General features: G+C 33.5%; 81 protein-coding genes, 6 pseudogenes, 2 riboswitches and 1 other annotated feature (1 of these 90 running past the window's edge). Of the genes and pseudogenes, 63 read left to right on the top strand and 24 right to left on the bottom strand.

The window, feature by feature from the left end; translation table 11 throughout:
• The 4 genes from AB1279_RS15750 to AB1279_RS15735 form a co-directional block, all read left to right on the top strand.
• Positions 1-274: the 3' portion of an MFS transporter gene (locus tag AB1279_RS15750; RefSeq protein ID WP_429759796.1), read on the top strand. The gene continues 1,001 nt to the left of window position 1, outside the view; the window shows 274 of its 1,275 coding nt (coding positions 1,002-1,275); the start codon falls outside the window, past its left edge; its stop codon occupies positions 272-274.
• A gap of 98 nt (positions 275-372) precedes the next feature.
• Positions 373-534: a peptidase gene (locus AB1279_RS15745; RefSeq protein ID WP_429761440.1), complete on the top strand. Its 162-nt coding sequence runs from the start codon at positions 373-375 to the stop codon at positions 532-534.
• Between the two features lie 360 nt (positions 535-894).
• Positions 895-1,467, top strand: coding sequence for a histidine phosphatase family protein (locus AB1279_RS15740; RefSeq protein WP_429759795.1), 573 nt, complete (start codon positions 895-897; stop codon positions 1,465-1,467).
• 90 nt (positions 1,468-1,557) lie between these two features.
• Positions 1,558-1,947: a hypothetical protein gene (locus AB1279_RS15735; RefSeq protein ID WP_429759794.1), complete on the top strand. Its 390-nt coding sequence runs from the start codon at positions 1,558-1,560 to the stop codon at positions 1,945-1,947.
• Between the two features lie 182 nt (positions 1,948-2,129).
• Here AB1279_RS15735 and AB1279_RS15730 read toward each other — a convergent pair whose 3' ends face one another.
• Complete coding sequence (locus tag AB1279_RS15730) at positions 2,130-2,459, bottom strand: DUF3147 family protein (protein ID WP_429759793.1); 330 nt, start codon at positions 2,457-2,459, stop codon at positions 2,130-2,132.
• Positions 2,443-2,853 (bottom strand): MarR family winged helix-turn-helix transcriptional regulator, encoded by a 411-nt coding sequence (locus AB1279_RS15725; RefSeq protein ID WP_429759791.1) that lies wholly within the window; start codon positions 2,851-2,853, stop codon positions 2,443-2,445. The genes AB1279_RS15730 and AB1279_RS15725 overlap by 17 nt, the downstream gene beginning before the upstream one ends.
• Positions 2,854-3,006: 153 nt before the next feature.
• Here AB1279_RS15725 and AB1279_RS15720 point away from each other — a divergent pair, with 153 nt between their 5' ends.
• A complete protein-coding gene (locus AB1279_RS15720; RefSeq protein ID WP_429759789.1) occupies positions 3,007-3,810 on the top strand; it encodes a protein phosphatase 2C domain-containing protein in 804 nt (267 codons plus the stop codon).
• 178 nt (positions 3,811-3,988) lie between these two features.
• On the opposite strand, the gene AB1279_RS15715 is transcribed toward AB1279_RS15720, so the two are convergent.
• On the bottom strand, positions 3,989-4,747 hold the full coding sequence (locus AB1279_RS15715; RefSeq protein ID WP_429759788.1) for a GNAT family N-acetyltransferase: 759 nt from the start codon (positions 4,745-4,747) through the stop codon (positions 3,989-3,991).
• A gap of 389 nt (positions 4,748-5,136) precedes the next feature.
• On the opposite strand from AB1279_RS15715, the gene AB1279_RS15710 reads away from it, so the two are divergent.
• Positions 5,137-5,307 carry a Fur-regulated basic protein FbpA gene (locus AB1279_RS15710; protein ID WP_377881545.1) on the top strand — a complete coding sequence of 57 codons (171 nt, stop codon included), beginning with the start codon at positions 5,137-5,139 and terminating at the stop codon, positions 5,305-5,307.
• Positions 5,308-5,499: 192 nt separating this feature from the next.
• On the opposite strand, the gene AB1279_RS15705 is transcribed toward AB1279_RS15710, so the two are convergent.
• Positions 5,500-6,684 carry a GTP-binding protein gene (locus AB1279_RS15705; RefSeq protein WP_429759787.1) on the bottom strand — a complete coding sequence of 395 codons (1,185 nt, stop codon included), beginning with the start codon at positions 6,682-6,684 and terminating at the stop codon, positions 5,500-5,502.
• A 403-nt stretch (positions 6,685-7,087) separates the two neighbouring features.
• On the opposite strand from AB1279_RS15705, the gene AB1279_RS15700 reads away from it, so the two are divergent.
• Together AB1279_RS15700 and AB1279_RS15695 are read left to right on the top strand one after the other, a co-directional pair.
• Positions 7,088-8,068, top strand: a complete 981-nt coding sequence (locus AB1279_RS15700) for a permease (protein ID WP_429759786.1) — start codon at positions 7,088-7,090, stop codon at positions 8,066-8,068.
• Positions 8,069-8,080: 12 nt separating this feature from the next.
• A complete protein-coding gene (locus AB1279_RS15695) occupies positions 8,081-8,995 on the top strand; it encodes a TIGR03943 family putative permease subunit (protein WP_429759784.1) in 915 nt (304 codons plus the stop codon).
• Between the two features lie 235 nt (positions 8,996-9,230).
• Here the strand turns inward: AB1279_RS15695 and AB1279_RS15690 are convergent, their stop codons facing one another.
• Positions 9,231-11,210 carry an IucA/IucC family protein gene (locus AB1279_RS15690; protein ID WP_429759782.1) on the bottom strand — a complete coding sequence of 660 codons (1,980 nt, stop codon included), beginning with the start codon at positions 11,208-11,210 and terminating at the stop codon, positions 9,231-9,233.
• Between the two features lie 110 nt (positions 11,211-11,320).
• Between AB1279_RS15690 and AB1279_RS15685 the strand changes: the two genes are divergently transcribed.
• The 17 genes from AB1279_RS15685 (at position 11,321) to AB1279_RS15605 (ending at position 29,368) form a co-directional block, all read left to right on the top strand.
• The gene (locus tag AB1279_RS15685; protein WP_429759780.1) at positions 11,321-12,535 is read left to right on the top strand and encodes an MFS transporter; all 1,215 of its coding nucleotides are present in this window, start codon (positions 11,321-11,323) and stop codon (positions 12,533-12,535) included.
• Entirely contained in the window at positions 12,519-14,324 is a 1,806-nt protein-coding gene (locus AB1279_RS15680) for an IucA/IucC family protein (RefSeq protein WP_429759779.1), read from the top strand. Before AB1279_RS15685 ends, AB1279_RS15680 begins: the two co-directional genes overlap by 17 nt.
• 14 nt (positions 14,325-14,338) lie before the next feature.
• Positions 14,339-15,436: an alanine/ornithine racemase family PLP-dependent enzyme gene (locus AB1279_RS15675; RefSeq protein ID WP_429759777.1), complete on the top strand. Its 1,098-nt coding sequence runs from the start codon at positions 14,339-14,341 to the stop codon at positions 15,434-15,436.
• A 241-nt stretch (positions 15,437-15,677) separates the two neighbouring features.
• Positions 15,678-16,640: an ABC transporter substrate-binding protein gene (locus AB1279_RS15670; RefSeq protein WP_429759775.1), complete on the top strand. Its 963-nt coding sequence runs from the start codon at positions 15,678-15,680 to the stop codon at positions 16,638-16,640.
• Between the two features lie 13 nt (positions 16,641-16,653).
• The gene (locus AB1279_RS15665) at positions 16,654-17,685 is read left to right on the top strand and encodes a FecCD family ABC transporter permease (protein ID WP_429759774.1); all 1,032 of its coding nucleotides are present in this window, start codon (positions 16,654-16,656) and stop codon (positions 17,683-17,685) included.
• Positions 17,682-18,659, top strand: a complete 978-nt coding sequence (locus AB1279_RS15660; protein ID WP_429759773.1) for a FecCD family ABC transporter permease — start codon at positions 17,682-17,684, stop codon at positions 18,657-18,659. The genes AB1279_RS15665 and AB1279_RS15660 overlap by 4 nt, the downstream gene beginning before the upstream one ends.
• Positions 18,660-18,682: 23 nt before the next feature.
• Entirely contained in the window at positions 18,683-19,504 is an 822-nt protein-coding gene (locus tag AB1279_RS15655) for an ABC transporter ATP-binding protein (protein ID WP_429759772.1), read from the top strand.
• A 208-nt stretch (positions 19,505-19,712) separates the two neighbouring features.
• Positions 19,713-21,101, top strand: a complete 1,389-nt coding sequence (fumC, locus tag AB1279_RS15650; RefSeq protein ID WP_429759770.1) for a class II fumarate hydratase — start codon at positions 19,713-19,715, stop codon at positions 21,099-21,101.
• A 188-nt stretch (positions 21,102-21,289) separates the two neighbouring features.
• Positions 21,290-22,567, top strand: coding sequence for a right-handed parallel beta-helix repeat-containing protein (locus AB1279_RS15645; RefSeq protein ID WP_429759768.1), 1,278 nt, complete (start codon positions 21,290-21,292; stop codon positions 22,565-22,567).
• Positions 22,564-23,082, top strand: a complete 519-nt coding sequence (locus AB1279_RS15640; protein ID WP_429759767.1) for a nitrous oxide reductase accessory protein NosL — start codon at positions 22,564-22,566, stop codon at positions 23,080-23,082. The genes AB1279_RS15645 and AB1279_RS15640 overlap by 4 nt, the downstream gene beginning before the upstream one ends.
• A 50-nt stretch (positions 23,083-23,132) precedes the next feature.
• Positions 23,133-23,945 (top strand): ABC transporter permease, encoded by an 813-nt coding sequence (locus tag AB1279_RS15635; protein ID WP_429761439.1) that lies wholly within the window; start codon positions 23,133-23,135, stop codon positions 23,943-23,945.
• Positions 23,942-24,640 (top strand): ABC transporter ATP-binding protein, encoded by a 699-nt coding sequence (locus AB1279_RS15630; RefSeq protein WP_429759765.1) that lies wholly within the window; start codon positions 23,942-23,944, stop codon positions 24,638-24,640. Before AB1279_RS15635 ends, AB1279_RS15630 begins: the two co-directional genes overlap by 4 nt.
• Before the next feature lie 578 nt (positions 24,641-25,218).
• Positions 25,219-25,983: a DUF2087 domain-containing protein gene (locus AB1279_RS15625; protein ID WP_429759763.1), complete on the top strand. Its 765-nt coding sequence runs from the start codon at positions 25,219-25,221 to the stop codon at positions 25,981-25,983.
• A gap of 234 nt (positions 25,984-26,217) precedes the next feature.
• A complete protein-coding gene (locus AB1279_RS15620; RefSeq protein ID WP_429750642.1) occupies positions 26,218-26,574 on the top strand; it encodes a GIY-YIG nuclease family protein in 357 nt (118 codons plus the stop codon).
• 63 nt (positions 26,575-26,637) lie between these two features.
• On the top strand, positions 26,638-27,966 hold the full coding sequence (locus tag AB1279_RS15615; protein ID WP_429761437.1) for an MATE family efflux transporter: 1,329 nt from the start codon (positions 26,638-26,640) through the stop codon (positions 27,964-27,966).
• Positions 27,967-28,323: 357 nt separating this feature from the next.
• Positions 28,324-28,536 (top strand): small, acid-soluble spore protein, alpha/beta type, encoded by a 213-nt coding sequence (locus tag AB1279_RS15610; protein WP_429759762.1) that lies wholly within the window; start codon positions 28,324-28,326, stop codon positions 28,534-28,536.
• Between the two features lie 316 nt (positions 28,537-28,852).
• The gene (locus tag AB1279_RS15605; protein ID WP_429759760.1) at positions 28,853-29,368 is read left to right on the top strand and encodes a DUF3231 family protein; all 516 of its coding nucleotides are present in this window, start codon (positions 28,853-28,855) and stop codon (positions 29,366-29,368) included.
• 32 nt (positions 29,369-29,400) lie between these two features.
• Here AB1279_RS15605 and AB1279_RS15600 read toward each other — a convergent pair whose 3' ends face one another.
• The gene (locus tag AB1279_RS15600) at positions 29,401-29,892 is read right to left on the bottom strand and encodes a YndM family protein (RefSeq protein ID WP_429759758.1); all 492 of its coding nucleotides are present in this window, start codon (positions 29,890-29,892) and stop codon (positions 29,401-29,403) included.
• Between the two features lie 169 nt (positions 29,893-30,061).
• Entirely contained in the window at positions 30,062-30,919 is an 858-nt protein-coding gene (locus AB1279_RS15595) for an MBL fold metallo-hydrolase (RefSeq protein ID WP_429759757.1), read from the bottom strand.
• Positions 30,920-31,082: 163 nt separating this feature from the next.
• Between AB1279_RS15595 and AB1279_RS15590 the strand changes: the two genes are divergently transcribed.
• From AB1279_RS15590 to AB1279_RS15545, 10 genes are all read left to right on the top strand, one after another.
• Positions 31,083-32,312 (top strand): MFS transporter, encoded by a 1,230-nt coding sequence (locus AB1279_RS15590; RefSeq protein ID WP_429759756.1) that lies wholly within the window; start codon positions 31,083-31,085, stop codon positions 32,310-32,312.
• A gap of 306 nt (positions 32,313-32,618) precedes the next feature.
• On the top strand, positions 32,619-33,047 hold the full coding sequence (locus AB1279_RS15585; RefSeq protein WP_429759755.1) for a DUF3995 domain-containing protein: 429 nt from the start codon (positions 32,619-32,621) through the stop codon (positions 33,045-33,047).
• 138 nt (positions 33,048-33,185) lie between these two features.
• Positions 33,186-33,325, top strand: a riboswitch (cyclic di-AMP (ydaO/yuaA leader).
• A 126-nt stretch (positions 33,326-33,451) separates the two neighbouring features.
• Positions 33,452-35,119: a potassium-transporting ATPase subunit KdpA gene (kdpA, locus tag AB1279_RS15580; protein WP_429759754.1), complete on the top strand. Its 1,668-nt coding sequence runs from the start codon at positions 33,452-33,454 to the stop codon at positions 35,117-35,119.
• A gap of 197 nt (positions 35,120-35,316) precedes the next feature.
• Positions 35,317-36,564, top strand: coding sequence for a DUF445 domain-containing protein (locus tag AB1279_RS15575; protein WP_429759753.1), 1,248 nt, complete (start codon positions 35,317-35,319; stop codon positions 36,562-36,564).
• Positions 36,565-36,828: 264 nt separating this feature from the next.
• Positions 36,829-37,716 (top strand): virginiamycin B lyase family protein, encoded by an 888-nt coding sequence (locus tag AB1279_RS15570; protein WP_429759752.1) that lies wholly within the window; start codon positions 36,829-36,831, stop codon positions 37,714-37,716.
• Between the two features lie 338 nt (positions 37,717-38,054).
• Positions 38,055-38,693: a response regulator gene (locus AB1279_RS15565; RefSeq protein WP_429759751.1), complete on the top strand. Its 639-nt coding sequence runs from the start codon at positions 38,055-38,057 to the stop codon at positions 38,691-38,693.
• A 4-nt stretch (positions 38,694-38,697) separates the two neighbouring features.
• Positions 38,698-39,801 (top strand): sensor histidine kinase, encoded by a 1,104-nt coding sequence (locus AB1279_RS15560; RefSeq protein WP_429759749.1) that lies wholly within the window; start codon positions 38,698-38,700, stop codon positions 39,799-39,801.
• A 132-nt stretch (positions 39,802-39,933) separates the two neighbouring features.
• Entirely contained in the window at positions 39,934-40,872 is a 939-nt protein-coding gene (locus AB1279_RS15555) for an ATP-binding cassette domain-containing protein (protein WP_429761436.1), read from the top strand.
• Between the two features lie 32 nt (positions 40,873-40,904).
• The gene (locus AB1279_RS15550; protein ID WP_429759748.1) at positions 40,905-42,014 is read left to right on the top strand and encodes an ABC transporter permease; all 1,110 of its coding nucleotides are present in this window, start codon (positions 40,905-40,907) and stop codon (positions 42,012-42,014) included.
• A 1-nt stretch (position 42,015) separates the two neighbouring features.
• On the top strand, positions 42,016-43,161 hold the full coding sequence (locus AB1279_RS15545) for an ABC transporter permease (protein WP_429759746.1): 1,146 nt from the start codon (positions 42,016-42,018) through the stop codon (positions 43,159-43,161).
• Between the two features lie 56 nt (positions 43,162-43,217).
• Here the strand turns inward: AB1279_RS15545 and AB1279_RS15540 are convergent, their stop codons facing one another.
• Positions 43,218-44,162 carry an esterase/lipase family protein gene (locus AB1279_RS15540; RefSeq protein WP_429759745.1) on the bottom strand — a complete coding sequence of 315 codons (945 nt, stop codon included), beginning with the start codon at positions 44,160-44,162 and terminating at the stop codon, positions 43,218-43,220.
• Positions 44,163-44,285: 123 nt separating this feature from the next.
• Here AB1279_RS15540 and AB1279_RS15535 point away from each other — a divergent pair, with 123 nt between their 5' ends.
• Both AB1279_RS15535 and AB1279_RS15530 read left to right on the top strand, forming a co-directional pair.
• Positions 44,286-45,497, top strand: coding sequence for a phospholipase D-like domain-containing protein (locus AB1279_RS15535; protein ID WP_429759744.1), 1,212 nt, complete (start codon positions 44,286-44,288; stop codon positions 45,495-45,497).
• Between the two features lie 188 nt (positions 45,498-45,685).
• Positions 45,686-46,354, top strand: coding sequence for a hypothetical protein (locus tag AB1279_RS15530; RefSeq protein ID WP_429759743.1), 669 nt, complete (start codon positions 45,686-45,688; stop codon positions 46,352-46,354).
• A gap of 16 nt (positions 46,355-46,370) precedes the next feature.
• On the opposite strand, the pseudogene pyrH reads toward AB1279_RS15530, so the two are convergent.
• Positions 46,371-46,511, bottom strand: a pseudogene (gene pyrH, locus AB1279_RS15525) (UMP kinase); the annotation flags it as partial.
• Between the two features lie 374 nt (positions 46,512-46,885).
• On the opposite strand from pyrH, the gene AB1279_RS15520 reads away from it, so the two are divergent.
• The 5 genes from AB1279_RS15520 to AB1279_RS15500 all read left to right on the top strand — a co-directional run bounded on the left by AB1279_RS15520 (position 46,886) and on the right by AB1279_RS15500 (position 53,902).
• A complete protein-coding gene (locus AB1279_RS15520; protein ID WP_429759742.1) occupies positions 46,886-48,157 on the top strand; it encodes a cation:dicarboxylate symporter family transporter in 1,272 nt (423 codons plus the stop codon).
• 176 nt (positions 48,158-48,333) lie between these two features.
• Positions 48,334-49,773: an aspartate ammonia-lyase gene (gene aspA, locus AB1279_RS15515; protein ID WP_429759741.1), complete on the top strand. Its 1,440-nt coding sequence runs from the start codon at positions 48,334-48,336 to the stop codon at positions 49,771-49,773.
• Between the two features lie 52 nt (positions 49,774-49,825).
• Positions 49,826-51,559: an oxaloacetate-decarboxylating malate dehydrogenase gene (malS, locus tag AB1279_RS15510; protein ID WP_429754337.1), complete on the top strand. Its 1,734-nt coding sequence runs from the start codon at positions 49,826-49,828 to the stop codon at positions 51,557-51,559.
• A 95-nt stretch (positions 51,560-51,654) separates the two neighbouring features.
• A complete protein-coding gene (locus tag AB1279_RS15505; protein ID WP_429759739.1) occupies positions 51,655-52,965 on the top strand; it encodes an ATP-binding protein in 1,311 nt (436 codons plus the stop codon).
• Between the two features lie 4 nt (positions 52,966-52,969).
• The gene (locus tag AB1279_RS15500; RefSeq protein ID WP_429759738.1) at positions 52,970-53,902 is read left to right on the top strand and encodes a response regulator; all 933 of its coding nucleotides are present in this window, start codon (positions 52,970-52,972) and stop codon (positions 53,900-53,902) included.
• Between the two features lie 199 nt (positions 53,903-54,101).
• Here AB1279_RS15500 and AB1279_RS15495 read toward each other — a convergent pair whose 3' ends face one another.
• The 4 genes from AB1279_RS15495 to AB1279_RS15480 all read right to left on the bottom strand — a co-directional run bounded on the left by AB1279_RS15495 (position 54,102) and on the right by AB1279_RS15480 (position 58,558).
• A complete protein-coding gene (locus AB1279_RS15495; RefSeq protein WP_429759736.1) occupies positions 54,102-55,136 on the bottom strand; it encodes a beta-carotene 15,15'-monooxygenase in 1,035 nt (344 codons plus the stop codon).
• 3 nt (positions 55,137-55,139) lie between these two features.
• Complete coding sequence (locus tag AB1279_RS15490; RefSeq protein ID WP_429759734.1) at positions 55,140-55,565, bottom strand: MarR family winged helix-turn-helix transcriptional regulator; 426 nt, start codon at positions 55,563-55,565, stop codon at positions 55,140-55,142.
• A 711-nt stretch (positions 55,566-56,276) separates the two neighbouring features.
• Positions 56,277-57,917, bottom strand: a complete 1,641-nt coding sequence (locus AB1279_RS15485) for a peptide ABC transporter substrate-binding protein (RefSeq protein ID WP_429759733.1) — start codon at positions 57,915-57,917, stop codon at positions 56,277-56,279.
• A 464-nt stretch (positions 57,918-58,381) separates the two neighbouring features.
• Positions 58,382-58,558, bottom strand: coding sequence for a DUF3934 family protein (locus tag AB1279_RS15480; RefSeq protein WP_020060606.1), 177 nt, complete (start codon positions 58,556-58,558; stop codon positions 58,382-58,384).
• Between the two features lie 577 nt (positions 58,559-59,135).
• Positions 59,136-59,395, top strand: a binding site (T-box leader).
• Positions 59,396-59,467: 72 nt separating this feature from the next.
• Between AB1279_RS15480 and asnA the strand changes: the two genes are divergently transcribed.
• Positions 59,468-60,451: an aspartate--ammonia ligase gene (gene asnA / locus AB1279_RS15475; protein WP_429715125.1), complete on the top strand. Its 984-nt coding sequence runs from the start codon at positions 59,468-59,470 to the stop codon at positions 60,449-60,451.
• A gap of 38 nt (positions 60,452-60,489) precedes the next feature.
• Here the strand turns inward: asnA and AB1279_RS15470 are convergent, their stop codons facing one another.
• On the bottom strand, positions 60,490-61,719 hold the full coding sequence (locus tag AB1279_RS15470; protein ID WP_429761435.1) for an aspartate kinase: 1,230 nt from the start codon (positions 61,717-61,719) through the stop codon (positions 60,490-60,492).
• 232 nt (positions 61,720-61,951) lie between these two features.
• A riboswitch (Lysine riboswitch) is annotated at positions 61,952-62,139 on the bottom strand.
• A gap of 217 nt (positions 62,140-62,356) precedes the next feature.
• Between AB1279_RS15470 and AB1279_RS15465 the strand changes: the two are divergent.
• From AB1279_RS15465 to AB1279_RS15435, 7 genes and pseudogenes are all read left to right on the top strand, one after another.
• Positions 62,357-62,797 (top strand): annotated as a pseudogene (locus AB1279_RS15465) (hypothetical protein); the annotation flags it as partial.
• Between the two features lie 4 nt (positions 62,798-62,801).
• Positions 62,802-63,215, top strand: a pseudogene (locus tag AB1279_RS15460) (YndJ family protein); the annotation flags it as partial.
• Between the two features lie 387 nt (positions 63,216-63,602).
• Positions 63,603-64,865 (top strand): MFS transporter, encoded by a 1,263-nt coding sequence (locus tag AB1279_RS15455; RefSeq protein WP_429759732.1) that lies wholly within the window; start codon positions 63,603-63,605, stop codon positions 64,863-64,865.
• 199 nt (positions 64,866-65,064) lie between these two features.
• The gene (locus AB1279_RS15450) at positions 65,065-65,355 is read left to right on the top strand and encodes a GYD domain-containing protein (RefSeq protein ID WP_429759730.1); all 291 of its coding nucleotides are present in this window, start codon (positions 65,065-65,067) and stop codon (positions 65,353-65,355) included.
• A gap of 577 nt (positions 65,356-65,932) precedes the next feature.
• Positions 65,933-66,577 carry a hypothetical protein gene (locus tag AB1279_RS15445; RefSeq protein ID WP_429759728.1) on the top strand — a complete coding sequence of 215 codons (645 nt, stop codon included), beginning with the start codon at positions 65,933-65,935 and terminating at the stop codon, positions 66,575-66,577.
• A 17-nt stretch (positions 66,578-66,594) separates the two neighbouring features.
• A complete protein-coding gene (locus tag AB1279_RS15440) occupies positions 66,595-67,830 on the top strand; it encodes a glutathionylspermidine synthase family protein (protein ID WP_429759726.1) in 1,236 nt (411 codons plus the stop codon).
• 288 nt (positions 67,831-68,118) lie between these two features.
• Positions 68,119-68,808: a 4'-phosphopantetheinyl transferase family protein gene (locus AB1279_RS15435; RefSeq protein ID WP_429759724.1), complete on the top strand. Its 690-nt coding sequence runs from the start codon at positions 68,119-68,121 to the stop codon at positions 68,806-68,808.
• Between the two features lie 376 nt (positions 68,809-69,184).
• On the opposite strand, the gene AB1279_RS15430 is transcribed toward AB1279_RS15435, so the two are convergent.
• Genes AB1279_RS15430 through AB1279_RS15410 form a run of 5 tightly spaced genes read right to left on the bottom strand, consistent with a single transcriptional unit; the run spans position 69,185 to position 73,361 of the window.
• A complete protein-coding gene (locus AB1279_RS15430; RefSeq protein WP_429759722.1) occupies positions 69,185-69,910 on the bottom strand; it encodes a thioesterase II family protein in 726 nt (241 codons plus the stop codon).
• 53 nt (positions 69,911-69,963) lie between these two features.
• A complete protein-coding gene (locus AB1279_RS15425) occupies positions 69,964-71,685 on the bottom strand; it encodes an ABC transporter ATP-binding protein (protein WP_429759721.1) in 1,722 nt (573 codons plus the stop codon).
• A gap of 27 nt (positions 71,686-71,712) precedes the next feature.
• Positions 71,713-71,919 carry a hypothetical protein gene (locus AB1279_RS15420; protein ID WP_429750587.1) on the bottom strand — a complete coding sequence of 69 codons (207 nt, stop codon included), beginning with the start codon at positions 71,917-71,919 and terminating at the stop codon, positions 71,713-71,715.
• Between the two features lie 3 nt (positions 71,920-71,922).
• A complete protein-coding gene (locus tag AB1279_RS15415; RefSeq protein WP_429759719.1) occupies positions 71,923-72,627 on the bottom strand; it encodes an ABC transporter permease in 705 nt (234 codons plus the stop codon).
• A complete protein-coding gene (locus tag AB1279_RS15410) occupies positions 72,615-73,361 on the bottom strand; it encodes an ABC transporter ATP-binding protein (RefSeq protein WP_429759717.1) in 747 nt (248 codons plus the stop codon). The genes AB1279_RS15415 and AB1279_RS15410 overlap by 13 nt, the downstream gene beginning before the upstream one ends.
• A gap of 593 nt (positions 73,362-73,954) precedes the next feature.
• Here AB1279_RS15410 and AB1279_RS15405 point away from each other — a divergent pair.
• From AB1279_RS15405 to AB1279_RS15390, 4 genes and pseudogenes are all read left to right on the top strand, one after another.
• Positions 73,955-74,167: pseudogene (locus AB1279_RS15405) on the top strand (integrase core domain-containing protein); the annotation flags it as partial.
• 491 nt (positions 74,168-74,658) lie between these two features.
• The gene (locus AB1279_RS15400) at positions 74,659-77,799 is read left to right on the top strand and encodes a non-ribosomal peptide synthetase (protein ID WP_429759715.1); all 3,141 of its coding nucleotides are present in this window, start codon (positions 74,659-74,661) and stop codon (positions 77,797-77,799) included.
• A gap of 2 nt (positions 77,800-77,801) precedes the next feature.
• Positions 77,802-86,939: an amino acid adenylation domain-containing protein gene (locus AB1279_RS15395; RefSeq protein WP_429759713.1), complete on the top strand. Its 9,138-nt coding sequence runs from the start codon at positions 77,802-77,804 to the stop codon at positions 86,937-86,939.
• Positions 86,940-86,958: 19 nt separating this feature from the next.
• Positions 86,959-97,839, top strand: a complete 10,881-nt coding sequence (locus tag AB1279_RS15390; protein WP_429759712.1) for an amino acid adenylation domain-containing protein — start codon at positions 86,959-86,961, stop codon at positions 97,837-97,839.
• 299 nt (positions 97,840-98,138) lie between these two features.
• On the opposite strand, the gene AB1279_RS15385 is transcribed toward AB1279_RS15390, so the two are convergent.
• Both AB1279_RS15385 and AB1279_RS15380 read right to left on the bottom strand, forming a co-directional pair.
• A complete protein-coding gene (locus tag AB1279_RS15385; protein ID WP_429759711.1) occupies positions 98,139-99,455 on the bottom strand; it encodes a sensor histidine kinase in 1,317 nt (438 codons plus the stop codon).
• On the bottom strand, positions 99,452-100,165 hold the full coding sequence (locus AB1279_RS15380; RefSeq protein ID WP_429750575.1) for a LytR/AlgR family response regulator transcription factor: 714 nt from the start codon (positions 100,163-100,165) through the stop codon (positions 99,452-99,454). The genes AB1279_RS15385 and AB1279_RS15380 overlap by 4 nt, the downstream gene beginning before the upstream one ends.
• 75 nt (positions 100,166-100,240) lie before the next feature.
• On the opposite strand from AB1279_RS15380, the pseudogene AB1279_RS15375 reads away from it, so the two are divergent.
• The 3 genes and pseudogenes from AB1279_RS15375 to AB1279_RS15365 all read left to right on the top strand — a co-directional run.
• Positions 100,241-100,507, top strand: a pseudogene (locus AB1279_RS15375) (glutamate synthase); the annotation flags it as partial.
• A gap of 494 nt (positions 100,508-101,001) precedes the next feature.
• Positions 101,002-101,226, top strand: coding sequence for a hypothetical protein (locus AB1279_RS15370; protein WP_429750573.1), 225 nt, complete (start codon positions 101,002-101,004; stop codon positions 101,224-101,226).
• 94 nt (positions 101,227-101,320) lie between these two features.
• The gene (locus tag AB1279_RS15365; RefSeq protein WP_429759709.1) at positions 101,321-103,519 is read left to right on the top strand and encodes a transglycosylase domain-containing protein; all 2,199 of its coding nucleotides are present in this window, start codon (positions 101,321-101,323) and stop codon (positions 103,517-103,519) included.
• A gap of 251 nt (positions 103,520-103,770) precedes the next feature.
• On the opposite strand, the gene AB1279_RS15360 is transcribed toward AB1279_RS15365, so the two are convergent.
• Positions 103,771-104,355 (bottom strand): SCO family protein, encoded by a 585-nt coding sequence (locus AB1279_RS15360; protein WP_429759707.1) that lies wholly within the window; start codon positions 104,353-104,355, stop codon positions 103,771-103,773.
• Between the two features lie 617 nt (positions 104,356-104,972).
• Here AB1279_RS15360 and AB1279_RS15355 point away from each other — a divergent pair.
• Positions 104,973-105,962, top strand: a complete 990-nt coding sequence (locus AB1279_RS15355; RefSeq protein ID WP_429759706.1) for a ketoacyl-ACP synthase III — start codon at positions 104,973-104,975, stop codon at positions 105,960-105,962.
• A 126-nt stretch (positions 105,963-106,088) separates the two neighbouring features.
• Here AB1279_RS15355 and AB1279_RS15350 read toward each other — a convergent pair whose 3' ends face one another.
• Both AB1279_RS15350 and AB1279_RS15345 read right to left on the bottom strand, forming a co-directional pair.
• Entirely contained in the window at positions 106,089-107,294 is a 1,206-nt protein-coding gene (locus tag AB1279_RS15350; protein WP_429759704.1) for an MFS transporter, read from the bottom strand.
• A gap of 84 nt (positions 107,295-107,378) precedes the next feature.
• Positions 107,379-107,957, bottom strand: coding sequence for a metalloregulator ArsR/SmtB family transcription factor (locus AB1279_RS15345; RefSeq protein ID WP_429759703.1), 579 nt, complete (start codon positions 107,955-107,957; stop codon positions 107,379-107,381).
• A gap of 513 nt (positions 107,958-108,470) precedes the next feature.
• Here AB1279_RS15345 and AB1279_RS15340 point away from each other — a divergent pair.
• The 5 genes and pseudogenes from AB1279_RS15340 (at position 108,471) to AB1279_RS15320 (ending at position 115,231) form a co-directional block, all read left to right on the top strand.
• Positions 108,471-111,836, top strand: a complete 3,366-nt coding sequence (locus tag AB1279_RS15340) for a glycosyltransferase (protein ID WP_429761434.1) — start codon at positions 108,471-108,473, stop codon at positions 111,834-111,836.
• Positions 111,837-112,396: 560 nt separating this feature from the next.
• Positions 112,397-113,794, top strand: coding sequence for an amino acid permease (locus AB1279_RS15335; RefSeq protein WP_429759702.1), 1,398 nt, complete (start codon positions 112,397-112,399; stop codon positions 113,792-113,794).
• Between the two features lie 528 nt (positions 113,795-114,322).
• Positions 114,323-114,460 (top strand): annotated as a pseudogene (locus AB1279_RS15330) (hypothetical protein); the annotation flags it as partial.
• Positions 114,461-114,479: 19 nt separating this feature from the next.
• Complete coding sequence (locus AB1279_RS15325) at positions 114,480-114,866, top strand: YidH family protein (RefSeq protein ID WP_429759700.1); 387 nt, start codon at positions 114,480-114,482, stop codon at positions 114,864-114,866.
• Between the two features lie 176 nt (positions 114,867-115,042).
• Positions 115,043-115,231, top strand: coding sequence for a hypothetical protein (locus tag AB1279_RS15320; RefSeq protein WP_429750563.1), 189 nt, complete (start codon positions 115,043-115,045; stop codon positions 115,229-115,231).
• Positions 115,232-115,343: the final 112 nt, after the last annotated feature.

The following is a 115,343-nucleotide window of genomic DNA, read 5'->3' as shown; positions in this document are numbered from 1 at the left end:
TTTTGGGGTGAATATCATTACGATTAACGTTCCATTGCAAGTATTCGTTCAAAAAACGACAGCACCAGAATATTTAGGACGCGTATTTGGATTAATTGAAACAATTGCAACAGCAATTGTCCCTCTTGGAACGCTCTTATATGGTGTACTTTTAGACTATATACCAGCATCTACTGTTATGTTGATATCCGCGTTTGGACTGTTTATTGTTGTTTTCTTGGGAACGAAGCAATGGAAGAATGTGCAAAAACAAGAGGGGGTATCTATACCTTAAAGAATAAGCCCTCATTGTTACAAAAAGATGAACTTCCTACATTTGGAGAAGAAAAGGAGTATACTAATATTATAATTCAATCACAAGGAAGTGTCATGATGAGTACTGTTGGTGTTGTATATGGAGTTATTCTTTCTTCTATTTTTGTTTCTTTCACTATAGGGGTAGCGCGTTACATTCATAAGTGGAAAGAAGGGATTGCAAAGTTAAATCATATTGAAGAAGAAGCAAGTGATTTCATGTTACATCACGGGAAATAAAGTTCAATTAATTATCAGTAGGGGCCTTTTTCTACCGATGGAAAGCTCTCACCAATCGGGCTTTTACGGACAATTATCCTTTGCTTATCTTCTTAGCTGTATGGGTCTTACTGCCCGTTAATGCTGGATAAAATAGTATCTTTAATCTACTGATAATGGAATGTTTTTTAGAATAATTAAAAGTTTATAATTTTATTATGTAAACAAGAAGTGTGGTGTTAGAAATATGAACATCACACTTCTTGTTATATAATGTATTTTATTGATACATTACCAAAATTATACATTAGTATATAATTCCCTCCATCATAATTGAAGAAGTTATTATATACTAATGAAAAATGCAAAGGGGATAGGGGAATGACGAATATTTATTTTGTACGTCACGCACATTCTACATATACACCGGATGAGAGAGAAAGGCCGCTATCTGAAAAAGGTTGGCAAGCGGCAGAAAGAGTGACAAAGATATTACAAAATGAATCCATAGATGTTGTGATTGCTAGTCCATATAAGAGAGCCATTCAAACGGTAGAAGGAATTGCAAATCATTTTCGATTATCAATTGAGTTAGAGGAAGATTTAAGAGAGCGTTTATTAAGTTCACAGCCTGTCGAAAATTTTGAGCAATCCATTACGAAAGTATGGGAGGATCCTACTTTTCATTTTGAAGGTGGAGAGTCTAACATTACCGCTCAGCGGCGCGGCGTTGCCTGCATGATGAAAATCTTGCAGAAATATGAAGGAGAAAATATTGTAATAGGAACACATGGGAACATTATGGTCCTTATTATGAATTATTTTGATTCCCAATATGATTTTTCGTTTTGGAAGGAGCTTCATATGCCTGACATATATAAGCTGACATTTGTAGAAAATCAGTTTGTTCAAGCGAATCGATTTTGGAAAGAGGATATTGTAAAAAATGTGTGAAGATTGACGAAAAGAGCAGGAGATTATGTAATAGTTATAGAAATCAATGGCGGAAGTGAAAAAGTTTTTTAATAAAAGGAGGCTGTTCATATGTTCGAGAAAAACAATCGATTTTCATCCATGCCAGGAGAAGTTGTAGAAGTTCATAATGTATATGAGATTTTACCACCTGATGGAACAATTATTGGTATGGCGACACCAGAGGAAATGGAAATCGCTGCAGAACTAGAACTAAAGCATTACGCTTTTTCACGTTTAATGGAAGCTAATATTCAATTAGATGGTGCCTCCTACAAAGGGATGTTAGAAGAATTCGAAGATTACGAAAGAAGATCGATGGCTTTCTGGCGGGCATTGCATGAGCGTTTATCTGTGCCATGGGCATGGGTGTTACGTGTTGATGTTGCAAACGGCCCTATTCATGTAAGCAATGGAAACTTGTTTTATGATGTAGAAGAGTTAGAAGAAGACTTTGAATAAGAAGAAAAGGAAAGCAGTATAGACACTGCTTTCCTTTTTCTATAAGTGTTGTATACTATCCAATTGTAAAGGGAACAAAACATACCGGTTTGAATCACAACAGTTTGTGTGCCTTGTCCTGTTATCAGTACTTCAACTTTTTTCCCGAAAACATCTACATGTGTAATCAAAATAAAGCCCCCTTAAGTTTGAAAAAACCTTTGACATACCAATAATATCCCCCAAACTCCTACACCAAATAGAATAGAAGTGCTAAGTGAAAATGAGTTGTGAAGGCCCAAATATACAATGAATAATAGCAAGGCCGATGCAGGAAATCCATATAATACTCCTAGTGCAAAACTACTTAATTCTTCTCGAGATCCCCCTTCGACAGAAATCCAAAATAGACTGAGCAAACTGATTAATGGAAGGGCGGCAATGAAGCCACCAAGTGTACTATAGTGCTTAGCGATTTCTGTAACTCCTCCAATAATAAGTGCAGAAACAATCACTTTAATGAGAAAAGACATCGTGAGCCTCCTTCGCTAATAATTCAAATGCGGATTGAATTAGCTCTTTTTCTTCTTTAGATAACTTCTCTCCTATTTGTTTTAGTTTCGCCTCATCGAGCAGCGTATGTGCAGCTAATGCTTGTTGTCCTATTTTTGTTAGTTTTACAATTACAACTCGTTCATCTTGCTTACTGCGTTCTTTTACTACAAATTCTTTCTGAATTAACCGTTTAATATGTTCAGAAGCTGTGTTATGAGAGAGATGTAGTTTTGCGGCGATATTACTAATGGTTTGCGCTTCTTTTCGAGAAATCATTTGTAAAATACGAATGGCTTGATGAGATAAATTTTCTTCGTATTCATGACGGAGGTAAAAATATATCGTTTCCCAATGTTTATTTAATGTTAGCATGATAACAACTCCTTTTTTATATCGTACAATACGATATAATCGCTTGTGAAGATACAAATGGTTAAATTTATTCAATTTTTCTGTAAAAAAGTATCTTTTTTTTAGTAGATAATATAAGCTTATCTTAAAATCACAATGAAACGAGGGATGAGGATGGAAGCTGTACATACCTTTAAATGGACTGGTGATGAAAAAGCGTATTTAAATAAGATTCATTTAGAAAAGCTAGGTCCTCTTTCTATCGGATTATATGGTGGAAATACAGAAGCTGGTGCAAGCAAAAATGAAGATGCTGTGCTTGCTTGGTGTGATCCACATGGAACATGGGAATTCGTTATGATTTTTGATGCAAAATGTACGATCGAACGAGCAAAGTTTATTATAGATATAATTTGTAAAAGAAAAGAGAAGTTACTACAGCTTTTCACTTATCCATCTCATCTCGTTTTTCATCATACGCATATGTATTTATTATCGCTCTTTACAGATGAAAAAATTATTGAAGAAAGTGAACGAATACAAGAACAAACAGCATGCCTTATTTGTCTTCGGAAAGGGAAGTTTCTGTATTGGTTGTCAGTAGGGGAATGTTTTGTCTACTTATTTCATCCAAGACTATTCCAATGTGACCAGGGGCGCTTGAATAAACAGCGATGTTATGAACGGATTGGCAGAAAGAATATTTTTTCCGCAGCAACCCCTTGTTTTACTTCTGGGGTTCGTGAATTACAAGAGGGAACCAATCATATTGTGATGACAACAGATGGGATCATTGAATGTGGTGAACGGATATTTGAAGATGATTATGTATTATATCAATCGTTGTATTCAGATGATACCCTTCATGTTGGACATGTACTGGAAAAGATAGAGGTTTGGAAAGGAACAGATAGTGCTACAATTATAGGTTGGTCTGTTGATATAGGACATATGGATTGTATCTGTGAGCAGGATTAAAGCAGATATCATAAAAAATAGAAGTGACATGTAAAACATACAGTGCAGAAGGAAATAAATTCTTTTGTGCTGTATGTTTTATTTCATTACTTAAATAATATTGTTAATTTGAGCTATAAAACAAGGAAACACTTATTTATGGAGTTCCCTTATTCCATTAAAGCTCACTTTAGTTGAATTAAATTAGTTCTTTTAACCGTTTTATTGCAGAGTGAACTGTTAGTCTATGAAATGAAACTAAGTTATTCTTGTAGATGACTCCATAGATACCATAAGGAGTAGGTGAAAGTCTCAATAATTCTTCTCTGTTTTTTATGTCAATAATTTCTGCATTAATACCCAATTTGTTTGCTGCCTTAACAACATTATTGGTTGATACATCTACAAATGGACACTGCTGGGTACGGAGAATTGTTAAATCTTTAAAAAGTTTAAGTCGCTCATCCCAATCTTTTGGAAAATATGGGTCAGGTGAATGGCCAAATTTGTTAACAAGTAACTCAAAACCATAAGGTGCATGATCTAGTTCTCTAAAATTGTTCTTTATAAAAACGTCCTTACTGGGCGTCCAAGAAGTGTTTGGATTTGTAATCACAATAACTCCATCTTTATTTTGTTCCTTAGCATCTTGAATACTTTTATGAATCAATTTTGAGGCATACCCTTTTCCCGTAATGTTTACCCATAAGCAATGGATAACTAAGTAATTTTCGCCATATACAACTCTTGAAGAATATTCAATAGGTGTATATTCAATAAACCCTGCTAGTTTGTTATTCTCCATTATTTTTATATACTTTAACCCTTCATTGAACCTTCTCATAAGCCATTTGTTTTTATTTATGTAACCTGCTGAAGATGGCTTGCTACGAAGGCAATAACACCCCTCATCATCTATATTCTCTTCGTCTAACTCTACCAGCTCAATTTGTTCCAATATATTTCTCCCCCCACAATTTTTCAATATTCGTATTTACCTATTCTATTTTTTAAGGAAATGATAGATATTTACTATTTGGTAAATTGTTACAATTTGAGTTTATCATAGGTTGCTTCCGTTGAAAACAGAAAGCTTTCACAAAGTTAATGGAGGGCTTCATCTCTCACCTATCTTCTTCGCTTCTCTCTGAATCTTGAGGTGGAAGTCTTATTGCCCGCGAATAGCGAGATAAAAAAATCTTAAAAGTTGTCATGAGATCTTTTTTTGCGCATATATATGTATAATGTGGCCACAAAGCGGGAGTATACTCTCACTTCCTAAAAATCTATTTTAAAACATATAAAGGTTATTATAGGGAAATTGCCGAAAGGAGTTTTGAAAAAAGAATGAGTTATGGTCTCCGTTATGCTGTAGAAAAAAGGAAAAAACAATTGATTGAGAAGCTAATTGATGTAGGTGTATATAAAGTATTAAATAAACAGTTGTATGAATTATCACTAGATGAATTAGAAAAAGAATATAATGACATCTTAAAATATGAAAATGTGCGTGCGTAGGTTATTACCTTAAGATTCAGAGGAATTGAGGAATATGGTTAACCACTAGTGGGAGACGAAGAAAATTTCCGTTTATCCCCCACCGATTGGTTCAACTAACCATCGGTAGGGGATGGAGAAACCCTCCACTGATGGAAGTTTCACTTTATAAAAATCCCCTTTCACAGTACTTACTGAGAAAGGGGATTTTGTTTAAGATGCAGTCGTAAATGAAGGGATAGGGTCATGGAACATATCCCAGTCTTCATACATTTCTTTTTCAGTTAATAAACAGTGGTCTAAAGATTGTTCTATTTCTTCTTTATTCATATCAATACCGATAAAGACTAATTCGGTGATTCGGTCTCCGTATGTGTCATCCCAACGGTTTAAAATGTCTGGGTCTTCTGAAATAATTTGTTGCTGTTCCTCTTTTGAAGTAGATGCAACCCACTCGCCAGCTCCTTGAATCGTAATAGATGAACCTGCTTGAGAGAGAAGTCCGATGATATTGTTGCGAGAAGAAAGCCAGAAGAAGCCCTTCGCTCTCACGACGTCAAGTGGCCAGTTTTCAAGCCATTTCATCAATCTCTCAGGCTGGAATGGGCGCTTACGGCGGTATACAAATGATGAAATGTTATACTCGTCTGTCTCAGGTGTGTGTTCGCTATTTAATTCTTTGATCCATCCAGCTGCTTGACTTGCTTTTTCATAGTCAAATAGATTCGTATTTAAGATTGAGTATAACGGCACTTGCGAATAAACTGCTTCAATAATACGAGCTTCTGGATTTAACCTTTGTAATAGTTTGTGAAGTTCTGTAATATCATCCTGCTCTAGCATATCTGTTTTGTTTAAAATAATTACATTTGCAAATTCAATTTGATCAATGAGTAAATCTATCACTTCGCGTGTATCTGTCTCATCAATTGCTTCTTGGCGATCTAATAAACTTTCACCGGAAGCATAATCATCCCAGAAGCGATTCGCATCTACGACAGTAACCATTGTATCTAAACGACATGTATTTGATAAGTTGATTGCTAATTCTTCGTCCATATATGTGAATGTTTGTGCAACTGGAATAGGCTCACTAATACCTGAAGATTCGATGACAATATAATCAATATCTCCAGATTCAACGAGACGATTCACTTCTATAATTAAATCTTCACGTAATGTACAACAAATACATCCATTTTGAATTTCAACGAGTTTTTCCTCTGTTCTAGAAAAACCACCTTGTTTGACAAGTGCAGCATCAATGTTAATTTCGCTCATGTCATTAACAATGACAGCTACTTTCATTCCATCACGATTTGTAAGTATATGATTTAGTAATGTTGTTTTTCCAGATCCTAAGTAACCGCTTAATACTGTAACAGGAATTTTTTTCATAAAAAGACTCTCCTTTTTAAATCGTAATAATTACGTTTTATTTCTTGTTATATCTTAAAAGATGAAAAAGGAAATTGCAATAGTAAATCATAATGATTACGATTTAAGAATAAAATATAGTAAGTGTGTTGTGGATGAAACATGTCATAGAAAAAGAGGACAAGCATATGTTTACAATAAAGAGGAGCTTCTATCGGAAAGTATTTTATCCCGCTCTAACGGGCAGTAAAATCTTAATTTCAAGATTCTGAGAAAGCAAAGAAGCTAGATGGAGGTTAACGGCCCATAAGAGCCCGATTGGTGAGAGCTTTCCATCAGTGGGGGATGAAGAAAGCCCCACTGATGGAAGTTTCACTTTATTGCTAGTTGAACATGAGCTAAAAATATAAAGGAGGAGATTGTGATGACACTTGCACGGATTTCTAGAGAAATTATGGGTACAATGTTAATCGCACTATTTGTGTTCTTATTATTTTTTGTTGATTTTACAAATGTATCATCGTTGCAAGCACTGATCCCTAAAACGTGGATGAATGTAAATACAATTTTTTTAAGTATTTTTTTTGAAGCTGTTCCATTCATATTAATTGGTGTATTCATTTCAGCGGTTATTCAAGTATTCGTGACAGAAGACGTGATAAAGAAAGTGTTGCCTAAACATCCTATTGTTGCCATGTTTCCAGCAGCATTTGTTGGTGTATTATTTCCGATGTGTGAATGTGTAATTATTCCAATTATAAGAAGACTGATTCAAAAAGGATTACCTCTTCATGTAGGAATGGTAATTCTTGTTACCGCCCCTATATTAAATCCGGTTGTATTTTTTTCAACATTCTATGCGTTTCGCATGAACCCTACAATTGTATACGCTCGTTTTGGACTCGCTTTTCTTGTCGCTATATGTATTGGAGGTATTGTTTATTACTTATATCGTGACAAGAATGTATTGAAAGAAAGCGGTGTGATAAGTGAACATAAACATTCGAAGAGAAGCTGGCAGGAGGTTGCTTCGCATGCAGCAGATGAGTTTTTTAGTACAGGAAAATATTTGTTAATTGGTGCATTTTTAGCTAGTTTATTTCAAACATTTTTAGATCGTCATCTTCTTGCCGAATTAGCGAACAGTAATCTCATTTCTCCACTTGTTATGATGGCCCTTGGTTATGTTTTATCTCTTTGTTCTGCAGCAGATGCATTTATTGCAGCATCATTTGGTCACATTTTTTCAACAAAAGCTCTTCTCGCTTTTTTAGTGTTCGGACCAATGGTAGATTTGAAAAATACTGTTATGCTATTTGCATATTTTCAAAAGAAGTTTGTGTTTCTGTTTATGGGGATTGTGACGATTAGTGTATATGTTATCGTTCAACTTACCATGAAATAGGGGGCGGAGAAGGTGGAAGAGCAGGAGAAAAAAGGATTTCATATTTATATTCGCGGCATTATATTGATTGGATTTGCGATGCTATTATTCAAACTGCTTATTACGGGGCATATTGATAACTTTATTGCACCGCGTATGGTGAAACTTACCTATATAGCAACAATTGCGTCTTTACTACTTGGTTGTTTACAAGTGTGGCGAAGTGGAAATGAAAAGTCAAAGGCATGTCATTGCTGTGAGGGACATGTGCTCCCCAAAACGAAAATAGGAACTTGCTTCTTTTATGGATTATTTCTTATACCTATTATCAGTGCCTTTTTATTTTCGAGTGTATCACTTGACGGAAGTGTTGCCGCCAAGCGTGGAATGAATCAAAGTACACAAACGAAGCCACAAAAAGAAAATGACGATTGGAAGAGATTATTAGTAGATGGAGAGGAACCGCAAACTGCTAATGTACCAAGTTCTCAAGTAAGTTCTCAAGTAAGTTCTCAAGTAAGTTCTCAAGTAAGTTCTCAAGCACCATCCGAAGACCTAGAAAAGAACTTGTTAGAAAAGAAAAGCATACAAATAAATGATAAAAACTATATGGATGCTATGGATATTATTAGTCGTGATGTTATTGGATTTAAAGGGAAAGAAATTAATTTTTCTGGGTTTGTATACCGTGATACAGACGTGAAAGGAGCGCAAGTTGTAGTTGCACGTTACGGTATTACGTGTTGCATAGCAGATGCTACCGTTTATGGAATGATTGTTTCCGGTGAAGGAGTTACAAAATTACAAAATGAAACGTGGGTTACGATTACTGGAACATTAGATGAGACAACCTATAGAGGAGCTTTATTTCCACTTGTAAAAGCAAATAAAGTAGAAAAAATAGAAGCTCCGAAGCAACCGTATGTATACGAGAATTTAATACCGTAAACAAAAAGATGAGCCCGTAACTGAGCTCATCTTAATTTGTATATCAGATTAAAAGTTCTTCACAATTAACTTCACAGTTTATCCCGTTACTTTAAGGGCAGTAAGACCCCCACCCCAAGGCTCTGAGAAACAAAAAAGATAGGTGGGAGATAACTGCTGGCATGTGCCCGATTGGTAAGAGCTTTCCATCAGTGGGGGATGAAGAAAGCCCCATTGATGGAAGTTTCACTTTCATTCAATCACATAATGGATTTTTAACTTTCACATAAAAATAGGCATGTGCTTCTCCCATCATACGCATAAGAGTTAAGGCCTTATAATCTACTTTATCTGCAAAAAAGACAGCATAGTCAGATATTGCATGCTCTTTATTGCTAGAATCTCTTTGTAAATCCATAAAAATATTGTGCAAGACTCGTTTTACAATATTCCATAGCAATTGTTCATTTAGCTGATAGAATTGGCTAATATGTAAAAATAATTCTCCAAAGTGATTTTGCATGACAGAATAAAACACTTTATTACGCATACTTTTTTCATTATCCACCAAAATTCTTGATTTATGATGAAACATGTTTATATCAAATCCTGCATTTTGTAAACGACCACGATGAACTCGAATACCTTCCCAATCGCGTACAAGTAGTCGGTCTGGTGTGCCATCTTTTTTAAATACAGGTACTGTGTTTTGTAGATGGCCTTCTAAACCAATACCGTATTTAACCATGAGCGGAATAAAGCCGGTAAGAGCGTTTGTTACATATTTTTCAATAAACAGAACAATTGCATCGTGTAATGGTAGGTCATGACTATCTTTATACAATTCAATTAGTTCTGCTATAACTGGTCTATTTGCGCCGTTTACAGAAGCGACAAGGGCAGAACCAACAATGGCCCATTCATCATGTTTTACATAAGTATGAATATTGTCGCGAATGACACAAGCGAGATTTTCACTTCGCAATGTTTGTGTTTCTTCGTCTATGTCATTTGGATGAAGAAAATGAGCGCCGGCTCGCTCCATAATTGGAACAAAGCGAGTTTCGTCAATCATCGTCTCCGTAGTAACAATTTGTTTTAAAATATTGCTCATAAGTGGTCCATTATGAATGGTTTGTTCAGATAACGTCCGCACTTCTCCTGTTAAATGAATATTTGTTGTTAGTTTATAATGCGGTCTAATCGTTTCATATTGTGCAGGGAAGATTGTACGAAATGACATGCCCGCTAAATAATTCGCTTCATAATCGAATAAAATGATGATTTGTTTTTCGAGTTCATCATTGAAAATTTCACGTAACGTATGGGTAGCTTGCCATGGATGAATTGGTAATAGAATGTAGTCATCTATTTTATCGCCAAGTTTTATTTCTGCTTCTACTTGGAGTACAGGTTCAAAAGAAAACAATAATGCATTCCAATTTTGTTCTTCCATAAAAGCAGCACTTATATAATCTTGATGTACGGCTACAAATCGTAATGGAATTGTATTTTTAAACTCTGCTGAATACGCAATGGTTTCTTCTGGACTTAAACCTTTTCGCATTTTGGCACCAGGGTGACAAGGATGACCTTCTATAACAAGCTGTTCAAAAAAGGTATAGGAATCTTGTGCGTGGGAAGCAGCTTGTAGTGTTGAAGAATTTTCAGTTTGTTCATGAAAAGTATAAGCAAGAGCTAAATTGGCAGCGCTATTAGTGACATCATCTTCAAACATATGAAAATAGGAATGTGATCCTTGCCAATCTTCATGTAGTAGTAATGTCAATACCTCATTCGGATGTATAATTTCTTTTGCGCTAGATGGTGATACGAAAATATACGGCCCGCATATAACCGGTCGTTCAAAAGCATATATGTGTTGAATTGGTATAAGTAGATATGCATTTTGCCCCTTGAAATATAGTCCCTGTATCATTGTAATTTCATCAAATAGATGAATATGAGTGTTTATATAGTCTAGTAAATAGTCTGGACAACGATGTTCTGAAAATGCCGCGAATACCCCTTCGTGTTTCCGAAGTTCGATTCCAGTTTCTGTCATGTTACATATGTTTTCACGTATGAAGGACGATAGTAATCGTTCAAGTATACCAGCTCGTCCTTTTCGAATCATTTGTTGATAGTTTTTATGTAGTGGTGCGTGATGTTGTTGTAAAAAAGAAAGCAAGCTTTGTTCCTCTAATTCTAACGTTTGAATTTTATTGAGATGCATAGAAACCACCTTTCTCAAGTTTTTAATCTTTACAAAAAAATAAGAATATTTTATATTGTTAACGTGATGACATTGATAATCAATCTCAATTATAAAAGATGCATTTAAAAATGCAACAAAAAAAATTCGAGGTGGTTCGTATTCGTAAACTCTTTTTTAGTAGTTCATTTTTCTTATTTATGGGCAATTGGCTTGGAATGACTGCAATCAATTGGTACGTCTATGATTTGTATCATAGTGCTACATATTTAGGATGGATAAACTTTGTACGGCTCATTCCAATTGCATTGTTTAGTGTATATGCAGGGAAGCTTTGTGATCTGTATCCGCGTATTAAGTTAATGAAGTCATATTCATTCTGGGGGCTAGTAGTTACAACGTTACTTGCTATTTATGTTGTGTTTGTTACTCCTTCGTTTTTTATTTTTATTCTTTTTTCATTTGTAAGAGGAGTCATTAGTGCATTAGAAACACCAAATCGAAATACGCTTCTTTCGGATATTGATACGAATAATCAAATTAGTAAATTGATATCTATGAATTCGTTTGTGATGAATGCTTGTCGTTCGACAGGTCCTGCAGTAGCTGGATTTTTAATTGCAGGAGGACATATTGAACTTACATTTATGATGCAGGCAGCTTGTTCACTTATTGCATTCATCCTCGTATTACCAATGAAAGATAAAACGATGAAAAAACGAAAAGAAAAGAAAAAAGCAAGCTGGGAACAAATTGTTCAATATTTCTCCCATGATCATAGGGGAAGAAATATTTTTATGACATCAATGATTACAATGGCTTTTGGCTTTTCGTATACATCCGTATTACCTGTACTTGTTTCTCATCAATTTACTGGAAAAGCAGAAGTATTTGGTATTGCGATGTCTTCGGCGGCAATTGGGGCCATTATAGCAACTATTATTCTTCCTAGAATATTAGAGTATATTTCAGAAATTAAGATTTATTACATGAGTTTAGTTTTGTTTTCTATTAGTATAGTGCTCCTCATTATTAGTAATACATTTGTGTTTTTTATACTATTATTCTCTATCGGCCTTTTTGGACAGTTGTTACGTTCTAGTAACCGTGTGTATTTTCAAAACAATGTTCGTGAAGAGGAACGAGGACTCATGCTTAGTGTTGTATTAATGGATCGAGGTATGATTCCACTCGGTTCAATTGTAGTAAGTTATGCCATTGAATACGTGGGGATTTCTGAAACATTTGTGATGATGGGTATTTTATGTATGATCCCATTGGCATTTCAGTATATAAAAGTGAAACAACGAAAAGGGAAGGTGAAGAATTTTGTCCATTCAAAGTAAACAGGCTAATCGAGTACAAGCAGAATATCGTATTTTAAATCGTTTTTGTAATGCGCTAATTCGTGAAAAAAATTTATTAGAAAGCTGTGCGGTGCTAAAACATGATGATGGTATTGAAATTATAGATTGTATGAATGAAGCAGAATTATTATTAGAAGTGCAACAAGAAGGGGCATTTGAACGGTACGAATTTGCTTTTCCACTTCGGTTTAAAGTAAGAGGGCATGTGAGATGGATTGAGTCATTACAAATGTTTTTTGAAGAAGTAGCACCATTCTTTCAGCTTCATGTTTCAGATTCCTTGCAGAAAGAGTTACAGAACAGTGTAGAGAACTTAGAATTAGCTTATGAAGTATGGGAACAAAAACAAGAATGGGCAAAACAGCAGCTTGAAACAAATTTGATGTTTTTTGCAAAATACAAACCAAATAATCTATGCCAATTCCTTGAAGAACTAAAAAAATGTATGTCGTTTGACGAATTATTATATACAGAGTCATTCGTAATCGAAGGGCATCCACTGCATCCTTCCACAAAAACAAAACTTGGTTTATCAAAAGAAGAAGTAAAGCGTTATGCTCCTGAATTTGAGCAAGTTGTTCCGTTATATGTAGTGCTTGTTCATAAAGATGTAACAGTAGTTACAGGAGATAGCTTTGAAAAACCTTTATTATATAAAAATTTACCAGGTTTATATGAAACAGTTTCTGGCCTATTAGTAAACAGAAGAAATAGAATAGAAGACTATTATCCATTTCTTGTTCATCCATGGCAATATGAGCACGTACTAATAGAGGAGTATGGGAAAGATTTAGAGGAAGGGCGTATTATTCCGATTCCATATCAGCTTTCGTCCAGAGCAACGCTTTCATTTCGAACAATGAATCTATTAGAGCTACCATATCATGTGAAGCTTCCAGTACGGGTACAAGCAACAAGTGCAGTTAGGACGGTATCACCAGAAATAACTGTAAATGGGCCAATTCTTTCTACGCTATTTGATAAGATTTATGCAAAAGAGAACGAGCTATCACAATCAGTAATTGTCGTTCGTGAACGAGTTGGAGCTACTTTTACAAAAAATAATGACTTTCATTTAGGAAGAAATCTAGCATTTATTTTACGAGAGAGTCCAAATGTATATAGGCAAGAGGGAGAGTTACTATGGGTTGGAGCTAGTCTAACAGCAAGCAATCCATTAAAAGAAGGAGAGCCTATTATTGTTGATATGATGCGTACATATTTCAGGATGGAAACTATCGGTAAAAAAGAGGTGTTTCACTATGTCGCTCATTACACTGAGAAAGTCATGGTTCCTTTACTGCAGCTAGTTTTACAATATGGAATTGCTTTAGAAGGACATATGCAAAACTCTATTATTGTTACAAAAGGCGGTGAGGTCCAACGTATTTTTGTACGTGATTTAGGAGGAGTGAGAATTCATAAGAAAACATTAGCGGAGGTAGTTGATATTGCTGAGGTTAAAGAAGCAGTCGTATTTACAGATGATATGAATGAGGTTTATAACAAGTTTATTCATTCGGTACTCCAAAACCATTTTGGGGATGTATTATTTACGTTAGCTCAATCGATAGATGACGTACAGGAAAAAGAGTTATGGAGAATTGTTGCTGCTATTGTTGCAGATTACATGGTAGATGCAACCGAAGAACAAAAGGCAGCTATATTTGCAAGGCAAATTGAAACGAAAGCATTGTTCTCAATGAGAATACAAGATCAAGCAAAATCTTATTTATATACAAGTTTTCAAAATCCACTTTGTATGTAATAGGAGGAACGAACATGCTGCCTATCATGAAAGTAAACCTTTCAAAATTGAAGTATAATGCCATGATAATGAAACGATTATGCGAGCGTTCAAATATTATATGTTTTCCTGTAACAAAAGGAGTCGGCGCTGCAGAAGAAGTGATTGAAACGCTTCAAGAGGCAGGGTATACAAAATTTGCTGATTCCAGATTACAGCATCTTTATAAACTTCGTTCTATTGTTGGAAAAGAAGCTGAGCTCTTATTAATTCGTGCACCAGCTTTGTCAGAAGTAGAAGAAACGGTTCTTTGGACAGATATTAGCTTGAATTCTGAACTATGTATCATAGAAGCATTAGGAAGAGCAGCGAGAAGATACGGAACAACGCACCGCGTGATTCTAATGGTTGATTTAGGTGATCTTCGAGAAGGAATGATGCCATATGAAGTGGTGGAAGCAGCGCAGAGAGTATCGAATATACCAGGAATTATACTCGATGGTATTGGAGCAAACTTTACTTGTTTTAGCGGTGTTATTCCAACTGAACATTCTTTACAAGAATTAACGCAATTAGCAAAAGTAGTAGAGAAGGAAATTGGAAAACAGCTTCGGCTTATCTCAGGTGGTAACTCAAGTTCGTTACCACTTATCATGCAAAGAAAACAGATTGGACGTGTTAACTCTTTACGGATCGGAGAAGCTATTTTTCTTGGGAAAGAAACAGCGTATGGAAAAAATATTTCTTTTATGTACCAAGATGTATTTTCAATTGAAGCAGAAATCATTGAAATAAAAAGAAAGCCGTCTATGCCAAAAGGCGTTATTGGAAAAGATGCATTTGGTCAAGTTCCGTATTTTGAAGATAAAGGGGAGCGACTACGAGCGATTGTTGCAGTAGGAAGGCAGGATCTTGATATTAGTGGTTTACGGCCTTTCGATAGGAATATTGAAATTCTTGGTGGAAGTAGTGACCATTTAATTGTTGATATAACTGATAGTACACCGCACCGCATAGGGGATAAAATGACATTTGTTCCGGCGTACAGTGCATTGCAAAGCGGTATGGTTTCTTCACTTGTACGAAAAGAATATGTATATGATGATGTACTGCAAAAAGCGCTTATCTTATAAAGTAAAGAAAATCAGTGGAGGTTTCGTCCTTCACTGATTTTTTTTCGCTTTTCACTGACTCTTGAGGTGAAGGGCTTATTGCCAATTGTCTTTAAATTTCGAGATGAAAATGGTTAGAACGGGAGAATGTGTGAATCATTGTTACGAATATTTTTTCAATAAATGGTAGACAATTTTTAAAATTATGCTATTATTTTAAATGATAATGATTATCAATATTATTTAAGTGGGGGATTACATAATGAAAGGAAAAAAACTTAGTACTGTACTTATAGCTATGTCAATAACGGTGGGAGCACTTGCCGGCTGCAGTGGGGAAGCAAAAGAAACAGTTAAGAAAGAAGAGAAAGCGGAAGCAAAAAATCAAACAGGGTCAGTGAAAATTAAACATGAATGGGGAGAAACAGAGTTAAAAGAAACACGGAAAAATATAGTAACTCTTGACTTTTCATTTATTGATACATTAACGGATCTAGGTGTTACACCAGTTGGGAATGCGGGAGTAGGAAAAACGAAAATTCCAGAATATTTGCAAGATAAAGTATCAAAAGTAACAGATGTTGGGGAGCGAAAGGCTCCGAATTTGGAAGTCATTTCATCTGTGAAACCGGACTTAATTATTGCAAGTAAGGATCGCCACAATATGATTCAAAAAGAATTACAAGATATAGCACCAACAATTGCGTTCGATGATAACAGTTATGAAGAAATAATAAAAAATATGGATACGATTGCAAAAGCAGTTGGAAAAGAAGAAGAAGCGAAAAAAATTAAAACAGAATTACAAGATAAAATTTCAAAAGCAAAAGAGAAAGTAAAAGGAAATCCAAACGTACTTGTAATCGGAGCTTTTGATGATGAGTTTTCTGTATGGATTAAAGATTCCTTTATTGGTTCTTTAATGACAGACATTGGCGCTACATATGCATATGAAGGAGAAAAAGCAAAAACAGAGGGCAAGGCAGAAATTGCAAAAATTACGATGGAACGTCTAAATGAAATTAACCCGGATTATATTTTCTTATATGGTGAGAATGTAGAGAAGTTTAAAAATAATCCACTATACAATAACTTAAAAGCAGTGAAAGAAAAGCATGTAGTTGATGTTGATCGTAATCTCTGGGCACGCGGGCGTGGTCCGATTGCGGCAGATAAAATTTTAGATGAGGCGATTCCGGCATTAACAGGTCAGTCTTCTAAATAAGGAGTTGGAGACTTTGTATCATATACAAATTAGAAGCAGACGGGCACCAAGTCCGTATGCTTCTTCTACTTTGCAATTTATCTTCTTTTTTCTACTATTAGTAATGTTTGGAGCCCTCTCCGCATTATTTCGCGTAAAAGGATTATCATTTCATAACATATCAGAAGTATTTGCAATAGATACAAAAAATTTAATTTACTATACTGTTTGGCAAGTACGTGTGCCGCGTGTACTATTAGGAGCTCTACTTGGAGCAGCGTTAGCCGTAGCGGGATGTCTATTACAAGGGATTACACGGAATCCTTTATCAGATCCTGAAATTATGGGAGTAAATCAAGGGGCTTCTTGTTTTGTTGTGATTGCCCTTTTAGTGTTTGGAGAGAAGGATGCGACTTTCGTTATTTTACTAGCAGCTTTTCTTGGGGCCGCAGTAGGCGGCAGCGTTATTTATTCATTAGCGTTTCGCGGTGAATATACACCTTCACGTCTTGTGCTTGCGGGCATTGCAGTTAGTCTATTTCTTGGATCATTAACAACTGGAGCAATTTTATTATATGAAACGCAACTAACAGAAATTTTATATTGGATGGCTGGGAAGTTATCAGGAGCAAATTGGCTAGATATAAAAATGATGTTAGTATCGGCAGTTCCTGTTACAATCATTATTTTTTTTCTAGCAAATCAATTGAACATTTTATCTCTTGGTGAAGAGACTGCACGTGGACTTGGTATAAACGTTCTTCGTATTCGGCGAATATTTGCGTTTTTAATTGTTCTTCTTGTTGGTAGTGCGGTTGCGGTAGCGGGACCAATTGGGTTTATTGGACTCATCGTTCCGCATGTTGCGAGAAAACTGGTCGGTCAAGATTATCGAATTATTTTACCATTTTCAGCATTGCTCGGTGCAAACCTTCTTGTCATAGCAGATTTTGCAGCGCAGTGGGTTTCTTATCCAGCTGATACACCAGTTGGCGTTATAACTGCACTCTTAGGCACACCGTTCTTCATCTATTTAATGAGAAGAAAGCGAGGTGCTGTCAAATGAAGAAGTTTGGCCGATTTACGATTATTATGATAGTAGGGATTATATTGTTAATTGCAGTTGCTCTACTTAGTTTACGTCTTGGGGCTGTGCCAACACCAATTGCTGACATTATAGAAGGAATGATAACAGGGAAAGGTGTTGTAATAAAATATCGTTTACCACGTCTTGTCATAGCGATTTTAGTTGGAATTAACATGGCATTATCAGGGTCCATTTTACAAAGTGTTACACGTAATCCACTTGCTGCACCTGACATTATTGGGATTTCTGCTGGCGGAGGATTAGCAGCTGTTATGATGTTGCTTATGTTTCCAAATGTACCGCCAATTATGCTCCCTATTGCTGCATTTGTCGGGGCAATGCTTGCGAGTTTACTAGTATATGCTTTATCGTATCAAAAAGGAGGAGTGAGGCCGGAGCGTCTTGCACTATGCGGCGTTGCAATTTCTGCGGGTTTACATGCGCTCATTACGTTTATTATTGTGAAATTTGCACTTGATTCCTCACAAGCTCTCGTATGGTTAAAAGGAAGTTTATATGCAAGGTCTTGGCAACATGTTGAAATGCTATGGCCATGGACCTTGATTGGTGCGGTAATTATATTTATGAGTTATAAACAAATTAATCTTTTATTATTAAATGAAGAAATTGTTAAGGGTTTAGGAATGCGTATTGATGTTGTTCGTCTTGTGCTTATCGGTGTAGCAGTTGGTTTAGCGGCAAGCTCAGTAGCGGTAGCAGGTACAATTGGTTTTGTAGGACTTGTTATTTCGCATGCAGCACGGCTGCTTGTTGGCTCAGACAGTAGGTTGTTTTTGCCAGTGTCTGCATTGCTCGGGGCATTGCTTGTTACCGGTGCAGATATGGTAGGGAGAATTATTATTCCGCCAATTGAAATACCAGCTGGAATTATAACAGCACTTATTGGAGCACCGTATTTTATATATTTACTGGTAATTAGAAAAACAGCATAAATAAAAAATAAGGAGTGAACAAGATGACAAGTTTACATACAAAACAATTGGAGCTTACGTACGGAGATCAAACAATTATTAATCATCTTGATTTACATATTCCAGAAGGAAAAATTACAGCACTTGTTGGTCGAAATGGATGTGGAAAGTCAACGATTTTAAAATCATTAGCGCGGTTGCTGCAGCCAACAAAGGGGCATGTATACTTAGATGGAAAAACAATTCATACGATGCCAACAAAAGAAGTAGCAAAGAAATTAGCCATTTTACCACAATCTCCGACAGCACCGGAAGGGTTAACAGTAGAAGGACTTGTTTGGCATGGCCGTTATCCGCATCAACGATTACTTGGAAAACGAACAGAGAAAGATTATGAAATGGTTACTTGGGCGCTTGAAGTAACTGGAATGAATCAATTTATAGAACGTACACTAGATGAATTGTCAGGCGGACAGCGTCAACGTGTTTGGATTGCGATGGCGCTTGCGCAAAATACAGAGTTATTGCTATTAGATGAACCGACAACATATTTAGATATGGCCCATCAGTTAGAAATACTAGAGCTATTGAAAAAATTAAATGAAGAAGAAAATCGAACTGTCGTAATGGTTGTACATGATTTAAATCACGCGGCCAAATATGCACATCACCTTGTTGCGATTAAAGATGGAAATAAAGCAATGGAAGGCGCACCAAAAGATGTATTAAATGATGAGCTGTTTGAAACAGTGTTTGGTGTGAGAGCGCGTGTTATATATGATCCAGTTGCCATGACGTATATGTGTACACCGTATGCTTTACTCTCTGAGGAAAAAGAAAAACAAGAAGAAAGAATTGTTGGATAAAAAACTGTTGAGAATTGTTTCTCAACAGTTTTTTATCGGAAAATTGGCAAGGAAATTCCATTTCCAAAACGTGCAGGGCATAGCCTGGTTTAAGATAGAAGCTATAGAAAACAATCAATGACTTTCATCTTTAATGGTAATATTTATTATTTATTGATATTTTTAGTAAAATAAAAAAGAAGGTATTATATTCTAAGGGGATGAAAAAATGAAGTACAGAATGGAAAGAGATACATTAGGAGAAATGAAAGTTCCAGCTGATAAATTATGGGCAGCGCAAACGCAGCGAAGTAAGGAAAACTTTCCGATTGGTATAGAACGTATGCCTCTTGAGATTGTGCGGGCATTTGCAATTTTAAAGAAAGGTGCAGCGATTAGTAATCAAAAATTAGGAAAGTTATCAGAAGAAAAAGCAACTGCAATTGTAGCGGCGGCGGATGAAATTTTAGCAGGAAAATGGGATACACATTTTCCACTTGTTGTTTGGCAAACAGGAAGTGGTACACAGTCTAACATGAATGTGAATGAAGTAATCGCAAACCGCGGGAATCAAATTTTAAAAGAAAAAGGACTTGAGGGGCATATTCATCCAAATGATGATGTGAACATGTCCCAAAGTTCAAATGATACGTTTCCAACAGCACTTCACGTTGCTTGTGTTATTGCAGTAGAAGAACAAGTATTACCGGCAGTAGAAAAATTAAAAGAAACCCTAAAAGAAAAAATAAACGCATTTTCACATATTATTAAAATTGGTCGTACTCATTTACAGGATGCGACGCCGTTAACGTTAGGACAAGAAGTAAGCGGCTGGCATCGTATGCTTGAAAAAACAGAACGGATGATTATTGAAAGCAGTACATATATGAAAGAACTCGCAATTGGTGGTACTGCGGTTGGAACAGGGATTAATGCTCATCCGAAATTTGGTGATATGGTTGCAGGAGAAATTAGTAATTTTACAGGCAAACAATTTGTATCAGCGCCAAATAAATTTCATGCGTTAACAAGTCATGATGAAGTTGTCTATACGCACGGTGCCTTAAAAGCGTTAGCTGCTGACTTAATGAAGATTGCAAACGATGTACGTTGGCTTGCAAGTGGTCCGCGCAGTGGTCTTGGTGAAATTACGATTCCAGCAAACGAGCCAGGGAGCTCTATTATGCCAGGGAAAGTAAATCCAACACAAAGTGAAGCTTTAACGATGGTTGCAGCGCAAATAATGGGAAATGATGCAACAATTGGCTTTGCGGCAAGTCAAGGAAACTTCGAATTAAACGTCTTTAAACCGGTTATTGCGTATAACTTTTTGCAATCAGCTAGATTATTAGCAGATGCAATTGTTTCATTTAACGATCATTGTGCAGTAGGTATTGAAGCAAATGAAGAAATTATTGGGCAGCACTTAAATAACTCGTTAATGCTTGTAACAGCCTTAAACCCACATATCGGTTATGAAAATGCAGCGAAAATTGCGAAGCATGCACATAAAGAAGGATTAACATTGAAAGAGGCAGCAATGCAATCAGGATTATTAACAGAGGAACAATTTGATGAAATTGTAGATCCGAGGAAAATGATTGAGCCGAAGGAATGAATGAAATGCTCTATAAAGGATAGGATTCTCGCGAGGGGATCCTATTATTTTTTGTTTATCATGAGATCGAATAAGTACAAAAGTTCTCTTTTTTGTTAAAAAATACAAAATTACTTCATAAATTCCACACAATTGTTTGTTATCCTTCATGTAGGTCGACTTAATTAATAAGAAAAAGGGATTGCTATATGAAAATAACTCGAGTTTTTTTTCTCTTTTGTATACTGTTTTTGAGTTTGTCATTACATACTCACGCACAAGATACGCTACAATCTCAAATTAACGCTGCTCCTGAATATGGAATCGTAAAAATCCCAAATGGTATTTATAATGAAACAATCGTTCTTTCAAGGCCAATTACCTTGGAAGGAACGGGGGAGGTTACCGTTCGTTCTTGTAGTAAAGATCCTGCTATTACGATAAGAGGACAATCTGTCACATTGAAGCATATAAAGGTAGAACAATGCAGCAATGTGAAAGACACGGAAGCGATTCGTGTCACTGGTAAGAATCATAGGTTGCACAATCTGCGAATCTACACGAAGCAGTTTGGAATTAAATGTAACGAGGCCAGTGATACGGTTGTAGAAGATAGTTTTATTAGAGGAGATTCTAAAGGAAACGGAATCGATTTATGGGAATCAAATAATAATATGATTCAAGGAGTCGAGATTGATAGAGTAAGAGATGGCATTTATATAGAAAATAGTCATTTTAACCGAGTAACTCAAAATGTTATCAGAAATTCTCGTTATGGCGTACATATTATGTTTTCTAATCACATTACCGTACAGAATAACAAGTCTCATCACAATATTACAGGGGCTATGGTGATGGGAACAAAAGAAACAACAATTAAAAAGAATGACTTCAGTTTTAATAACCGTAATGTCAATGCACAGGGATTATTGCTGTACGATACAGAGAAAACAGAAGCGATTGATAATCGAATTTCTTATAATCGTGTTGGAATGTATGTGGAAAATGCGAATAACAACCGTATTTCAGATAATGAAGTAAACGGGAATTTTATTGGCATGCAATTTAAAAATGCGAATGAAAATAATGTGTCTGACAATGTCTTTATCGGAAATGTAAATGAGTCTCAAGCGATAAACAGCAATGGAAACAAAATTATACATAATTATTGGGACGCATCCTTGAAACTGGATACAAAGGGAAATGGTATGAGCAGCATACCATACAGAGCAGATCCATTTTTTCTAACACTAACAAATGAAGTCCCTGAATATCAGTTGTTTTTCCAAGCACCTGGTATGCTTGTACTCCAAACATTATTGAAAAGTCCTGAAAATCAAGTTTTAACTGATTATGAACCTGCGATGACAATTAGAGGTAAGAAGGTAGAAAACAATTCTTCATTTAAGATGCAAATCGGAATGATTAGTGTGAGTATGTTAGCAATAAGTATCACTTTATTTAAAATTGGGAGGAAAAAAAGATGAAATGGAAAGGTTTACTTATTACAATAGTTGCAGCTCTTTTATTGACAGTAGTTGGCTGCGGGAAAAAGGAAGTTAAGCCAGTAGCAATTGACGAGAAAACTGATAAATGTGCCAATTGTAATATGGCTGTGACGAAGGATCAATTCGGAACAGAAGTAATTCTTGAAAACGGTAAATCATTAAAATTTGATGATATTGGCTGTATGTACAAATGGATGGATAAAAACAAGAATGAAGAGTTGCAAGCAAAATTTGTACGTGATTACAATACAAAAGAGTGGGTTGAAGTAGAGAAAGCGACTTATGTTTATGACAAAGATATTAAAACACCGATGGCTTATAATGTGATTTCTTTTAAAGATAAAAAAGATGCGGAAAGCTTTATATCTAAAAATAAAGGTGAAGTGTTAGCTGCAAAAGATTTGGAAAAGCATGAATGGAAAAAGAACATGGATATGATGATGAAAATAAAAGAAGAGAATGGAAAGAAAAAGGATATGAATCATTCACATTAATAAAAAGGACAACCGTTCCGGTTGTCTTTTTTTACGGAAAGAGGGATTGTATGTGGCACATTTGGCAATCTGAGTGGCGGATCACGATAAGACAACGTTCATCTTATACATTTGTAATCCTATGGACGAGTGTTTTGTCTTTATTATTTTTACTAGAGCGAAATACACCTACAATAACAGGATACACAAATATGACAGGTACAATGGCGAATTTAGTGCTGTATATTATACCGTTATTTATGCTGATTATCAGTTCTTTTTCTGTTGCGAATGAAATGGAAAACGGACAGTGGCCGTTATTAAGTACGTATCCCGTTTCTAGTGTTGCTTACGTAATGGGAAAAGCATTCGGACAACTTACAGCGCAGCTCATTATTTTCACACTTAGTTATGGTATAAGTCTCATAATTGGCCTAATTAATGGAAGTGCGTTATCTATCAAATGGGTGCTGGCTCTTTATGTATTCTCAATAGTATTAATGCTTTTCTTCCTAATAATCGGTTTCGTGATAGGTTCTTTTGTCGTAACAAGATGGCAGGCACTAACGATATCTGTAGGGGTGTGGTTTTTCTTCATTATGATTTGGCCAACTGCGCTTATCGCTGTTCTTAGCTTTGTTCCGTATCCGATGATTGCTGTGCTTCTAAAAATAGCTTTGTTTATCAATCCAGCTGAATTGCTTCGCATCGTATTTGTTGTTCAATTAGGCGGTGGTGCAATATTTGGAGAAGCATACGATGCCCTAATCACTTTCTTACAATCCGGGGCGGCATGGGGAGTGCTCATTTTGTATACATTGCTGTACATGATTTTAGGATTTGCTCTCTCCGCATGGAAGCTAGAAAGGAGAAAAATGCAATGACACTTTTGCAAGTTTCAAAGGTTTCAAAGCAATATAAGACAAAACAAGCACTTTCTCACTTTTCAATTCAAGTAGATGGAGGAACATGCATCGTACTATGCGGCGGGAATGGTGCAGGAAAAAGTACACTTCTTCATATCTTGGCAGGTATTTCAATGCCGACAGAAGGGACAATTGTATTGAATGGTGTTACTCTTCATGAAAAGAGAAATGCCTACGTGTCGCAAATTGGATATATGCCGGATGACTTCCATGCACAGGAAATGATGACAGTGCAGGAGTTTCTTTCTTTTTATGGTGTGTTACGAAAGGCAAGTCAAAAACAAATAAAAGAGATTTTAGAAAAGATAGGTCTGGTTGAAAAAAGGAATGAACTTGTAAAACATTTATCGAAGGGCATGCGGCAACGCTTAGTATTTGGACAAGCGTTGTTAGGGAAACCGAAACTATTATTATTAGATGAACCAACAAATGGTTTGGATCCATTTTGGGTCAATGCATTCGTCGAGGTTTTACAGGACATCAAGAAGGAGGGGACAATTGTTATTTTTTCAACACATATGATGGATGTGGCAGCGGAGATAGGGGATTGTATTTTGTTTATGAAAGATGGGATTGTGACAAAGCGCATTGAACATAAAGGAAGTAAAGAGGAGAAAACACTGCACTTGTTACAATTGCACCGACAGGGATGAAACCGAAATAATTTTATACCACAGAAAAAAATAAAATCTTTTTGGTAAAATAAGGACATTTGAAGTAAGGTAAACATATTTATTTACAGAGTTGTGTATGTCCAATAAGTCGGAGTGGATGAGCGTTGTAGCGTTAGTTTTAGACAACTCCAACCAATCATTTCATTTAGACTATCTTCAATTATTCTTCGTCTTCCTATCTACAGTAGTTGTTTTCATTATGCTCAAGTTAATTGAGAAAAAAAGAAAAGTTTAATAACGATAATGAGAAATAGGACTAGCATGATAGCTAGTCCTATTTGTTGTTTTTTCGTGTGCAAATGTAAACAAAAATTGTATTTGTTTATCCAGCTACTCGAGGGTAGTAAGACTACATTGATAGAAATGTTGTTTTATAAATATCAAAAGGCATGAAATTTCCTTTTGATATTTATAAAACATAAACGTTATTTATTTTTGTTTGAAAATAGGCAAACGATACGTTGAAATGTTTGTTTTTGTTGTGATATTATAAATGAAAATAAACTAAATCATAATTTGTTTGTTTTTAAAATAAACTTTTTAGGGGATTGTTTAGCATGAATGATATTTCGGAATGGTTTTGGAATGCTTCAGTAGAAGAATTGAAAAAAGGATATGTATTTGAGAAGGAAACTGAAGAATACATTTGTTTAGCGTGCGGAGCTAGATTTGTGAAAGGTATTATTTATCAAGAGCAAAATGTTTTTTATGAAGCAGAGAAGTTTGCGCAGCTTCATATCGCAAATGAACATACTTCTATGTTCGACTATTTATTAGCATTAGATAAGAAGTTAACAGGTTTAACAGACTTGCAGAAGAAGATGATACAGTTCTTTCATATGGGTCTAAATGATAAAGAAATTGTGAAGGAAATGGACGGTGGAAGCACATCAACAATTCGGAATCATCGTTTTACATTAAGAGAGAAGATGAAGCAAGCAAAGGTGTTTCTTGCGCTTATGGAGTTGTCAGAAGAAAAGGCGACGAATCAATCTAAATTTCTCCCTATTCACCGTACAGCTACGATGGTTGATCAACGGTATAACATTACAGAAGCAGAGAATGAAGAAGTTTTAAAATCACATTTTACAGAAGGATTAGACGGACCGCTTTCTACATTTCCGAAGAAACAAAAGCGAAAATTAATTATTTTGAAACATTTAGTGAAAAAGTTTGATAGTAATCAAAAATATACAGAAAAAGAAGTTAATGAGATTTTAGAAAATGTATATCCTGATTATGTCACGTTAAGAAGATACTTAATTGAATATGGTTTCCTTGATAGAACATCAGATGGAAGTCAGTACTGGGTGAAATTATAGAGAATAATGTAGATCAATACAAATTAAAAAATCGACATGAAAACCTTCTTTCTTTTTAGATGGGCGAGAGCATCTGGCCATGCATAGAAGCGGTCAGGGCCTTTTTCTACTACATGCCAGGTTTTAAACAAAAGGAGCGAGCAAGTAGCCAAGTAGCGGTCCTGTTGAATTCAACATACCAGTGACTTAGATGGCGAAAAGATATATATAGATAAAGTGAAAGGAGAAAGGAAATTGAATAGAAGAGAAGAATTAAAACAACTGTATAAAGAAACAGAAATAGAATCTGGAATTTACTGTATTAAGAATATGAAAAACGGAAAAGTGTATGTAGAGAGTACGGGGAACTTAAAAACTATGAGTGGAAGACGACTTTTACTTAATATGGGTTCTCATACGAATAAGGCATTGCAAGATGATTGGAAGGAATACGGGGCAGATGCTTTTGAGTTTGAAGTATTAGAAGTGTTGAAAAAGAAAGATACTGGATATTTTAACGAAAAAGAAGAATTGAAGAAACTAGAAGAGAAATGGTTAGAGAGTTTAAAGCCATATGGAGAGCGTGGATATAACCGCGAAGCATCTCGATAAAAGGGGAGATGAAATTTGAAAATAAATGAAGAAGGAACAGAAAGTAAACCAATATGGCGTTCTATGTCTATGTTTCTCATTCCTTTACTTTTAAGTAATGTATTGCAGTCGCTTGGACAGTTGTTTGGTATGGTAGTAGTGGGACGTTGGCTTGGTATTAATGATTTAGCTGCTATTTCGGCTTTCTTTCCGTTGTTTTTTCTACTCATTTCATTTGTAATTGGGATTGGTTCTGGTAGCTCGATTTTAATTGGTCAGGCTTTTGGGGCCCGGAATGAAGAGCGTTTAAAGGCCATTGTCGGTACAACGTTAACATTTACGTTTGTACTTGGAGCGATTTTAGCGGTAGTGGGTAGTATGTTCGCAATGGATATTATGCGCTTGGTTGGTACGCCAGAAAATATTATTAATATAAGTGTTCACTATGCACGAGTTTTGTTTATTTCCATGCCAGTACTATTTTTGTACTTTGCCTATACAACATTTATGCGCGGGACAGGGGACTCTAAAACACCATTTTATTTTTTAATTGTTAGTACAGGACTAAATATGGCATTATTACCTATTCTTATTTTTGGCTGGTTAGGCCTGCCGAAACTTGGTGTATACGGTGCAGCATATGCTTCTGTTATATCAACAATTGTTACATTTACTATTCTGTTAGTTTATTTAAGAAAAACGAAACATCCATTGCAATTTGATGCAACAGTTCGAAAGTATCTTCGCATGGATTGGGACTTGTTAAAATTGTTATTACGTCTTGGTATCCCAGCAAGTATTAATATGATACTCGTTTCATTATCAGAGATTGCCGTTATTTCCTTTGTAAATCGCTTCGGATCAGACGCAACTGCGGCGTACGGAGTAGTAAACCAAGTAGCAAGTTATGTACAGATGCCAGCGGTTAGTCTTGGGATCACTGTTTCCATATTTGCAGCGCAGTCCATTGGAGCAAATCAATTTGATCGCCTGCAAAAAGTAATCCGAGCGGGACTTATTATGAACTATGTAATTGGAGGAATATTAATCTCTTTTATTTATTTGTTCTCAAAAGAAATTTTAGCACTCTTTTTAACGAGTCAGAGTACAATTGATATTGCACATAGTCTCATTATGATTACGTTATGGAGTTACTTAATTTTCGGTCATGCGCAAATTATTGGTGCGACAATGCGTGCGAGTGGAACTGTATTGTGGCCCACTATTTTTGCGGTTATATCGATTTGGGGTGTGGAAGTTCCAGTGGCCTATTTCCTGTCGTATCATACGAGCCTTGGGATAAAAGGAATATGGATTGGATATCCAGCTGCATTTATTGTGAGCTTACTTTTACAATATGGATATTATCGATTGTCGTGGAAGAAGAAGCGAATTACACGTCTTATCAGCTAAAAGTTTGGTATCAATGGGTGCTAATAGAAATAAGATACAAAAATAATGATGTGAACAAAAGACCCCTTCTAGATTGCTTATCTGGAGGGGATTTTTCATCCCGCTGTTTTGAGCAATAAAATTCTATCTTGAGATTGAGAAAAGATCGAAGAAGAGAGGTGGGAGATAACTGCTGGTATATGTTCGATTGGGTAGGCTTTCTATTAGTGATGGATGAAGGAATCCCTTATTTATGGAAGTTTTACTTTATATGTTTTTGGTTAAAGTGTAGTGATTTAGTCCGAATAAATATCCATAAAAAGGAATACTTGTTTTTTATGATTGGTAGCATATTAAAAATATAGGAGGTGATACAACATGACAAATAATAATAGTAGAAGTCGTAATCAAATAGTAATTCAAGGAGCAGAAAATGCAATTGATCAAATGAAATATGAAATTGCACAAGAGTTTGGTGTGCAGCTTGGTGCAGACACAACAGCTCGTGCAAATGGATCTGTTGGTGGTGAAATTACAAAACGTTTAGTAACATTAGCAGAACAACACCTTAGTGGTGGATTTACCCGTTAATTTTAGTTAAAAACATAATAAAATACAGTAAGCTAAAGCATGTATATCCTATATATTTTCTTTATGTATATGTATCTTAGTAAGGAAAATCCTCATAATAATCACATACTTACTCAAAGATCGTTAATAATCTTTAATCAACTTCGAATATTATATTGGAAAACTCTAGTGTAAGCAACAAAACGTATTAATTATGGGTAAGGTGTTTCCCATGAATTACAAGAACTCTTTTGCCAGAACAAACATACTTAAAAGTTTATTTTTAATACTTAAAAGAATTTTTATTATAATATTTTCTATAGGAGGGTATCGTAAAATGGGTGTATTAAGTGGTAATCCTCAGAATGAGCCTTTGCATTATGGAGAAGTATTTGATATTTGGAGTTATCTTCTTACGACGCAGGGAGCGATTGCTGGACATCAAGTATATATGAATCATACAGGCGATGAAGATTTGAAGAAATTTTTAGAGAATCTAATTGAAAACGATATGATTTCTGAAACAGAAGAATTAAAGTCTCTTTTGAAGGTAAATGGAGTGGCTTTACCGCCAGCGCCTCCAGAAAGACCTGTTGCATCTATTGAGGATATTCCGCCTGGTGCTCGCATTAATGATGCAGAAATTGCAGCGGCTGTTTCTGCAGGTCTTGCTGCAGGACTAGTAACTTGTAGCCAAATTATGGGGAAATGCCTTCGAGAAGATGTAGGCATGCTATTTGGACAATTTCATATGAAAAAAGCACAAGCTGGGGCAGCATTGCTGCGTTTAAGTAAAAAGAAAGGCTGGGTAATTCCTCCGCCGTTACACGTTCGAAATTCTGAACAAGCTTAACAAAATAAAAAAGTGGCTCAAAGCCACTTTTTTTATTCCAATTCATCATCTATATCTTTTCTTTTTTCAGATAAATTGACTTTTGGCATTGTGGAATGGTCTATATACTCATCTGAAAACTCAGTAGCATACATATCACGGCGTACAGATGATTGCTGTGAATTATCATCTGTATATAAAACTAATTTTTTCATATAGATATGAAAAAATATTTCTGCCGCACCAATAAGAAAAGCTGTCCAAAATGAAGCTGCGGTAATGTTTCGAATTGGAGAGATACTTGTAAGAAGATAGGTTAATACCCAGATTCCAAAAAAGCTTAAACCAAAATCGGCAATTGTAGCAACGGTATTTCCATACTTAGGTAAGATGAATAGATCTCCTATTAAATAGGCTGCCCCTGTAATTATTAATGAAATAAATAATATTCTAGGAGTCGAAATGCCTTGAAATACACCTAATATTATGAGTAATATAGCACTAATAGCGGTATATTTAATTAATAAAGCAACAATATGTTTCATTAGTATCCCCCACTTTCATGTAGCAATAAAAAATTTTTTTCATTTCCAGAACTCTATGTTAGAGTGTGTTGATAATTTTAAAAAAATACTGGAATTTATAAGCGTAAAATCAATGTATAAGTTAAATAAAAAACTGATTGTGCCTTTATAAAGCACAATCAGTTTTACTTTAAATATATTTTCCGTAGTCAGGAATGGCGATTTTGTCAAATTTCATTACTAGACGCTGTAAACTATCCTCCAACTCTTTTCCAAACATAGGAAGGCCGTGCCCTGTAATTACAGCTTTAGGTTTTAATTCCTGAAGTTTTTTTACTGAGTCCCAAGCTTTTTGCCAATCGGTAGTAAGATATCTAGGTGGCCCACTCATTTCTTTTTCTTGAGTTAAAACTTTATATAATGAGTCTTGTTTTACAGTAACAAATGCATCTCCGGCAATTAGGAAGTTATCTGTATTTCGGAATAGGGAAATGTGTCCAGGGGTATGCCCAGGCGTATGTATCCAACGCCATTCAGGTATATCGGGAATGCTTCCATCTAAAGGTAATTCATGTATATACTCACCTAAATTAATTCCTTCGTTTGGAAACAAAGGGGAGATTTTGGCTACAAATCCTCCTTCTACGGATCCATCTGGTTCTGGATAATCTTTTTTACCAGTTAAAAAGGGGATTTCTAACGTATGTGCATAAACGGGTACATTCCACTTTTTTACTAACTCAACTACAGAACCAACATGATCAAAATGACCATGTGTTAATATTATTGCTTTTGGTTTTGTGTCCTTCCCGAATTTTTCCTCTGCAAATTCCGTAATTAGATTTGCTGATTTTGGCATTCCTGTATCAATTAATATCCATTCATTTGTTTTTGAAGGATTTCCTACAAAACATACATTTACAATTTTTATACATAAACAATAGATATGAGGTGCAACTTCTATACTCTTTCCGCTAGTAAGAGAAGTTAAAGGCAATATTGTATTGTCAAAACTACTTTTTAATTCTTGATTTAATTTTTCTTCCATAAGAGATCCCCCCTTTGTACATTTTCTCTTTATTATGTGGACTTACTAAAAAAGTATAACTTTCCAAATGATTTTAACAATTTACTTTATATATTCGTGCAATATAAACATAGGCGTTGGGAATAGTAACGTTAGTATTAAAAATTAAAATTATATTGTTGAAATGCAGCCTTTAAGGAGTGAAGATATTACACATATGGACAAAAAAGAAAAATGGAGCTTGTGGGCCCTTTCATCTGTTCCTTTAGTTATGACACTTGGAAACTCCATGTTAATCCCTATACTTCCATTAATTGAAAAGAAATTAGATATTAATGATTTTCAAGTTTCTCTTATCATTACCGTTTATTCTATTGTTGCTATTATTTTAATTCCTATAGCGGGTTATTTATCTGATAAGTGGGGAAGAAAGAAAGTAATTATACCTAGTTTATTGATAGCAGCTATAGGGGGAGCTATTACAGGTTGGGTATCATGGAAGCTTGAAAATCCTTATACGTGGATTTTAATAGGGAGGATCATTCAAGGAATTGGCTCAGCTGGAGCGATGCCTGTTGTTATTCCTTGTGTAGGTGATATGTTTCAAGATGAAAAACAAGTGAGCAGCGGCCTAGGTCTAGTCGAAACATCGAATACATTAGGTAAGGTTTTAAGTCCAATTTTAGGATCCTTACTAGCTTCGTTTGTTTGGTTTCTTCCTTTTTGGTTCATCCCGATTTTATGTATAATATCCATCATTTTAATTTTCTTTTTTGTGAAGCCGCCTAAACAAAAACAAGAAGCTCCTCCATTACGTATCTTTCTTCAAAATGTAAAATTGATTTTATGCGAGAAAGGACGTTGGCTTTTTCCGATTTTTTCACTTGGAGGCATTATTATGTTCATTCTGTTTGGTGTCCTTTTTTATTTATCTTCCATTTTAGAAAAGCGATATCACTTAGAAGGCGTTTGGAAAGGCTTCGTATTAGCTATTCCGTTAGCGTCACTTTCTCTTACTTCTTATATAACAGGAAAAAAGATTGGCGATAAGAAAATAATGATGAAGTGGTGTATATGTATTGGTTTTTTCTTATTAGGAATAACATTAATTACTCCAATATTCTTTAAAAATATTTACATCATTATAATAAGTCTTGTAATTAGTGGAATTGGGATTGGTGCTGTTCTTCCTAGCTTAGATGCTCTAATAACAGAAGGAATCGAGAAGGAACAGAGAGGATCGATTACATCTCTTTATAGCTCAATGCGATTTGTAGGAGTAGCCGCAGGCCCTCCGGTATTTGCTGTATTAATGAAAGGGCCGGATAATTATATATTTTACTTGTCAATTTTTTTAGCATTTGTAGGAGCTTTATTATCTTTAATATGTATTAAACCAAAAAATGCCCAATAAAAATACAAATTTTAAAGAGTACATTTCATAATAAAGAAGGAAGCATAATTTTACGTAAAGTTATGTTTCCTTTTTTGGTGCATACGCTGCTGATTAAAGGGGATAAATATAAAGTAAAACTTCCATCAGTGGGGGCTATTCATCCCACACTAGTGAAAAGCTCTCACCAATCGGGCTCTTACTGCCCAAAAGTAGCGAGATAAATTTTACACTTGTACTTATTAAACAAAAAAAATAGAAGGTAAGTTACTAAAAGTTAGAGAAATTATGGAGGAGAAAGAATGATGCAAGTAGGGGGGAAATATAATGACATCATTTTTAATCATTGTATGTGCTGGTATCCTTGTATTCATTAGCCTTATTCATATGTACTGGGGATGTGGTGGAGCTTGGGGAAGTAAGGTTGTTCTTCCGATGAAAAAAGATAGCGGAGAATATGCTTTTGTTCCGCGGAAAATAGGGACTTTTGTAGTGGCACTTGCCATTCTATGTTTTGCTATGATTCTATTAGCTCAAAGTAGATATTTGTCTTTTTGGAATGCGAGTCATTATACAAAATGGGGATGTATGATTCTAGCCGGAATTTTCTTTTTGCGTGCAGTTGGTGATATGAAGTATGTTGGGATCTTTAAAAAGGTAAAGGGAACAAAATTTTCAGTGTATGATACGTGGTTATACAGTCCGCTTTGTTTGTATATTGCACTTTCTTTTGTAGTGGCGGTTTATAGTCGCTAGTATACGGAAGGAAACCTTTCATCAATAAGGGGTTTCTTTCTTTTTTTTGAATTTATTTAATAATTTGTTTTTTTGTGTTTTCTCTCTTTACAATGAGAATGTAGAGGAGTATATTATCAAACAAATAGCAAATTTTACAGCCGAATATCGCTTAATCCATTTAGGAGCGGGGGAACCAATTTTGTGCTTTGTCACTTGGGGTGAATCCTTTTTAGGTAGGGCTACTCTCAAGGCCCGAATCCGACAGCTAACCTCGTCAGCGTTTTGAGAGGGGGGACTTGTGTGTAAAAAACACTAGGTGCAACCTAGTGTTTTCTTTCATTCTATAAATGGTAAAATTTTACAAAATATAATAATGCGTATGATTAAAAATAATTGTAGGAGAAACAGAGGGGAGAAAAAGGATGAATGGGCTTACAAGTCTAATTACAATTTGTCTATTTGTATTAGTAGCAAAACCAATGGGAGATCACATATATAATGTTTTTCAGCAAAATGGACCATTCCAAAAGGTATTCGGTCCATTGGAAAAATTTTTGTGTAAAGTCGCAGGAATTAAAGGACATCGTCAAAGCTGGAAGCACTATTTGTATTGCTTAATCATAACAAATTTGTTTTGCGTACTTGTTGTGTATTCCATATTTCGATTACAGGGAATGTTGCCGTTAAATCCAAACCATGTTTCAGGAATGGAGCCGACATTAGCATTTCATACAGCTATCACGTTTATGACAAATGCTAATCTACAACACTATGGGGGCGAAAGTAATTTATCTTATTTCTCTCAAATGGCTGGGGTAACGTTTATGATGTTTGCAGCACCTGCAACTTCAATGGCAATTGGTATTACGTTTATTCGCGTCTTAGCAGGTAAAAAAATTGGTAACTTCTTTGTTGATTTTGTTCAATCTATTACAAGGGTATTATTACCAATTTCGTTTGTAACATCGCTAATTTTTCTAGCGCTAGGAACACCGCAAACACTAGATTCCACGATTATTGCAAAAACGTTGGAAGGGGCAGAGCAGGCAATTCCTCGTGGACCAGTAGCGTCTTTACTTTCTATTAAAGAACTTGGAGATAATGGCGGAGGTTTTTTTGGAACAGTTTCAGCACATCCTTTTGAAAATCCAAATATGATTAGTAATGTGCTCCAGATGATGCTGCAAATGTTAATTCCAATGGCATTTCCTTTTGTATACGGAAGAATGGTTGGTAATAGGAAACAAGGCCGGATGCTTTTTGTATCGATGTTGATTTTGTTTATCATTGGATTTTCTATACTTGCCATATCTGAATTGAAAGGGAATCCACTGTTAAATCAAATTGGTATAGATAGTTCTCAAGGAAATATGGAAGGAAAAGAAATGCGTCTTGGCGTGATATCTTCTGCTTTATATGCAACTGTTACAAGCGCTTCAGGGACAGGGGGCGTAAATACAACACATGATACGTTAACACCAATTGGGGGAATGATTCCGCTTGTAAATATGCTTCTAGGAACTGTATTTGGCGGGATTGGAGTTGGATTTATGAATGTAATCATGTATGCGATGATAGCAGTATTTTTAGCTGGATTAATGGTAGGACGTACACCGGAGTTTCTTAATAAAAAACTAGAAGGAAGAGAGATGAAATTAATTGCTATTACGATTATATCCCAGCCACTACTCATTCTTGGAGCCGCAGCAATTGCCTTTTCAACACATTTCGGAACAGATGCAATTTCGAATCCCGGTTTTCACGGTATAACACAAGTTATATATGAATATACATCGTCTGCTGTAAATAATGGCTCTGGATTTGAGGGATTAAATGATAATACACCATTTTGGAATATTTCAACAGGTATTGTCATGTATATTGGTCGTTATTTCAGTATCATTACGATGCTTGCCGTTGCAGTTGGAATGAAAAAGAAAAAAATTGTACCTGAAACTGTTAGTACGTTCCGAGCTGATAATCGCTTGTTTGGAGGAATCTTACTTGGAACGATATTTGTAGTAGGTGCTTTAACATTTTTACCAGTACTTGTACTTGGGCCAATTGCTGAATTTTTAACAATATTATAAAGTTGTAAAACGAGAGAGGCATATAAGTCTCTCGTTTTTGTTATGAATTTCTTTGTTATTTTTAATGTGGTTTATTATAGTATATATATATGCTTTTGTTGAAGGAAATTTGGAATCTATACACAAAGGTCTAAATGATTCAATGAATTTACAAATTGAAAAGTTTACTTTACATAATAAGAGGATGTGGAAATACAATGTCATTACAGTCAAAATATTTAGCAGGAATTTCACTTGGAATAATGGGAGTTGGTTTTGCTGTTACAATCCCGTTTCAAGGAACGATAGCAGGGAATATTATACAAGGTGGATTTGAAGCTGGTTTAGTAGGGGGACTCGCGGATTGGTTTGCAGTTACAGCACTGTTTCGCCATCCCATGGGGATACCAATCCCGCATACAGCTCTATTACCCAAAAATCGGAAACGGGTTACGAAAGGACTTGTTTCCACGCTGGAAAATGATTGGCTTACGAAAGAAAGTATTACCGATAAAATAAAAGAAATGAAGTTGGCTGCAACGGTATTACATATTGCGGAAAGGGAGCTGCATTCCGATACATTGAAGAAAGGGATTGTTACAGTTGCTGAAAAGGCGATTCTGCAAGTGAATACAAAACAGCTAGCTATTGTTTTGGAAAAAGAATTAAAAAGGTATTTACATACAATTAACGTAGGTAATATTCTTCAAGCACTTGTCGATCAAATCGTTACGCACCAATTTGATGAAAAGGCGTTAGATTATCTGTTGGTCAAAGCGAAAGAATGGACAGCGCAAGATGCAGCGCGATATCAACTTGGTAGTTTAGGTATGAAGGCGCTAGAAAATATAAAAGTAGATGGTTTCTTACAGTTTGCGCTTAAATCCTTTATGAGTATTGCCGATGAAGAAAAGGTTGGTAGCATTCTGCAAAAGTTTATTATTAATAATGTTAGTAGTTTGCAAAACGTTGATAATAGCACGAGACAAGCTCTATTGATGAAAATTCGCCACGAAATCCTACATATGAAGGAGAATGAAGCGGTATTAAAAGAACTAGAGAATTGGAAAGAAAATTGGATTGCGAATTGGGAGGCAGCTGAGAAAATAACAGATTTTCTTGAGCAAGTAAAGCAAAAATCTGTAGAGTTTATTCAAAAAGATGAATTTGCGTACAAATATCTTCTGCCGTTTCTGACAACACAAATGAATAAAATAAAAGAAGATGCAGCAACAGTTGAGCATATGGAAGATTGGCTACAAAAACAAATTGTAAACGTCGTTGAAAGCAATCATTCTAAAATCGGAAAACTCGTACAGGAAAATTTAGATAAATTAGATGATGAAACACTTATTGAGATGATTGAAAATAACGTAGGAAAAGATTTGCAGTGGATTCGTGTAAATGGCGCTGTTTGCGGATTTATGATTGGGTTAGTTTTGGAAAGCTTAAAAGCGGTTATATAAAAAACAATTGGAATAGTGATAAGGAAAAATATATATCATATTCCTACATGTGAAAAATAGGAATTAAAACCTTTCACAGCTTGAAATTGTAGCAGTGAAAGGTTTTTTTATGGCGTTTTGTCTTCAATGTTTGATTGAGTGCAATTTTTTTATAGTTTTTTCTTCTAAGTAATGAAGGTATATGAATTATATTCACGGAAATATTTACAATATTTGTTTTCATATGATAAGTACATGCATCAACAAAAAGGAGGTTTTCGTACAATGCAAGTAAGTTTTATTGAACATCGTCTTCCTATGACTGAATCAGCTCCATATGGAATTACAGTAGGGGATGATAGAGCCCTTTGGTTTACAGAACATAAGGGAAATAGAATAAGAAGAATGACTGTAACCGGTGAAATACAGGAATTCTTCGTTCCTACATCAGATGCTGGGCTTTCATGTATCGTATCTGGGACGAATGGGGATCTGTGGTTTACAGAATACAAGACCGATAAGATTGGAAAGATTACAACGCAAGGTGAGGTTACTGAATATAAGCTACCTACTACAAAATCAGCCCCTTATGGAATAACAGAAGGACCTGATGGAGCAATTTGGTTTACTGAACTAACAGGTAATAAGATAGGAAGAATTTCATTGTTAGGTGAGATTACCGAGTATACATTACCTAATTCGGAATCTTATCCGTCATTTATCGTATCGGGACCAGATGGGGCACTTTGGTTCACGGAGAATCAAGGCAATAAAATAGGGAGAATTACTACATCTGGTCAAATTAATGAGTACTCTATACCTACAATAAATTCTGCTCCAGTAGGCATTACAAATGGACCTGATGGAGCGCTATGGTTTGTAGAAATAAACGGGAATAAAATAGGGAGAATTACTACATCGGGAAAAATTAGCGAGTATCCTATCCCAACTGTAAATGCTAGGCCACATGCTATTGTTGCAGGGAGGGATGGAGTACTTTGGTTTACTGAGTGGGGAAGCAATCAGATTGGACGAATTACCGTAAATGGAGAAATTACAGAATATCAAATTCCTACGGAAAACTCTGAACCGCATGGGATTGTACTAGGGCCAGACGGAGCAATATGGTTTGCACAAGAATGTAATCAGATTGGCCAGTTAATTTGTTTATAGCACATTATCATTCTAAATAAGAAATTATAATGAAACAGTGGGGTTTGTTAAATATATCTAAAGTCTGTTTTGAAAATACGTTTTCAAAACAGACTCTTTTATAACTTTAGAGTGTTAGCTGAGGAATATATTTAATTCAAATGGTAATCTGTTAATATTTTCATAGTAAGGGTATCGCAAAGGGAAAATTTAAATAGAATAAGAAAGAAATTTTTTTTATAACTGAAGAGTAGGATATAAAATGAAAGGTATCGCCTATAAAGAAACATATAAAATGGTAAAATTGTATGTATATTGAAAGGATGTGAATGTTAGTAAGGTGACACCTACTAACAACTATGAAAATAAAAGTGATAATAGCTGATGATAATTCCTTTATTAGAGAAGGCATGAAGATTATTTTAAGTACATACGCGGAATTTGAAGTGTTAGTAACGGTAAATGATGGTCAAGAAGCTCTAGAGTATTGCAAAAAATATGATGTTGATATTGCTCTTTTAGATGTACGTATGCCAAATATGAATGGCGTGGAAGCAACGAAATTAATTTGTGAACAAACAAAAACAAAGCCGCTCATATTAACGACATTTGATGATGACGAATACATTTTAGAGGCAGTGAAAAATGGAGCAAAAGGATATTTATTAAAAAATAATGATCCAGAGCGAATCAGAGATGCGATAAAAAGTGTTTATCACGGACATACTGTGATGCAAGATGTAGTCCTCGATAAAATTAAATTAAATTTACAAGAAAATAAAGAAGAAGAGTTGAAAATAGATAAGAGCCTTTTCACAGAAAGAGAACTTAGTATTATTGCTCTTATCGCTAAAGGTTTTTCGAATAAAGAGATTTCAAAACAGCTTTTTATATCAGAAGGGACGATTGCGAACTATATTACCTCTATCCTTAGTAAAACGGGGCTTGAGCATCGTACGCAAATCGCAATTTACTATTTAACGGGAACAGTGGATTAGAACTATGGAGTTTTGGATCATTATTGGTAAGCTTATAGTTTTCTTATATATTGTGTTTAGTTATGTTCATTCCAACGTTACGAATCTACCATGGATTGTATTTGCTTTACTTTTGTATCTTTGTATAAATGTTACGATTTATATTTTGAAAAAAGAAGCAGCGAAGAAAGTGATTATATTTGTATCAATTGTCAGTACAGTTGTTTCATATGGACAGATTCATCCGTTATTACTTTTATTTTTACCTCTGAACTTATATGAATTTACTTCTTATTACATATATGAAAAATGGCTGATGTTTTTTATTATGTTCCTTCCGGTTGTGTTTGTTGAGGAAAATATGCGTATGACATACGGTTTAATCGCTGTATTTAGTTTTGTTATTTTCACAATGGCAAAGCTATATACGGAAAGGCTATTAAAATTTGAAACACAAAATGACATGATGCGAAAAGATATGCAAAGGCTCACAAAAAATCTGAATGAAAATAAAGCATACATCAGACAATCTGAATACACATTTAAACTAGAAGAACGAAATCGATTATCCCAAGAAATTCATGATAAAATTGGTCATTCTATGACAGGTGCTTTAATTCAAATGGAAGCGGCAAAAAGGTTGATGGATACCGACAAGGAGAGAGCAGTAGAGTTGCTTCAAAATGCCATTTATATTTCCAAAGATGGAATTGAAAGCATTAGAATTACGTTAAAGAACATGAAACCACCAACTGAACAAATTGGCATTCATCGTATGAAATTATTCATAGATGAATTTGCGGCGAAACATGATATGAAAATTTCATTTTTATACAAAGGGAATTTGGATATTATTACTCCAATTCAATGGAAAATCATTGGAGAAAATGTAACGGAAGCGTTAACGAACGCTATGAAATATGCGGAGGCAACTGTTATTTCAATCGATATACATGTTCTCAATACGGTTGTGAAGGTGCAAGTGAAAGATAATGGAAAAGGTGTAGCTCAAGTAAAAAAAGGACTTGGCATTATCGGCATGGAAGAACGTACTGCATCTATTAACGGAACGATTATTGTAGATGGTACAAATGGTTTTTCAGTCACAATGTTATTACCGATACAGTAAGGAATAGATAAGATGAATGATTTCACGGGAAAAAGTGAATATTCTCATGTGAAAAGAATGAACTTCTGCACTGAGCAGGTTCATTCTTTTTGTTTATAATAACAGCAGAGAAACCGAAATAGGGGTGAAATGATGAACGCATTAGAGATAAAAAACTTAACGAAAAAATTTGGTGATTTCATCGCAGTAGATAATATGTCTTTAGTTATTAAACAAGGAGAAATATTTGGATTTTTAGGTTCAAATGGTGCTGGTAAAAGCACAACAATTAATATGATTGCTGGATTGTTAAGAAGTAATGAAGGTGAGATTAGCATACTAGGAAAAAATATAAAGAAACATAATCGATTTGCAAAAATGAATATTGGAATTATACCGCAAGATATAGCAATTTACGAGGAGTTAACCGCATATGAAAATGTAAAATTCTTTGCAGGATTATATGGATTACGAGGAGCTGAATTGAAAGCGAGAGTAGAAGAAGCGCTCCAGTTTGTAGGGCTCAGTGATAAACATAAAAGCTATCCGAAAAATTTCTCTGGTGGAATGAAGCGAAGACTTAACATTGCTTGTGCGATTGCGCATCGTCCGAAGTTAATTATTATGGATGAGCCAACAGTAGGGATTGATCCGCAGTCAAGAAACTATATTCTTCAGTCTGTACGGAAATTAAATGAAATGGGTAGCACAATTATTTATACGAGTCACTACATGGAAGAAGTAGAAGAGATTTGTACGAAAATCGCAATTGTTGATCACGGGAAAATTATTGCAGAAGGTACAAAAGAACAATTGAAAGCTATTATTACAGATACAAAAGATATTTGGATTGAAGTAAAATCACTTGAAAATATAGATGTGAACAAATTAAAAGAAATTAGTGGTGTTAAGGCTGTTCAAATAGAAGAAAACGTAATTAAAGTGAATTCTGATACAGGGGTCAACAATTTAAACAAAATCGTTCAGCATTTTATCAATAATGATATAGAAATACGTTCACTTGAAGAGCAAGCACCCAACTTAGAAACAGTATTCTTGACATTGACAGGAAGAAATCTACGAGATAAATAAAATTTACTAGCAAAAAAAGGGAGGTTCATCGATTGAACATCTTCAATATAGCCATAAAGGAAATCAAAAGTGACTTTCGAGATGTAAGAACGTTAGTGTTTATGCTAGCATTCCCAGTTGTGCTTATGCTCATTTTGGGCATCGCTTTAACGAATGCATTTAATAGTGACAATCTTTCTGTTAAAAATATCCAGGTGTTATACAAAGATGAAGCAGGTGGTAAGTTCTCTCAGGCCTTTGAAGCATTGATAAAGGAAACAGATAAATCGGGCATTCACTTTAAAAAAGTAGTAAAGGATGTAGATGGGAAAGAAGAAGTGAAACAAAATAAGTATGCCGGCTATGTAGAAATGAATCAAGATGGTGTGAAGTTATATGAAAGTGATCGAAATAGTATTGAAGGAAGTATCGTTGAGGGAATGCTTACTACATTTGTGGATAAGTACAACGTAGCAGTAGAAGTTGCGAAAGTAGATCCAGAGAAAGTGAGTACAGTTATTTCAAGTGGAAATCATGATGATTATTTAAAAGAGACATCTTTACAAGCTGCTAAAAAACCAAGTTCTATGGACTATTATGCGATTGCAATGACGACAATGATTGCCTTGTATGGAGCGATGGGAGCAAGCTATTTGATTCGCGGAGAGCGATTACGAAAAACGGGAGATCGTTTAATCGCCGCGCCTGTTAGTAAAGCGGAAATCTTCGTTGGGAAAATACTTGGTAGTCTTGTAGTAAATGCACTTTGTCTTCTTCTTGTCGTTGTCTTTAGTAAATTTGTTTATGGGGCAAATTGGGGTGAACATCTTGGTGTAGTGTTTCTTATATTACTGACAGAAGTATTACTTGCGATTAGCTTTGGGTTAGGAATGGCATATATTATGAAAACAGGTGAGGCAGCTAGAGCGGTTATTATGATTGTTGTACAGTTAGCTTCTTTTTTTGGCGGAGCATATTTTGTAGTCGAAGAAAATATGGTTACAAATATGTCGCCATTAACATGGGCAAATACAGCGATTATGAAAATTATTTATGCGAATGATTTAGGAGCAGCATTTCCGGTAATTTCATTAAATCTTGGAATTTCAGCATTGTTTTTATTGATTGCGATTATCGCATTACGCAGACGGGAGGGGCTATAATATGAAAGACATTTTATGGCTCATGCAAAAAACATTATCTGTACTTTTGAAAAATAAAAAAGGGTTACTTATTATTATTGGATTGCCAATAGTAGGAGCATTAATTTCATTTCTGATTTATGGAAATGTAGGGCAAGGTACCCTGCGTATCGGGGTTGTAAATAATGAAACTCATTATATAGCAAGTGATACGGTTAAATTTATAGAAGGATTAGACCATGTAAAAGTAAGTAAGATTCAAGCATCAGAAGTAGAAGAGAAGCTTACCTCGAAAAAACTTGATGCAGTAATTATGTTAGATTCAGGTTTTTCACAAAGTATTCGAGATGGAAAGCCGGGTCATATTGAAATCTCCTCAATTAAAGGTGCGCAAATCACAGGTTTTATAAAATCATATTTGTATAATTATATTGATAATATAACGGCAATAAGTAAGGTAGCACAAGATGATCAAAGTAAGTTTGACAAGATGTATGCAAGTTATCAAAAAAATTCATTCAAGCTAACAGCTCATACGCTTAAGGATACTTCGAAAAATAAAGATATGACGAATCAAACAGTTGGTTATCTCATGATGTTTATGCTGTTTTCGGCGGTGAACTTTTCAGAACTAATTTTGAAAGAAAAAGAGAATAGAACGTATTTTAGATTATTGTCAGCACCAATAGATGGAAGGAAGTATATATTATCTAATGTTGCTGTTAATATGGTTATCATGATGGTGCAAATCATTGTAATGGTACTGTTTATGACCAATGTATTTCATATTGATCCAAATATGCCTTTGCTTGTTATGATTGGAGTATTGATGCTATTTGGCATAATCGCAATTGGCTTATCGTTAGCGATTGTATCTTTTGCGAAAAATTCAACTTCAGCGAATGCAATGCAAAATATCATTATTACACCAACATGTTTGCTTGCTGGATGCTTCTTTCCATTTGAAATTATGCCAGCATCTGTACAAAAAATTGCTGAATTTCTTCCGCAGCGTTGGCTTTTAGATACAATGGCAAAATTACAGCAAGGAACGCAGTTCGCAGATTTATATTTAAACATTTTAATCTTATTCGCCTTTGCCATTTCCTTCTTCTTAATTGCTATTTATAAATTTGGTCGAAATAATGATACGAGAAATTTTATTTAATTCAAGATACAAAAGGGATACAGTTTGATGCTGTATCCCTTTTGTACATAGGCTAGCTAAAGTATCTTTTGTAATATGGGCATACTTTTATATAAAACTTCATTGTGAGTTCCTTGCACAATGTATTTGTCTCCCTCTAAAAGAAAAACGCTATTCGTAGTAGCATTTCCATCCCCGCGTTTTGTAGTTATGTCTCCTACTACTTTGCCATCTATCCATTTCACCTTGGAATGAGAGGGGATTACCTGTAAATCTTTAATTGTTTCTTCTCCATCCCCTGAGATTAGTGTGATATGAATATTTCTTCTATTTATTATATCTCTGTGTTGATTTAATTCATCGAGAAAGTGGTTTTGTGTTTTCATTTTTTTGTAAGGTATGAATTTGATAGAAGATCCGTTTTTCATAAATAAATAATTTCCATAATATTTACAAGGGATGATATCTTGTAACCCTTTAAAGTGGGTATGAATTGCTTCGACTCTATTCATTTTATAGAGATGACATAAGTAGTTAATGTACTGATCCATATATAAATGAACGATATTTATTTTGGACGAAACATGTACAGGAAGTATTCCGCCGGTCCAGTAACTATAATTTGAGGGGGATCCGGCGTTTGGTGTACATAATATGATTAATTGATCAACATCATTATGATACATATTACTTTGAACATAAGCACGTGCAACAAGGCCCCCCATACTATGACAAATTAAGTTCACTTTATTAGATCCTGTTATTTGTTTAGCTAAAGTAATGGTTTTTGTTAAATAATTTTGAGCAGATTCTTTAATTTTCTGTCGCCAATCATAAAAAGCAATAAATAGATTTTTATTTCTTTGATACCCCATACTTTCTAGCATCATAATGAAAGGTTCATATACAAATGCGGAGATTCCAAAATTCCAATCGCCTGTACCAGGAATAATGATATTACTCATAGAACCAAAAAGTCCTGGCACAAAGACTATAGGTGTTTGTATTTTAAGATTTTTCATATTTCCTCCTCGTATGTATAAATAATAGTAAAAAAATATAAAACTGCATGTAAACGAGCATTAAAAATAATTTCTATTGAAATACTACATAGAGACAATTATTTTGTGCGGAAGGAAAACGAAATGGTGAAAAAAATACTTCGAATTATTTCTATTATTATTGCTATATTGGTTTTTCTTCTTATTTGGATGCATTTTGATGTAACACTAGGAAGAAAAATCGAAGCAAAAAAAAATCAATCTAAAGAATATGAACTTCACTATAGTGATTTCCAATTATATGATGAGGGGAAATCCTTATATGAGCAGCTATTTTCGGATATAAAAGAGGCGAAACATTCCATTTTCACTTATTTTTACATTATTTCAAATGATACAAGCAGTCATTCTTTTTTTAATTTGTTAAAAGAAAAAGCAGAAGAAGGTGTACAAGTATACCTATCAGTCGATTGGATTAATGATTTATCTTTCGAAAGAAAAATGAAAAATGAATTACAAGCAAGTGGTGTTCATTTTACATATAGTAGAAAACCTGAATTTCCATTCTTTTTTTATTCATTACATCATCGGAATCACCGCCGGATTACAACAATTGATGGGAAAATAGGATATAGCGGTGGTTTCAATATAGGTGATGAGTACTTAGGAAAAGACAAGCGTTTTGGATATTGGCGAGATTATCATATACGAATACAAGGAGAAGGAGTGAAAGATTTAGAAGAACAGTTTGTATCAGATTGGAAACGAGATACTTCTGAAGGAATAATAAGCACATCTCAGCAGACTGTTCCAGGTAAAACGTTACATACACTGTCTTGTTATAATGGTCATGATGTGATAGAAAAGTACATCGAATTAATAAAGCAGGCAAAGCAATCTATCGTTATTGCCACACCGTATTTTATACCAAAAGATGAAAAGCTTATGAATGCTTTAATTCAAGCGAGACAGCGTGGTGTTTCTGTTAAAGTACTTTGGTCTTTCAAGCCAGATATTCCTCTTATAAAAGAGGCTGCATATCCTTATATTCGTAAAGCTATCGAGAATGGCATTTCTGTATACGGATATAAAAAAGGAATGTTTCATGGTAAAGCTATGGTGTTTGATAATGAAACAACAGTTATAGGAACAACAAATTTTACGTCGCGTAGCTTTCATATTAATGACGAGATGAATTTCTATATAAAGGGTGGTCCTATTCTTCAACAAGTAAATAAGGCATTAGCACAAGATGTTCAAGATTCAAAAGAAATGACGATATCATTCTTTAATAAGTTATCTTTTTGGGATCGGTGTAAAGAAAAGGTAGCAGGGCTGTTTAATTATTATTTATAGGAGCAGAAATATGAATGAGAAAAAGTGCGGCGTAATGCGGCATTTTTTCTTATTCATAATAACTCCTCGAGAAACGAAAACATATTTTTACAACATATATTTTGGGTGATAAACTGAAGTGGAAAGAAGGGATTATTTTCCTTTAATACGGAGAAATATGTGATTAGATTCTATGAGGAGGAATTAAAGTGAAACGTCAAACTGCTATTCGTGAGATTGCAGAGCACTTATGTATGCTTGAACTCAACCATCCTGTAAGAGTAGGTGTTAGTGGTGTTACTGCTTCAGGGAAAACAACATTTGCAAATGAATTGGCAAAAGAAATTCAAAATCAAGGAAGAAAAGTAATTCGAACAAGTATAGATCATTTCCATCATCCGAGGGCAATTAGATATTCGCAAGGTAAGGAATCAGCGAAAGGATATTATGAAGATGCTCATGATTATAAAGCAATGTCTGAACGATTATTAATGCCATTAGGGCCAAATGGTACGATGCGCTATGAAATACAATCACATGATTTAGAGACGGATATGTATATTCATTCAGAACCAACATTGGCTTCAAAAGATACGATATTTATAATAGATGGAACATTTTTATTTAAGCAAGAGCTGAAGCAGTTGTTTGATTATAAAATATTTGTAGAAACAGATTTTCAGATTGCTAGAGAACGTGGTTCCAAGCGAGAGGCGCAAGCTTTTGGAAGTGAAAAGAAGGCTGAGGAAATGTTTTTAAAGCGATACCATGCGGCTTGTCACATGTACATAGAAGAGCACGCACCAAAGGAATGTGCGGATGCAATTGTGATCAATAATAATATAGAAGAACCGGTAGTTGTATTTAACAATTTGTGATTGTAGTGTTATAAAATGAAACTTCAATTTCAAAATCGACAATAGATAAAATTTCAGTTGCGATATGCTCTAAATGTTTAGAACAAAAACTGTTTCCATCTTGATCGGCAAGAGCACCTCCACTTAGTTTTAGCAGTACTCGCTTATATGGCTTCATCATTTTTCCTCCCTTTAAAAATAACGATAAAAAAGGAGCGAAGGCGAATGCCTTTACTCCTTTAAGAGAAAATGAAGCGGAAAAGAAAGGTTTATATTGAAAGTCATTGTATGTCTATTCATAACATCTCCTCCTTTTTGTATCAGTTTTTAACAAATGTACTTTTTAGATTACACAAAATAATCTGACATTTTATCAATCCAATTTTTTAATAGTATACTGAAAACGACATCAATGAACATTTTAAGAAAAATTTTCGAAAGTTTTGTGACGGATTTGTAGGTTTTTGTCTGATTTTGTAGGTTCGCCTATATCATGTGAGTAAGCTTTTATACATTCAAATTGAAAGCGTTCGCATGGAAGGGATGAAATACATGAAAAAATTCGGATTAGCTACACAAATTTTGGTGGCACTTATTTTAGGGGTTGTAGTAGGGGCAATCTTTTCTGGTAATAAAACTGCTATCTCTTATATTCAACCGCTTGGAGATATTTTTATTCATTTAATTAAGATGATTGTTGTTCCAATTGTTATTTCTGCACTTGTTGTAGCAGTAGCTGGTGTAGGCGATATGAAAAAGCTCGGCAAATTAGGTGGAAAGACAATACTTTATTTTGAAATTGTTACAACGATTGCAATTTTAATGGGCTTAATCGCAGCAAACGTGTTCCATCCAGGAACGGGCGTTGATATGAGCCATTTGCAGCATAGTGATATTTCATCATACCAAGCATCGGCTGAGGCAACGGAGAAAAAAGGCTTTGCAGATACAATTACTCATATTGTACCAACAAACGTGTTTGATTCGCTTGCGAAAGGGGATTTATTGCCGATTATTTTCTTCTCAGTTTTATTCGGCTTAGGGGTTGCTGCAATTGGGGAAAAAGGCAAACCAGTTTTTAACTTCTTTGAAGGTGTATTAGAAGCGATGTTTTGGGTGACAAACCAAGTTATGAAACTTGCTCCGGTTGGCGTATTTGCACTTATTGCTGTAACGGTTGCGAAATTTGGAGTAGGTACGCTGCTTCCGCTAGGGAAATTAGTGCTTGCCGTTTATGCAACAGTTATCTTATTTGTTATTATTGTTTTAGGAATAAATGCAAAAATGGTGGGAGTAAATATCTTCACCTTAATGAAAATTTTAAAAGAAGAATTGATTCTTTCCTTTACAACAGCAAGTTCAGAAGCAGTTTTACCAAATCTTATGCGAAAAATGGAAGAGTTCGGCTGTCCGAAGGCGATTGCTTCTTTCGTTATACCAACTGGTTATACATTTAACTTAACTGGATCAGCTATTTATCAAGCGTTGGCAGCACTATTTGTAGCACAAATGTATAATGTACACATGTCATTGACGGAGCAAATTACATTGTTATTTGTTCTCATGTTAACATCTAAAGGAATGGCTGGTGTTCCTGGTGCTTCCTTTGTTGTTGTATTGGCAACATTAGGTTCTATGGGACTTCCAGTAGAAGGAATTGCTTTAATTGCTGGTATTGACCGCATTTTAGATATGATTCGCACGACTGTCAATGTATTAGGGAATGCATTAGCAGCGATTGTCATGTCGAAATGGGAAGGTGAATTCGATCAAGAGAAAGCAAAGAATTATCTAGAAACTGTAAACACAACAGAAGCAGCGTAAAAAGCAAAATTTTAATCAGTGAGGGATTTTTATCTCTTGCTGATTATTCGTTGAACGAATCGGATCTTTACGAGTAGTATATCTCCTGCCAAACTTTTTATTTCTTGCACAACTTGTGAGGTAGGGGAATGATTATTTGTTAATGAGGGACAAAATAGATTGAGGAGTGAACAAACATGGCAACAATAAATGAAGCTACAAAAAATGTACGAATTGAAAAAGACTTTTTAGGTGAGAAAGAAGTACCGATGCATGCGTATTACGGTGTTCAAACGATGCGTGCGGTTGAAAACTTTCCGATTACAGGTTATAAAATCCATGAAGGATTAATTAAAGCATTTGCAATCGTGAAAAAAGCGGCTGCCCTTGCGAATACAGAAGTTGGACGATTAGAGTTTAAGAAAGGTTCAGCAATTGCACAAGCAGCACAAGAGATTTTAGAAGGAAAATGGCATGAGCATTTCATCGTTGACCCGATTCAAGGAGGAGCAGGGACTTCTATGAATATGAACGCAAATGAAGTTATTGCCAATCGTGCCCTTGAATTATTAGAAATGGAAAAGGGAGACTATCATTATATTAGCCCAAATAGTCATGTGAATATGGCGCAATCAACAAATGACGCATTCCCAACAGCAATTCATATTGCAACGTTAAATTCGTTAGAAGAATTATTGCAAACAATGGGATATATGCACGATATATTTGAATTAAAAGCAAAACAATTTGATCATGTAATTAAAATGGGACGCACACATTTACAAGATGCTGTACCAATTCGTCTTGGACAAGAATTTAAAGCATATGCTCGTGTACTTGGACGTGACATGAAGCGTATCGAACAATCTCGTCAACATTTATATGAAGTAAACATGGGAGCGACAGCTGTTGGTACAGGGTTAAATGCAGATCCACAATATATTGAGGCTGTAGTAAAACATTTAGCTGCTATTAGCGAACTTCCTCTTGTTGGAGCGGAAGATTTAGTAGATGCAACGCAAAATACAGACGCTTATACAGAAGTATCAGCTGCGTTAAAAGTATGTATGATGAATATGTCTAAAATTGCAAATGACTTGCGCTTAATGGCATCTGGTCCACGCGTTGGATTAGGTGAAATTATGCTTCCAGCTCGTCAACCGGGTTCTTCCATTATGCCAGGGAAAGTAAATCCTGTAATGCCAGAAGTAATTAACCAAATTGCGTTCCAAGTAATTGGGAATGATCATACGATTTGCCTTGCTTCAGAAGCGGGCCAATTAGAGCTAAACGTAATGGAACCTGTACTTGTCTTTAACTTACTTCAATCCATCAGCATTATGAATAATGGATTCCGTGCTTTTACAGATAACTGTCTAAAAGGAATTGAAGCAAATGAAGGACGCTTAAAAGAGTATGTTGAAAAAAGCGTTGGTATTATTACAGCTGTAAATCCACATATTGGATATGAAGCAGCAGCTCGTCTAGCAAAAGAAGCAATTGCAACTGGTGAATCTGTTCGAGAGCTTTGCTTGAAAAACGGTGTATTAACACAAGAAGAATTAGATTTAATTTTAGATCCATATGAAATGACGCACCCAGGAATTGCGGGAGCAGCTCTTTTAAAGAAAAATTAAAAGAGGGGGGGACTTTCCCCCTTTTTTTGTTTAAAATATAGAAATGTTATCTATAAATAAAGGTAGGGATTGTATGAGTAAATTTATGGTTTCCTCAGATGGAACGTTAAAAACGACATTACGAGGAGTAGAAGTATTAGCAACACCACTTTTAAATAAAGGTGTCGCATTTACAGAAGAAGAAAGAGCAGAACTAGGATTAAAAGGATTGTTACCACCAGCAGTGTTAACGTTAGATGAACAAGCGCGTCGTGCGTATGAGCAATTTTGTTCACAGCCTGATGACTTGTTAAAGAACGTATATTTAACAGCATTGCATGATCGTAATGAAGTATTATTTTATCGTTTGCTTACAGATCATTTGCGAGAAATGCTCCCAATTGTATACACGCCAACTGTTGGTGTAGCGATTCAAAGGTATAGTCATGAGTATCGTAAACCACGTGGTGTATATTTATCAATTGACGATCCAAGCGGCATTGAAGAAGCGTTTTCTAACATTGGTGCAACCGCAGAAGACATCGATTTAGTCGTTGTAACAGACGGTGAAGGTATTTTAGGAATTGGTGACTGGGGCGTAGGTGGTATTAATATTGCCATTGGTAAGCTAGCTGTTTACACAGCAGCAGTTGGTATTGATCCAAGTCGTGTATTACCAGTTATTTTAGATGTTGGTACAAATAATGAAGAATTATTAAATAATCCGTTTTATATTGGAAATCGTCATCCGCGTGTAACGGGAGAAGCGTATGATACATTTATTGATTTGTTTGTAAAAGCTGTATGTAACAAGTTTCCGAATGCATTATTACATTGGGAAGATTTTAGTTCGCGTAATGCACGAAGAATTTTAGATAAATATCGCGATAATGTATGTACATTTAATGATGATATACAAGGAACAGGTGCTGTTTCACTTGCAGGAGTGTTATCAGCCGTGAAAGCTTCAGGTATTCCACTTTGTGAACATCGCGTTGTTGTTTTCGGTGCGGGTACTGCTGGAATTGGAATTGCAGATCAAGTACGTGATGCGATGGTTCGCTTAGGTTTATCAGAGGAAGAAGCAAGTCGCCGTTTTTGGTGTATTGACCGTTATGGTTTACTTACAAATAACATGGAGGATCTTCTTGATTTCCAACGTCCGTATGCACGTGAAGAATCAGAAGTGAAAGAATGGAAAACAACTGAAGTGATTGGTCTTGCTGAAGTTGTGAAACATGTACAACCGACTATTTTAATCGGTACATCAACAGTTGCTGGGGCATTTACAGAAGAAATCGTAAAAGAGATGGCAGCTCATGTGGAACGACCAATTATTTTACCAATGTCTAATCCAACGCCTCTTGCGGAAGCGAAACCAGTAGATTTAATTTCTTGGACAGAAGGGCGAGCGCTTGTGGCAACGGGTAGTCCATTTGATCCAGTTACATATAATGGGGTTACATATGTAATTGGACAATCTAACAATGCACTTATCTTCCCAGGTCTTGGTCTTGGTACAAATGTTGTTCGTGCTCGTGTAATGACAGATGGTATGTTTGCGGCGGCAGCAGAAGCGGTAGCGAGCATGGTAGATACAAGTCAGCCTGGTGCACCGATTCTTCCAGAAGTAGAAGAACTGCGGAATATTTCAGAGATAGTTGCAATTGCAGTGGCAAAAGCGGCAGTATCTGAAGGTGTTGCTCGTGAGGAATTAAATGATAACGATATCAGGAAGGCTGTTCAAGCTGCAATGTGGCAACCTGTTTATCGTCAAATAAAAGCAGTTGAAAAGGTAACACTATAGAAATAAAGCCCGTTTATATAATAAGCGGGCTTTCCTTATTATATTTCAATATTACCAGTCAAGATAAGAATACTAAATAATAGGAAGTGGGATATTTGAACTGGCGTCAATTATGGAAGAAAGATATTTCAATTTTAATGCTTGCAATTTTGATTGTTCCGATCGCCGGAGAACTGAATTTTCATCCATTTAATGATACGTTTCGTGTTAGCTTTGGAACACCGCTTTTTTTCTTTTTATTATTATTTTTAAGGAAAATTCCAGCTGCTTTAGCAGGTATAATTGTTGGTGCAGCTGTTGTAACATTTCGTATTGTTCTTGACTGGATGTTACAAGGTTCTTTTCATTTTTCAGACTCCTTTTCTATGCGTTATCCAGTCTTTTTTTATTATTCCGTTTATGGAAGTCTTTTTTCATTATGTAAAGTAAACAGATTTCATCAAAAACCATTTCTCATTGGATGTTTTGGGATAACGATTGAAATTATTTCGAGTATGTCAGAACTTGCTTTGTATCACGTTTTTGTGCTTGGTACAATGATTACAGTTTCAGAATTTAATAAAATTATTATTATTGCTATTTTTCGAAGCTTTTTTGCCCTCGGCTTTTTAAATATGATGAATTTATATGAAACAAAATTGAAAGAAGCTCAGGTTCGGAAAGAAAATGAAAAGATGTTTGTGCATCTTTCTAATTTATATGTGGAATCTGTTCATTTGAAGAAAACGCTGCAAAATGCGGAAATGATTACACAAGAAGCGTATCAATTATATCGGGATTTACAACAGAAAAAAGTAGGAAATACTGAAAATGGCATAGAAGCGTATAGTAAAAAGGCGCTGAAAATTGCAGGAGAAGTACACGAAATAAAAAAAGATAATCAAAGAATTTTTGCGGGATTATCCAAACTTCTTTTAGATAAAAATCTTTCAGAATATATAAGTGGAAATGAACTAGCAGAAATGATTATAAGAATTAACGAGAAGTATGCGCAGCTATTAGAGAAAGAAATATTGTTTTCTAAGCATTTAGAAGGAGAGCATGCGCAGTATCATGTATACACGGTTTTGTCGATTTTAAATAATTTAGTTGCCAATGCTGTAGAAGCAATTGATAGCAATGGTGCTATTACGATTCATGTAAAGAAGAGAGAGGCATTCGTCATATTTGAAGTGATAGATAATGGTCCGGGGATTCCAATGAAGTATAAGGAGCTAGTGTTTAAGCCTAGTTTTACCTCGAAGTATGATCAAACAGGAACGCCATCAACAGGAATTGGACTATCTTATATAAAAGAAATGGTGACTGAACTCGGGGGAGAGGTTATACTACAAGACGGAGACAATGAAAGAGGCTGCAAGTTTATCGTGAGACTGCCGGAGTCTAGTTTGACTAAGGAAGGGTGAGGGGATGTTTTATTACATCGTAGATGATGACGAAGTATTTCGTTCTATGCTATCACAAATCATTGAAGATGAAGACCTTGGAGAAATAGTAGGAGAAGCAGAAGATGGTGCTTTCGTAGAAGGAGATCAGTTAAACTTTAAAAAAGTAGATATATTATTTATTGACTTATTAATGCCCCTTCGAGATGGGATTGAAACTGTTCGGAACATTATTCCGTCGTTTACAGGGAAAGTGATTATGATCTCTCAAGTAGAATCGAAGCAATTAATTGGTGAAGCCTATTCTCTTGGGGTTGAATATTATATTACAAAACCTCTGAATAAACTTGAGGTTTTGTCAGTTGTACGAAAAGTGATAGAGCGTATTCGTTTAGAACGATCGATTCAAGATATTCAAAAGTCACTGAATAATGTATTTCAGTGGGAGAAGCCTGGATTACGAAGTGAACCACAGTTAGAAGAGAAAAAAATTATCGATTCGGGTCAATATTTACTATCAGAACTCGGAATTGCCGGAGAAAACGGAAGTAAAGACTTACTGAGTATGCTGGAATATTTATTTAGGCAAGACAAGAAAGAAACCTTTGAGTATGGATTCCCGGCATTAAAAGATATTTTTCACCATATTACTGTTAAAAAGTTAGGAGAAACGGCTGCAGAAGCGGACATTGATAAAGAAAGAAAAGCTTCTGAACAACGGGTACGGCGAGCGATTTATCAGTCACTAAATCACTTAGCTTCTCTCGGTTTAACAGATTTTTCAAATCCGAAGTTTGAAAGCTATGCTCCAAAATTTTTCGATTTTACGATTGTACGAAAACGGATGACAGAATTGACGAAGGATGAACTTGCCTCATCTGGACAGACGAGAATTAATACGAAGAAATTTATTCAAGTATTATATTTTGAAGCGAAGCGGTTGACCGAAGCTGGCTAAAATGAATACTGTTCTGAGAAAAAAGATGTTAGCTCGTTTGTAGCAAATATCTTTGTGTATACACAATAATTATATAGAGATAATAAATTCGTTTGATTCTCAGCTGAAAAAGTAAGAGCCTTGCTACAATTTTTATGTAGCAAGGCTCTTTTGGTTTTCTTCAAGAAGGATTAACAGATGAAATTGATAGTTTAATGAACTAGTTACTTGTCATTTTATTTAAAATAATTTCTTTAAGTTGTGTTGGATTGTCAGAACGAATAGCTATTTGTGAATATTCTTTTTGAATTCCCATAAATAGTGTTGCTCTTACAGGCTTTTGCATTTTTAAAATCATTTCTGGATAAACTTTTTCAAAATCTCGCGCAATAAAATCAATTGTATCTTTCGATAACTTTCTTTCTAGAATTGTTGGATCTTCGATCATACACTCAATATTTTCAAATTGAATTTCTGTACGCTTTAATAATCCAAGAGAGAGAAACATAGATTCGTTGTTTATATAAATTGGATTTAATCGAATAGCTTGAATATCCGCTAAGAAAAAAATTACAGAATAGATATTAAGAACTAATAGAATGATCGAAATAACCATCGATTTATCATGAAGCCACCAATGGAAACCTAATGTTTCAATAACAATTGCATGAATCATCATAATTTGAAATGCTATATGGCTGGAATTTTTATACAGTGTTATACTCGTAGGTGGATTCTTTTTCCAACTAAAGAAAGCGTAATAAAACATCATCGTCTCTGAACAAATCACATGGATAATTGGATTTTTCTTTACATATTCATCAACTGCATGTGGGAACGAAAAAATCACTGGTAATGTGCTCATTTTCACTTTTCTGATGATTTTTGGCATATAACGAACAAATGTAACAATTAATATAACTTCAAAGATGATTAACGCAGCCTCTACTACAATTCCAGCCCAAGTAATAGCTATAAAGGGTTCTAAAAATTGATTTGGAATTAGAAACCTAGCTAATATACATCCTGTCGCTGATAAAATAATCGCTGTTTTTACAGAAAACTTCTTGCTATACAACATAAAGAATAAAGGCAACATAATAATTAAGTCTAATAATGATCCTAATACTACTATATTTGTTTCTGGTGGGAGCAGATTATTTCCGATGTGCGTGTGATAGAGCATATAATTACTACATAAAATAGCGAAAAGCAATAATAACCAAATATACTTTCCTCTTTTAATCACATACATAGATTATACCCCTTTTACAATCGTATTTAATTTTTCAAGTATACGGACCAAATGTTTCAAGTCTTCTAAGGGCAACTGTCCATAAATATTTTGATTGATTTCATCTTCGAGCAGTTGCAATTCTTCGAAATACCGCTCGCTCTTCGTCGCTAATTTTAATATGATTTCACGACGATTTTCTTTATTAATACTGCGGGTAATGTATTCTTTTGTTTCTAATTTATTAAGCAGTTGACTAACTGCACTCGTTGAAGTATGCAATTGGGTAGCTAAATCCTTCGTTGAAGTGACACCTGTCCGGATTAGTTCTAATAATAAAACTTGCTTAGCTGTCAGTTGATTATCAATTTTCTGCTCAAATCTACTTGCTACTTGAACGTTTAAATGATTTTGTAAACTGTTAATTTGTTGAATAAGATTATTTTTCACACTTAAATCACCTCGCTTAATAATTAAGTTAACTTAACTATAAAATAAACTAAACTAAAAGTACATGGAATAAATATTAATAATCAGAATATTGTTGCGTTTATTGTATAATAAAAGGAAGCTCTTATTGAATCGCTTAAACGTAAGAATAAGAAGTTAGAGGAAGAAAATAAAAAATTACGTGAGCAATTGAAAATTGCATACGCAGAGGTTTATAAAAAGGTCTATTTTGATAGAGTAAATCTTATTTAGTGGAATGAAAAATCTCTTGTTTTTCAACAATTGGGCCAGATTGTGGAGGAACGTTTGAATATAAAATATTTGTTAGTTCAATCAGTCTACTCGAAAGTAATGCATCATGTGAGGGGGATAAAAGTGTTTTCATATGAGGTAATTTGCTGTAGTTGTAGAAAGAAATTTAGGGTTTATGAAGGAACTAGGCAATATAAACAGTTTAAGGAAAATAAGAATCGTTTATTTTATTGTGAAGATTGTCATCATAATATACGTCTTGATGCCATTAAAAACTTTTTTAGATATAGAGGATGAAGCGCTAATTGCGCCCGATTGTTGAACAAGAAGTAAAAGGGTGATACATATTATATATGACTAATATGTATCACCTTTTATTTTTTATGACTTTTTATGAATTGGGTCTTGATAATATTTTTTAAACAACTTTATTATCTAGTTACAAAGTAATACCCTTTACTATTTAATATACGCCCATTTATAACTATACACTCCAGCAAAAGGTCGAATACAAACATCTTTTACATATGGTCGTTCCAGATACACAAGTCCAGCCTGATAAATAGGAGCAATAGCTGTATCATCTTCTATGAGAATTTTTTCAGCATCTTGGAAGGCCTTCCGCCGAGCAGGTAAATCTGTTAGTAAGGTAGAACCAGCATTATGGATAAGCTCGTCGTATTTTGGGTTGGAATAGTTCATTCGATTAAATGAGCTACCTGTTATAAACATATCTAAGAATGTCATTGGATCAGGATAATCAGCTCCCCATCCAGAAAGGGAAATCTCGTAATCCCCTTTAGATTCACGCTCTAAATATACTTTAACAGGAAGTTGCGTTAATGTAATGTTTAGTCCTGGTAAATTCTTTTCGAGTTCGCCTTTTAAAAACTCGGTAATCTTTTTATCATTCGAATCATCAGTGCTTACAATTTCTAATGTTATAGTTTGGGTATCTAATTCCTTTTTAGCAACTTCCCATAATTTTTTTGCTTCTGCAACATTTGTCTCTAATTTTACATGACTTGTACTTCGAAAGTCCTTGTTATCAGGCCCTTTTACAAATCCCTGTGGAATGAGTGCGTCGGCTGGGAGAGAACCATTGTTTAAAATTGTATTAGCAACGCCTTTTTTATCAAAAGCTAAGCTAATGGCTTTTCGCGCATTTTTATTTGCAAGAACTTGATTTTTTTGATTGTAACGTAAGAAAACTGTTGTTGGTCGTGCTAATTTTTTTAAGCTATCACTATCTTTATATTTATCTACGAATTCAGCGTTAATAGTTACTCGGTCTACTTGTTTAGCTTCAAATAGATTAACAGCTGTTGAAGTATCTTTGACGACATGAGCATTAATTTCTTCTAATTTTACGTTTTTGTTATCCCAGTAATTTGGATTTTTCGTCATTTTATATCCTTGTTCATGTTTCCATTCACCTAGTACGAATGGCCCATTATAGATTGCATTTTTTGCTTCTAATCCGAAATTTTTTCCTTGTGATTCTACGAATTTTTGATTTAAAGGATAAAATGTAGCAAATCCTAGTAATCCAAGGAAGTACGGTACAGGATGCTCAAGCTGAACTTCTAATGTTTTGTTGTCGAGTGCTTTTACACCTAACTCATCTAAAGGAAGTTCTTTTTTGTTTATTTTTTTCGCATTTTTAATATCAAATAGAATTTGCGCATACTCTGAAGCCGTTTCAGGGTTTACAGCGCGTTTCCATGCATATACAAAATCATGAGCTGTTACAGGATCGCCGTTTGACCATTTCGTATCACGCAGTTTAAATGTATAGGTTAAGCCATCCTTACTCACAGTATGAGATTCGGCAGCTCCGGGTACCGGTTTTCCCACAAGGCCAGGCATGTATAAGCCTTCCATGACGTTATTAAGGGCACCAAAGGATAAGCCGTCAGATGCGATAGAAGAATCTAAAGTTGAAATCTCGCCTGATTCTACAATATTTAAAATGGGTTTTCGTTTTTCTTGTGTGTTAGTAGTGGCTGTTTCTGATTTGTTTTGATTGCATGCTGATAAGATAATAGAAAGTACAAGAATAAAAACAATGGAAAGCTTTAGTTTTGATTTTGCTTGCATTTTTTCCCCTCCTTTTTATTTGTCCATAAGTATAAATATATATTTCTGAAAATTCAATAAAATAAACTTGGAATTAATAAAAACTTATAGGGATTATACAATATGGTTCGTGCAGGTCAAAAGAAATGAACATGAAATATAGAAACGATTAAAATAAAGGATTACGATATTGTGCTTTAAATTTAACTTGAAAATTTCTATAAGTGGTTCTGTCATATAGTCATCGAGTAAATAGAAAATTGTATCCACATCATAAAAAAGCTATTCTTTTGTATAAGTACTTACTAAAAGAATAGCTTTTTTCATAATATAGATTATCGTATTAATGAATTTTAAAAGTTGTTTTTTTACAATGAGTAACAACTTGTTTTGTTGTTTTAAATCTTTGCTTTTCTCCGCAAAATAAACCCACACAACATCTATCTTACACTTACACGAAACATACCAAGCGTAAATAGCAGTCCCTATCTTTCGGATTTGTCACCTGTATTACTGTTTGTCTTTGCGCCACCCGCTTTTTTAACACCTTTGCTTGTATAAGGTTTGGCACTCTTTTTTTTGTTGGCACTGGCTTTCCATCGGTTCCAGCCCTTGCTGCCTGTTCCTCTACCTGTTCCACCTTTACCTTTAGCTTTACTCATATAAATTTAATCACTCCGTTATTATTGTATAGCAAATCTATTTCCACCATAGTCAATAAATCTTTAAAATAAAATTTGGGTTTATGACTTTTTCCTTTCCGACAGTTGCTCATAAAAATGAACAGCAGGATATAATAGTATATCACAACATGGACAGTAATGCGTAAAATCCTCAGGTTTATCCCGCTAATAGAAATCTTTTTAAAGTAGAAAAAAGAGTCCTTCACAGTTAGGACTCTTTTAATTTTTGCTGATAGTAATGTGTTATGTAAAAGGTGTTTAATCTTGAATTTATTAATATTATACAATGTTTTTCAGAAAATAGATTTTTGGTAATATTTCAAAAAAATCTTCTGCAAGAATAAAAGAATAGTTATAAAGTTAACTATATAAGGATTATTATATGCATTTGTGTGTGACACATTGTATTTATCGAACTGCGTTCAAATATTTTCTTATCACACACTATTGAAAAACCGTAAAATAAAGAATTGAAAAATATTTTAAACTTTTTGTTGACTTTCTTGTTTTTTTGTATAGAATAAACATTAATAAAATGTTTCAGAGATGTGACAGTAAAACGACTGTGAAAGGAAGAGTAGTAATAGGACGTAGTCCAAGCGAGTCAGGGGTGGTGTGAGCCTGATACGAAGCCTGTTATGAAGAACCTCCTGGAGTCGCTAACCGAAATCCTTTTTAGGAAAGTAGACTTAGCCGGGAACTTCGCCGTTACAAGAAGAACAGTATCGAGATATCTCTACTCTCCGTACTGATAAGTGAGCAACCTCTGTTGCTAATTTGGGTGGTACCGCGGAACCAAAGCCTTTCGTCCCAGTTTTTTGGGAAAGAAGGGCTTTTTTTATTGGTTTCTTTCCTCATTACATCAAAACATTTTAGGAGGAAAACAACATGTACCAAACATTAATGACAGTAAGAGAAACACAAATCGCGATTAAGGAAGTTAAAACATTTTTTGAAGAGCAATTATCAAAACGTCTTGGATTATTCCGCGTATCTGCACCATTATTTGTAACGAAAAAGTCAGGGTTAAACGATCATTTAAACGGTGTAGAGCGTCCAATTGAATTTGATATGCTGCATTCAGGAGAAGAATTAGAAATTGTACATTCACTAGCGAAATGGAAACGATTTGCTCTGCATGAATATGGATATGAAGCTGGTGAAGGTTTATATACAAACATGAACGCAATTCGCCGCGATGAAGAGCTCGATGCAACGCATTCCATTTACGTTGATCAATGGGATTGGGAAAAAATTATTAAAGAAGAATGGCGTACAGTAGATTACTTACAAGAAACAGTACGAACAATTTATGGAATATTCAAAGATTTAGAGGGGCATTTATTTGAAAAATACCCGTTCCTTGGTAAGTACTTACCGGAAGATATCGTATTTATCACATCCCAAGAGCTTGAAGATAAATATCCAGAATTAACACCGAAAGATCGTGAGCATGCGATTGCGAAAGAATACGGTGCAGTCTTTATTAGCGAAATCGGAGGGGCGCTGCGCTCTGGCGAAAAACATGATGGACGTGCATCTGACTACGATGATTGGAAATTAAACGGAGATATCTTATTCTGGAATCCAGTACTCCAGTCTTCATTTGAATTATCATCCATGGGCATTCGTGTTGACAGCAAATCTCTTGATGAACAATTAACAATAAAAGGGGAAGACTTCAAACGTGAATATGATTTCCATAAAGGTATTTTAGAGGACGTACTTCCACTTACACTTGGCGGTGGCATTGGACAATCAAGAATGTGCATGTACTTCTTACGCAAAGCACATATTGGCGAAGTTCAAACTTCTGTATGGCCAGATGAAATGCGTGAAGAGTGCAAAAAGCAAAACATTCACTTATTCTAAAAAGAAAACAAGGGGTGCATGTGCATCCCTTGTTTCATTTAATTTACTGATACGAGAGGCTCAATTTTTGCCATAAATGATTCATGAAGTGCTTCCACACCTTTTACTAAGTTAAGACGATCAATAACTACAGAGACTTTAATTTCAGATGTACTTACCATTTTAATATGAATATTCTCTTCTTGTAATGTTGAGAACATTTGAGCAGCTACACCTGGATTGGATACCATACCTGATCCAACAATTGATACTTTCGCCAAATGATTTTCATATTCTACAGATTCATAGTGCATAGCCTCACGATTTTCTTCCAGTACCGCTAGTGTTTCTTTTAAGTCATTCGAATGAATAGAGAAGGATAAATGTACAGTTCCTTCATTTGTAATACTTTGAATGATAATATCTACATTAATATGAGCACTCGCTAATGTAGAGAAGATTGTAGAAAGTTTTCCTTGTTGTAATCCTTTAATAGTTACGCGCATAATATTGTCTTCAAATGCAATGCCTTTTACGATTGATTGTTGCTCCATGTTACATTCTCCCCTTACGATTGTTCCGTTTTCTTGTTTCATACTTGAGCGAACTTCTAATATAACATTATGATTTTTCGCAAACTCTACCGCTCTTGGATGAAGTACACCAGCACCAAGGTTGGCAAGTTCTAGCATTTCATCATAGGAAATTTCATCTAATTTGTAAGCATCTTTTACAACTCGTGGATCAGTTGTATAAACACCTGTTACATCCGTGTAAATATCACATTTTTTTGCTTTTAATGCTGCAGCTAATGCGACTGCAGTTGTATCAGAACCGCCTCGGCCAAGCGTTGTAATTTCTTGCTCTGCACTTAATCCTTGGAAACCGGCTACAACGACAATGGTTCCTTTTTGTAAATAAGATTGAATACGCTCCGTATTAATATCAGTAATTCTTGCGCTGCCGTGTACAGATTCTGTTGTAATACCTGCTTGCCAGCCTGTTAGTGAAATTGCAGCATAACCTTTCGCTTGCAGAGCCATTGTTAATAAAGAAATTGAAATTTGTTCACCTGTTGTAAGTAGCATGTCCATTTCTCGTTTACTAGGTTGATCAGTAATACCAGCAGCTAAAGATACTAATTCATCTGTATTATGTCCCATCGCAGAAACGACCGCTACAATTCCGTGTCCTCTTTCATATTCTTCAATGACTAAATTCGCAACATGCTGAATACGTTCAATACTTCCAACAGATGTACCACCAAATTTTTGAACAATAAATTCCATCATGAGAGCCCACTTTCAATTTGATATTGGTTAATAGAGTAGGAAAAATGTTGTTAAACATAAGATGGGAAATATAGATCCCTTTCATTCCTGTAAGTTACCGAAAGCAAATAAAAAACACCATCTCAAATAGGTGAGGATGGTGCTGTTACAGGAAAAAGGAAACAGAAAACGGAGCTAATAAAAAACCGCCAAAAAAGAAGACGATCATAAAGAAACATGATCCCTCTTTTTTGTAGATAGCTCTTCATATATACACCGCTGTATATATGACAGTTCTGTTTCTATTCGAAAACAGCCCCAATTTATGTGTTCAGAGAAACATATAAATTTCGGCAACTTTTCCTTTCTTCTAAACTCACTGACAATCTCTGTGTCTCCTTTAGAATACTCATAAAAGTTGCAACCTCTATCTCACGTCGTTCGGCGAGAGTGAATGGTTGTATGAAGTTGTTGGTAACATTTGTTCCATAATAATCAAAATGTTGGAAGAAATCAAGTAGGATAAAATAATTCAGAAAATTAAATTTATTATAAAGTAAAATGAAAATGATATAAAATATGTTTAAAAGAAGAATTTATAACAATATTTTGCAAATAAATTCGTTATATAGATTATAAGGATGGGGCGGTGTGAATGGGGAAGCAAAAACCTATTTATGTGCAAACTGAAATAGAAACAACAATGAATGAACTTTGGAAATATACACAAGATCCAAAGATACATACAGAATGGGATGCAAGGTTTACAGAAATATCGTATTTAGATAGGAAAGAAGGCGAACCGCAGCGTTTTTTATATAAAACAAAAATTGGTTTTGGACTTAAAATTGCTGGAGAAGGAGAATCAATAGGAGAACTACAAAAAGAAGGTGGGGAACGCATCTCTTCACTAAAATTTTGGACAGATAGTAAACTTTCGTTGATTACAGTAGGAAGAGGCTATTGGAAGTATACACCGAATGTGAACAAAATGCGCTTTGAAACGCAGTATGATTATGAAACAAGGTTTGGAAATATAGGAAGGTTAATAGATTCATACATATTTCGTCCGTTATTAGGTTGGGCAACTGTATGGAGAGATTGTTTCCATAAAAGATGAAAAAGACGGTAGAAATGATGTCAGAGCATGGATTAGGAAAAATGAACAGAATGAAACAATCTTTGTAGCGCTTTACTCTCAGCATGAACATAATGGGGAAACATACATGAATATTGCGTTGCCATTACCATATGCGAATATGACTGGAATGTTAAAGCTGCGTAATGATAAGAAAAATCTTATCATTACGAGTCGGTTACGGAACAGTACAAAAGGGGATGAGGGGATTTATTTACATAGCCGCTTCTTTACAATTCGCTTACCGTTAGCTGAAACGTTTGTGATAAGTGAGAAGGATAAAATCACGTTAACAGCACATCATCAAATGTGGATGTTTGGTGTGAAGTTTCTAGAGATTTATTATGAAATTAAAAGAAAAGAGAATATTTCATAATAAAAAATGAGTTTGGTATGATACCAAGCTCGTTTTTTATATGTAAATGTTTTTATTAGAAATTTAGTGAACCTTAAGAATCACTAAGAAATTGTCTACAAGAAACTTAAAAACTTTCCGAGAAGATACTAACAGATGCTAAGAGATAGGGGGTAAAGGAATGTGAAGTGCTGTAGTAGAGGTAAATCAAGTAGAGAAAGTATATGGAAAGAAAAATGAAAATCAATCGAGGGTATTAAAAGGGGATTGCTTGAAAAAAGCAAATGTTTTTTATTGCTAATAATCCAATATACAAGTGTCAATGGAATTTGAATTTTTAGAAAATAATTACATTTAAATGTTATAATGAAATGCAGTATTGTTTTATTTTAGGTAAGGAGGGGACATATGCAAGGAGAGATACAAAAACAAAGAAGTTCAAGTTATATAAGTAATTTATTATTACCTATTACAAAGTCACGTCATTTTACTTTTTTATGGATTGGACAACTCTTTTCAGTTCTTGGAAGTTCAATCACAATGGTCATTCTTCCAGTGGTTGTATATAAGTTAACAGGCTCGACAGTTGTTATGGGGATAACAATGGCGATGTATATGCTTCCAAATGTACTTATTTTACCATTTTCAGGATTAATTGTAGATCGTTTTAACCGTGTTAAATTGATGTTACTTACTGATATTGTTCGGGGGATAGTAATGACAACGTTAGCAACTCTCATGTTTACTGACACTTTAACAATCCATATTTTATATGTATTAGTAGCGATGTATGGTCTTATGGAGGGGTTATTTCAACCAGCCTATTCAGCAATTCGAGCAAGGGTGTTTGTGCCGGAAATTCGGAATGCAGCTAATGCATTAACGCAGATGAGTAGCCAAGGTGTGCGTTTAATTGGTCCAGCGCTTGGAGGTATCATTGTTTCTATTGCATCAGCAGGTATAGGTTTTGGCTTAGATGCATTGACATACTTGCTCTCTTTTGCATGCTTACTATTTTTGAGAGATTTGACAGCAAAAAAAGTGCAGGAATCAGCAGATAATAAAGTGAATCTAAAAAAAGATTTCACAGAAGGAATTGTAGTATTAAAAAGTCATCCGTGGCTATGGATTACAATTTTAGCATTCTCGTTTATTAATATTTGTCACGCGGGTATTGTAGTCGTCTTAATTCCTTGGCTATTTAATATTCATCATCACTTCGAACCTTTTGTCTACGGTCTTGGAATGGCATTTTCTGGTGGAGGTGCTGTAGTTGCTGCCCTCATTTTTGGCGGGAGGCAGAGATGGTATAAACGCGGGTTATTGGCTTATGGTGGTGTTTTAATTAGTGGATTGGCGCTCTTAATAATGCCTTTTGTCTCATGGGCACCAGCATTAATTGGATTAATGGCTATTGAAGGATTTGGCATTATGATTTTCGGTTTAATTTGGGAAACGAGTTTGCAAGAACTTGTGCCGGAAGAAGCGTTTGGTAGAGTTGTTAGTCTCGATATGCTTGGATCCTTTGCACTGTTGCCATTAGGGTATTTGATAGTTGGATGGTTGGCCAATATAATTGGTGGTATTTTGACTATCATCATTTTAGCGATTGCGGCTATTGTAGTGGTTCTGGCCGCTTTATCTGTTTCGAGTATTCGTCAATTTGATTGATTCAATATATGTATCATGTAGTGCCTTCGATTGGAAGTGTGTAAAAAGGTTATTTTCATAAGTTAAATGAATTCAATTGAAGAATGATAATTTAATATTTTTATCAGGTAATGAATATATAGTATTAACTGTTTTTATTTTTATCCCGATATTTGTGAGCAGTAGGACTTCCACTATGGGAAGGTTCAAGGAGGTTCTTATGCAAAAATATATACTTCTTGCAAAGTTTACTCGTGAAGGAAATGTAAATATAAAAAATATTAGTGAACGTTTTTCTAACTTACATAAGAATTATGAACGATTCGGTGGACGTATTTTAACGGCTTATTCCATCGTAGGTGAATATGATATGGTTATCACCTTTGAAGCACCTGATACAGTAGCAGTAAAGAAAATTGATTTAGCAGGGAAATTACCAGGAATGGTAGAAACAAAGATTTTTCCACTATTGGATATGGACGAATTTCAGCAACTAGTAATTGAAATCTAATTCATAAGATATGGTGTTTTCTATTCAGGATTGATTTCATAACTTTTTACAAATTTATTCTAGCTATCCTTGATATCGAAGGCTAGCTTTTTTCATTTTTTTCATGTGAATGAAATGTCTCTTTTTCTAGTTGTATTTGTTTTTGTAGGAGGAGTTCTAGCATGATGTCAGCAGCGGCAAGGGCATTGAATACAGATGAAAGGTATCTGTCTCTATTCATATGTATTATTGTTAATCATTGTTATTATTGCAGGGTATTTGAGTATATACTTAATTGGATAACAATCATTATTACATGATAATAGAGCTTTTTAAAGGAAGATGCCATTTTAAATGGTTAGTTAAATAAAAACGATCTTATTTCTATAGAAATTCGTTATATAAGCAATCAATAATCGTATAAGTATTGAGTGTAAGAAAGCGCAATTATAGGATAACATTGGAAACAACTTTCGAGTCAAATAACTATAAATATATGATAGTAATATTCAAAATAAAAAAGAGTAAATTTCATTTTTACGATATAATTACATTATATAGAAAAATTGTATACATCATAAAGGAGGAATAGCTTTTTATGAAGATGGAACATAAAAAGTTTGTAAAAATCGCTGCCAGCTTAGGGATTTCGACTTTTTTGTTAGCAGGATGTGCTAGTGATGATGAAGAACAAGATGTTTCAGTTACAGATACTAATCAAAATCAAGATGTCAAAGATAGCAAGCAATGTCCATCTGAATCTGAAAATCAAGATAAGGAATGCTTTGAGAACCTTCCGCAAGAAGGACCTGTAAATAAAACTTCTTCTAATTATAATAATCAAACATATACAGACAATGGTATGAGTTGGGGAGGTATTATTTTACCATTTGCAGCAGGTTACATGCTCGCGAACATGGGGAATCGTGGTAATGGATTCATGAATGGGAAAATGCTAGATAGACAGGGAGGGAATAATTTTACTCCTCTCATGAAGAATCAAAGCCCTTGGAATCCAGCTCTAAACTATGACAAGGAACGAAAAGATAAGGGTACCTCTTCAGGAGGAGGAGGAGTGGGAACCTCTTCTAATGGAAATAAAGTAGATTTGAATAAATCTACACAATCATCTTCAAACGGTACAGAGACAACTACTAAAGGGGGGCAATCATCAACACCTGGGGCGACTACACCGAATGGTTCGAGTGGTATAGGGAATTCGAAAGCACCAGCTGGTTCTTAAGTTAAGGAGGAAAACAGATGTTGTCTGAATATGAAGAAAAACAATATATGAAAAAGTGGTTTTCGCTTTCTGAAAAAGCAGCTGAAGGTGGATTTACATGGCCGAGTTTACGAGAAAATGATGAATGGTGCCAATACATGTCTACGGGTATATACCGAATGCCAGCTAAGCAATTTGAAGCTATCCAAATTGCTACAGTTCATGTAAGGGATATTTTCCAAAGGACATACGAATATTTACGTGAGTATAGAGAAGGTTTTTTAAAGCTAAAGTTCCCAATTGAAACATGGGAAGTGGCTAGAATGGAACATAAAAATATATTTTCATATTTTACTCGTTTCGATTTTATTGTTAATGATTATGATATTAAACTAATTGAAATAAATTCGGATACTCCTACAGGTTATTTAGAACCATCTGTTGCAAATAAAGTACTATGTGATTATCATGGAGTATCACATCCGAACACAATTGAGGTAAAACTGAAACAAACGTGGGAACAAATCGTTGAGGATTACAATATTCAGTCCTATGAAAAAGTTCATTTTACCAGCTACGATTGGCATGAAGAAGATTATCAAACGGTACAATTTATACGTAAGCATTGTCCTGTGCAGAGTGACTTCGTTGGAATTCAAAGTATTATTGTGGCGAAAGAGGGGTTATATACACCAGACGGTACTAAAATTAACTATTTGTATCGATTATATCCATTAGAATATTTGGTAGATGATACGGATGAAGGTGGAAAGAAAATAGGATTACAATTTTTAGATCACATTGCACAAGGAAGGGTTAAAATTATTAATCCACCATCTGCATTTTTGATGCAAAATAAAGCGATACTTGCATTGATTTGGGAATTGTATGAAAAGAATGAATGGTTTACAACAAAAGAACAGCAAGTAATTGAAAAATATTTTTTACCTACATATTTTTCGAACGAACCTCTCAAAAATGGGGATTATGTATCTAAAGCATATTTTGGACGTGAAGGCGGCGGTGTTTCTATTATTAATGATGGAACAATTATTGAAGAAGATATAACGGAATATTACTATAACCAAAATAAAGTTTATCAAAAATATATAGAAATGCCAGATTGCACAATTGATACTTGGGACGGAGATTATACAGGGAAATTGTTAATTGGTTCTCACTTAATTGGCGGAGAAGCAGCAGGTGTATTTTTACGAGTAGGGGAAAAAATCACAGGTAATCTTTCCATGTTTATTGGTGTAACGACTGATTAATCATGTTATGTATACCCTTTGCAAAGAAAATGTGTAATACATAATTAAGAAAAGACAGGAGGCGTTACTGTAACTAAGTAACGCCTCCTGTCTTCTGATAAATCATCCGTATTTATCCTTCTATTCGCGGGCAGTACGACCCCCATCTCAAGATGCAGAGAGAAGCGAGGAGGATAGGTGGGGGATAACTGCTGGCATGTGCCCGATTGATTCAACTAACCATCAGTGGAAGGTGGGAAAATTATCCACTGATGGAAGTTTCACTTTATTTAAAGGGGAGTGCAAATTATGTTGATAATAAATTACGTAAAAATTAATGAGAATGTGACTATTAATAAGCTATTAGCTTTGAAACAATTTATTTCATCTGAGAAAGTTAATCATATAAAAAAGTTTAAATTTGAGGAAGATAAAATACGCTCAATTTTAGGGGAGTTACTAGTTAGATATACAATTTGTAAGAATTCAGATGTTGAAAATTATGATATTTCTTTTAAAAAAAATGAATTTGGAAAACCATATATTGATTGCGATTATGGCATATATTTTAACTTGTCTCATTCTGGATCTTATCTCATATGTGCTATTAGTAATCAAAATATCGGAATAGATATAGAGAAAATTCAGGATATAGATATAACTATAGCACGCAATTTTTTCTGCGATAGTGAATATGATGAAATTGCTTCCGCACCTGAGTCAAAAAAATATGAGTATTTTTATTCATACTGGTGTTTGAAAGAAAGTTATATAAAATATATTGGAAAAGGATTAACAATTCCTCTTAATTCATTTTGCTTTGAAATAGTAGATAAAAATATAAAAGTGATTCAATCAAATGAAGAAAAAAAAGAAAAATTCGCATTGCTTTCTATCAGCGATGATTATAAAGCTGCAGTATGTTATTTAGCAGCAGAAATAGAAACAGTTAGTGAAATAGCTTTGGATGATATTATTACTTATTTTATCCCCCATTAACGAGCAATAAGACCTCACCTTAAGATTCAGAGAGAAGCGAGGAATAAAGGTGGGGGGCTTACTGCTAGCATCGCCCGATTGGTGAGAGTTTTTCATCAGTATGAGATGAAAAAGCTCTCCACTGATGGAAGTTTCACTTTATCAATCAAAAATGAAGTTATAATTCTTTAAACTGATATAGAAAACATTTTATATAGTTTGAGGGCAGCTAATTCTATTTTGAGAATTAGCTGTTTGCTTTTATATATTTCTATAGTGAAGAAAGTAAATAGTGTATGAAGAGAGATGTAATTCTAAAAAGAGTGATGCTATCAACCTGATTATTTTATACGAGAAATGAATTTCTGTTGTACGAAACATCAAAAAACATCATATTTCAATATGATGTTTTTTGATAAGTATGAATTGGATTATTTAATATAAGTTTACATATCAATTCAGGATATTCATTAATAAAAAAATGTCCTCCTTCAAAGTGTGTGATATTCTCAATATTTTCTAAATAATTCCCCCATTTTTTTTCATGAAATATAACTGAGCTGTCATTGATTCCATTTATCAAAGTAGTAGGGCACTTCAATTTGTAATCATTATTAATATCGTTAAAAGTTTCTAAAACAAGAAAATCAGCTCTAATTGAAGGTAATAAGTAGTCAATTAATTCTTGGCAATTCAGGATTTCTTCATCCATTCCACCTAATTCAGTAAGTTTCGAAATAAATTCCTTATTTGGAAGTGAAGAGATAGAATAAGAATCCTCCAAAATAACGTTTGGCGGCCTAGTACCCGACAAGTATAGATGCTTAATTTTGTATTTAGAAAACGTATTTTTTTCAACGTATTTTGCTATTGAATAGGCTAACAGTCCGCCCATACTATGTCCAAACAATTGGATTTCTTCACCATACTTAGTATTCGCATCAATAAAATCTAATAAGTCATTAATAAGTAAATCGTAATTTTCAATTAGTGGTTCATTACTTCTTTTTCCCCTACCAGGAAGTTCAATAGGGGTGAGTTCGAGTTTAGGATATAGATTTTTTTTCCAATGATAAAAAATGGATGAACTTCCACCTGCATAAGGTAAACAAAATAACTTCATAATTATATCCTTTCAATTATGTTATTTTTGTTGTTTTATACCCAATTTTCTGACTAATTAGTTACTAAAACTTTTTCAGGAATAGTATCTAATTGGTTATTATAGAAGTTGTAGAAAGAACCTTGTTTAATTGTTAAATCACTGAATGAACCATGTTCAATGATGGAACCTTTTTCAATATAAATAATCTCATCATATTGATTTAGGATACTTTCATCAATTTTGTGTGTGATTGAAATTACAGTAGTATCCTTAAGTGCTAAGAGTTTTGATTCTAACTCTCTAGATGTCTTAATATCTAATGAAGATGTACCTTCATCTAAGATTAATAGTTGAGGATTTTTTATAATGGATCTTGCAAATGCAGTACGTTGTTTTTGACCACCTGACAAATTGGCGCCATTTTCTCCAACCAAAAAGTGAACATCTGAGTTTTTTTCTTCAATAAGTCCATCTAAACCACTGAATAGAATAGCTTCTCTAAATTTTTCCATATTGTAATTATTGTGAAGACAAATGTTAAAATGAAAAGAAGAATCAAAAAGATAAACGTTTTGATGTAAAACTGATAATAGATTATTTAAACTTGTTTTGTTTAAATCTTTTAAACTAGTTTCATCATAAAAAATGTCACCAGAATAATTTTGATAATTTCCCGTTAAGAGTTTTATTAAAGTAGTTTTCCCACATCCACTTGGGCCAACAATTGCGTATTTTTTTCCCTTCTCAAAACGTAAAGATATATTGTTCAAAATATTTTTCTCACTATCACTGTCATATGAAAAGGATACATTATTAAAAATGATTTCATTTTCATATGTTGCAGGAGCTCCTGAGATATTGTCATTTTGAATACAAGCATTACTTTCAATTCTTTCTAAAATAGGCTTAGTACTTTTTATTTTAGGTACACTTTGCATAATAATCATAATTGGGTTTACAAAAAAGCTGCTTAATTGAATAAGCGCAACTAATGTTCCAACAGTAATATTATCGATTAATACTAAATAAGCACCAATGAATATTACTGATAGCATAGAAACAGTAGCAAGAACGTCTGATACTGTTGCATTTAATGTTAGAAGTTTATCAGCATTATATTTTACTTGCGCTAACTCTTTATTTTCATCCAAAAATTTATTTTTAATGAATTTATTCATATTATAGGACTTAATTACTTCAAACCCTGAAAAATAATCCTTTATTGATTTTGTAAATAAAGCATATTGTGCAGCTAATTCGTTTTGTTTAGTTTGCATATTTTTTCCAATCAGACTTGGAACTATAAACATAACAAACAGAGCAACAAATAAATATGCAGCGACAATAGGACTGAATTTTAGGATGAGCACTAAAGTACCTACAAAGACAGCTATATTAGATAAAATTTCTAACATAGGAAGCAGATAATTCTCTTCAACTATTTTAATATCATTACTTAATAAAGAGATATAATCAGCAGAATTAACTTTGGCAAACTCGTTTGTATTTTTGTTCATGATGCCTAAAAAAATGTCTGTTCTCATAGACTGTGTAATAATTTGAATCATTTTCTTTCCAAATAGTGTACTAAGGTATTTTAATACTCCAAGCAAAATGAAATAGATTAGCGCCACAATGATTGTCGTTCCAAATTGATTAAAATCTTTTTTTGTAGCTAGATCAATAACTTCTTGTAAGAGTAAAGCGACATATACAGTAGCCAAAGAACTAATAATAGTTAACAGAATAGTCAATAGAGAGATAATAGGTTTCTTTAAAATGTATTTTTTCATTTTTTCACCTTTCGAAGGATCGTACTTTTAAAGTACAATCCTTATTAGATTAAATACGCCTATGGCAAGTCCAATGACAATAAGGGTAGAACCAAATGTAGCCTTTTTTCTACTTTTAATTAATACCATTCCAATAATGATTAAAATAATACTAAACATAATATTTGCACCTAATAGTGTAGAATTACCTCCTCCAAAAAAGTCATCTAATTTCTTATCAATAAAGTTTTCCATACCCTATACCTCCATTTTTTTTACATTATTAGTTAGGAAGAAAGTTGATACTACAGCTCCAATTAATATTAGAATCAAAAAGAGATTAAATAAATTTGCTACATTGGCACTACTAGTTAGATTAAATACAATGTTGCAAAATATTGAACCTAAGATCACAGAAGAAAGAATTGTTGTTGGCACACTTTTTTTAATAAAACCAATACCTACTGAAATGACACCAATACTACTTGCTAACAACGAAAATTGAATCAAACTATTTAAAAGATAGGATAATACGAATGAATCGGACATAAAATGAAGTATAGAATTTATAAGAATAAGACAAGGAAAGATAAATAATGAGCTTAATAGGTAAGCGCAGAATACAAAAATATAAACACTTACTAATTTAGCAATCATCATTTTTCTTCTGCTTATTGGATACATAAAGAGTAGTGTGGCTTGTTTTGCATTGTAAGCTTCAACAATTATTTTGGAATACATAACTGAACTTAGTACACCAAAAGCAACTAGAATCATTGATTGACCAAGCGGAATTAAGGATTTGTAAAAGGTGAAATTTTGCATTTCAACATCACCTTCATTATGGGAAACATAGCCCAACAGGGTAATTAGCCCAAGCAAAACAGCAGTTATAGCAACAGTAGCAATTAAATATGTTTTTAAGTCTACTTTTTTCAGTTCAAGCTTAATTAGTTCGCGCATTTTAATGCTCCTCCTGTTACGATATTTAAGAAAAGTTCCTCTAATCCTTCAGGGTGCTCATCTCTTACATCATTCATAGTTACTTCTGTTTTTAATTCGCCTTTTACAATAATTCCTATTTTGTCAGCAATATGTTCAATCTCACTTAAAATATGGCTTGAAATAATGAGAGTCATATTTTTATGTTGAACTAGGTCCAAGAAAAGTTGTCTCATTTCTCGAATTCCCATTGGATCAAGCCCATTAATAGGTTCATCTAAAATGAGTAGTTTTGGATTATGAACAATTGCTCTAGCAATTGCTAATCTTTGTCGCATTCCAAGAGAATAATTAGAGACCGGTTGATTGTTTGTAGGTTCAAGACCTACATCTTCAAGTGTTTTAGCAATATCACCGTTAGAGCAATTCATATATTTAAGATGAATTTCAAGATTTTCAGTAGCTGAAAGATGTTCAATAAAAATAGGAACTTCGATAATACTACCAATGTTTTTTAATATTTCCTTTTTTTGCGTTGCAATATTTCTGTTAAATACCTCAATTTTTCCGTTAGTTACTTGTTGCAGCCCTGTAATGAGTTTAAATAAGGTAGTTTTTCCTGCACCGTTAGGTCCTAACAACCCATATATACTGCCTTCTTCAATAGTTAAATTAATTTTTTTAATTACATCATGACCATTGAACGTTTTAATAACATTCGATATTTTTAGTGGAGCATTATTTTGTTTTTTCATTTTAATCTCCTTTAATTAATATAATTTGTGATAACGAACAAGTAATATTAATAATATGAAATCCAAGAGTGTCTGATATGTTATAAAAAAATAAATCTAGTATAAAATTTAGTATGATTCATTTTATAAATTGATAAGTTATACCAGAGATCTATTAGTAAAGCAAATGATTGTGAGAATTTATCAATATATTCTAGTTGTTCTTCAGAGAAATTGAATTCTTCTTTTAACTATTTTTTATCATCTCGAGTTAGTATCGTCATATAGACACAACTAAGTTAATTCAGCAAAATGTACTTACAAAGGAGTGTCCATAGTACAACAAATTTCAAACAATGATCGTCGAATTCTATTGTCCTGGAAGAACAGTAAATAAGTATTGAATATGTCGTATCAGAGGTGACCGTCTATAAATGGATCACAAATATTCTCCCATTGTATAGTAGACGAAAAGGAACTAACATCAAATGATGTAAAACAAATGCAAAAAGAGATGTTTCGTCTCAAAGAGGAGAATGAGATTAAAAAAAAGGCTATGACCATATGTGCCAGAAAATAAGCGATACGCAATGAATTGAGTTCATTGATGTTGAAAAGGCAGCCCTTATGACAATGCTTGCATCGAATCTTTTCACGCCTCTTTAAAGAAAGAAGAAGTGTACCAAACAAGGTATGTGACATTTGATGAGGCAAAACCAGCACTCCTTTAATATATTGAAGGTTGGTACAACAGAAGACGAATTTACAGTGGCATTGGCTATCATACACCTCAAACGATGGAAGCGGCAGCACGTAAGATTGCCTAAAGACTTAACTTTTTAGCATCCAGGATATTGACGTAGATCCATCGGAAAAGTAGGCATCAGTTACAGTGAATTAAAGAACTGAAAATTCGGAATTGAAAAGCCAGTTATTGATTGTTAAATAAAGTTCTAGGTCTTCATTTATTATCACTAGTAACATTTTTAAATCCTTTTTCTAAAAAAAGATTAGATGCAACTTCAAGAATCAATTTGTAAGTATGTTTGAGGGGTTTTATTACTGCCATTTGCTTTCCTCCTTAGTTTAGATGCATGTTGTATGTCATGTTGTATGTATTTATACCATGCGGTTAAAAGCTCAGTCAATAACATTAGAATATGTAAATTTTAAAGGACAAAAACATACATTTAAGGGACAAAAATATTGAAAACATAAAAAAATATGCATACTTACATATATAGGTAGAATAGGGAATTTATTATACAAAAATCATTATTTGGTTTTAAATTTAATTATTTTTGAAGAGGGGAAAAGAATGAAAACTTTAATGTCAGAAGTACAAAAAAGGTTATTTGTTATCGATCAATCACAAAATGAAAATATTACTTACAATGTGCCGATGATTTTAAAATCTGATGGGAAAATAGATATCATTAAATTGAAAAGGTCGTTAAATGATTTAATTCAAAGACACGAAATTTTGAGAACATCATTTGAATTTGAAAATGGTCAGTACTATCAAGTTATTGATAATCCCTATGAAATTTCTATTGAAGAAAGTTCTATTTGTTCCAAATTAGATTTTGAAATTGAATCATTTATTAGACCTTTTAATTTATCTAGCAGTAAATTGTTTAGAGTCAAAGTACTTCATATGAATGAATGTGACTACCTACTATTGGATTTTCATCATATTATTTTTGATGGTGGTTCAATGAGACCTTTCTTCAATGAATTATCACAACTATATAAAGGTGAAACATTAAAAAAACAAACAATACAGTACCGAAATTATACGCTGTGGAAAAACAGTCAAAATGAATTAAGGCATGAAAAGTTTTGGACTGATAAATTTTCAGATGGAGCACCGGTATTAAATTTATATACAGATTATACTAGGGGACAGAATAAATCATATAAAGGGAAAGAGTTAAAAACCATTTTAGATACTAAAATCTATTCTTCGATAAAGAGATTTTGCAAAGAAAACAAAATTAGTGAGTATTCTTTCTTTTTAGGTGCTTACTATATTCTCTTGAACAAAAATTCTTTACAAAAGGAAATAGTAGTTGGTACTCCAACAGCAGGAAGAAATCATCCTGAAACTCAAAATATGATTGGTATGTTTGTAAATACATTGGCTTTAAAAATGGAGATTGAAGAGGGCGTATCTCTTATTGATTTTTTAAAACAAGTTCATAAGAATTGCTTAGAGAGTTTTGAACATCAAGAATATCCATTTGAAAAATTATATGAAAAAATTCCATTTGAGTCTGATAGTTCAAGAAACCCAATTTTCGATACTATGCTTGTGCTGCAAAATAATGAAATGCCTGAATATATTTTGGGTGATTTAAAATTAGAAATGCTCGATATTAAAAATACAGTTTCAAAATTTGATTTAACCTTATCTATAGAAGATTTAACCGAAGAATATAAATTATCGTGGGAATACTGCGTTGAATTATTTAAAAATTCTACTATTTCGAGGTATTCAGAACAATACATTCAAATTATTAAAGAATTAATTCTATATCCTTCTAAAAAATTAAACGACATTAATGTAACGAATACAAAAGAATTGGAGTTATTAGAGAAAGTCTTTAATAATCCAAAAAATTCTTTAGACAGTAAAGAAACAATAATCGATGTATTTTCAAAAATTGTTGAGAAGTATCCAAATAAAGTAGCAGTGAAATATTGTGAAGAAGAGATTACTTATCAAGAACTAGACATGAAATCAAGTATTGTTCGTAATAAATTGCATGATATTGGAACGAAAAAAGAGGAAATAATTGGATTGGTTACAGATAAATCAATTGAAATGATTATTGGGATGCTAGGGATTCTAAAAGCGGGAGCAGCTTATCTGCCTATTGATCCAACCCATGCAACAAAAAGAGTAAATTATATGTTAAAGGATAGTTCTGTTAAGACTCTAATTCTAGGACCTATTCATTCATCAAATGTAAAAGTGGAAGAACTTGAAATGATACAAGAAATAATTAATTTAAAAAATTTAAGAGACGAAGGAGTAGAAGAGAATCAAAAGATAAAATGTAATCAAAATAATCTTGCTTATGTAATTTATACTTCCGGAACGACTGGAAATCCTAAAGGAGTAATGATTGAACATAAGGGAGTTGTTAACTTAGCTAAGGCACAAGCTGAAATTGGCGGATATAATCCTGAAGACGTTGTTTTACAATATTTTAATTATATATTTGATGGCTCTGTTTCAGAAATATTTTCAGCTTTACTAAATGGATGTACATTAGAGGTAATTTCTGAATCAATACGATTAGAACCAAGAGAGCTTATTAAAGTTTTAGTTAATAAACATTTTCAAGTTATCCCCTCTATGTTTAGGACAATGATTGATTTTGCAGTTGATAATAATATGGTAGAAGAACTATTTAAGTTTAAGAAACTCTATTTAGCAGGCGAAGTGTTATCGCTAGATTTGGTGGGAAAAATAAAAAGTTTAAGTAAAGAAAAAATAAAAGATATCTATAATTTATATGGGCCGACAGAAAATACAGTATGTGCAACGGGTTATAATCTTGGCTCACTTAAAAATGAAAATAGTATCCCAATTGGAAAACCGGTTACTGGAACGAAAGTTTTAATAATTCAAAATAATCAAAGGTGCGGAGTCGGTTTAGTAGGTGAAATCTGTTTATCTGGTATCGGGATTGCTCGTGGATACTTGAATCTAGGTACTATGACAAATGAAAAATTTATTCTAAATCCGTTTGATTCTAAAGAAATTTTATATAAAACTGGTGATTTGGGAAGATGGAATGAGAATGGAGATATTGAATACCTTGGAAGAATTGATGATCAAGTAAAATTTAGGGGTTTTAGAATTGAATTAGGTGAAATAGAACAAAAATTAAGGAAAATAGAACATATTTTAGATGCTATTGTTATGATTAACAATGATACTGGTAATGAATATTTGGCAGCTTATTTATTGCTAAAGGAAGAAATATTAATAGATCAGATAAACGATGTTTTATCAGAAAGTTTACCAGACTATATGATTCCTAGTTTCTATTTAGTAGTAGATAACTATCCGCTAACAGGGAGTGGGAAAATTGATAAAAAAGCTTTATCAATGCTGGGTAATTTATCAACAGTTCGAGATGATGCAGTGGAAGAAAAATATGATTTGACTCAAATATTAGTTAAAGAAATTTATACAAATGTTTTACGTGTAGAACGAATCAGATTAGATGATAATTTCTTTAATTTGGGAGGAAATTCATTAAAAGCTATTCAAGTAGTAAATTCAATAGAAACAAGTTTCAATATTAAATTCAACATAAAAGATGTTTTAGAACTGAAAACTATTAGAAAAATTAGTGAAAAAATTGAAGATGTATTAAAAGGAAATGTTGATACTTCATATGAAATGGAAAATATGTTAATTGGTGAAGCGGAGGAGCTATAGAAATGGTAAAAAAATATAGGATGAGCTCTGCTCAAAAAAGATTATTTGCAATTGATCAATCGCAAGATGTCGGAACTTCATATAATATGCCTGTAATGATGAGCTTTGAGGGGAAAATAGAAAAAGATAAGTTACAACATGCAATTAAAGGCCTTTCCGAAAAATATGAACTATTGAGAACCAATTTTGCTATCCATAATAATGAGTTTGTTCAGATTGTTAGTGACTCACAATTAGTTACATTAGATTACTGTAGCATTAAAAAAATAGAAGATATAGAAAGCTATTATGCAGATTTTATTCGACCGTTTGATTTAACAAGCGGTCCTTTGATGAGAATTCAGTTGATTGAAGAATTCGATGGAATGACTTATTTAATGATTGATATTCATCATATAATCGCTGATGGTGAATCAATTGGACTAATTTGGAGGGACTTATCGAAAGCATATGCAGGTGAAGAATTAGAAAGACCTAAAATTCAATATAAAGATTTTAGCGCCTGGGAAAATAAGCTTGATTTAACAAAACAAAAGGAATTTTGGATAAATGAATTTATGGAAGAAGTTCCAACAGTTGAATTAGTTACTGATTTCCCGAGAAAAAATAAACAAAGTTACAATGGAAAAGTAAAAATCAAATATCTTAATAAGGTATTAAATCCTAAAATCGCTAAGTTTTGTTCAGAGAATAGTTCAACTGAGTTTATCTTTTTTTTAGCAGTGTTCAATATCCTTTTGAGCAAATATGCTAGACAGAAAGATATTATTATTGGATCACCATTTTCAGGAAGAATTAATGCTCAGTTACAGAATATGCTAGGAATGTTCGTCAATACTCTTCCTATTAAGACAGTAGTTGAGAGCAACGAAAATTTCTTGAATTATTTAGAACAAGTAAAAGAAAAGTGCTTTTCTATCTATGAAAATCAAAATTACCCTTTTGAAAATTTATTATCAGACCTTGATTTAACTAGGGATTCTTCTAGAAATCCGATATTTGATATTATGTTTGCTCAAGAGAGTGCTTCTGAAACGATTTACCTCGATGAATTTGAGGCAAAAATAATGAATCCAGAAATAGTTACTGCAAAATTTGATTTATCTTTAACTATGATATCAAAAAATGATGGGTATACAGTGGGATGGGAATATTGTACAGATCTATTTAAAGAAGAAACAATTGAGATTATGGCTGAGCACTATGAAACATTGTTAGAGAACGTTTTGAATAATCCTGGTTCGTTAATTAGTGAACTAAGCATGATTAACAGGGTTGAAGAAAAATTAATTTTAGAAGAATTTAATAAAACAGAAGCTTATTATCCTAAAGAGAAAACAATAATACAATTATTTGAAGAACAAGCGATGCAAAACCCTAATGGTGTAGCTGTAGTTTTTGAAGGGGAAAATTATTCTTATAAGGATATTAATGGTCAAGCTAATGCTATTGGTGCAAAATTGAGGAATTTAGGTATAAAACCGGATGACATAGTAGGTTTAATAAGTGAAAGCTCAGTGGAAATGATTGTCGGAATATTAGGGATATTAAAATCTGGAGCTGCTTATATGCCAATTGATCCGAAGCATCCTATAGATAGGGTTAGCTATATGGTTCAAAATAGTGAGGCAAAGGTAATTTTATTTGGCCAAGGAGGAAACAGAACGCTAAATAAATTACTTGTTGAGTTTAATGAGTTAGAAACAATTGATTTATGTAGTGATAAAACTGAAATTAGTATTAATTTACCTCTTTTATCAAGGCCAAATAATTTAGCTTATATCATTTTTACTTCAGGCTCTACTGGTACCCCTAAGGGAGTAATGGTAGAGAACCAGGGTGTGGTGAATGTTAGTTATTGGCAAATTTTAAATGGAGAGATTGATAATAAAACTAGAGTTATACAAAATTATAATTATATATTTGATGCTTCTGTTTCTGAAATTTTTCCTACCTTAATAGCAGGGGGAACTTTATTAATGTTATCGGAAGAGGATAAAAAGAACCCTGGTAAGTATTTGGAATTATTGGTTAATTCGCAACTTTGTTGTGTCCCTTCAATGTTTAGAGAAATTTTAGAGTATGCAAAAGCACATAATTTAATTGATAAATTAATACAATTTGACAAATTGTATTTAGCTGCAGAAGCATTACCAATAGAATTACTAAAAGACTATATGAATAGTACTGGTAGGAATTTAGATCAGGTCTACAATATTTATGGACCAACTGAAACAACAGATTCTGCTATTTGTTATGATTTTTCAGGCATGAATAACGTAGAGAAAGTATTGATTGGTAAACCAATATCCAATTTAAAATTATATGTTTTAAATGAGAATCAGCTATGCGGAATTGGGGTTCCTGGAGAGTTGTGTATTAGTGGTGATGGGATGACTCGGGGGTATTTAAATAGACCGGATTTGACAGAAGAAAAATTTGTAGAAAATCCATATCTTCCTGGACGAAAGATGTATCGAACAGGTGATTTAGCGAGATGGACGCCAGATGGAAATATTGATTATCTTGGTCGAATAGATGAACAAGTAAAAATTAGAGGTTTCCGTATTGAATTGGGTGAAATTGAAAGTAAACTAAGAGCACTACCTGAAGTGTCAGACGCTGTAGTGTTGGTGAAAGAAAATAATGGATCGAAGATCATTTGCGGGTACATTATTACAGAGTCTTCTGTAGAGCCTGCTTATTTAAAAGAAGAACTAAGTCAAAACTTACCAGAATATATGATACCTGCATGCTTTGTTCAGTTGGAAGAATTTCCACGAACTCGAACAGGTAAATTAGATCGTAAAGCTTTGCCAGACCCTAGTTTTACAGACCTAGAAGAATATATTGAACCTAGAAATGAGAGAGAAGAAGCTATTGTACAAGTTTTTCAAGATGTGTTAAATATTGATGGATTAATCGGAATCGATGCGAATTTCTTTTCATTAGGTGGAGACTCTATTAAGGCCATCCGAATTATTTCGAAGTTAAGAGAAAAAGGATATAGCTTAAAAGTTCCAGATATTATGGACAAAAAAACACCTCGAAGAATCGCACAAAGCGTTCAAGTGAAAGAGGAAGTGCTAGAGATTGACCAATCGGAAGTTATAGGAGAAGTTCCACTGATTCCAATTCAAAAAGCGTTTATGGCTCACAAAGGAATGGACAAGCATCATTTTAACCAATCCGTTTTCTTACAAATCCCTACGGGATTAGCGCTTCTACCTTTGAAGCAAGCGTTAAGATCGCTGACCATTCATCATGATATGTTAAGAGCTACTTATAGAGATGGGAAACAAATCATTCTATCTGTAGCGGATAGTGAATTTGTAGCGGTAGAAAGCTATGATTACACCGCATTCCCATTGGAAAAAGCGTATGCCATGGTTGATGAACAGTCTACTAAAATTCAAGCTAGTATGGATTTGGAAAACGGTCCGCTTTTAAGAGCTGGAGTCTTTCAGCTACAAGATGGTGATTATCTTCTATTAAGTATTCATCATTTAGTGGTAGATGGAGTTTCTTGGAGAATCTTGATAGAGGATCTTAAAGTAGCCTATGAAGCTGCTAAAAATGGAAAGGAGATTCAGTTACCTCCTAAAACTCACTCCTTCAAGGAGTGGGGCTTGGCACTGCAATCTTATCGCGAAAGCTCTCAATTACAGTCTGAAGTGAATTATTGGAAGACTGTTGAGTCTAAGGTGAATATAGGAAAATTGTTATTACCTGTAAAAGAAGAGGGATTATACTTAGAGCCTCAAAAAGTAACAATGTCCTTATCTAAAAAAGAGACTGAGAACCTACTACAAAAAGCCGGCACAGCTTATTCAACTGAAATTAATGATTTATTATTAACGGCAGTTGGTCGTGCGGTGAACAAGATCACAGGTCAAACTTCTTTAGCCATTCATATGGAAGGGCATGGGCGTGAAGCAATTATGGATTCTATGGTCATTGATCGTACTGTCGGTTGGTTTACTAGTACGTATCCAGTTGTCTTAGAGGAACTTGGCGATTCTATTGGAATGGATATTAGTAAGACGAAAGAAACTTTACGGAGAATTCCTCATCATGGAATCGGTTATGGCATTCTTAATGAATTGGGAGAGACTGTTCTTGAAGGAGTGGAACCTGATTTAACTTTTAATTATCTTGGAGAGTTTCAATTTAGTCAATCTGGAGAAGATTTTTCAGAGAGCAGTCTTTCACATGGAAGAGATGTTTCAGAAAAGGATACTTTCCATACCAAATTATCTTTAGATGGTGCAATCTCAGATAAAAAATTAAGTGTAGTTTTAAGCTTCAATGGTTCAGAGTACGTAAAGGAGGAGATGGATGTTTTCATCCAAGCAATTAAAGATGAATTATTAGAAGTAATTCAACATTGTTTGGAACAAAAAGAAACGATCCGAACACCTTTTGACCTTGGGGAAGAAAATTGGTCACTTGAAGAATATAACAATGTTGTTCAAAAATACGCGGAAAAGGGATATGAGGTTGATCGCATTATCCCGATGACAGGGATGCAAGAGGGAATGTTGTATCACAAATTGTTAAATGAAGAGTCAAGTGAGTATGTTGTTCAAAGTGTGTATTCTGTTAGTGGCTTACATTCTGTCGAGCATTTGAAAATGAGTTTGGATTTATTAAAAGAAAAGCACGGCGTGCTTGAAACGAGTATTGCTTATCAGAATGTAAGTGAGCCAAGACAAGTGATGTTAAAGGGAAGAGATATTGAATTTAATGAAATAGATCTTTCACAGTCAAAAAATCAAGAAAAGGAAAGAGAAGCCTTCTTAAAAGAGGATGTTCGAAGAGGTTTTGATTTAGAAAACGATAGTTTAATTCGTGTAGCTTTCATTCACTTAGAAAATGAATCGCCTCAATTAGTAATTAGCTTCCATCATATTATAATGGATGGCTGGTGTACTTCAATTTTGATGAATGATCTGATCCAGTTCTATTCTCAATTGGAGTCAGAGGTACAAAAAAATACAATTCATGAGAATTTATCATCTAGATATGATTATGAGAGTTATATTCGATTAACGCAAAAAAATGACAAAATAGCCGCGCGAAACTATTGGACAGAATTATTAGAGAACTATGACAATGAGTCTATAATCAAAGGATCTATAGAAAACAATTCAATTGATGGAGAAATTCAAGTACATGAAGTGCATTTAAGTATAGAAGACACCCAAAAAATTGAAGAATTATGTCAATTTGAAAGTTTAACATTAAATACTTTTGTAGAAGCTGCATGGGGAATATTATTGCAACATTACACAAATCAAAATGATGTTGTATATGGGAAAATTGTATCAGGTAGAAATATTGATATACCTGGTATCGAAGATATGGTTGGGTTGTTTATTAATACAATTCCAATTAGAGTTGAAACAAAAAACAAAGAGACCTTTTTAAGTATGCTATCAAGGCTACAAAAACAAGCCATTAAAAGTAGTGAATTTGATTATTGTTCGTTAGCAGAAATACAATCGCAATGTACAAATTTAGAGAATGATTTAGTTCACACAGTAATTGCTTTCGAAAATTATTACACTCAAGAAAGTTCACAAGAAACATCGCTTAAATTGGAATTATTAAGCGGTAGAGAAGAGACTAATTATCCTTTAACTGTAGCAGCTTATAAAGATGAAGCTTTAAAGTTTGGTTTCATGTACCAAACAGATAAGTTCACAGAAAATGATATTATTTCAATTTCTAATCATTTCGTAACAATTATCAAAGAAGCAATCACTAAAAATGACATTTTAATTGATGAAATTGATTTTATTGATGAAGAAGAAAAGAATCTGGTGATTAATAGCTTTAATAATACTACGATGAATTTTGCTAATTCTAAATTAATTGTAGAATTATTTGAAGATGTAGTGAAGAATAATCCCGATAAAGTAGCTTTAAAATTTAAAAACGAACTCGTTACTTATAAAGAGTTGAATAATTGGGCTAATTGTATTGGCTATAGTTTAAGAAATTCCGGGGTAGGTAAAAATGATGTAGTGGCATTTGTGACAGAAAAATGTAATGCAATGGTGGCTGGTATATTAGGAATATTGAAATCGGGGGCAACATATTTACCTATTGATGCATCTCATCCAAATGAACGTGTGAATTATATGCTTGATAATGCGTCAGTTAATGTAATATTGCAAGGTTCCGGAAAAACATTGAGTTCAGAAGTTTTAAATAAATATAAATCGATTACTATAGATGATATTAGTGTTGAAAGTATCCCAAACTTACCACATATAAATGATATAGAAGATTTAGCTTATATCATTTATACTTCCGGGACAACTGGGAATCCTAAAGGTGTAAAAATTAATAATAGGAATGTACTAAATTTAGTAGAATGGCAGAAAAATAATGCGGAGTTTAATAATAAAACGGTTGTCTTACAGTATTTTAACTATATATTTGACGGATCTGTTTGGGAAATATTCCCGGCCTTATTATCAGGTGTTACCTTAGAAATTGTGCCCGAAGAGTACAGAAATGAACCTTCATCTTTAATTAATATGTTCAAAGATCGCCAATTGACAATAGTACCGTCTCTTTTTATAGCATTAATGGATTATGCAATTGAAAATAATATGATAGAACAATTTAATTCATTCGATAAATTATTTCTAGCAGGCGAAAGTCTTCCTTTAGATGTGATAAGAAAATATCAAAATATTTCTAATGGAAAGATTGATGATGTATTTAACGTATACGGTCCAACAGAAACAACAGTTTGTTCAACTTACTATAGATTTAATTCAAAAGAAAAAATCAAAGAAGTATTAATTGGTAAGCCTATCGGTAACACAAAGTTATATATTTTGAAAGGGAATAAACTATGTGGTGTTGGGATTGAAGGAGAGCTTTGTATTGCAGGTGAAGGTGTTAGTGAAGGATATGTCAATCAACCTGAACTTACAGAAGAAAAGTTTGTTGAGAATCCGTATAACCCTGAAGAACGTATTTATAGAACCGGAGATTTAGCGAGATGGACTTCAGATGGGAATATTGAGTATCTCGGTCGAATTGATGAGCAAGTAAAAATTCGGGGTTATCGAATTGAGCTTAGTGAAATTGAAGGAAATCTCAGATTAATTAATGGTGTGAAAGATGCAATCGTGATACCTAAGATGATTAATAACAATCATGAATTATGTGCATATATTTTAAGTGAACAAACAATTGATTTTGATTACATTCGTAAAAGTTTAGAGAGAGATTTACCTGACTATATGGTCCCGCACTATATGATGACAGTAACAGAATTCACGAAAACCAAGTCAGGGAAGGTTGATAAAAAAGCATTGCCAGTTCCTAAATTGATCGTACAGAACAAGTATGAAGAACCTAGAAATAGTATCGAACAGGTAGTGGTTGATATATTCAAAGAAGTTCTAGAGGTTTCTGAAAGAATAAGCGTTACTGATAGTTTCTTTGATTATGGTGGTGACTCACTAAAAGCTATTAAAGTTATTTCAATGCTTAGGAAAAAAGGTTATGACTGCAACATTAGAGAGATAATGGATAGAAAATCAGCGCGAAAAATCAGTGAATTCTTTGGAAATGAAAAATTATTACTTACAAAAGAAACAAAAGTAAATGTAAATTTCAATTTAGATGAATATATCTCACAAAATTATGGAACATATATTCATAGTAAAGAAAAAGTCGTTTTGGTTGATAAAGTTAAATACCGTATTCTGTTTGTGGAAAATATTACCTTAAATTTAAAGAACAGAGTTTTAGAGGTGATAAACTTGAATATGGAGCCGGAAGTTTTTCCTAATTATATTCTAGATATGAAAGACTATGAAAAAATTAAGGACAATATGTCAAGGTCGGAATTTAAAATGACTCTTTCTGATAATGAGATTAGCGAAAATATTATTAGGCATAAGAAATTTGATAGAGACAGCTTACAAAAACTAATTGACATGGATAAAATTGATTTTTATTCGCCATCTCCAATACAGGAGTATCTTTTAACATTTCCTTATTCAATTATTCAAGATGAATTTACTATTCGAGGAGCCTATCATGCTGAAGATTTCATTGAAGCTACAAAGTATTTGATCAAAGAGCATGGTTCATTAAGAAGTGTATTGCTAAAAACTAATGGATTAAATCTAATAGGTGAAATTTCAAGTGATGAAATTCAAGGTATTGAATATGTTGATTTGAGATACAGTTCTTTAGAAACGTATGATCAAACAATGAAAAAAATTAAGTCTATTGATCATTATAAAAATATGAATGAATGGGATGTATTAAGTAATATTTTTATTGTTCATGAAGATGAAGTTACATTTAGTATCCATATTTCATCACATCATAGTGTTTGGGACAAGGCAAGTTCATTGATCTTAAAAAATGAACTTATCGAAATACTTGAGAATGGAATAAAACCTAATATTTCTAGAAGTAGGTATGCTGATTATGCACAACTTTCTAATCAATTAGTAGAAAATGAGGATCAAGAACTAACTAAATTTATTTCAGAGTATGAGAATTCATTGATAACTTATTCTCGTTTAAATTATCAAAATAAAATTGTTCGTGCAGAACTTGCTGTTGTAAAAATTCCAGAAGAGATATTAACTAATTTTGATGAAGAAATATGGGGTCTAATAGAAAGGATATTAGATGTAATAGTCTTTGAAAATAAACTTACTAATGGAAGTGATGTAGTTCCATTGCAATTCGTGCAAGAAGAACGAAGCAGTATTGACCATAAGTTTATGAATCAAACTGGACCTATAATTGATATGCTTCCATTAATGAAAAAGTCAAATTTCTCAATACTAGACCAAATTAATCAAGTTAAGGTAATGAAAAAAGTTTTTGGTTTAAATTGGCTCAATATCTTTAGAGAAAACTTTAAATTGATGGACGGAGTTTTGTTAATTAATTATTTAGGTCTCTATGAAATGAATTACAAAGAATATATTGAAGACATAAGTTCTGATAATTATGAAGCAGCAAGAGAGATAACTTTCAGTAAATATGAAGATAAATTAATAGTTCGTTACCCAGTATTTGAGAACTGTAATAAAAATATCAAAGATCTTTTACAGGAAAAAGTTAACCCATATTTACAAATTAACTAAACTGAAGGTAGTGAAAAAAATGTCCGAGAAAACATTAAATATACAAAATCCTGAAGTATTTGATAGCCAAGAAAATTCTTCTATTTTCCAAAATAATTTAATAACTTTATTCGAAAGAGAAGTAAAAAAGCATCCAGGAAAAATTGCTGTTTCTGATAAAAACACTGAGATTTCTTATCAAGAATTAGATATGAAATCAGAAATAGTTGCCAATAAAATCAGAAATGAAATTATTGGGAATGGAAAATACATTGGAATTGTAGCTGAAAGAACAGCAGAAACTATCATTGGAATATTAGGCATTATTAAAGCTGGTTTTGCCTATATGCCGATAGATGAATCATACCCAGACAATAGAATTAAGTATTTGTTGAAAGATAGTGGAACCAATTATATTTTGACGCAGCATGAGGAGAGTTTGAAGCATTTAATGCTTCAAACTCCAATATTAAACTTGAACAAAATTGATTATTCTGATTATTTTATTAATGAGAATAATTCTACTCTTGTGAAACCAGAAGATTTGGCATATCTAATTTATACATCTGGAACAACAGGAACCCCAAAAGGAGTAATGGTAGAGCATAGGAATATTATTAGATTAGTAAAAGAGACTAATTATTGTAATTTTGAGGATGTTTCTATTTTACAAACAGGATCCTTATCTTTTGATGCATCTACTTTTGAAATCTGGGGTGCTTTACTAAATGGCGGCCATGTTCATATAGCTGAAAAAGAGTTGTTAGGTGATATAAATTTATTCAAAGATGTAATTAGAAACTTAAAAATAAATACTATGTTTATTACAACGGCCCTATTTAATCAGTTTGTCAGTTTAGATGCAGCAGCATTCAATTTATTAAAACAATTATACGTTGGTGGGGAAGCTGCGTCAGAAGAACATGTGAAGCTATTTTTAAAATACAAAAGTGATGATTTGGCTTTTTACAATATATACGGACCGACTGAAGCAACTACCTTTTCATTATTTCATCCAATAAAAAAATTGGAGAAAACTAGTAATAAAACTCCTATTGGACAACCAATTAGCCATACAACTGCATATATCTTTCAAGAAGGAGTTGAATGTGAAGTCGGTGAAATTGGTGAATTGTATCTAGGTGGGATAGGAATTTCTAGAGGTTATTTAAATCAAGACGTTTTAACTCAAGAAAAATTTGTTTGTCATCCCCAAAATTATTTAGAGCGCTTATATCGTACTGGAGATTTAGTCAAAAAATTACCTGATGGCAATATTGAATATGTAGGTAGAATTGATGATCAAGTAAAACTTAGAGGATTTAGAATTGAACTCGGGGAAATTGAAAGTCGATTAAAAGAGATTGCACAGGTGAAAAATGCAATTGTAATTTTGACCGAGGATGCAGGGGAAAAATATCTATGTGCATACATTATTGAAGATTCAGAGATTGCTATTACTGATTTGAAAGATAAATTAGATAATAATTTACCGGATTATATGATTCCTGCACATTTTATAAAACTAGATGAATTCCCTCTTACATTAAATGGTAAAATAGATAAAAAATCATTACCGAAACCAATATTTGAATATGGTGAAGAGTATATTCAACCAGACTCTGTTGAAAGTATATGTGTAGCAAATGCTTTTTCAGAAGTTCTTGGGGTTGAAAAAGTGGGCTTAAATTCAAATTTCTTTGATTACGGTGGTGATTCAATAAAAGCGATTCGTATGGTATCCAGCCTAAGGGAAAAAGGTTTTAACTTATCCATGGAATCAGTAATTAAAGAAAAAACTGTTGGGAATATTGCTAAAACTATCGAAAAGATTCAAAAATATACAATTAATCAATCTGAAATTAAGGGGAATGTTAAACTGACTCCTATTCAAAGTCAATTTTTTGAATCCGACATGGAAGAGCCAAATCACTTTAATCAGTCTGTCTTATTTGAGAGCGAAGAACAAGTTGATTCAGATATTTTAAGTCAAACTATTTTTTGCTTAGTTCAACATCACGATATGTTAAGAGCAAAGTATAGTAAAGACGGTAATCAGATTATAAAGCCTATTTCTGATTATGATGAAAATGACTTTAATTTTCTTTTGTTTGACCTTATGCATTTAAATGAACAAAATAAAATAAATGAAATGATATTAAGCGAAGGGAATAATATTCAAAAGTTATTAAATCTAGAAGAAGGGCCGATATTAAAAGGGGCTATTTTTAGAACTAAAGATAAAGACTATGTACTTATCTGTGTTCATCATTTAGTAATAGACGGTATTTCCTGGAGAATTATTGCTGAGGATTTAAACTATGGTTATCAAAAAACTAGAAATGGTGAAAAAATTGAATTTCCTAATAAGACTGTTTCTTTTCAAGAGTGGAGTGAAGAATTACATAAATACAGAAATTCAGATAAATTATCTTCAGAAATTCCTTATTGGTTAGAAGTGGAAAAGAACATTCCAAACAGTCATTTTGATAATAAAGCAGTTACCGAAAAAGTTGGAACTGAGTATGAAGTATTTCAAATATCTGAAGAGACTACAAATAATCTTTTGTACAATTCACATAAAGCATATAATACAGAAATCAATGATTTATTGTTAACTGCTCTTTTCCGTACAATTAACAAATTGACAGGGCAAACAGATATCTCTATCTTGATGGAGGGCCATGGAAGGGAGTCGATTGGAAAATACGTACCAATTGATAGAACTGTTGGTTGGTTCACTACAATTTATCCTGTTTCTATAAAAGATATAGGTAAGAGCATATCAGATGATCTTTGCAATACGAAAGAAAATTTCAGGAAAATCCCAAATCATGGATTTGGTTATTCGGTACTTAAATATTGTGGCGATAAAGTATTAAAAGATGAAATTCCAGATATTACGTTTAATTATTTGGGGAATTTTTCTCAAGAAAATAATGGGCTAGTTCTTAAAATTAAAGATACTGACCACGGTGAGCAAGTTTCAAAGTTTAATCGATTTGGAAGCCCTATAGTAGTAGATTGTGTAGTCATCGAAAAGGAATTGAATGTTACATTAATATATGATTCTGGACTATTTGAAGAGAGCTTCATTCATAAGTTAAAAGATTATTATAGGAATGAATTAGATGAAGTTGTTTCTCATTGTATGTCCTCTGATGTACATTCTACACCTTCAGATAAAGGTGAATTATCTTGGTCACTATCTGAGTATAAAAATGTTGAAAGAAAATTGAAAAGCAAAAATCAAGGATTAAATCGTATTTATCCACTCACTTCTTTACAAGAAGGAATGCTTTTCCATAAATTAGAGAATCCTGATTCATCTGTTTATTTTGTTCAAAATATATTTAGACTAGAAGGAAAAGTAAATAAAGAATACCTAAGTAGAAGTTTAAATTTATTGCAAGAAAAATATCCTGCACTATCAGTTAGTATTATTCATAAAGAAGTAAGTGAGTATAGACAGGCAGTAATTACAGGAAGATCTGTAGAATTAAATGAAATTGATTTAAGTACATCTGTCAATATAAATAGTGATTTTGATATGGTTTGCCGTTTTGATATGGAAAAAGGATTTGATTTAGAAGATGATAATTTAATTAGAGCTATTTTGGTGAAATATAGTGAGGAAGAGTACCGTTTGATTCTTAGTTTCCATCATATAATAATGGATGGATGGTGCACATCAATTGTTATTAATGATTTGCTTAATTTCTATACTGAAATTAGTGCAGGGAAAGAAATTTGCCAAATCAATAATTTAGAGAAAATTAGTTCAACTTATGAAGATTTTGTGTATCTAATGCGAGAAAAAAATATTCGCAAAGGAATTGAGTATTGGAAAGAGTTATTAGAGGATTATGATAACCAAGCAATGATTTTACCGTGTGGGGAAGTTGAACAAAATAATAATGAAACTGGATTGGCCAGTATCCGTCTTAGAAAAGATGAAAAAGAAAAATTAGAAGAATTGAGTCGTAAACATGGAGTTACTTTAAATACGATTATTGAAGCTGTCTGGGGAATCTTATTGCAACGATATACCAATCAAGATGATATTGTCTTTGGAAAAGTCGTATCCGGTAGGAATGTAGAGCTAAAAGATATTGATAAAATGGTCGGTTTATTTATCAATACAATACCAGTAAGGGTAAAAGCAGGTCGTAATGACACTTTCCTTGAATTATTGACAAGCCTACAAAATCAAGCACTTGAAAGTGGGAATTTTGATTACTGTCCTTTAAATGAAATTCAAAGCCAATGTACTGATAATGATAGCTTAATCACTACCATAGTTGGTTTCGAGAATTATTATGAGACTAATATTGAGCAGACTAAGGATTTCTCCCTTTATTTTGAGAAACTAAGAGAGCAAACAAACTATCCACTTAGTCTAGATGTATTGAATGAAGAGAATCTTACATTGAAGTTAATGTATGACGCTCAAATATATAATAATACTTTCTCAGCTAGGTTGTTAGAAAATTTACATTCGATAATTTTGAGTATTATAGAGAAACCAGATATACAGATAAAAAATATTGAAATGATTGGGGAACAAGAAAAACAGATTGTACTTTTAGAATTTAATAATACTCAGATGACATATTTGAATGATCGAAATATTATTGAAGTATTTGAAGCGACAGTTGCTAATTACCCTAACTTAATTGCACTAAGATACAAGGAAGAAACATTAACCTATAAGGAACTTAATCATTGGGCAAATTCAATTGGAGAAGAAATTAGAAATAGAGGAATAAGTAAGAACGATTTTGTAGGGATTATTTCTGAAAAATCATTCGAAATGTTTGCTGGAATTTTGGGTATCTTAAAATCTGGTGCTGGCTATTTACCTTTAGATCCAGGGTATCCAATGGATAGAATTAACTTCATGCTAAGTGATAGTAATACAAAACTAGTTATAACAAGTTCTCATATTAAAGATTTAAAAGAAAAATTTGAAAATATAAGTTTCTTAGATATAGAGGAGTGCTATTCAAGTAATAAAAATAACTTATCTATTATATCAAGCGCAGATGACGCTGCTTATATGATTTATACGTCAGGAACTACAGGAACGCCAAAAGGAGTTATTGTAGAACATAAAAATGTTATAAATTTAGTTGAATGGCAAAAGAATACAGGTAAATATACGGAAACTACGGAGGTCTTGCAATTCTTTAATTACATTTTTGATGGATCTGTTATGGAAATCTTTCCTACCTTATTAACTGGCGCAACATTGGTTATAGTTCCAGAAGAAGATAGAAATAATCCGGAAAAATTATTAGAATTGATGAGAAATAGACAAGTTATAATGGTTCAGTCAATGTTTAAAATTATAGTAGATTATACAAAATCAAGTAAAAAAGAACTCTTATTTGAAAAGGTTTATCTTGGAGGAGAATGTGTGCCAATCGATTTGGTACGTCAACTCAAAGAACTGATTGGAGAAAAAATAGAGGATGTATATAATTTGTATGGTCCTACTGAATGCACAGTTTGTTCTACTGGTTATAACTTTAATAGTGAAGAGGATCTTTCAATTGTTTTAATTGGTAAGCCAATTGCAAATACGCAACTATTCATTTTAAATGAGAATCAGATTTGCGGAATTGGGGTTCCTGGAGAGTTGTGTATTAGTGGTGATGGAGTAGCTCGGGGATATTTAAATAGACCGGATTTAACAGAAGAAAAGTTTGTAGAAAATCCATATCTTCCTGGACAAAAGGTGTATCGAACAGGTGATTTAGCGAGATGGACGCCAGATGGAAATATTGATTATCTTGGTCGAATAGATGAACAAGTAAAAATTAGAGGTTTCCGTATTGAATTGGGTGAAATTGAAAGTAAACTAAGAGCACTACCTGAAGTGTCAGACGCTGTAGTGTTGGTGAAAGAAAATAATGGATCGAAGATCATTTGCGGGTACATTATTACAGAGTCTTCTGTAGAGCCTGCTTATTTAAAAGAAGAACTAAGTCAAAACTTACCAGAATATATGATACCTGCATGCTTTGTTCAGTTGGAAGAATTTCCACGAACTCGAACAGGTAAATTAGATCGTAAAGCTTTGCCAGACCCTAGTTTTACAGACCTAGAAGAATATATTGAACCTAGAAATGAGAGAGAAGAAGCTATTGTACAAGTTTTTCAAGATGTGTTAAATATTGATGGATTAATCGGAATCGATGCGAATTTCTTTTCATTAGGTGGAGACTCTATTAAGGCCATCCGAATTATTTCGAAGTTAAGAGAAAAAGGATATAGCTTAAAAGTTCCAGATATTATGGACAAAAAAACACCTCGAAGAATCGCACAAAGCGTTCAAGTGAAAGAGGAAGTGCTAGAGATTGACCAATCGGAAGTTATAGGAGAAGTTCCACTGATTCCAATTCAAAAAGCGTTTATGGCTCACAAAGGAATGGACAAGCATCATTTTAACCAATCCGTTTTCTTACAAATCCCTACGGGATTAGCGCTTCTACCTTTGAAGCAAGCGTTAAGATCGCTGACCATTCATCATGATATGTTAAGAGCTACTTATAGAGATGGGAAACAAATCATTCTATCTGTAGCGGATAGTGAATTTGTAGCGGTAGAAAGCTATGATTACACCGCATTCCCATTGGAAAAAGCGTATGCCATGGTTGATGAACAGTCTACTAAAATTCAAGCTAGTATGGATTTGGAAAACGGTCCGCTTTTAAGAGCTGGAGTCTTTCAGCTACAAGATGGTGATTATCTTCTATTAAGTATTCATCATTTAGTGGTAGATGGAGTTTCTTGGAGAATCTTGATAGAGGATCTTAAAGTAGCCTATGAAGCTGCTAAAAATGGAAAGGAGATTCAGTTACCTCCTAAAACTCACTCCTTCAAGGAGTGGGGCTTGGCACTGCAATCTTATCGCGAAAGCTCTCAATTACAGTCTGAAGTGAATTATTGGAAGACTGTTGAGTCTAAGGTGAATATAGGAAAATTGTTATTACCTGTAAAAGAAGAGGGATTATACTTAGAGCCTCAAAAAGTAACAATGTCCTTATCTAAAAAAGAGACTGAGAACCTACTACAAAAAGCCGGCACAGCTTATTCAACTGAAATTAATGATTTATTATTAACGGCAGTTGGTCGTGCGGTGAACAAGATCACAGGTCAAACTTCTTTAGCCATTCATATGGAAGGGCATGGACGTGAAGCAATTGTGGATTCTATGGTCATTGATCGTACTGTCGGTTGGTTTACTAGTACGTATCCAGTTGTCTTAGAGGAACTTGGCGATTCTATTGGAATGGATATTAGTAAGACGAAAGAAACTTTACGGAGAATTCCTCATCATGGAATCGGTTATGGCATTCTTAATGAATTGGGAGAGACTGTTCTTGAAGGAGTGGAACCTGATTTAACTTTTAATTATCTTGGAGAGTTTCAATTTAGTCAATCTGGAGAAGATTTTTCAGAGAGCAGTCTTTCACATGGAAGAGATGTTTCAGAAAAGGATACTTTCCATACCAAATTATCTTTAGATGGTGCAATCTCAGATAAAAAATTAAGTGTAGTTTTAAGCTTCAATGGTTCAGAGTACGTAAAGGAGGAGATGGATGTTTTCATCCAAGCAATTAAAGATGAATTATTAGAAGTAATTCAACATTGTTTGGAACAAAAAGAAACGATCCGAACACCTTTTGACCTTGGGGAAGAAAATTGGTCACTTGAAGAATATAACAATGTTGTTCAAAAATACGCGGACAAGGGATATGAGGTTGATCGCATTATCCCGATGACAGGGATGCAAGAGGGAATGTTGTATCACAAATTGTTAAATGAAGAGTCAAGTGAGTATGTTGTTCAAAGTGTGTATTCTGTTAGTGGCTTACATTCTGTCGAGCATTTGAAAATGAGTTTGGATTTATTAAAAGAAAAGCACGGCGTGCTTGAAACGAGTATTGCTTATCAGAATGTAAGTGAGCCAAGGCAAGTGATGTTAAAGGGAAGAGATATTGAATTTAATGAAATAGATCTTTCACAGTCAAAAAATCAAGAAAAGGAAAGAGAAGCCTTCTTAAAAGAGGATGTTCGAAGAGGTTTTGATTTAGAAAACGATAGTTTAATTCGTGTAGCTTTCATTCACTTGGAAAATGAATTGCCTCAATTAGTAATTAGCTTCCATCATATTATAATGGACGGCTGGTGTATGTCGATTTTAATGAATGACTTAAGTCAATTCTATTCTAAGTTAGAATCTGGTATTTCAAAGCATGAAATCAGTAAAGAACTTCATAGTCGTTATGACTATGAAGAATATATTCGAACTATTAAGTTCATTGAGAAAGAAGAAGGGATTAAATATTGGTCAGAATTATTAAATGGATATGATACAAATGCTCAAATTGAAATAAATTCTAATTGCGAGTTAGAATCAGAAGAAATTATTATTTCTGAAACATCACTTAGCATCGAAACAACAACACAACTAGAAAAACTTTGCCGTACTACTGGCGTTACAATGAATACATTCCTTGAAACAATCTGGGGAGTATTACTTCAAAAACATATAGGACAAAGAGACGTAGTTTTTGGAAAAGTTGTTTCAGGAAGAGATGTTGAAATAAATAATATCGAATCTACAATTGGGCTTTTCATAAATACTATTCCTGTTCGAGTAGTTACCGAGCAGAAGAGCCAATTTAATGATTTGCTTAAGGAAATGCAAAAACAAGCCCTTTCAAGTAATGAATATGATCACTATTCATTAGCTGAAATTCAAACAGAATGTACGAACTTAGGGAAAGATTTAGTTAAATCTGCAGTTGTTTTCGAAAATTATTATAAAACGGAGCAGGATAAAGATAATAAATTGAAATTTGAATTAAAAGATAATAGAGAGCAAACTAATTATGATATGACTTTAGTAGGTTATCAGAGTGAACAATTACAATTAAAACTAATGACTAATGCTAATTGTTATGATGAAAATATATCAAAAAAATTACTCTCTCAATTATTAAACATTGTAGAACAAGTACTTCAAGATCCATCTATTCCAGTATCAAATATTCAAATTTCATCCAAAGATGAAATCAAACAAATTATAGACTCGTTTAGTAAATGTAATGAAATTTCTAACGTTCAACATACTATTCTTGAATTATTTGAACAACAAGTTAGAATAGCGCCTTATAAAATTGCATTAAGTGATGATAATAATGAAATGACATATTTAGAACTAGAGCAATTAGCCAATCGGTTAGCCAGCAAGCTACTAAATGATTCAGAAAAAGGTAATGATTATATTGGATTGGTTGTTGAAAGAAATATATATACAGTGGTTTCAATGGTAGCTATTTTAAAAGCCGGTTATGCATATTTACCAATAGATCCAGATTATCCGCCAAATAGAATTAATTATCTTATCGGTGATAGTGGATTAAAGATTGTTTTAGTTCAGGATGATAGATTAGCTAACTTTATTGATGATTCAGTTTTAATGATTAATACAAATAAACTAGACTATACAACAATTGAGGAGAACGTATACCAATCAGTAGATATGAATCCGAATGATATAGCCTGTGTAATTTACACTTCTGGGACAACAGGTCATCCTAAAGGAACTATGATCGAACATAAAAGTATAATTAGGTTAGTAAAAGATACTAATTATGCTGATTTTTCCGGTGTTTCAATACTCCAGACAGGCTCATTATCATTTGATGCATCTCATTTCGAAATTTGGGGTTCACTATTAAATGGTGGATATGTGCATATTGCTGATAAAGAGGTTTTATCTAATATTGAATTGCTTAAAGAAAATATATTGTCAAAACAAATAAATACAATGTTTATCACAACCGCGTTATTTAATCAATATGTAGAAATTGATCCAACAGTATTTAATTCATTGAAGCAACTTTATTTTGGTGGAGAAGCTACTTCTAATAAACATGTAAAGCGATTAATGGAAAACAAAAAGGAATCCTTAAAACTATACAATGTATATGGTCCGACCGAAGCAACAACATTTTCCTTATTCTATCCAATTGATAATAGTATTGATTTCAATAAAAAAATACCGATTGGTAAACCTATTACTAATACATCTGCAGTAGTTAAATCGGATAATATGATTTGTGGAATAGACATTCCAGGAGAGCTATATATCGGAGGACCAGGATTAGCTCGGGGATATTTAAATAACAATAAACTGAATGAAGATAAATTTTTAATTGATAAAGATATCAATGGTGAAAGATTTTATAAAACTGGTGATTTAGTAAAATGGGATAATGAAGGTAATTTAATTTATCTAGGAAGGATTGACAAACAAGTTAAGTTAAATGGGTTTAGAATAGAGCTTGAGGAAATTGAAAATCGATTGAAAAAATTAAACAGTATACAGAATGCAACAATTTTACTAAGAAATGATAATGGTTTTGATTATTTATGTGCTTATTTAATTCAAGATGAAGACATAAATGAGGAAGAAATTAAGAGCTTTCTTCGAGAGGAATTACCGGAATACATGATTCCACAATATTTCATCCGTCTTAAAGAATTACCAGTAACTATTAATGGGAAGATTGATTCTAAAGCTTTACCAGTACCGGAATTCAAAGGAAAAGAACAACAGGTACTACCTAAAGATGAATGGGAACAAATTACACTTGATATTTTCCAAGATGTATTAAACATTTGTCATCTTAGCGTGAAAGATAGCTTTATTGATATGGGTGGAAATTCTCTTAAAGCAATTCGATTAGTTAATATGATAGAGATGAAAACTAAAATTCGTATCACATTGCAGGAGCTCTTTCAATTAGAAACTATTGAAAAAGTAGCTGAAAGATTAAGTGTTGGAGAGGAAAATGAGGAAGAATATTATGTTCCATTATCTTCTTTTACTGATGAACTATAAAATTATTTTTGATGAATGGGAAATTTAATCGCAAAATATTTTATTTTTAAATTGATAATAATAGTTTTAGGGATTCTATATTGATTACTATTTATGCTACTCAACATAAGTAATTATAGTATCTAAACTATTATAAAGGGGCTGTCCCATAAATCGGTGAAACCGACTTATAGGCAGCCCTCTTTTTACGTACAAAAAAACGCCTCGTTCTATATAATTGTAAGTAACCATACAAACAAAAATAAGAAACTGGAGACAATTTTTTTATGAGTAACAATTCAGCTACTTTCATTTAATATTTAATTTAGCTTATCAATATCTGACAAAGATATTACTACATTAAAAGATTTATTTGTATATTCATACCTAATATATCCTTCATACTTATTTACTATAGATGTTACACTTTTTAAACCCCATCCATGAAATTTTTTATCTTTCTTAGTAGTTAAAAAGTGATTATTTAAAAGCTTTGGTTCAATTGAAATACTGTTTTCTATTTTCAAAAAAATCATTTCATTAATTTTTTTTATTGTAATCTTTATCCAACGTTCATCAAACTGTTCAATATGTTGACATGCTTCGATCGCATTATCAATAAGATTAGAAAGTATAGCTACAATGTCATTATCAGCTAGTTTCAATTTTTGGGGAATTTCTACCTCAATAGTATTTTGAATTTTTTCTTCCTTAATTATTTCCAGCTTATTGTTGATTACAAAATCTACAATGGTATTGTTAGTAAAAACATTTTGTCCATAATTACTCAATATGGGTTTCGATATATTATTGATGTAATCCAACGCTTGTTCACTTTTACCGCCTTTAATTAATTTATACAAAATTGTCATATGATTATTTAAATCATGATAAGTTTTAGCGTTATTCTCATAAAGTTCACGCATTTTAACAAAATCTTCTTGTAACATCTTATTTTTGAACTCAATTATTTTCTTTTCTTCTTCTTTTTCATAATTAGTGAAAAATAATATGATTAAAAACAGTGTTAATATTCCTAAAATAATGAATGCAATCCAACTTGATACAATCCCTTGATTCACATAAATAAATGATTTTTTTGTAGCAAAATAAGCTGTAACTAAGCCTAAAATAGCAATCGATAAGAAGTATTTGTACTTTGTTAAAATAGCATCTATATCATATTTTCTTAAAAAAATTTTATAAAAGAGATATAAAATTATTATTTCTGCAATCCTGATTATGTAAATAATAAATATGTAACTCGTTGAGTGATTATATGTATTCCAACCATTATAATTATTTATTGCATTCGTAATAACAAATGCAACGCTATTACACAATAAAATCGTAGAAAAATAAAAAGATACGAAAGAAAATATAAATTTCATTTTAGTACTATATAAAAATATTGAAGTAACTGTAAAAAAAATAATACAAAACAAAAGTGTTAGTAAAACCGGTAATTCCACAATATTCAGAATGCAAATAATCAATGATAGAAGAATAGAGAAACAAATTTCATATCCAATTGTTTGTTTATTGTTAAATCGAATTGGTAATAATAAATTTAATACCCTGTAACCAATTATAATTGAAAAAATTGAAGTTAAATAATCTAACTCCCAAAATATCATAGCAAATTCTCTTCCCAAAACATATGAATTTTAGACTTTAATTCATTAATATGATTTCTACTTACTGATAAAATTTCATTATTTTTTAAAACAGCCATATTATCTTTGATCTTTATTATATGTAATAAATTAACAATAACTCCCTTGTCGATGTAAAAAAATTCTTTACAATTAATTTCTGAAAAAACTGCAGCCAAGGGCTTCCTCACTTTAATTGAATCATCTTCAGTGACAAAGACTGAATTTTTCCCATCTTTATATATGTATAAGATGCTATTCAAAGGTATTTTTTGAAACCTTGTTTTAGTTTGAATAGTATAACAGTTTTTATTTTGTAAGTTTATTATTTTAATAGCATCTTTAAGAGCGAGAGGCAACTTCTCCTCCATTCTACTTTTTGGAATATACCGAAAAATATTTAATTCATAAGAATCAATAGCGAATTCTAAATGTGATGTTATAAAAATAATTAATGAATTTTTATTTTTCTTTCTTATAATTTTTGCTATGTCTATTCCAGTTATATCTGGCATTTCTATATCTAGAAGTATTAAATCAAACATCTTGTCTTCTAAAGCAAACAAGAAAGAATCTCCCGAAGTAAAAGTGGTTATTTCAGAAATGATACCTTCTTTACTAAGTATGGATTTTAATAAATTAAGTTCTTGATCTAGAATATTTTTGTTATCATCTACAATACTAATATTCATACTATCTCCTCTTTTGAATGTATTAAATATAACAAGTTTATAAAATGTAATTATATATATTACATTTTAAATTATACCAAACATCCGTAATTGCCGGAAGAGCGTGTGTACGACAATCCGTGGCCAGAGTTTTCGTTTACATTTACAGTAGAGGAGTATGCGTATGAGGAAGCGAAGGCGAAGTTTGGTGAAGACCCGCGCGTATATTGCATTCAAACGAAGAAACTGGTAGGAGATGAACAAGCCTGTTTAAAAGAAGTCCATACGATTCAAATGGAAAATTGTAAGGGTGAAAACGGCACAATTACTTTCAGAGAGATTCCGAGAATTGAAAAAGTCTATTAAAAGAAAAAGGCAGATAACTGCCTACTTTATATTAGATGATTATCTGCTTTTCATTTTCTGTATATGGATAAAAAATTGTAATAGAAGCCTTAACACATATCCAGCATTTTTTATCCAGGGGATAAAGTGAATCTTCCATTAGTGGGGGGCTTCATCTCCCACCTATCTTCCTTGTTTTTTAAACCTTGAGGTGGGAGTCTTACTGCCCTAAAGTAGTGGGATAAACTACATTCTTTGGGAATTCATAAGAATTTTTTCTGAAAAAACTCTTACGACCCCCTTAAAAATAAGGTTCCTTGCGAAATAAGTATAGATGGATGGAAGGAAGCAATAAGGAAGCTTGTTTCTTGTATGAAGCCTATGAAAAACAAAATTGAGCGATAACTAAGTGTGTATGTTGTATATGAATTTTACGCATATAATGGTCTGCATAAATAGAGATTCACTTCTACTTAAAACAATGGAAACCGTACTAGAAAGGGAGATTTAACTTGAAGGAATTTACTGTTTGCTATACTTTGGATAATGATATTAAAAAAGAAAAAATAATAAAAGGATTAGATGCTAAAAAGGAAGAGGTTATACAAGAAGTCTTAGAAAAGGTGAAACATGACAAGTTTTTTGTTGCGAAAAGTGACGAAGGAGATTATATAATAAATTCCTATTTAGTACGTTACATACGCGTTATAGATGAGAAAGTGTTAGGTCAAATATAATACTCATAATTTAGTAGACGGTAAGCTAACAAAGGGGCTTACTTAACATAGTCTACAATTTTCATACGTAAACGAAACGCAGGAGAGAAGAATAATGACAGAAACGTATCGTTCTCGTGAGGAACGAAAACAAATAAAGAAAAAACAAACAGAAAGTGGAGAGTCCTCCAAAAAAGGATTATTTTTGAAAAAGGTCTTACTTGCCTGTTTGCTGATTGGCCTCAGTATAGTAGGAGCAGGAGTTGTTATGTTTTTTTCTATGATTAAAGACGCTCCAAAAATAGAGGCCTCAAAATTGGAGGATCCACTATCGACGAAGTTTTATGATAAAGACGGAAAATTTATCTATGAATATGGAAAGGAAAAACGAACAAAAATTACTTATGATCAGGTTCCAAAGGTGTTGGAACAAGCATTTATTGCTACAGAAGATTCTCATTTTTATGAACATCATGGCATAGACATAAAGCGAACTGGTAAAGCAATTTTGGAAAACTTGACTGGGAACTTTGGATCTCAGGGTGGAAGTACCATTACACAGCAAGTTATTAAAAACTCATTTTTGTCTCCAGAAAAAACGTTAAAACGAAAAATACAGGAATGGTACTTGGCGTATAAGCTGGAGCAAAAATATTCCAAACAAGATATTTTAACAATGTACTTGAACAAAATTAATCTTGGAAACCGCTCTTACGGCGTTGCTGCTGCAGCGAAAAATTACTACGGTATTGAAGCGAATGATTTGAAAAAATTGACGCTTCCCCAGGCTGCCATGTTAGCTGGGCTGCCACAAAGCCCGAATAACTACGATCCGTCTAAACCGGAAAACGAGGAAGCAGCGACAAAGCGTCGTAACCTTGTCTTAAGCTCTATGCATAGACAAGGTTATATCACAGAGCAACAAATGCAGGATGCAATGAAGGTTCCGGTAACGAAAGGTATTGTTCCGAAAACCAATCAAGAAGGTATGCCTTATGAAGCGTTTTTGGATGCTGCAACAAAAGAAGTTGAAGACAAGTTGAAAGACGTCAATATCGGTACGGATGGTCTTCAAATTTATATGACACTTGACCCGAAAGCACAGCAGTATGCCGATAAAATCATGAATACACAAGATATTGTGAGTTATCCGAACGATCGTTTCCAGGCCGCTTTTACGTTTATGGATTCGAAAACGGGTGAAGTGCGTGCTATTGGAAGTGGCCGTAATGAATACAAGGCAACATTTCGAGGAAATAATTTCGCTATTGATATAAACCGTCAACCAGGTTCGACGTTTAAACCAATCTTTGATTATGGTCCAGCGATTGAAAATTTAAAATGGTCAACGTACCACCAACTTGTGGACGAACAGTATCATTACTCAAATGGAAAACCTATACGGAACGCTTATACGGATTATAAAGGTCCTATGTCTATACGAAACGCTTTAGTAGAGTCACGTAATATTCCAGCTTTGAAGACATTACAGGAAGTTGGTTTGAATAAAGCAAAAGAGTTTGCACAATCACTCGGAATTACGTTTTCCGGTAATCAGGTTTATGAGTCTTACGCAATTGGAAGTAACCTTGTGTCTCCTCTTGAAATGGCAGGAGCATACGGTGCATTTGCAAACGATGGTGTGTATACAAAACCGCATTTCGTTACAAAGGTTGTTTTCCCAGACGGTAAAGAAATAAGTTTTCAGTCGAAAGGTAAACGCGTTATGCATGACTATACGGCTTATATGATTACCGATATGCTTCGTGGGGTAGTGAATGCATCTAACGGAACAGGTACAGCAGCTAATGTACCAGGTCTTGATATTGCAGGGAAAACGGGAACAACAAACTTTGATGACAAGACACTTAGTCAGTTCGGCTATCCATCTAAAGCGACAAATGATAGTTGGTTTGTCGGTTATACACCACAATATACGATGGCTGTTTGGACTGGCTATGCGAAAAATGGCTCAGGTAATTATATGCTCGGAGATACAACAAAAATCTCACACCTTATTTTTAAAGCAATGATGCAAACATTTGGAACAGGCACAGCTAGATTCCAACAGCCGAGCAGCGTATATCAAATGAATAATGAGCTATACATTAATGGAGTTAGTCCTGACGCTGTTCCGCCAGCAGCAGCTCCGTCCATGGCGCCATCCGCAGTTGTTTCACCGGAAGCTCAAAATCCGGAACAGGGCGATAGTAAAGAAAATGAGAGTGAAAACTCAGGTCATGATGGAGATAAAGAAAAAAAAGAAAAAGATAAAAAAGATAAAAAAGATAAACATAAACATAAGCATGACTAAGGCAAATAGAGAAAAAGGATAGCTTCGTCATGAAGTTCATAGATTTCTAAATTTGTAATGATGAGGACTATATCAAATAGGGAAATAACTTTATAGTATATCGTACACATCAATGTTAATAAAACTATGAAAAAAGGAATCAATGTTATGATTCCTTTTTTTATATGCTATATATAATATTCCATTCCTTCAGTTATATTTTATTAATTCCAGTATATTCATTTTTATCTACATTTGGTTTCTATTATGGATTAACGAATCGTTTTAATATCTTGAATAATCTCTTCATACGGTGTATTGGTAAGGGCTGAGTAGCTCTTTACGACAGTTCCGTTCTTATCTACAAGATAGAGATTTGTTCCGTGAATGACTTGTGTTGTACTTGCTGGTTTATCTACAAATGCTTGAAAGCTACTTTTGGCAAAAGCGGTGATTTCTTCTTGTGTATAGTTTGTTAGAAAGTGCCAATTAGACATATCGGTATCATAGTGTCTCATAAACTCTTTCATTTTTTCTGGCTTGTCCACAGTAGGGTCTACACTGAATGAAACAAATTCTACATCTTTGATTCCTTCTTTTTTCAACATGTTTTTAAGTTTTGTCATATTGGCTGTCATAGGCGGGCAAACCGTTTCACAACTTGTAAAAATAAAGTCTGCTATCCATACTTTTCCTTTTAAGTCCGAAAGACCAAAAGGTTTTCCGTTTTGATCAGTATACGAAAACTTCTCTACTTTCCAGTCCAATGAGTTTTCCAATTTTTTCTCTCCACATGCACTTAAAAATACGATTATGCTGACAATCATCAGTAGTGTGATGTTACGAATCTTTTTCATATGTATCCCCTTTCATTTCTTCCTTATAGATTACTTGTTTCGTATTTATCACATGATGCTACCTCGTTTTATCAGTAAAGCTACGAATAAATTTGGCTTTTATATCTAAATCATTTGCATTGCACAATTGTATTCACTCCATTCATATTAGTCATTACTAACATGTTTGTCAAAATATTCTTGAAAATGAATAGGAAATGTTTTGTTAAACCTATTTTTGGATTTGAATTGAAACGTTTAATTCGCGAGGGGAAAGTAGAAATCCAGCTAAGAGTAATACAAATACATGGAAGAGAAGTAACTTTTGACAATCACAGCAGAGTAAGAGAAATGTAAAAAATATTATATGGTTAACAAGTTTTGTTCCTGACTACAAATGGCTAGACATAGATGGGGTTTTAAACCAAAAAGGTTTTTCTATTTATAAAAAGGGGGGGACGATGTGCAGTAATTTCTTTAATTTGTTGAGTATTGAACTTGAGTCTCTCTATATCATAACCAGATAGTTTAGTTATTTAATTTCCATAATTTTTATGTTTGAATATTGACAAATTTAATACTTGGTACTAATATCTGATTATAAATACAGGTGTAAAAACAGTAAGGGGGATAAATGAATGCAATCAAAAGCAAGAATTACAGCTATTGGTACCTATGTACCTGAAAAAAAACTGACCAATGATGATTTAGAAAAAATAGTGGATACAAATGATGCATGGATTATACAAAGAACTGGTATGAAGGAAAGAAGAATTGCTGGTGATAACGAATATGCCTCTACATTAGCTTTTAAAGCCATTGAAAATTTAGTGGAACGTTATCATAAAAATCTTGTCGATGTGGATTGTATTCTTGTTTCAACAACTACGCCTGACTACGCTTTTCCAAGTGTAGCTTGTCAAATACAAGAGTATTTTAATATTCAACATACAGGTGCTGTTGATCTCAATGCAACTTGTGCTGGTTTTACTTATGGATTACATCTGGCGAATGGTTTGATTACATCTGGTCTTCATCGCAAGATTTTAGTTATAACGACAGAAACCTTATCTAAAGTTACAGATTATACAGATCGAACTACATGTATCTTATTTGGAGATGCAGCTGCAGCTGTCTTAGTCGAGAAAGATGAAGAATTGTCTAGTTTCATAGCTACCCATATTGGGACAAATGGGGAAGGGGGCATGCATGTATATCGTACGAATTTATCTACTACCATGTTTGGGCACCATTTGAGAACACATGGAAAGATGGTTCAAAACGGAAGAGAAGTATATAAGTGGGCAGCACGCACGCTACCAATTGGTATTAAAGAATTGTTATGTCAAGCAGAATTACAACTGGATGAAGTGAACTGGTTTGTTCCACATAGTGCTAATTTACGGATGATTGAATCTATATGTGAAAGATCAGGTTTCCCACTGGATAAAACACTAACAAGTGTAGAATATATGGGGAATACTTCCTCTGTCTCCATTCCATTAGCATTAGACATAGGTATGAACGAAGGAAAGCTGAAAAATGGGGATACTCTTTTACTCTATGGGTTTGGGGGAGGTCTTACACATGCTGGACATATCATTAAGTGGCATTTAGCAAAGGAATAGGAGATAATGTATCCAATAGTAACATAAACGTATTTTGTTGCATGAAAAGCCCTTAGATTTGTAAAAGATAAGGGCTTTTTATTTTTGATAAATAGGAGAAAGTCTTTATCAGAAAAGAGGTACCTCTCAAATGGTACCTCTTTTCCGATATGATTTCATTGAAATGATTACAATTAAGGAAATGGCAATAAGAATATAAGCAATACCTCCGATCAAACCTAAGGAACGTGGAGTGAGGTATTGCAGCGTGGATCCTGAAATTAACATAGATATTCCTAATACGGTATTTAGGGTTGTTGTTAATATTCCGAAAATGGTCCCTTGGTGCTGCTCAGGTATTTCCTTCATAAGTATGGTATCAAAGCATGCATTACAAATCCCAGACATAAATGCAGCTCCACAAAACATGAGAAATGCAAAAAATACGAGATGTGTTTGACTTAATAGTAATTGAAATATCCCTTCAAGCAATAGACATGCTAAACCTGTAACAAGGAAATTTTTTTGTAATTGATTTGCAACAGAAAAACTTAACATTAAACCAATCCCTAATGCACCATAAAAAAGGCCTACACCTACATCTCCAAGATGGTACTCGTTAATCGCATACACGCTGATTAAAACATTATCGATTCCATTCATAGAAGCTATTAATATCTCACAGAAAAAAAGAATTTGAACCGAAACGGACATTAAGATTACCTTTTTGAAGGTGGAGATTAGATTTTCGGCTTTTTCTATTTTTTTAGCATTTTCATTTTCAGGAAATTTAATTGTATAGTTAATGGGTGCAGCTCCTAAAAATGATACTGCATTTAACCAATATGTTACATCAGGTCCAAAAATAGACGAAACTATTCCACCTGAAAGTGCTCCGATGATTAAAACAAACCCGATCATTACTTGTTCCAAACTATTCACTTTTACAAGATGCCTTTTATTAACGAGTCGAGGTATTGCTGATTTTCTTGCTGGTCCATATATAGCTTCACCAGCGGCTAAAATAAATGAACTAACATAAACAATCCAAATATCTTCTTTACTTTGAACGAATATGAAGGACAAGGCAAATACAATCCTTATGAGGTCTGTTCCAACTAATATTGTTTTTCTTGAAAGTCGATCAGCCAGCACTCCCCCGATTGGTCCAAAGAATAAAGAGGGTATCAACCGGATTGCTAAAGTCATTCCTACCGCCAAGCCTGAACCTGTTAAATGCAGTAGCATCGCTAACACAGCTACAGAACTAAAGCGATCTCCAATGCCATTAACAATCCCAGCTAGAAATAACTTCCGATATTGTTTTTCTTCATTTATAAATGAAATATTCATATCTATCCTCCTTATTTTATATTTATCTAATTTTATGATTATCTAATTAGTTGGGCAAAAAATAAGGGCGTCGGGTGACACCCTTTACTTTAACCACCATAGCTCAACGGGGTTTAACTCATATTGATTATTTTCTCGGTACATATATTGACACATAATAAGCTCACGTCTTAACGTTGCATAATCCTCATGAAACTGCTTTAAATATTCATTGATTTCTTTCTCTTGATAAACTTTACCGAATTCTAACCCTTTGATCATATGCGAAAGTACGACAAGCTTTTTCTTTCGTTGTGCAGGATAATTTTTCAGCTTTCCATCTTTTGTGAAGAAATTATTGATAATAGCTGAACGTTCCTTTTCAGTAACCGACATTTCCATGTTTGAATCACCTCCTGTTCCTACAGTAAAAATAGCCTTAGCACTCATTTCTAATATTTTTGTATTAAGGGAAAAATAGATAGTATTTTTATCACGGCGTTCTTTTATAAGTCCAACCTCTCGCAGCTTCGTGATATGGTGTGTAATCGTTGGTGGCTTGAGCCCTAACTTCCCAGCAATCTCTTGTCCGCTCAAAGAACCTTGTTGGAGCAGGGCAATAATACGAACCCGTGTAAGATCACCTAACGCCTTATGAAAATCAACAATTTTGTTTAATTGCATTTAGAATTCACCTACTTTGATATATATCTAATTAGAATATAATCGAATTACTTTCAATATTCAAGTAGTTAAGTGAATTTTCAAAAAAAGGGCGCTTTATTTGTGTGAAATGTTTCTATTTTAAATAGAGGAAGGGGATATCTAATTGGTGGTAGATGTAAATTTCTTTTGGAATTTGTAGGGTTATTTTGAGAGTCAAATAATGCATGAGTTTCAAGAAAACTACCCCCACAAAATGTTTCGTTGGTTCGAATGTTATATAAGAGGAATTGAGAAACAGTTTAATGCATGATATATGATATTTATCCTCAGTCTATCTAATCCTTATTAGCGGTTGTTCTAGAAGTGAAAGAGAAAGTATACATGTTTGCAACGTACAATGAGCAAGAACATTCTAGTTTGTTTTTTTGCATCATAATTACTTGCAACAATCAATTAAGCTGGAAGTCACCAACTAGTAAAATATTTTATGTTTGTACTAGGAGGAAAGAAAAGGAGTATATTAAAAGAATGATAGAGAAAAAAACGCAACAAGAGAAAGCTCAGCCTAAAGTTATTTTTTATGATGCTAAAGGAAGAAGAAAAATATTTTTCAATTGGTTTCTATGCCTCGCAATAATTATTATGATTATTGTTTTCTATTTTTTCTTTCGCAGTATTTTATCAACTGTGAATTTCCCGTATATGAAATTTTTTGGAAATCAAAATGAAAAAATCGTGTCTATTAATGAAAAACTCAGTGATCAGCAGTTACAGGAAGAATTAAAAAATGAAGAATCTAAGTACTCTAATGCCCAAATAGATGGCACGAAATACTCTCAAAGTTCAGGAGCTAATAGTAAGCAGTCTAAAGAAGTTTATGGCTTTTATGTAAACTGGGATGAAAATAGTACGACCTCTTTAAAGGATAATATCCGTTCATTAACCATGTTAGTACCGGAATGGTATCACTTAAATGCAGATTTAACAATTAGTAGTGAGATTAAACCTGATATTGTGCAGTTAGCGAAAGCGAATCATGTAAAAATTATGCCTTTAATCAACAACTTTACTCAAAAAACTTCTGGTCCTGATGGCGCAGTGATTGATAAGTTGTTGCATGCTCCTGCTAATGTACAGACAAAGTTTATTAATGATTTAGAAAAACAAATCGAAGCTAATCAATTTGCAGGTGTTAATATCGACTTTGAGTCAATACCTGAGGAAGATCGAAATGAATTAACGAATTTTATGAAAGAACTTACTACTGTGTTTCACCAACATCATTTGCTTGTAACAGAAGATGTTCCTACTGATGATAATGCCTTTGATTATGGAGTATTAGCTAAAGAAATAGATCGCATGATTGTCATGATGTATGATGAACACTATGAAGCGGGGAATCCTGGACCAATTGCTTCAAATAAATGGTTTGAGGATACACTTAATCATTTAGATATTCCCTCAGAAAAACTTATAGTCGCTTTCGGGAACTATGGATATGATTGGGCAGTGGATAGCAAAAATTTCGCTGAGTCTTTAACTTTCTCAGACGTCATGAAGATGGTTCATGATTCAAATTTAAAAATTCAATGGGATAAGACAAGTGGAAACCCATATTTTCGATATAAAGAAGGAGTACACGAACATGTTGTTTGGTTTTTAGATGGTGTTACTCTCTACAATCAAATGGAAATTGCATCGAAAAATAATGCAAAAGGATTTGCATTCTGGAGATTAGGAGCAGAAGACCCTACTGTATGGAAATCATTAAAAGATCCTATAGGGATACAAAATGACCCGAGCTCATTACGTAAAATCACTAGTATAGATCAAGTAGATTATTCTGGACAAGGAGAAATCTTAAGGGTTACGAGTGCAGGGCAAAATGGATCCAGGGATTTCCAAGTTGGCAAAGATAATTATCTTACAGATGAAGTGTATCAGTCGCTTCCTGCTTCATATCAAGTGCAGCGCTATGGACAACCGAAAGGAAAACAAGTAGTACTAACATTTGATGATGGACCTGATCCTCATTACACGCCGGAAATCTTAGATATACTGAACAAGTATAAAATAAAAGCTGACTTCTTTGTCGTTGGTGAAAATGCTCAATTAAATACCAGTATTATTAAAAGGATATATGACGAAGGACATGAAATTGGCAATCATACCTTTACACATCCTAACATAGCAGATACTTCTCCACTACGTACAAAAGTGGAGTTGAATACAACTCAGCGACTCATTCAAGAAATAACTGGTCACTCTACGTCTTTATTTAGACCGCCATATGAAGCAGATGCTGAGCCATATTTACCAAATGAGATACTACCTATTTTGCGTGCTCAAAATATGAACTATACAATGGTCGGGGAAAAAGTTGATCCTGAAGATTGGACGCAACCATCGACGAATGAATTGGTAAAACGTGTTCTTAAACCTATTTATAATGGTGAGGGACATGTTATTCTCCTTCATGATGCAGGTGGGAATCGTACCCATACGGTAGAGGCGTTGCCAATTATTATTGAAGATCTAAAAAAACACGGATATAGTTTTGTGACGATTTCAGATTTGATGGGTAAAAAACGGGATGATGTTATGCCTTCTGTTTCCTCTAATGATAAGTCGTACTTACCTTTTGATCGAGCTGTTTTTTCAGGAGCGGGATATTTTAATCACACATTAACGACTATTTTTTATATTGCTATTGGATTAGGTATTTTCCGGTTTCTATTTTTAATTTATTTTGCGTTTAAGCAAAAAAGGAGAACTACATCTCGTTCTTTTACTAACTCTGCTTATCAACCCTTCGTTAGTGTTGTGATAGCAGCATATAATGAAGAAAAGGTTATTGCTAAGACGATTCGTTCTATTTTGGATAGTGATTATCATGATTTTGAAATCATTATTGTTGATGACGGATCAAAAGATGGTACTTCAAAAGCAATCCAAGAAGCATTTCATAAACATCCTAAAGTTTGTTTAATTCAAAAAGAAAATGGTGGTAAATCCTCCGCGATGAATTTAGGGTTCCAAAAATCACGGGGAGAAATTGTTATTTCTTTAGACGCTGATACCATTATTGCTCAAGATGCTATTTCTTTAATGGTTAGACATTTTGAAGATCATAACGTAGCGGCAGTTTCAGGTAATGTTAAAGTGGGAAATAGACGAAATCTGTTGACTACATGGCAACATGTTGAATACATTACAGGTTTTAATTTAGAGCGAAGAGCCTTTGATGAGTTAAATTGTATCACTGTAGTTCCTGGGGCTATCGGAGCATGGCATAAGAAACGTGTGAAAAAAGCGGGATATTTAAGTGAAGATACACTTGCGGAAGATACGGATCTTACTCTAACTCTTTTGCGTCAAGGATATCGAGTTGTGTATGAAGAAAAAGCATATGCCTATACGGAGTCGCCTGAAGATGTGAAAAGTCTCATTAAACAGCGTTATCGTTGGACGTATGGAACACTACAGTGTCTTTGGAAGCATCGAAAAGCCTTATTTAATGTAAAGCATAAAACATTAGGATTTGTTGCGCTACCAAATATATGGATATTCCAATTTATTTTGCAGTCGATTTCTCCATTAGCAGATCTATTAATGATTATGGGTATATTTAGTAGTCATCCCCTAAAAGTTTTGGGATTTTACCTTTTATTCTTTGGAATTGACCTTTTTGCTTCACTCTTTGCCTTTAAATTAGAAAAGGAAAATCCTAAACCACTAGTTTGGTTAATTTTACAACGCCTTATTTATCGTCAATTTATGACTTACGTTGTAATTAAATCCATACTTTCTTCTATTCGAGGAATAGCGGTAGGGTGGAATAAACTTAGACGAATGGGAAGTGTTGAGCAATCCCCTCGGCATAATGAGGCATCATAAGAGAGTAGATAACCTGCTCTCTTTTTTTAGTCGTGTTACAGTTCACCGTAACGGTGGTAACAACCCATATTTTACTTGTATGATTGAACGATATAAACCCGCTGTGCATAATAAAACGTAGTTTTTAGTTTGGTATATAAAGATTTCTTGCTTCTGATAATCTAGGGCATGTAACTGAAAGTTCCTTTAGTTATCTGGAGAGGTTTTTTATGGATTTCTAGATATATTGATTACTGATAATTAGAGGTTATGTTAACCACACATGAATTTGATATATGATTATCCAAAGGGACATAGCCAATATTTCTTAGAAAATAGATTAGAAGTATAACTTTCAAAAGAAGGTTTGTACGTAGTCGTATACATAATGTAGTGTATAGGATTTGTGAATTAACATAAGAGTCCTATATAAAAGGGGATGTGTTAGTCAATGGACTACCATGTTTTTACATTTATATCTGTTGATGAAAGAATTGAACAAAAATGTTCAATTATGATAAAATAATTAAAATTCTAATTAGTTTATTTTGTTTTTAGACATCATAGTAGGGGGACATGAAGTGAATGCATTTATTAGAAAAAAGTCTATAGACCACTTACAAGAAGAAGGTCGAAAAAGTAATGGATTGAATCGAGTTCTAGGGTTGTGGCAACTTACTGCAATTGGTTTAGGTGGTATTATTGGAGTAGGTATTTTTGTGTTAACGGGGGTAGCAGCTTCTAAACACGCTGGACCTGCAGTTATTTTATCTTTTATCATTGCAGGATTAGCTAGTGCAGCGGCTGCATTATGTTATGCGGAATTTGCTGGACTCATCCCTGTTGCTGGAAGTGCATATACCTACAGCTATGCTGTACTGGGGGAAGGGGTAGCTTGGTTAATTGGATGGGATCTTTTACTTGAGTATATTTTAGTAGTTGGAGTAGTTGCTATTGGATGGTCTGGTTATATGCAAGAACTACTTCAACAAATTGGAATTCATATTCCTGTTTGGGCTCAAGGAGCTCCAGGTACAGGTGCGGGGCATAGAGTAGATTTAATTGCAATGATAATAAGTCTTGCGATTGCCGGTTTATTGACATTAGGCATGGAATGGGGATCTAAATTCAATACCCTTATGGTTATCATTAAGTTAAGTATTATTTTAGTAGTAATTGCTGTAGGGAGTTTCTATATTGATTCTACTAATTGGCATCCTTTTATGCCTTTTGGATTCAAGGGTGTAATGAGTGGTGCTGCTCTTGTATTTTTTGCTGTATTTGGTTATGACACATTAACTACAGCAGCAGAAGAAGCAAAAAATCCACAACGTGATTTACCAAGAGCTGTAGTTATATCGTTAATTATTGCATTATGTCTGTATATTGGAATGTCTTTAGTGATTACAGGGATGGCACCATATTATACATTGAATAATGCTGCACCAGTAGCTAAGATTTTTAGTGATGCAGGATTAAAATGGATTACTTTATTTATTTCTGCTGCAGCTATTACAGGCATACTTTCTGTTTTATTTTCGTTCACACTTGCAGGTTCACGAATTTGGTTTGCAATGAGTCGAGATGGATTATTACCAAAATGGTTTACAAAAGTGCATCCTAGATACAAAACACCTCATCGTCCGACTGTGATAATTGGGGTTATTACAGCGATTATATCGGGTTTTACTCCTATAAGCGAAGTGGCTGAATTGGTTAATATTGGTACGTTATCGGCGTTTGTTCTAATTTGTTCATCTATCATTGTGTTAAGAAAAAAACGACCGGACTTAGAAAGGAAATTTAAGACGCCTTTAGTTCCTTTTATCCCATTAATCGGAATTTGTTTTTCATTGTATCTTATTGTTAGTCTTCCTGAAATTACTTGGATTCGTTTTGTAGTTTGGATGTTGATTGGACTAGTTATTTATACGTTATACGGAAAAAATAAAAGTAATTTGGCTAGAGATAAAAAATAATTGTAAGTCTTTGTTAATATGAGTAGTTTGAATCAATTTTTACTTTTAATTGTTTTGTTTAAATGTTGATTGATAGCAATTCACTAAATAGAATAATTTTGAATATTCAAGAGGGTATTAGATATTCAATTATTAGAAGGGGATTGAGAATATTTAATTTGTTTTATAGGAGATATTATTATATTCAAACTCAAGAACAAGAAAACCGTTCTTAATCAACCATTTCCTAATATCTTTTTATGATGCAAAAAGTTGAATTGTTAGAATCTGTAAGAAATGATCGATGGACATACTATCAGAGCAACGAAGACATAATTCAAAAAATCATAGAGTTTCTTAAATGTAAGTTGTGATGAATATGAATTACGTCAAATATAGATATCTGAGGTTTTTCTAGAGATGTAGATCAAATTTCAGGTAACAACTTTGATATGGGAAAAAAGCAAGGAAAGCGCTATTTGAAAAATAAAATGGTGCTTACCTTGTTTTTTTCTTATTATGGTTTAAATCACTAATTTACAGTGTAAATTGTATTTAGATAGTTTGATGTTAACTTCTTATATACGGATTGCGCAATTAGTATCTATTATTGTTTGTATCATTGAAAGATCGTTTATTGTATGGTACAGACGTAAAAAGATATGTTGTCTGTTCATAAAACTCTGATTGATTGGGGAAACCTTTGATGAAGCAGTCTAATACAAAAGTAAAGTTATCGGAAACCATAGATTCTAAATATATTCAACAACATTTAGCAAATGAAAGAACATATTTAGCTTGGATACGTACCGCTATTGCAATTTGTGGTCTAGGTTTTCTCGTGGCGAATCTACATCATGCCATTCGTGGAGAACTTACACCATTATATAATGAATTTGCTACTGGAATTGGATTAGGTTCAATTTTGTTGGGAGTGATAATTATTATTTTTGCAACAATCAATTATCTTGATAAACGAAAAGGGATTAATTCTCAAACATTTCGAGCCCCTAGAGCATTGATTATATGGGTATCTGTATTAGTTATGGTAACTATTATAATTATTGCATTTTATTTTATGTTGCTGGTATAAACAAAATCAAAATATAAAGTTTTACTACTGATAATGGTAGGTTATGTAAACTTCAAATGTATAGAATATACAAAAGGAAATTTATCATTCGAATGAGAATGTAATAAGCTATAAAAAGGAATTATATGAATACCTTGTCAATATTTATCCATTTTAAGTATAAAGGAGAGTAAATAATGAACGAAGGTAATATTCCACTTAAAGAACAAAATCAGGCAGATTTTACAGGAGATCAACAATATAAAGAAAAAGTGCCTTGGAAATTAGGGAAACATCTCAACCATAATCATGTAGAAAAGTTAAATAGTCTAATAACAGATCACCATCAACGTATGTTTCATTTACTAAATAACAAGGTAACTTAAAAAAAGCATGATGGAAATGAATGATTTAGGGTATATTCATAAACTGTTGTTTATATGGATGTTCCTTATGTGAAAATGTAAGATAATTAAAATATAGTTTACAATAAACGCA

Origin of the sequence: Bacillus sp. S14(2024), from assembly GCF_050473785.1 — a bacterium.
GTDB lineage: Bacteria > Bacillota > Bacilli > Bacillales > Bacillaceae_G > Bacillus_A > Bacillus_A yunxiaonensis.
The sequence above is the reverse complement of the archived record's forward strand: the minus strand, read 5'-3'. Positions and strand labels throughout refer to the sequence as shown.

Excerpts from the sequence above, each read along its gene's own strand:
- AB1279_RS15745 (WP_429761440.1), top strand. The coding sequence starts at position 373 with ATGAGTACTGTTGGTGTTGTATATGGAGTTATTCTTTCTTCTATTTTT.
- AB1279_RS15740 (WP_429759795.1), top strand. The coding sequence starts at position 895 with ATGACGAATATTTATTTTGTACGTCACGCACATTCTACATATACACCG.
- AB1279_RS15735 (WP_429759794.1), top strand. The coding sequence starts at position 1,558 with ATGTTCGAGAAAAACAATCGATTTTCATCCATGCCAGGAGAAGTTGTA.
- AB1279_RS15730 (WP_429759793.1), bottom strand. The coding sequence starts at position 2,459 with ATGTCTTTTCTCATTAAAGTGATTGTTTCTGCACTTATTATTGGAGGA.
- AB1279_RS15725 (WP_429759791.1), bottom strand. The coding sequence starts at position 2,853 with ATGCTAACATTAAATAAACATTGGGAAACGATATATTTTTACCTCCGT.
- AB1279_RS15720 (WP_429759789.1), top strand. The coding sequence starts at position 3,007 with ATGGAAGCTGTACATACCTTTAAATGGACTGGTGATGAAAAAGCGTAT.
- AB1279_RS15710 (WP_377881545.1), top strand. The coding sequence starts at position 5,137 with ATGAGTTATGGTCTCCGTTATGCTGTAGAAAAAAGGAAAAAACAATTG.
- AB1279_RS15705 (WP_429759787.1), bottom strand. The coding sequence starts at position 6,684 with ATGAAAAAAATTCCTGTTACAGTATTAAGCGGTTACTTAGGATCTGGA.
- AB1279_RS15700 (WP_429759786.1), top strand. The coding sequence starts at position 7,088 with ATGACACTTGCACGGATTTCTAGAGAAATTATGGGTACAATGTTAATC.
- AB1279_RS15690 (WP_429759782.1), bottom strand. The coding sequence starts at position 11,210 with ATGCATCTCAATAAAATTCAAACGTTAGAATTAGAGGAACAAAGCTTG.
- AB1279_RS15685 (WP_429759780.1), top strand. The coding sequence starts at position 11,321 with ATGCAACAAAAAAAATTCGAGGTGGTTCGTATTCGTAAACTCTTTTTT.
- AB1279_RS15675 (WP_429759777.1), top strand. The coding sequence starts at position 14,339 with ATGCTGCCTATCATGAAAGTAAACCTTTCAAAATTGAAGTATAATGCC.
- AB1279_RS15670 (WP_429759775.1), top strand. The coding sequence starts at position 15,678 with ATGAAAGGAAAAAAACTTAGTACTGTACTTATAGCTATGTCAATAACG.
- AB1279_RS15660 (WP_429759773.1), top strand. The coding sequence starts at position 17,682 with ATGAAGAAGTTTGGCCGATTTACGATTATTATGATAGTAGGGATTATA.
- AB1279_RS15655 (WP_429759772.1), top strand. The coding sequence starts at position 18,683 with ATGACAAGTTTACATACAAAACAATTGGAGCTTACGTACGGAGATCAA.
- fumC (WP_429759770.1), top strand. The coding sequence starts at position 19,713 with ATGAAGTACAGAATGGAAAGAGATACATTAGGAGAAATGAAAGTTCCA.
- AB1279_RS15645 (WP_429759768.1), top strand. The coding sequence starts at position 21,290 with ATGAAAATAACTCGAGTTTTTTTTCTCTTTTGTATACTGTTTTTGAGT.
- AB1279_RS15640 (WP_429759767.1), top strand. The coding sequence starts at position 22,564 with ATGAAATGGAAAGGTTTACTTATTACAATAGTTGCAGCTCTTTTATTG.
- AB1279_RS15635 (WP_429761439.1), top strand. The coding sequence starts at position 23,133 with ATGTGGCACATTTGGCAATCTGAGTGGCGGATCACGATAAGACAACGT.
- AB1279_RS15630 (WP_429759765.1), top strand. The coding sequence starts at position 23,942 with ATGACACTTTTGCAAGTTTCAAAGGTTTCAAAGCAATATAAGACAAAA.
- AB1279_RS15625 (WP_429759763.1), top strand. The coding sequence starts at position 25,219 with ATGAATGATATTTCGGAATGGTTTTGGAATGCTTCAGTAGAAGAATTG.
- AB1279_RS15615 (WP_429761437.1), top strand. The coding sequence starts at position 26,638 with ATGTCTATGTTTCTCATTCCTTTACTTTTAAGTAATGTATTGCAGTCG.
- AB1279_RS15610 (WP_429759762.1), top strand. The coding sequence starts at position 28,324 with ATGACAAATAATAATAGTAGAAGTCGTAATCAAATAGTAATTCAAGGA.
- AB1279_RS15605 (WP_429759760.1), top strand. The coding sequence starts at position 28,853 with ATGGGTGTATTAAGTGGTAATCCTCAGAATGAGCCTTTGCATTATGGA.
- AB1279_RS15600 (WP_429759758.1), bottom strand. The coding sequence starts at position 29,892 with ATGAAACATATTGTTGCTTTATTAATTAAATATACCGCTATTAGTGCT.
- AB1279_RS15595 (WP_429759757.1), bottom strand. The coding sequence starts at position 30,919 with ATGGAAGAAAAATTAAATCAAGAATTAAAAAGTAGTTTTGACAATACA.
- AB1279_RS15590 (WP_429759756.1), top strand. The coding sequence starts at position 31,083 with ATGCAGCCTTTAAGGAGTGAAGATATTACACATATGGACAAAAAAGAA.
- AB1279_RS15585 (WP_429759755.1), top strand. The coding sequence starts at position 32,619 with ATGACATCATTTTTAATCATTGTATGTGCTGGTATCCTTGTATTCATT.
- kdpA (WP_429759754.1), top strand. The coding sequence starts at position 33,452 with ATGAATGGGCTTACAAGTCTAATTACAATTTGTCTATTTGTATTAGTA.
- AB1279_RS15575 (WP_429759753.1), top strand. The coding sequence starts at position 35,317 with ATGTCATTACAGTCAAAATATTTAGCAGGAATTTCACTTGGAATAATG.
- AB1279_RS15570 (WP_429759752.1), top strand. The coding sequence starts at position 36,829 with ATGCAAGTAAGTTTTATTGAACATCGTCTTCCTATGACTGAATCAGCT.
- AB1279_RS15565 (WP_429759751.1), top strand. The coding sequence starts at position 38,055 with ATGAAAATAAAAGTGATAATAGCTGATGATAATTCCTTTATTAGAGAA.
- AB1279_RS15560 (WP_429759749.1), top strand. The coding sequence starts at position 38,698 with ATGGAGTTTTGGATCATTATTGGTAAGCTTATAGTTTTCTTATATATT.
- AB1279_RS15555 (WP_429761436.1), top strand. The coding sequence starts at position 39,934 with ATGAACGCATTAGAGATAAAAAACTTAACGAAAAAATTTGGTGATTTC.
- AB1279_RS15545 (WP_429759746.1), top strand. The coding sequence starts at position 42,016 with ATGAAAGACATTTTATGGCTCATGCAAAAAACATTATCTGTACTTTTG.
- AB1279_RS15540 (WP_429759745.1), bottom strand. The coding sequence starts at position 44,162 with ATGAAAAATCTTAAAATACAAACACCTATAGTCTTTGTGCCAGGACTT.
- AB1279_RS15535 (WP_429759744.1), top strand. The coding sequence starts at position 44,286 with ATGGTGAAAAAAATACTTCGAATTATTTCTATTATTATTGCTATATTG.
- AB1279_RS15520 (WP_429759742.1), top strand. The coding sequence starts at position 46,886 with ATGAAAAAATTCGGATTAGCTACACAAATTTTGGTGGCACTTATTTTA.
- aspA (WP_429759741.1), top strand. The coding sequence starts at position 48,334 with ATGGCAACAATAAATGAAGCTACAAAAAATGTACGAATTGAAAAAGAC.
- AB1279_RS15500 (WP_429759738.1), top strand. The coding sequence starts at position 52,970 with ATGTTTTATTACATCGTAGATGATGACGAAGTATTTCGTTCTATGCTA.
- AB1279_RS15495 (WP_429759736.1), bottom strand. The coding sequence starts at position 55,136 with ATGTATGTGATTAAAAGAGGAAAGTATATTTGGTTATTATTGCTTTTC.
- AB1279_RS15485 (WP_429759733.1), bottom strand. The coding sequence starts at position 57,917 with ATGCAAGCAAAATCAAAACTAAAGCTTTCCATTGTTTTTATTCTTGTA.
- AB1279_RS15480 (WP_020060606.1), bottom strand. The coding sequence starts at position 58,558 with ATGAGTAAAGCTAAAGGTAAAGGTGGAACAGGTAGAGGAACAGGCAGC.
- asnA (WP_429715125.1), top strand. The coding sequence starts at position 59,468 with ATGTACCAAACATTAATGACAGTAAGAGAAACACAAATCGCGATTAAG.
- AB1279_RS15470 (WP_429761435.1), bottom strand. The coding sequence starts at position 61,719 with ATGGAATTTATTGTTCAAAAATTTGGTGGTACATCTGTTGGAAGTATT.
- AB1279_RS15455 (WP_429759732.1), top strand. The coding sequence starts at position 63,603 with ATGCAAGGAGAGATACAAAAACAAAGAAGTTCAAGTTATATAAGTAAT.
- AB1279_RS15450 (WP_429759730.1), top strand. The coding sequence starts at position 65,065 with ATGCAAAAATATATACTTCTTGCAAAGTTTACTCGTGAAGGAAATGTA.
- AB1279_RS15445 (WP_429759728.1), top strand. The coding sequence starts at position 65,933 with ATGAAGATGGAACATAAAAAGTTTGTAAAAATCGCTGCCAGCTTAGGG.
- AB1279_RS15440 (WP_429759726.1), top strand. The coding sequence starts at position 66,595 with ATGTTGTCTGAATATGAAGAAAAACAATATATGAAAAAGTGGTTTTCG.
- AB1279_RS15435 (WP_429759724.1), top strand. The coding sequence starts at position 68,119 with ATGTTGATAATAAATTACGTAAAAATTAATGAGAATGTGACTATTAAT.
- AB1279_RS15430 (WP_429759722.1), bottom strand. The coding sequence starts at position 69,910 with ATGAAGTTATTTTGTTTACCTTATGCAGGTGGAAGTTCATCCATTTTT.
- AB1279_RS15425 (WP_429759721.1), bottom strand. The coding sequence starts at position 71,685 with ATGAAAAAATACATTTTAAAGAAACCTATTATCTCTCTATTGACTATT.
- AB1279_RS15420 (WP_429750587.1), bottom strand. The coding sequence starts at position 71,919 with ATGGAAAACTTTATTGATAAGAAATTAGATGACTTTTTTGGAGGAGGT.
- AB1279_RS15415 (WP_429759719.1), bottom strand. The coding sequence starts at position 72,627 with ATGCGCGAACTAATTAAGCTTGAACTGAAAAAAGTAGACTTAAAAACA.
- AB1279_RS15410 (WP_429759717.1), bottom strand. The coding sequence starts at position 73,361 with ATGAAAAAACAAAATAATGCTCCACTAAAAATATCGAATGTTATTAAA.
- AB1279_RS15400 (WP_429759715.1), top strand. The coding sequence starts at position 74,659 with ATGAAAACTTTAATGTCAGAAGTACAAAAAAGGTTATTTGTTATCGAT.
- AB1279_RS15395 (WP_429759713.1), top strand. The coding sequence starts at position 77,802 with ATGGTAAAAAAATATAGGATGAGCTCTGCTCAAAAAAGATTATTTGCA.
- AB1279_RS15390 (WP_429759712.1), top strand. The coding sequence starts at position 86,959 with ATGTCCGAGAAAACATTAAATATACAAAATCCTGAAGTATTTGATAGC.
- AB1279_RS15385 (WP_429759711.1), bottom strand. The coding sequence starts at position 99,455 with ATGATATTTTGGGAGTTAGATTATTTAACTTCAATTTTTTCAATTATA.
- AB1279_RS15380 (WP_429750575.1), bottom strand. The coding sequence starts at position 100,165 with ATGAATATTAGTATTGTAGATGATAACAAAAATATTCTAGATCAAGAA.
- AB1279_RS15365 (WP_429759709.1), top strand. The coding sequence starts at position 101,321 with ATGACAGAAACGTATCGTTCTCGTGAGGAACGAAAACAAATAAAGAAA.
- AB1279_RS15360 (WP_429759707.1), bottom strand. The coding sequence starts at position 104,355 with ATGAAAAAGATTCGTAACATCACACTACTGATGATTGTCAGCATAATC.
- AB1279_RS15355 (WP_429759706.1), top strand. The coding sequence starts at position 104,973 with ATGCAATCAAAAGCAAGAATTACAGCTATTGGTACCTATGTACCTGAA.
- AB1279_RS15350 (WP_429759704.1), bottom strand. The coding sequence starts at position 107,294 with ATGAATATTTCATTTATAAATGAAGAAAAACAATATCGGAAGTTATTT.
- AB1279_RS15345 (WP_429759703.1), bottom strand. The coding sequence starts at position 107,957 with ATGCAATTAAACAAAATTGTTGATTTTCATAAGGCGTTAGGTGATCTT.
- AB1279_RS15325 (WP_429759700.1), top strand. The coding sequence starts at position 114,480 with ATGAAGCAGTCTAATACAAAAGTAAAGTTATCGGAAACCATAGATTCT.
- AB1279_RS15320 (WP_429750563.1), top strand. The coding sequence starts at position 115,043 with ATGAACGAAGGTAATATTCCACTTAAAGAACAAAATCAGGCAGATTTT.